Consider the following 115,343-nt stretch of genomic DNA (forward strand, 5'->3'; position numbering starts at 1 on the left):
CCGCCTGATCATCATTCCCTGCCGATTTCATATACTGCAGAAAAGCAGCAAAACCAAAGGCAATATGCGGCGGTACCTGAGCGTTCAGTGTATAATAATTGGCCAAAACCGGTAAGATCCTGATTTTCAGTTTCATGGAATACTGCAAGGTAATGCTTTTCCACAAATGCTCAATATAAGGATTAGCAAAACGATCCAGCACGACTCTAGAAAAGGCCAGGGATTCTTCCAAAGCAATTTTATAAGGAATAGCTGGTGCAATTTCGTTCTGCATCAGTTCAGTAATATAATTCTTCAGCAACTCCTCTTTCATCCCGTTCTTCACGGTGTCAATTCCTGCCAAAACCGCAATTCCGCAGCTCAAAGTATGCGTACCATTTAACAAACGCACCTTCAGTTCTCTGAAACGTTCTATGTCTTTTGCAACGATCACGCCTTCATCCGCCAGGCGGAACTGGAGTTTCGACGCTACTTTTTCATCGCCCTCAATGGCCCATAACCGGTAAGGTTCAACCATAGACAACAAGTGGTCCTGATACCCCAGCTCACTTTCCAGCCCCTCTAAAGTTTTCTGATCCGGCTTTCCAGGCACAATCCTGTCCACCAGAGAATTACAAAAACTTACTTCTCCAGCCAACCAGTCTTTAAAAGATTGCTCCAATTGATTATGATCGGCAAGCTCCATCACGATAGCTTCCAGTTTCTTCCCGTTATCCGGGATCAGTTCTGTCGCAATCACCACAACACCCGCTTCCGCACTTCCATTAAAGGCCTTGTAGCGCTCCAAAAGCACGGCCAGCAACTTTGCCGGAAAAGAAACCGGCGGATGCTCCGCTATACTTTCCCGAACCAGCACAATTCCAACCTCGGTTGTGTTGGAAACAATCACCTGCAGTTCCGGATTACGGGCTACCTCCAAAATGGCTCCCCAATCTTGTTCAGCCGAAATCACACGGCTAATGGCAGAAGAAATCACATTCTCTTCTACAATCTCCCCATGCTCAATTCCCCGGATACAAAGCGTATACAAGTTATCCTGTGTATCAAATTCAGTTGTAGCTCCCGGAGTAGATTTAACCACCACCACACGACCATTAAAATACCCTTTTCTGTTGGCCTTGTCTATAAAATAATCCGGCAGCCCGCGCAGCAGGACACCCGTTCCAAACTGCAGAACTTTTTCCGGAAGATTAAACACCGAAACCTCTGGTACAATCACCTTTGATGTACCCACATTCTTTAAATTCTCCTTTGATAAGATCATTTTTAATACACTACATTCATTTGATCACAAACAATTCTACATAATAATTGGAAACAATCCCCCCTGTCCGGACCAAATTATTTCCGCAAACGTTACCGTAAAAAGCCCTCTTTCATCTTATCTTTTTCTAACCGCTAATTGTTCAGCAATCCAGTTCACCAAATCGGCACCCGCTGTAAAATTATCATAAGCCGCAGGTAATTTCCTGCCGTCTACATACTCATTATACAACCAGGGATCACCAATAATGAACACACTTCCCTTCCCTAATTTCGATACGGCCATCACATCATCCTTGTCCTTGTCCTTCAACACAGACCTTGCAGGCGCCTGTAGTTTCAAACTACTGTATTCCTTGATATACAACTGCCTGGCTTTTTTCAACACAGGATTACCTGCCGCAACACGAATCTCCCCCTGGGGATAATTATTATTGATCACCCGCCCTTTACTGTCCAGGTTAAACTGCACTCCAAAAGCCCTGGCCAGGTGGTTAAAATGTTCTAGTTCCACGTTACCTGTATCATTGGCCATCAAGACCAGTACACCACCCGCTTTCACCCAATCGGTAATCGATTGAATATGTTTCGGCAAAATATACTTCGGATCTTTAGTTTCCTTTTCTGTATCGGGATCCACAATAATATAAGCGGAAGCCTTTTTCAGATTTTCTGCAGTAGGTGCGGCATATAAAGTTGATGTTTTAAACCCAGCGTTATTGAACTGTGTGCCCCACATCGAAAAACCACCATTGGCCAGTTCCTCCCATTTGTAATGCCAGGACATTTCATGTCCGCTTTGGTCTTTTTTTATTTCATTGTTGAAATAAGAATCCAGCAATACCGTTTTACCCAGACCTGGCTTAGGCAGCGAGGCCAGCAGCATTTCATTCAGGGCGGGTAATAACTTCCCTCTATAGGCTTTACGCGCCGTTTTAAGATATGCCGGTTTGATATATCCCAAACGAACTGCTTTTGCCAGCGAATAGGCAAGAAGATCACTGTTTTCCGTTTTCACAACTACTGATTTTCCGGCAGCTTGATTTTGTTCTGTCAGAATAGCCCTACGCTGCAGTTCGGTTGTAAATGACCGGTACAAGGCAGATCCTGAAGGCAGGTTCTCCACCACATCAACCAATGCAACGGCGTAAGCTGCCTCTTCTTTTGAGCTTTGCCTTCCACGTTTCAACAATTCGAAAGCTGTTTCTTCCAGCGTGATTTTATCCTGGACCAATGCTGCATATTTCAATATAAATACAAGTGCCTGATCTGTATAATGAGCTTTTGCTGTACTTTTCTGTTCTTGATAACTACTCCAGATCCTGGTCGCAGCCTTGTAATATTTTTGCTGTCCGCTGACCTTATAAAGCAATAGAAACAACTGGCCATAACGGGCATCCTGAAAATCTGCTATGGTATAGCCTTGTATCTCACCTTCCTTGTTCAATACCGCATCTGCAGTCTGCTGCAAATATTTATAGTATATTCCTTTTGCAGTCCTGCTCCATACACCTTCTATACCTGACAGTTCAATTTGGCCCGGATTTTTGGTATTTTCCAGAATAGCCACAGCCTGTTTCTCCTGTTCTTCAGACGTCTGGGCATACAGTGAATTGGCAAGGAGAACCACCAGCAAATTACATAAGCTTAATATCAGAAGGCAGCGACTCTTTTTACGCATGTTTTTAACAGTTAAATACTTGGTCTGTTAGCAAGTCTACACAGTTTTATGCAGGTATAAAAAAAAATCGGGGCAAATAAATACGCAATCGTTTGAGAGATTTTTTGATTTCTTAACATAGGTCAATGCCATTATCTATACATTTGTGTCCCTTTGTATCGAAATAATTAAAATGAGTCCTGCAAAAGCTTATCTCTAAATAAGAAGAATAAGATGGTGCAAGCCTAATTAAAATAAAAAAACAAATTTAAAATTATGAAAAAAGTATTCTTACTTGTTGCAGTTTTAACTACTGCTCTATTTGCTTTCAAACCTGTTGCGGATTCAACCTGGACTGCAGATACAGCACACTCTAAGATTGGATTTGTGGTTACCCACTTAATGATCACTGATGTGGAAGGTTCATTCAAAAACTTCGAATCTACCATTACTTCTGCTAAACCGGATTTTTCTGATGCAGTTGTGGTATTGAGTGCTGATGTAAACTCTGTAAACACAGACAATGATAAAAGAGATGAGCATTTAAAAGGTGCTGACTTCTTTGATGCTGCCAAATTCCCTAAATTGACTTTCAAAAGTACTTCAGTTAAAAAAGTTGGTGGCAACAAATATAAAGTTGCTGGTAACCTGACTTTACATGGTGTAACTAAAGCGGTAACTTTAGATGCGACTTTGAGAGGTGTAACAACTAACCCAATGTCTAAAAAAGCAACTGCTGGTTTCAAAGTTTCTGGTACCATTAAAAGATCTGATTTTGGATTCGGCGCTAAATTTCCAAATGCCATGTTAAGCGATGAAGTTACGCTGAACGCGAATACTGAATTTGTAAAAAACTAATTTTTAATATCTCTTATATAGAGCGGAAAGGTTGAGGCCTTTCCGCTTTTTTGTTTTACGGGCTTATGGTTTTACAGTTTATTATACATCGTCCTATTAATCTTATAAAAAAAGAAGGATGAGCTCGAAGGCTGCTTAAGCTTAGGCGGGCAGAAAAAGCCCGCAAACCTTAAAAGGCCTTCTCCCTTCATCCTTCTTTTTTTCTGGGTCCATAGCTTGAGTTCCGGTATAAATCTCCGGTTGACCACTCCTCAACCCATAATCAGGCTGGAAAAGCAACAAATTAAAATCGAAAAAAAACGAGTCTACATCTACATACATTCAGGTCCGGTCCAAATTACTAACTGGCTTAATATAAACAGGGATCAAACAGGGATTAAACAGGGACCAAACAGGGACAGAACAGGGATAAACTCCCTCTTTAGCCCTTATTTATTCCTTATATATTATTTGTTTAATTTTTATTTGCCAATAACTTGTATTATATTAGTTATCAACCAAATACAAACTAAACCTGTAGAAAGAATGGGAAGATTAAAAAAAGGGATGAATGGTCCCGTATCCGGAAAAGTTGGAACAGTGATCGGAAGCTCCTGGAGGGGTATAGATTATATGAAAAGTCGTCCCGACCGGAAGGTAAAGTTCAGTAAGGCAGAATTGCTTAATCAGGAGAAATTCAAACGCACACAAGCCTGGCTTAAACCCATCAAAAATTTCGTAAATAAGAGCTTTAAGAACGAAAATAAGAAACTGGAAGGTTATTATGGGGCAAAATCTTACATCTCCAAGAATGCCCTTATAGTGGATAATAATGACATTCATATCGATCCAGGCTTGATGAAAGTCAGTATGGGAACCCTGTCCAATTCGGAGAATATGGCCGTTATTCAGGAGACACCCAAAACACTAAAATTTACCTGGAACCCGGAACATCTTCCAGATACCAGCCCTAAAGACCAGGTAATGTTATTGGCCTATGACGTGGCAGATGCGCAGGCCCGTTTCACAACCACCGGGCGTTTCCGGTCCGACGGCAGTGATGAACTCGAAATCCTGGCCGGTTCTACAGGAAAGACCCTGGAAATCTATGCCGCTTTTAACTCTGCAGACAGACAACGCCAGTCAGACAGCATTTATCTAGGCTCCCTGGTCATTACATGATCAAAATCCGCACCCAGCAGCCCGGTCTGCCCCCTCCTCTGCATTTTGCTACCGAAAATTCTCGTACACTGCGGAAAGACCTCAGAGATCTGCGGGCCCTTCAGCCCGCCTGATATCGTCAGTCTTGAAGCAGCTGTACAGAATTTTCGACTATAAATGCGCTATCCTTTCCTTAGAACAAAGTCCATACAACAAACAAATAACCTGATTAACAATAACTTAAGTAAACTACTATAAAAATAGTTTGCAAACTATAAAAATAGTTGTAACTTCATTCAACCAAACTACAAAAATAGTTCAAATGATAAAAGAACTCACAAAAGCAGAAGAACAAATTATGCTCATCCTTTGGGAAATGGAGGAAGCATTGGTCAAAGATATCATCGAAAAAATGAATGAACCCAAACCCGCCTATAATACAGTGTCGACGGTGATCAGGGTTTTGGAAGGAAAGGGTTTTGTTGATCATAAAGCAATTGGCAATACCTATATCTACTTCCCTCTAATAAAAGAATCTGATTATAAACGATTTGCATTAAACAAGGTCATCAGCAACTATTTTGAAAACTCCTATGAAAGTTTAGTTTCTTTTTTGGTGAAAGACAAAAAAATGAGCACTGACGAATTAAATGAAATCATTGAACTGGCAGAAAAACTTAAAAAAGATAAAAGATGAACTGGCTGTATTATTTACTCGAAGCCAATCTGTACCTAAGTTTATTCTATGGGTTTTACAGATTGTTCCTGCATAAAGAAACCTTTTATGCGTTGAACAGATATTACTTGGTATTCGCCTCTTTAACTGCCTTCATACTTCCATTTTTACAATTAGGCTTTTTAACTAAAGGACTTGTTTTAATTGATACACCAGCATATCAGGTACAACAAGAAACACCTCTGTTAAACACGGAAAATATTTGTTTATTCATGTACAGCTTAGTCTCCTTGATATTTCTATCAAAAGTAATTTTTGGCTTTAGACATATCCTATACTTACTTAAAAAACCCGCCAAAAGAATTGAAAATGGCATCACAATAATCGAATTAGAAAATACCAAGACAGCCTTTTCTTTTTTTAATTTATTGTTCATCGATCCCGCCTTACCTCAAAAAGATACGATTTTAAAACATGAAATGGCGCACATTAATCAAAAACACAGTTTTGATGTGCTGCTGTTCGAACTGATTCAAATTTCCAGCTGGTTTAATCCGATAAGCTATTTTTTGAAGAACGATGTAAAACTAATCCATGAATACCTTGCAGATGAAGAGACCACGAAAAGAGGCATAGAAAAATACGATTACGCCATGTTCCTGATACTCAATTCTTATGACAACCAATCATTAACACTTGCCAACCAAATATTTAATTCATCCATTTTAAAAAGAAGAATCCATATGTTAAATCAAAAAAAATCTGCAAAATGGGCCAGGCTCAGATTGCTGCTCGTACTTCCGGTTGTTTCTGGGATGCTTTGCACCTCAAGCATGGCTTTTACAAAAGATTATGGCCTTGTAGACTTGTACCCTAAAAAGGAAATGGCCATTAAAACTTTACCACAAGATACCACGAAGAAAAAATCACCTAAAAAAATAGCACCGCCACCCCCACCCGCTGAACCAGCTGCCGCAAAGAAAATAAAAAAGCACCATCTTAAACCAAAAACAGTTACCGGATATAAAACATCATCTGCAAATCCTCAAAAAGTACAGAAAATTCAAGGTGTAGAAATTTCAGCTGCAGAAAATGCTCAGAAACCTACTCTGGAACTGAAGCGGGTTCAGGGCTATAGAATATCGTCTAATGATCCTCAAAAGGCAATAAAAATTCAAGGCGCTGAAATTACAGTTGCAGAAAATGCGCAGAAGACAATAGAAATTCGACCTGCAAAAAATACTCAGAAACCAGCTCTTGAACCTAAAGTGGCTGAAGGCCAGAAGAGTTTATAGCGCCAGCCCAGTCACCTCCCACCCTCTGCAATTGCTACCGAAAATTCTCGTACACTGCGGAAAGACCTCAGAGATCTGCGGGCCCTTCAGCCCGCCTGATATCGTCAGTCTTGAAGCAGCTGTACAGAATTTTCGACTATAAATGCTTTACCCTAAACCAATCTGCATAGCCATAATCATTCCTCCTGGAATTTTATTTCTCTAATAATAGAAATAAAGAAGATTCAACTACATACATTTGAAATAATTAATTAATCAAAGATTACTAAATAAATCAATTAAATTAATTTTATTCATATGTTGATGTCAAAAAACACAATAACATCTGCTCCGGAAACCAATATTAGTTCCATAATAGTAATAAATATATTACTTTTACATCTACAATCATGAAGTACAATGAACTCTTCAGATTGCTACAAAAAGATGGCTGGTATGAAATCAGGCAAAAAGGAAGTCACGTAATCATGCAACATTCTTCAAAAACTGGCCTGTTGATTGTTCCAAATCATGGAAGTAAAGAAGTAAAAAAGGGTTTACTGAACGGTATTTTAAAACAAGCAGATATAGTAACCAATAAAAGATGAAGAAACCAAAAATAACAATGACCGTTATCAAAGAAGGTACTGGCTTTAGCGCTCATCTTATTACAAAAGAAGGGTTTATTGGAACTGAGGCAGAAGATATGGATGAGCTAAAGACCAATATATTAGAAGCTTTAAATCTGGCATATGAATCGCAAAACATCTCATTTAGTATAGAGGACATTACCTTAAAACCAGATTTAGCAAGTTTTTTCGAATTCTATAAAGTAATTAATGCTAAAGCATTAAGCGAGCGTATAGGAATGAACCAAAGCTTACTGGCTCAATATATTAATGGCAGCAAAAAGCCATCTGGAAACCAGATTAAACGTATACTTAGCGGCGTACATAGGTTAGGAAAGGAATTAACCGCTATCCAGTTTCTCCTCTAGGCAGAACTCGGTACCTCCACCCAGCCCGGTCTGCCCCCTCCTCTGCATTTTGCTACCGAAAATTCTCGTACACTGCGGAAAGACCTCAGAGATCTGCGGGCCCTTCAGCCCGCCTGATATCGTCAGTCTTGAAGCAGTTGTACAGAATTTTCGACAATAAATACTCTACCTTAAAACCCTTTTTCTGCTCCAAAAACAAAAACATCTAATAAGTTATTCCGTTACTTTGAAAGATCTCCTGGCGATAAGCTTCCAGTCATTTTTCTCTTTCTTAAAAACCAATACCACGCCTAGCCGAACATGTCCCGGTACATTTCCATCATTGGTATCTGCATTTAATACATGCCGTACAATGGCAACCTGACCCTGCACAGTGATAGACTGCTTGCTGAGTTCTATGGTTTTAAAATCTGATTTTTTAGTGGTAATGGCGTCAACGAATTCTGCCCGTGTTTGCATATTGCCTCCAGAGTGCCCATAGGTTACTTCTTTAGCCAGCGTACTTTCCAGATCAGCCTTGTTTCCACTGATCATGGCCAGCCTGAGTTTCTCTACCACTGCAGCAACTGCAGTTTCCTCTTTAGAAGCCATATCCTGAGCTTTAATGGTCATAAACCCCGCAGTTACAAACAACAGGCATAAAAACATTTTCTTCATACAATATCAATTTGGATCCTTCAAATGTATATTTATTTGCTAAAAGCACAAATATATATTTCTCAGGTAATGTGCTCCTCTTCTGCCGGCCGGATGATCATGCGGAGCGACTGGTCTTTCGAGAAATAAGCAATCATCCAGTTCCAGAAGGTCCTGGCGCGGTTCCTATAGGTGATCAGCGACATCAGGTGGATAAAGAGCCAGGCCAGCCAGGCCAGAAAACCTTTTAAATGCATTTTCGGAAAAGTCAGGTCTACCACAGCTTTGTTACTTCCGATGATGGCCATACTTCCTTTATCCACGTAAGCAAAAGCTTTACCTGGTTTGCCTTCCGCCCATAATTTAAAATTGGCCGCCAGCCGCTTACCTTGTTGTATAGCCACTTGCGCAACCTGCGGGTGACCTTCCGGAAAATGTGCATCTCCAGACTGCAGACAAGCATCCCCAATGGCATAGATGTTTGCTGTTCCTTTGACTTTACTGAACTCATCCACCAGCAGTCTTTTCCCCCGTCCATAGCATGCTGCTGGAATACCTTCAAAAACCCTTGCAGTAACCCCGGCTGCCCAGATCAGGTTTTTAGAGCTGATGGAATTTCCATCCGAAAGCACGACCGTATCGTTTACAAAATCGTCTACGTGCATGTTCATGATCAATTCCACTCCCATCTTTTTAAGCGCAATGGCAGTATCTTTCTGTGAACTTTCACTCATCGGAGAAAGTACGCATTTGCCCCCGTCTACCAGGTAAATTCCCCCGGCCTTACCATGCAGTTCCGGGTAATCTTTACGCAATATACCTTGTTTCATTTCTGCAAACATACCCGAGATCTCAACGCCGGTTGGTCCTCCACCTGCAATCACCAGGGTGAGCAACTTGCGAATTTCTTCCGGATCACTGCATATGGATGCCTGTTCCATCCGCATCAACAAAGTATTGCGCATGTTAATGGCATCTGACAAGGTCTTCATCGGGATGGCATTCCGTTTGATATTTTCGTTGCCGAAATAATTCGTTTCCGCCCCGGTTGCAAACACCAGTTCATCATAAGGCAGTTCACCATTATGCAGAACGATCTTGTTCTCTTCTGGCACCACTTTTTCCAATCTGCCCATCCTAAAGTGCAGGTTCTCTTTTCCGGCAAAAAGTTTCCGGAACGGATAACTGATGCTCGAGGGTTCCAGGAAACCGGTCGCCACCTGGTAAATCAGCGGGGGAAAGAAATTGTAGTTATTTTTATCAACCAGCGTTACTTTATAGCTTTTATGCTTACCTAATGCTTTCGCCAGGTTGATTCCGGCAAAACCGCCGCCAATGATCACAATGTGTTTCTGCATATGTTGTGGGTCAGGATTCTTTTAGTAAAAACGCAAACAGGATTATTTAGTTTATTACATTCGTCTTTTATTCGTCATTAAAAATTAAAGCCTATAGATATATAGGTCAATGCACCCTCATTGGAGAAGCCAACAGCCGCCTGTATCAGGAACAATTCGGCTGGAACCACATAAAGCCCGCCTCCGTATCCGTCATGCCATTTTTTAGAATCTTCACCCGGCGACCAGACCCTTCCTATGTCATTAAATGCGATAAGCCCCACAGAACCCGGCACAATATAAGAGGTAAAATTAAACAGCTTTACCCGCAGGTCGAGGTTATGATAGGCCATAGTTCTGCCGGTAAACCGGTTGCTGTGGAAACCTCTCAGGCTGCGCATCCCTCCCAGCTGCATTTGCTGGAAAAAAGCCGGATCACCAAAAGTGGTACCACCTCCAATGCGGTTGGCAATCACCACGCCCGAGCGTCCGGGACGGAAATAATACCTGAATTCTGTTTGAATTTTACCGTAACTATCGTGTGCTCCATTCACTTCCTTTTTAAAAGAAAGTCCCGTTTTCCAATACATTCCTTTAGTCGGAATGGCTATGTTATCACGGGTGTCATAGACCAGATTACCCATTACCCCAGCATAAAAACGGTCCGAGAAGACTTGTTCTTCTGGATGCAGGGCATCAAAATCCTGTAAAAAACGGTTATCATTAGAACTTCTGGTGCTGGTATAGTATTCCGTAGACAGCCCTCCCTCTATGTTCAGGTTCTTTTGAAGGTTTCTGGCCAGCTTTACATCAGCTGTAAGGTATTCATACCTGTTCCGGTAGTAAGGCATTTCTTTATCGCCTTCATTGATGAATTGGGTTTCATTGCCCAGTCCAAAGAAATTGCTCAGGTTATGGGGACCAAGCAGGTTTGCGTCTATTCTAAGGTCATTTTTACCAATGGCTTCTTTAAAATCTCCCGAATAGTTTAAGATAAAGGAAGATCTTCCGGTGGTATAAGTGGCCCAAAATTCATGTTTAAAGGCATAAGGTGCTTTCCTGAACCCTTGCTTTTCATACACCAGGCCTGCGCCGATCTGCAAACCCTGATCAATACTGTAGTTGACCCGGAACAATGGTCCAAAACGATTGAAAACGAAACTGTTTTTATCGTATTGGTTTACGGTAGAATCATTGGAAAGCCGGAGTTTGGCTTGTGAAGAAGAAGGTAGGGTATTCCCCCCATCCAAACGGTCATAAATATATAAATGGCTTCTGTTTTTTACTTCTGGTGCGATTTCAAACTGATCTACACCATCTCCTCCGATCATTCTGACCGTAATATTGGATTTCTGATCTCCATTTACGGCAAACACATCGTTCCCTCCAAAGCCGTAAATCCGTATTTCTTTGGTTTGTTCTTGTTTAAAAGTGCGTTTGTAGAGTTTCCGTCCAATGCTTCCGTCTTTTTTTATATTCCTGACCGTCAGTTCCACTTGCCCGTCTTTCTTATGTTGAATCTCGAATCGCTCTCTTTTATCAGAGGCTGGAATTTCTACATACTCCGCTAAGAAATGATAATAATCCAAGGCTATTTTTTCCAGATTATGCACCCTTCCGTTCAGCGCGCGCTTCAGCTCTTCTCCGTTTTCAGCAACAATAATGGCCGGCATCAATTTGATGGCGCTGTCTACCAATTGCGGAGTAATGGTTTTCTGTACATATTTAACTTCTTCTTTCCAGTCTTTTTCATTGAGTTCATTCAAAAAATAGCGGTCAAAGTATCTGGCATTAAAATTCCAGCCATTGATGTCGCGGATGTTCTCGCTGTAGGGCTGTAAATTTGATTTGAGCCACTGGTGGGAAAGTATCCATGGAAAGACACCAGAAGTGCGGTAGAAAACCTTATCCCGGTCGCGTGGTATGGGTTCGTACAGCGTTCCGTCGTCATTTTTTTTGGGCAGCCAGCGCCAGTTGTCTTCGTGCCGGTCCCAGTCGCCGACGATAAAATCAAGTAGCCTGGCCCTTAAGGTGAGCAACTGATCTGTGGTTTTATCATTATCCTCCTGCAGCTTACGCTGTACTTTTTCTGTCTTATCAGTTTTTTCGGCTTCGGCAGGATCTCTCTCTTCAAAAAGATAGGCTGCGTTTGCAAAATCTTTACGGTATTCCATTAAGCCCGGATCATCTCCTACATAGACAATCTCGGGAAGGGCATGAGGAATATGCAGTGCTTCGGCCAGTGGTGGGACCACCAGTGCCCCAAAGGGGTGTCCGGTAGAAACCTGGTCCTGTACAATATTCTTGGCTATCGTGGGCCGGAGATTTTCAGGCAAGCCTCTCTCTGGGTATTTCTGTATGGTTCTCAAAGCCCAAAGCCTGCCGGATGCATCTTTAAATTGCAGGGAACGTGTTTGATTTCCTCCACCCAGTTTAACAATGGTTAAGCCGCCACGTTCCTTTTCCAGGTTAAGTACACGCATCTTCACCGGGGTAGCCCAAAGCTTGCGGTAGTTTTCACCCAGAAAAAACCTGTGGGTGCCGCTCACCTGGTCATATTCCGGTGCAATGGCAACGGTAATGGAGTCACCGGGGGCTTTTACCTGGGCATAACCCGCAGAAGAAAAACCCACTGCTGAAAGTAATAATCCAAAGTATCCTTTATGTAAAAATCTTATTCCCATTCCGTTTCTTTTTATACGATTACGCCAACCCTGAGGGCTTTCAGTCCCTCTACGCCCTGTAGTTCTTCTATTTCTATATATTCTATATGCTCTTCCAGCAACTTTTGCTGCTGCAACTTTTTAATGTATCCGAGGTATTCCTGGGCTTCCCAGCTGTTAAAATAAATGATGGCGATTTTACCGGGTTGGGTTACTCTTTCGGTGGAGTGTTTAATATGTGCCTTGTCTATTCTCTTTTTAACCATCTGATAGCGGATATTGTAACTCCCCTCTACATCAAATCTTTGTTCATCTGTTCTGAAGCTGATGTCAATCAGTTTTTCATAAACAAAAATCAGGTGCGTGGTTTGCATATAAATATCGAGTTTAGGAATCAGCGCATGGGTAGCTTTGGCAATATTGGCCATATTTTCCAATTGCTTGAACCTAAAGGTAAAGAGCAAATCTTCGGGCATAGGAATAAAAGGCGTTATAGACTGCCCCACATAAATATCGTATTCCACGCCATCGGTCCTGAATTTCTCAAAATAGCAGGGATAAATGGACTGGATCTCTGCATTGAACTCCTCCAGTTTTGTCGTGACCGCCCTATTGATCTTTTGCATGCTTTTTTCGTAGAGCACACGGTTCTTATACATGCTGTCTTTTTCCCGGGTCGCTTCAAAATAGTCATTCACAATTCCAGAAAGCTCCGGATGGGTGCTTCTGAGTTGTTCCAGATATAAGGGGAGCTGCCGCATCAGGTAGTCTTCTATTTTAAGTACTTCCCGGTCCGAGAGCTCATCAAATTCACTGTAATTCCAAATGGCCTCCTGGTTGGGTATACCTTCGGTGAGTTCCAGATGACTGTGTTTTTTTATCCCCAGCAACAGGGTTTCCAATACTTCAAAACTAATGTAAAGATCTTCCCGGATCGCCTTGTTCCTCTTAATACTGGAATCTTTAATATCAACTGCAGCATACAAAGGCTGCACCTTTTCAAAATAGATCGGTTCAATAGGCAGGCTCCGCTCACAACCTCCCGACAGGAGATAATTAAAAGCAGCTTCCTGAAACCTCCATTGTACAGAAGGCTGTAAAGAAGTAAATTTATCGGTAATGATACTGGATACCTCATGGTTAAAATCTACAATCAGATTTTGAAGCAATTGAGAGAGCAATGGCAAGGCACTTTCCAGCTGTGATAGGGTACTGCTCTTAAAGATTTCAGCATCACTGGCATATACTTCCAGACAGCCTACAATTTTGCCGTTGTAATTCAATGGAAATAGTGCATAGGACCTGATCCCATGGTCGTGCAGCAGTTTCAGGATTGGATAACTCATCAGTTCACCTTCGGTAATTTCGGGAAAGATGAGCATCCTTGGATTTTTAAGGTACTCATCTACCAGATTTTGATAAATGATCCGGTTGTCTTCATCTTCATTGGAAAGTTTTGCAATGATGCTATCAAAGCCAGACTCCCTGTTCATGACAACCTTTCCATTGAGTTGTACGTAAGGCAATAAGCCAAATTGAATCTGATCACAGCCTACCAGTGTTTTTAGCGCAATGGAAATACCGTCTCCATGGGCTCCAACCTGGCATTCATTGTGTTCAATGATGATATTTTTGATGGATTCCAGCGCATACTCTCCGGTAACATCTGTCAGGTGCACAATCGACATCCCCTCTATGCTGAATTTACGCGGGGGAAGTAATTCCTGGAGGATATTCAGACTGGTGCTGTCTTCCAGTATCCGGTCTTTCAGGTTCTCTAACTTCAGATCGGGAAGTTCACCGTCAAACTGTATATCCAAAAAACGGGTATCCACGTCCAGCCGGTAGTATTTCAGCAGTTTGGTTTCCGGGTCCTGAATAGATTTAATGGTAAATTGCCCTGAGGTTAAAGTCAGATCATAGAATTTGGCCAGCACCAGGTTATAAAATGTGGTCATGATGCTGATCTTCATATCTTCCGCATCGGGCAATTTCATTCCTTCTTTTATCTTGCCCGTACGCTGGTCCAGAAGTACATTGTAAAAAGTATCTGTACCAAAATAAAAGCAAGGCGAAACTGGTCTGCTTAATGCCCAGAGTTGTCCTTTTTCGTCGGAAAGCAATGGAGACGAAGCCGTATATATCAGTTCAAACAGATCTGTATATTTCCCTGCATCTTCTGCCTCAATGGGCTTTCTCAATTCAGGCCGATCCTTTAGCTTATCCAGCATATAATGATAGAAGGCCACCTTCGCAGTACCTTCCGTTTGTGTTTTTTTGATCACATAATCAATAAAAGGCCCCAGCGAAAATGCTATACGGGCCCCTGTCTCGTTGGAAACCCCATATCTGGACTGATTAAGATCTAGCGTAATTGCCTGCATTGTCTTTATATTTAATTAAAAACGCATTCCAAGATTTATACTTGGGTACCACCCTTCTGTAGAGTAACCCATAATAAATTTTACAATAGCATAATGGGAAGCTGTTGCGTACAATCCCCCTCCAACGCTATTGTGCCATTGATCTGAGCTTTCCCCATTTTCCCAAACCCGGCCAATATCGTAAAAACCAATCAGACCAATCTGGCCCGGAACCAGGTAACTGGCAAAATCTCCAATTTTAGCCCGGAGCTCCAGGTTATTATAGGCCATATGCTGTCCGGCAAATCTGTTTTGTCTGAAACCATATAAATTCCCTTGTCCGCCAAGAAATAAACTCTGATAAAATGCGGTTTTCCCAAAGGTAACCCCTCCACCAAAACGCTCCGCTAATACAATGGTTCCTTTGGTATTGAAGCTTTTATACAGCGCTACTTCAGGGATAATCTGAACAAATGATTTTGAATAACTGTTTAAACCTGTATAACCCTGCACCTTAATATTTACATAACTCCCCCACACCGGCAAAATCTTATTGCTTCGTTTATCATTGGTAAAATTAGCAACTAATCCGGTATAAAGCTTGTCCTTGTCTACAGTTAAGCTATCATAAGAACCAATTTTTGACGGCTGACTTATAAAACGGCCGGTGTTGTCTTCGGCATTATACCTGTAAAACTGGAAAGATGGCCCAACACTTATACTCATGCCGGCTAAAGAACGCCAGCGAAGCGCCGGATCTACTTCGTAGGTACTGAACCGCGCACGATAATAGGTTTTATAATCTCCTGTTTTATCAAATACGGTTTCATTGCCTCTTCCGTAAAAGTTCACTGAATTTTCAGGAGCATTGACCGCAGCCTTGATCAGAAGATCTGCTTCGCCGAGGGCCTTGATCCATTCTCCGCTGTATTTGATCCTAAAGGCTTTGGTAGAAAAGGAGTGGCTGACAAAGAACTCTTGTACATCGTTGTAAGGATGCTTTCTGAATCCTTCCTGATGGGTTCTTCTAAAGCCAGCCCCCAGCAGAAAACCATCATCCGGGTTAATGTCTATAGTGACCAGAGGCATGGTTACATTCATCAGGTTCGTGGTCATATAAGCGGTATTTGCACTGTCTGCAGACAACTTCAATCTGAGCCTGGAGCTGTCGCCCAGAAGCTTGAGTTGAGTGCCCCGGTCATACAGCAGTACTTTTCTTTTGGCTTGTAAAACTTCCACCGTTTTATTTCCTGTGCTGTCTACCATTCTTAGTTTGATAGAGGAGGTTCCATTGTTCAATACGATCTTATCATCGCCACCGCCAACATACAGACGGATTTCTTTGGTTACCTCCGGGTTATAAGTCTTGTTCATCAAAGTGTCCTGAATATTTCCTTTCTTGCTCACTTTGTTAATGATCACCTGCATGCCTTTGTCTGGTGTTCCATTAATATGGACCAGTTCGTTCTTTGCTGTGGTATGGATATCTACGATCTTATTTTTAAAACGGTAATATTTTTCCATTTCTGCAGGAATACTTGCCCTTCTGTCTTTGAGCTGCTGCAAAAGCACCTCATGTCGTAGCTTATAGGCGGATTCCGGCAAACGTTTCAAACCCGCCTCCAATACTTCATCCGTTTCTGCTTTCACAAAATCTTCTACAATTGCAGTCCATTCTGCATGACTGATCTGAGCGGCCGGATACCTGTCCAGGAACATACTCTTCCACAAAGAATAGCGTATATCCTTAATTTTACCGCCAAAACCCTGAAGATTAGGGGCCAGCCAGGAACGGGCTGCCAAATAGGGTAATACGCCCTGGTTGGTATAGAATACCTGATCCCTGTCTCTGGGTACAGGTGCATAAATTTCGTCGTCTCCTTTTTTTTCTCCGTACCAGCGCCACTGGTCGCTGTGCCGGTCCCAGTCGCCGATCAGTAAATCCAACAATCTGGCTTTCAGAAAAGCCCTGGCATCCACATTATAATCATTGTCCTTCACCATGTTCCGGATCATTTTTGGGGTATTGTCTGAGGTGCCTTCAGGCTCCCTTTCTTCCAGCAAACACACCTTATTGGCAAATATGCTGTTGTATTTACCCAGGTTTGGATCAGCAGAGACAACCCCTATAATGGGATTGGCATGAGGTACCCCTGCCGCAGCGGCCAGCGGTGGAACAATCAGTGCTGAAAAAGGATGCTGTGCACTCATGGCATCATCTACCCAGTCTTTGGCAAAGGTTTCCCGCATGTCTTCCGGAAGGATCTTCTCCGGGCTTTTTTCTACGCCCCGAAGCACATATTCCTTTCCATTTTTATCCTTGAGCCGCAGAGATTTGGTTTGGAACCCGCCTCCCATTTTTTCGGGTGTTAAACCACCATGGATGTCTGAAAGACGGATCACTGGCAAACGGGTTTCCTGTGCCCATTCTTTACGATAGTTTTCGCCAAACAAAAAGCGGTGAAAATGACCAACGCTGTCATATCCGGGTTTTAATGCGGTAATGGCACTATCTCCTTGCAATGGTCTGACTTGTGCAACCTGCTGTTCATTTACCCCTGCATAAGCTTGTATATAACTGAAGGCCTGCGTTACGGCTGTATCTGTATCTATAAAATAGGTAAACTTCATTCTTTTACCCGATAGTTCATCAACGATGACATAGCCCTGCCTGGCATTGGCATATAAGGAATGTTTACCTTTCACGGCATAGCTGTGTTTTGCTCCTGCACCGCTAACCACCTGTATGGTTTTATCCTTTATAAATTGCAGGCCATGTTCGTGTCCGGCAACACGGATCACATTGGGAAAACCTTCAAAAACCTGGTTAATTCTTTTAACCATATCCCTGTATAATGGGTTTCCTGTATCTTCAGGTGTAGGGAAAGTGGAACGCAGGAAAGGATACAAAGAGCCCACAACAGGCATTGGAATATACAGGTTCTGGTTCAGCGCCGTAAAAGGGAACAAATGATCTTTCAGTGAATAGTAACCCCCATGAGTACCATAGGTTTTAAAGGGGTGATGAGAAGCCAGCAGGATCACCTTATTTCTGTTTTTATCCAGAAGTTCCTGCAGCCGCATCAGAATTGCATCTTTGCTGGTACAATCACATTCTGCTTCGGGATTGTCTTTTGCATAAGGGAACAACCACCACTCGCTGTCAAAAGCAATGATCGTGACCTCCGGAGAAACAGGAATTTCAACCGGATCAGGGCAACCATTTCGGGGAATCAACTGCAGGAGGCTGTCTTTTTGCTCTTCCAGGAATTCCCATTGTCTTTTGATCTTCGCCAGTCCGTCAGGCCCCATTTTATCCCAGTCATGATTACCGGGAAGGAAGTAAACTGGTGCGCCCTTTTCGCGCATGGGCTGGTATTGGGATTGCAGGATCTTTTTCGTTTGTTCCTCTTCCTTGCTGCCCGGTAAGCCCATTCCTTTCGGATATATATTATCACCCAGGTACATCACGGTGGTTTTGCCTTTCAAAATGCTGCCTGCGGCATGCCGGAGTACTGCACTTTGTTGCTGATCTATTTCCCCGGCATCTCCAATAAGGATCACTCTGGAGTAAATGGTATCTGCCTGTTGTGCCAGTGCTGTCTGAAACAGGGATAATAACAACAGCAAAGGAAACAATTGCTTATTCATGAGAAAGCTTTATTTAGAGGGCCTGTATTTAAATTTAAGAATATTTCCCGGGCTAATCTCATCTCCCTCGTTGGAAATATAAAGGTTAAAATCTTTATCGAAGGCAATGCCTTCAGGTTGATTAAATTTGGAAGGGCTGATCTTATGTACTTCCTTCACCTTCCAGTCCGGAGTTGTGATCACCAGCATCTTTTGTACAGATGACAGAATATACCATTCGTTGGTCCGTGGGTTCTTTGCTAATGCAGAGGTTTTAAGACCAGATTTAATTGGTGTGCCAAATGCTTCAATTTGCCTGGAATCTATTTTAAAATCCCCGGCCAGCGTCAGGTTACCATCGGCTGGATAATAATTAAAGATATAACCGGTAGATTGTCTGCTCTTGTGGTCCTCATCACTGTTTTTGGTGATGGCGTAGAGCTTATTGCTGGCTTCATCTGCGTACAAACTCTCGTATTCTCCCTTAGGCAGGATTTTTTTCCATTGTTTTACCTGATCTGTTTCTTTTTTATAAATTTCTCCCAGGGGGAAAACATAAATACTGCCGTTACTTTTGAGTACAAAAACAGTTTCCTTTAAGATGGCCAGATCTTCATAGTCGCCTTTAGAAGCAAAATGGACATTCGTTTGTTTTTTAACACCCCAGGTTTGTTTAAAGAGTTTGCCGTCTTCATCCTGAATGGAATATATGGTTTTACCATCACCCTTCTGGAAAGCAATCCCGCTAATTTCCAGCAAGCTTTCCGGCATATTAAATTTTTCCGGATTGTTCAGATCATATCCTTTTGGGCTGGTGTATTTTACCTGGGCAGGTTTACAGGCATAAAATACCAGAAGCGCAAATAAAGGCAAGACCCAGATAATGGCTTTATAAAATTTCTTCATGAGGAGATGTTTTAATCAAATTCGTTTCAATAAATGTATAAATGGCCTCTTGCGAACGGATTTCAGGCTTCCCGGTTACAGGAATATTTTGCAGATGGTCATTGAGTTCGACCGCTTGTACATTGTCTGCCAGCTGCAGATCCAGAATATGGAGGAGTTCTTGCCTCAATTTTGGTTCATACACGGGGAAACAGACTTCGATACGGCTGTATATATTCCGGTTCATCCAGTCTGCCGAACCCAAAAAGACTTTTTCGTCGCCCTGGTTGTGAAAAATAAATACCCGGCCATGTTCCAGATAGCGGTCCACAATACGTCTGACCTGAATCTGTTCACTTTGCCCCTTCACTCCCGGAATGAGGCAACAAATAGAGCGCACCAGCAATCTCACCTTTACTCCGGCGCGGGATGCTTCATATAACTTGGCGATCAATACCCTTTCTTCCAGGTTATTGAGCTTAATGGTAATGCCCGAAGAAAGTCCTTTTGAAGCATTTTCTATTTCCTGATCGATCAGCGCTAAAAAGCGACTTTGCAAATTAAACTGCGCGACAAGCAGGTGTTTAAAATCAATGAAATCTCCTTCTGCGGGTCTCTTTTTCTTTTTGCCCAGAAAGCCAAACAACAGCTCCAGTTCTTTGAGCATGGGTTCATCGGAAGTGAGCAGGATATGATCGGTATAGAATCTTGCAGTACTTTCATTTAGGTTTCCCGTGGCCAGCAAGCCAAGGTATTTTTTACCTGCCCCCTCACGGCGCTTCAGGAGCGCAACCTTGGCGTGTACCTTAAAGGAAACGCTGCTGTAAATGATTTTTACTCCAGCTGCCTTCATCTGGGCAGCCCATTTGATATTATTGGCTTCATCAAAACGTGCTTTAAGTTCCAGCATAGCGGTTACTTTTTTACCATTTTGGGAAGCACTGATCAATGCCTGTATAATTCTGGATGGGTTAGCTACCCGGTATAAAGTACAATAGACTTCTTCTACCAACGGGTCATGGGCTGCTTCATTAAAAAACCGAAGGACAGGATCATAACTTTCATAAGGAACATGGATCAGCAGATCCTGTTCTGCAATCTGTTCAAACAGTGTTTTCCCCGGGGGGATATCCACGGCATTTAAGGCTGTTCTTCGTGGATATTCCAGCGATTTATCCTCCAGAGGAAAGCTTCCAAGGTCTTTCAGGTTATGGTAAACGCCACCTTCCACTACAGAGGCCTTTTCTAGTTTTAGCGCGTAGATGATCCTGTACAAACAGCGTAAGGGAATACCCGGCTCACATAAAAAACGAGTGGCCAGCCCCAGATCCCTTTTTGCCAGCTCTTTTTCTATCATAGCAGCCATATCCGCATCCAGTTCTTCTTCCAGACGAAGTTCTGCATCTCTGGTGATCTTCACATTATATACCCCTGTAATCTTGTCTTTGGGGAACAAATGCTCCAGATGTTGTTTGATGATGTCCTCCAGGAAAACCACATACCGCAGGCCATCTGCCTGAAAATGGTAAAAACGCGGCAACAGGTCAGAAGGCACATTGACCAATTCGATCCTTTCCTTTCCCTGCTGATTTTCCAGGATCACAACCTGGTACAGTTTGTTATTCTGGGCGAAGAAAACCTTTTCCTCTATATCTATCCTTACCGGATGAAGTACGGCCAGTATTTCATTAAAGAAAACTTTCCCCGTCTCTTCGTTCAGTTTTGATGGCATTTCCTGGTTGTAGATCCAATGGATCTTCTGTTTCAGGAGCTCAGGCAAGATATCTTCCGATAACACCCTGCCGAATTCGTGCTGCTGGCGGTTAATTTCTACTTTCGCAGTCCGGTAGGCCTCTTCATTCTCCTTATCGGTAGTCAATGTGTCCAAAGCCATCAGCACAGGCATCCGGACCCGGTAAAATTCATCCAGATTGGACGAATAAATTGATAAAAATTTGATTCGCTCCAGCAAAGGGACCTGATCACGGCCAGCCTCCATCAATACTCTTTCATTGAAGCCCAGCCAGCTGAGGTCGCGGTTAAAGAAAGTATCTTTTTCTATCATATTTTACATAGCCACGAATACCATAGCAATCATAAATGCCAAAACAGATGCAACGATCCCGAACATAAATACATTATATGCAATCCGAAGCAAACGGTATTTTCGTCCAAGCACCACGCCTTGTCCATACAAATCCCGGATCAGGCTTCCGTAAAGGAAATCCCGGTCTTCCATCATCTCCTGCATACCTCGTTCATAATCTGTCAGGCTCATTCCGTAAAAATTGCCAAAGAAAAGAAGGTTCACTTTATGTGAGCGTACATCCTGCTCGGTAAATTTCCCGGAAGGGATGGTTGGCCGTGTAGCCAGGATGGAAAACACCATAGTGGTTACACAAATGACCAGCAGGATGAGTGTCGGAACGATCAGGTGTGGGTTATCTTCCAGTTTACGCAGCAAAATACTGAGGATCACCGACAAAATAATGGAGTTGGTAGAGATCATGATGTGGGCCTTATTATCAGCCATATCACTCAAACGCTGATGATTTCCGGCAGTGATCCGGAACATGGTCTCAATGCCTTTGTCTGGTCTGTCTGTCTTTTTCTTTTTATCTTTTTTTCCGGAACTTTCTGTGTCCATTACTATAGCAGTCTGATCCTGCACAGCTGTATTCATTTTTTGTTGATATTTTAATGATTTTTCTTTTAAACCGGCAAGGTTTTCTTCTTTTCCCTTGGCCAGATGTTCGATACAATAGGTTGTATGATAGTGGTGCGCCTCCAGAAATTTAATCGTTTGCCTTCTCCACAGTTCCTTCTCGATATCGTGACCATAAAAAGCCTCGGCTTCCTTATGCATCGCTTTGTCTTTATCTTTAAAACTGTCCGTTCCCAAATGATAAAGATCGGCGTCACATATGATTTGCTGCAGCAAGCCTTCGGGTCTTTGCGGCATACGGGTGGCCATAATGCAACCTGCAACAGCCGTAAGGATTCCTTCATCCAACTGGAATTTACCCATAAATTCCCTGGCCTTCTCTATTCCGACCTCCTCATGATGCTTACAGTCTGTAAAATAACCAATGTCGTGGAACCATCCTGCAGCAACGACAATAAAAAAGTCTGTGTCACTGAGCTGGTAATGCCCTGCAATTTTGACAATATGTTTCACCACCTGCTCCGTATGTGATAAATTATGATAGAACAGCCTATCATCCTTACCATTATGGAATACGTCTTCAACATGGGTTTTGATCTGCTCTATGATTTCCAGGTAATTCATGGTATAAATATAAAAGATATATACAGTACTTTTGTTTTTTGAATCATCATGAAGCGAAAATTCAGCATTCTTCCTCTGGCCCTGATGGCCATTCTATTTTTATTGATGAACTGGTATGTACTTTCCGGTTTTGAAACCTATACCCACCATCCTTTATTAAGTCTGGGTTTCTGGCTCCTTGTTGCTGTAACCACACTTTCATTGATTGCTGCCATACGAAGAATCAACAGTCATGGAATGGGCAATTTTTTCAAAATTGCTACACATGCTTTCCTGATCCTGCTCACCAGCGAGCTCATTTTTACGATCGCATTACTGGCTGGTGATGTTCCCCGTCTGTTTACAGGGCAACCGAGGAACCTGCATTGGGTTGAGTTTTCAACCATGCTCTTTATCCTCACCATCCTGATCTTTATTTATGGAATGGTCCGCGGAAAATATGCCTACCGGGTCATTAAACATACTTTATTTTTCGACGATCTGCCGGAGAATTTTGAAGGCTTTACCATTACACAGATTTCAGATGTTCATGCCGGAAGCTTCAATAATCCGAAAGCCATTAAAAGAGGAATCGAACTGATCAATGCCCAAAAATCTGACCTTTTTGTATTTACCGGAGATCTGGTGAACAACAAGGCCAGTGAAATTGTGCCCTGGATGAATGATTTTTCCAAGATAAAAGCACCTTATGGCCAGTTTTCTGTATTAGGCAACCATGATTATGGAGATTACGTGAAATGGGAAAGTGAAGAAAATAAACGTGCCAATCTGCAGCAACTCAAAACTTACCATGCTGAAATGGGTTACAGACTCCTTCTTGACGAACATGTAGAAATTTACAAAAATGGGCAGAAAATCATTCTTGCCGGGGTAGAGAACTGGGGATTGGGTTTTGGCGAACGTGGAGATTTGCAGAAAGCGCTGAGAAATGTAAGCCCCTCAGATTTCAAGGTCCTTCTCTCCCATGATCCTTCCCACTGGGAAGCACAAGTCAAGCAAAATCCTTCAAAGATCCAGCTCACTCTTGCAGGCCACACGCATGGGATGCAATTTGGAATAGAGGCATTTGGTATCAAATGGAGCCCGGTCAAATACCGTTATGCACATTGGGCCGGAGTTAAAAATGAAAATGGCCGATACCTAAACATTAACCGGGGCTTTGGCTTTTTGGGCTTTTCCGGCAGAATAGGTATCTGGCCTGAGGTCACTGTCATAGAATTGAGAAAAACGGTTTAAGCTTCAGAGCTTTCAGCCTCTTCCAGATCAGTTTCCTTTTTTTCCGGACTTATAGTTTTTCTCCTTTTCCTTCGGAGGGAGGCTCTTTTGGCGACCTCCATATAATGATCTCCTGAAACACGAAAATTGCAGAGTTCACCATTTTTCATATCAAAAAGGATTTCCAGCTTTCTGACACAGCCGTAAGGAATGTCTTTTTTGCTTTTCAGTGGTATTTTACAATAGTTCCTGAATGTATTATAGGAAATATTCAGAATCTTCGGAATTTCACTGACCAGGTTCCTGTTTAACTTTACCGGAAGATTTTCCAGAAATTCATCAATCTTATACTTATACATAATTCATAATATAAAGGTTAATATTTGATTTTATAATGTAAAATTATATTTCTTTTCTATAATTTACATTAATTACAATCAACTTTTTTTTAAGAATTTATACGAAAAACTATTTTTGGTCTGTGAGTGATCCTATAAAGGCGATAACTTCTTTTATTTCTTTATCCGTTAGATGAAGGGCTTTGGATGGAAGTGTCTGATTTGGCAAGTTTAAGCCAATTCCGGTACCCCCACCCTGGTTATAAAAATCCATTACCTGTTCCAGATCTTTAAAAACTCCGTTATGCATATATGGAGCTGTCATCGCTGCGTTTCTCAGTCCTGGGGTTTTAAAAGCCCCGTTATAATACTCAATGGAAAAGAAGTCTGCTCTTCCCTGATCCTTATCCGCCAGAGGATGTTTCAGATCGTCATTTCCAGGTGTACCCAGGATTTCAAACTCGGTTCGTTTATAAAAAGGCGGGATCAGTCCATTGAAAAGTGGGATAAAATGGCAGGTACCACATTGTGCCTTACCCATAAAAAGGTTAAAGCCTTTTACCTGATCTTCTGTCATTGCCCCGGGATTTCCACTGAGGTACCTGTCAAACGCTGAATTAAACGGCGCGAGGGTTTGCATATAGGCTGATAAAGCTGATGCAACCTGACCGATGCGGATCGGGGTGTGGATTCCAAAAACCCGCTCAAATGATTTTACATAGTTAGGGTTGTCCTGCAGGTGCCTTACAACATGCCCAGTATCCGCATTCATTTCCAAAGGATTGCGCAGCACTTCCAGAACTTGTTCGGGAAGACTTTTTGCCCGTCCATCCCAGAACTGGGCGTATTGATATCCCACATAATATAGTGCAGGTGCATTTCGAAGTACATGCGCTACCCCATCAAAAGCCAAACTGGTTTTAAGGCCATCTGTAAAGTATTTTCCTGGTTCATGACAACTGGCACAACTTCTCTTTAAGTTTCCCGACAAAGCCTTTTCAAAAAAAAGGCTTTTACCCAAGGCCGCCATCTCCGGGGAAGTCCTGGATTTTGCGGCAGGAAACTTTTCAAGGTCAATGGCATCTTTATCAAAAAGGTGTTTTGCGGCAGGATTCAGGGCACTTTTACGATACAGCGACAGTTTATGTGCTGACATCAGCTTTTTCAAAGCTTCCTGAAGTGGGATCGCATAATCTTTAAGAAAAGCCATACGGTCAAAAGCATCAAAATCTGCCTGGCCAGAGGTAAACAGCATGGCTTTATCTAAATTCCGGATGAACTTTATAGAAACCTCGTCATTGTTTAAAAAAGGCTGTACAACATCATGAATAGCTGTTAAAGATTGATGAGCTTCTTGTATACCGCTTTTCAGTTCCGGTGCATCATAACCAGAGATGCTCAGGGCCATTACCCTGACCAGTTCCAGGTCTATGCTCTCCAGAATCTCCTGGTCTGTCGCTTCAAACTGGTAGGTCAGTGCGCCCAGATCATCAGCAGAACTGCTGATCAGTTCTGCCTGGGCCAGCAGGGCTTGTTTATGCTGAACTGGCTGCGCTTCATACAGGAGGGTTTCCATCACCTGAAGACCTGAAGGTTCCTGGTATTCCATATAAGGTTCCTCAACCTCTACCTTAGGCGGGCGGTTGTAAATCATTGCCGAACTTTCAAAGAAATAATCCAGGAAGAACGCAATCCTTTTGTAGCGTAACCGGCAATCCTTTAGTGCCAGTTTAGCCTTTTCTGTATGTTCTGTACTTCCGTCCAGCAATACAATTGCGGCTTTCAGCCGATCAGTTGAAGCAGCAAATACACCTGAATTTTCTTTGAAATAAGCTATCGTATGGGTTAATGCAGTCTGGTCTGGTGCCCTTTTTAATCCAAGAACAATAGCCAGACTGGTCATCAGCAATAGTCCCAGTATAACTCTTTTCAGTTTATTTTGATACATGGACCTCGAAAGTATCCTTTACAACATTGAATTCGTCTGTTACGCTATAGATTTGATCCTTATCCGGCGAAACAACAAGACTTCGCTCTGAAGAAGGAGAAGAATTCCAGGTATATTTACCAATGAAGGAGGCAGTTAAGGTTTTTTTCTCTCCTTTTTTCAGCTGGATGACCTGATGCTTATTGACATTTTTCATCATCGTGAACTGGTCCCGGATCTGCCCGTCGGCACATATCCATTTCAAATCCAAGCGATTGTCTTCAATCTCCAGCATGCTGGCCCCGCCATGATCTGCGTCTGAGAAATACATCGCATCATGCGGAAAAGATTTCTGCTTTCCACCAAGTTTACCTGCGGATCCACTCACCACATAAACAGTCCCTTTGCCGTCCTGAGCTTTCACATAAGGTGCCGCATTGTTTCCACCATCGTAACGGCCCGAAGAACTGCTCAGGTTGTGCTTTGCCGCATCGAAACTGGCTTCCGGTCCGTAATGTCCCGCCATTAATCTGGATCTTTCATAGTCATGACTGTGCCCACACAAAACCAGGTCTACCCCATAACGTTCCAGGATACGGATAAAGTTTTCACGGATTTTGATCAGCTCTTCTTCTTTATCTGAATTGTGCGATCCCATCGTATAAGGTGGATGGTGCCAGTACGCAATCACCCAGCCTTTGTTCTTGTTTTCAGCAAGATCTTTTTTAATCCAGTTGACCTGAGGGCCTAGTGTATCGTAAAGCCTGTAGGCCTGATCTTCTTTTCCATAAGAATCCAGGGACAGAAAATGGATATTTCCCAAATCAAAAGAATAAAAAGCCTGGGTATGAGAAGCGACACCACCCGACTCTCCTTCTGTTGGCATTGAGAAATTCTGATAATAAGCCGTTTCATGAGTTACCTGTGCTTTAGCAGAAGTTACATCTGTGTCGTGGTAATCATGGTTGCCTGGCGTTGGAAACAATGGATACTTTTTTAGAAGATCATCTTTGTAAATATTGAAAAATTTGCTCTGAAACTCCGCATCTGTACCATCAGAATAAGCATTGTCACCTAATAAGATCCAGGCATTGAGTTCCTGGTCACCAATATATTTGATCACCTGATTTTTCACATTCCGCTGATTAATCGAATTGTCACCGCAATCGCCTAGCGCAGCAATCCTGTATTTCCCTGATTTTCCGGGTTCCGGCAATGTCATAAAAGAATTGTCTTTTCCAGTCTGAAGGGTATCCTTAAAACCACCTATCGAGTAATAATACCTGGTATAAGGCTTCAGGCCTTTGAGTTTAACCTGATGCTCTGTCAGCAATCTCGCATCATCCACCTGCTGGTCCAGGCGATCCGGAGAAGTTCCAAAACGAACACGGCTGCGGGAGGAAACATCTGTACGCCAGCGCAGCTCAATTCCGGTGCTGCTCGCTGCCTGAAGATAGGGCCCGCGGATCAGTTCAGGTCGTACATTTGTTTTAATTTCTTTTTCCTGCGAATAACAGGCAAAGGGGGCTAATAAAAGAACAGAAAGAAAAGTCTTTAGTGTCATGGATCAAATGGAGCTGTTTTAAATGATAATACCAGTGCAAAGAAAGAGCTTACAACATTAACCTGATGTTAATTCAGGAACACCTTATTGTTAGCCGTTTCCGGCTTTACTCCTTTAACATCCAATCCTAAAAATCAATTCTAAAGAGATTCTTAAGTACTTATTAATAACACATTATGTGTTCATCATCAAATTCACCAGTGTCATTCGGTGCTCTTGTTTTTTGATACCATTGCAAAAAAAAACAAAACTATGCCCCTTACTTTTACTCCATTTTTAAAAAGAACTGCAGGGATTGTTTCCTTCCTGCTTTTGCTCATGAGCACTGCATTTGCCCAAACCTTAAAGGGCAGGGTAAATGATGCTGCAACAGGAGACCCGTTGGTTGGTGCTACCGTAAAAGTAGCTGAAACATCCTCCAAACATTTCGTGCAACTGGATGGAACATTTACCGTTAAAAACATTAAACCGGGTACTTATCACCTGGAAGTAAAGTATCTTTCCTACAAAACGGCAAAACAGGAAATCACCATTACCTCTGCCGGTCCGAATGCGGTTTCAGTTGTACTTGATCCGGATGTATCAGAACTTTCTACCGTAACTATTAATGCAGCTGGCTATTCCTCAGACCGCAAAGCAAGAGATCTGGAAAAGAATTCTGAGGCACTGGTCAACGTGGTCTCCGCGAAAACCATCCAGCTCTCTTCAGACCTTACGGTGGCCAATGTGATGCAAAGGGTATCTGGGGTAACCATTGAGAAGAACAGCGCTGGTGAAGGCAGGTACCCGATTATCAGAGGAATGGAAAAAAGGTATATCAACACATTAGTCAACGGCATTAAAATTCCAAGTCCGGACAACAAAAACCGTTATGTACCTCTGGATCTGTTCCCTTCAGAAATCCTGGATCACCTGGAAGTGAGCAAAAGCCTTACCCCTTCTATGGAAGGTGATGCGATTGGCGGAACCATTAACCTGGTGATGAAGGATGCGCCTTCCCACCTGATCATAGATGGAAATTTTGCGGCTGGCTATAACAACATTTTTGACAGCCAGCCTTATAAACAATTCAGTACTTCGGGTACCAGCAAATACTCTCCCGCAGAACTCAATGGCAACAATTATATGGCCCAGGTGGGAGATTTTCCTCGCGGTGCACTCAACTACACCACCAAAAACACACCTGTTAATATGACCGCCGGCCTGACCATTGGAAACCGTTTTGGAAAAGACAAGAAATTTGGCTTTATCGTGTCCGGTAGTTACCAGAACAATTACAGGGGCACCAGTTCTACCTTTTTTCTGCCAAACGCGCAACCGAGTGTAAATAACATCCCTTCCTTTCAGGAACTGCAGCAGCGCCAGTATTCTACACAAAGCCAGCGCTTAGGTATTAATACCAAACTGGATTACCAGATCAATTCAAAAAACAAGATTTCCTTATACAATTTATATGTAAACCTGAAGGATGTTCAGGAAAGAAATATTGTAGATACGATTGTACTAAACAGTATTGTCAATTATCAGGACCGAAGTACGGTGCAAAAGCAGTCCATCAACAATTCTACCTTACAGGGAACCCACGATTTGAACAACGGCTTAAAACTGGACTGGTCACTGGTGTATTCCATCGCAAATAATCGACTGCCTGATCAGGCTTATTTTTCTCATCAATATGGTTTTCAAATTGATTCTCAGACTGGTCAGATGACAAAACAGTCTGACGATATTCAAAAAATGAACAGGTTATGGATGGCAAACTCGGATAAAGATTATTCCGCTTATGTGAATATGACCCAGCAAGGCATGCTATTGAACAGAAAAATGGAATTAAAGTTGGGCGCCGTTTTCCGGGATAAAAAAAGAGATAATATCTATAACGAATATTCCTTAAGTCCGGTTCCCGGTGCAAAAGGCGCCCAGCCTTACACCAATATCAATGATGCCATTTATACGGTAGACAATAGTGGTCTTTCTCCAGTAAACGGGAACAACTATACTTTTAAAGAGGATCTTACAGAGGCTTATGTTCAATTCAAATGGGAATTACTCCATAAACTGGAGATGCTTGGTGGGCTAAGAGTTGAACAAACCCATCAGCACTACGACACACAGCTTACGGAGTCACAACCCTATCGCTTTGGCACTATAGATTATGTTGACCTGTTGCCAAGCCTTCAATTCAAATATGCCTTGGCAGAAAATCAAAATCTGCGCCTGGCTTATTACAAAGCCCTTACCAGACCAAGTTTTATTGACTTAATCCCTGATGGTGTCCAGGGAGAGGTATTTAAAGAACAAGGAAATCCTTCCGGCCTCAATCATACCACAGCAAATAATGTCGATTTCCGGTACGAGTTTTTTCCGGGAAGTTCTGATGAAATCTTAATCGGTACCTTCTATAAAGACATCAAAGACCCAATTGAATACACCGCAATAAAATCTGGTGTAACCAGTCAAACCTTGATACCTCAAAATTTTGGAACCGCAACCAATTTTGGTGTGGAAGCCGTAATTACCAAATATTTTGGTCCCTTCGGAATATCAGCAAATTATACTTTTACCAGATCAAGAATTACAACAGACAAACTCGTTTCCTATTTATCGGACAAAGGTCAAACGACCAGGTTAGATCCTGAAACCAGGCCTTTACAAGGACAGTCAGATCATGTTGGTAATCTTTCCCTCTTGTATAAAAATCCTAAACTTGGGCTGGACATACAAATTGCCGGGGTGTATACAGGAGAAAGAATTGCTTTGGTGAGTCCATACTATGGATTAGACTACTGGCAGGCTCCAACCACACAACTGGATTTTTCTTTTGAAAAATCACTGGTCAAAAGACTCGCTTTGTATGGAAAAATCAACAACATCACCAATACCCCTATGCAGCTTGAATTGCACAAATCTTATGCTGAATATCTTGCATTTCAAGGCAGTAAACCTTTAAACCTGCAAACAGACCCGAACAAATTCATTGTTCAAAAAGACTATTTCAAAACCTCTTTCCTACTTGGACTCAGATACAAATTATAAATACTTAGATATGAAACTGAACAGATCATTCCTTATAATATACTTGCTCGCTGCATGGAGCCTGGCAGGTTGCCAGAAGTCTGCAGACCGAAAAGACTTGTTTACTCCTGTCACAGCACCTGCTTCGCCAGTAAGTGACGCGGCGCCTTTAAAAGGTACGATTAAAGGCACCATGCTTGCCGGAAAAACCTATACCATAGGAGACGATGTGATTATTGATGTAAAAGACACTTTAATCATTCAGGAAGGTGTCACCATCAATTTTGCCGGCCGCTACGGCATTGGGGTAAAAGGAACTTTGATCTCTTTGGGCACCAAAGCAAAACCGAACTACATTACCTACCCTGGCGTGGTTAAAACGGATCAACCGGGAGCAGATCCCACCAAAGACCCTGCTTTTGCAGGTAAATGGTCGGGTATCATTTGTGCTCCAACGTGCAAACTACTGGTGATCAAATGGACCCATATTGAATTTGCAGGTGGTGCAGTTGGCAATGGTGCGGTCAGTGCCATTTCGACTAAATCTTACCCTATTTACTTCCAGAACCCCGCTGGTGTATTTGTATTGGAAGATTCCTGGATTTATGGCAGTATAGATGATCCCATCCGTACCCTCGGTGGTAAGATCGCTATGTTCAGAAATACTTTTGAAAAATGTGGTTATACCGGTGGTGAAGCCTTAAATGCAAAAGCAGGTACCATTGGAGATTTTGCTTATAATGTATGTATAGGTATTGCGACCAACGGACCAAAGTTCTCTAATGCCGGCGCGGCACCCGGCGTTCTCCCTACCAATGTAAGAGTATACAACAATACCATTATCAATTGTGGTTTCAGACGTTCAGAAGCTGGTCGCGGCGGCTCCATCAATTTTGAAGAAGGTGCAGGCGGAATGGCTTACAACAACCTCATGATCAATTGCAAATATGGATTAAGAGTCGTTAAAGCCCCTATAGCCGATATTGCAAATTTATCTTATGGAAACAATTACAGCTATGCGGATGATGCAGATCTTGTAAATCAGTTTTATCCTCCGGGATACTTAAGCCAGGCTCCGGTAACAGATATCCCGAAACCTTCTACCTTTTTACCGGCAGGCTGGAAAGTTGGCGATGTTTACAATGCGCCCGCACTGGTTAAAGCAAACGATCCTATGCTGGTTAACGGTCCGGTGCCCTTGCCTGCGGGCTATAATCTAAAAGATGTAGTGGTGGTTGGGTCTTATAACCTTCGTTTAAAACCTGGATCGCCATGTATTGGCAAGGGAAACACCACTTTTAGCCCCGAAGCACTGGTACCTCTGAATCCGAAATATGGTGCTACAGAAATTACGCCTCCGGGCAAGGATATGGGTGCTTATCAAAGCAATGGGAACGGCAACCAACACAATTAATAAAGCACTGACAACAAAAAACAAGAATACATCTATAAAAAACAAGTTAATATGAAAAGAACAATATGGGCACTCTCCATCTGTGCCCTTTACTTCAGTACACCTGCAATTGCCCAAAGCGGCTACAAACTTTCCAACAAGATATCACTTAATGGAAATGGAAAATGGGACTACCTGCAAGCAGATAAAAAAAGTAACCGTCTGTTTGTTTCCCATTTTGACCGTGTCCATGTAGTGGACCTGGAAACAGAGAAAGAGATTGGCACCATTAAAAACCTTTCAGGCGTACATGGCATTGCCCTGGCACCCGAGTTTAACGAAGGTTTTATATCCAACGGTGCGAACAATACCGTAACTGTATTTAATTACAAAACACTCGACAGCATCACCACCATCAAGCTCAGTACTGAAAAACCAGATGCCATCCTCTACGATAAATCCAGTAAAAAAATCTGGGCGTTCTGTGGCAAGTCAAATAATGCCGCCGTTATTGACCCTGCTACCAACCAGCAAACCAGTACTGTAGCGATCGGAGAAGCCCCTGAATTCGCTGTTTCTGACAAAAAAGGATTGATTTACAACAACCTGGAGGAAGGAAATGCCATTGCCGTAATTGATGTCGCTGCTCAAAAAACGCTCCGTACTTTTCCACTGGAAAAAGGTTCGGCACCAACCGGTCTGGCCTTAGATAAAGAAGGGGGTCTTTTGTTCTCCGCCTGTGCAGAAACCAATAAACTCAGCGTGGTGGATATCGCAACAGGAAAAACAATAACTGCATTGCCCATCAGCAGCCATGTAGATGCCGTAGCCTTCGATTCAGAGCAAAAGATGATTTTCTGCTCGGGAGGTGACGGCATTACCACCATTATCAAACAGCTTTCCAAAGATAAATATACGGTTCTGGAGCGGCTAAAAACGCCTGCAGGTGCAAAGACAATGGCACTGGACAGCAAAACACATAAGATTTATTTCAGTACCGCAGACTATGTGGCTGGCAGCAAAAACATCAAGCCAGGCTCATTTAAAGTACTGGTTTACAAAATATAATCAAACATCATTCTAAAAGGCACGATCCGTCGTGCCTTTTTTTTAAAATGAAAAGCAGAAGCGATGGGTTCCATCCTCATACCTATAGGCTGGTTCTATTCCTGATACCTCGCAAATCTGTTTAATAATAGAAAGTCCCAGACCATTATTTTCACTGTTATTAATTTCTTTATAGAAGCGGCTGAACAAACGTTCCCTGTTTAAAGACTTTTCTGAACCGGAATTGGCCACCACGAGCTGATCGGCATCCAGCTCAATATGAATAAAACCACCATTGTGATTATGTTTGGTGGCATTTCCCAACACATTGTAGATTAGAATCTCCAGAAGTTCTGGGCTGATGGACAAAATTGCCTCCTGTAAACTGACTTTTAAATCCAGGTTCTTGAGCTGCCAAATCTCTTTGAACTCCAGAACTTTCAGTTCTATATGTTCCTTCATCCGAACGTGGTCCTTCTTTTCAAACTGACTGTTTTCAATTTTAGTAATCAACAACAGGTCCTGGTTCACTCTGGACAGTTTTCTGATGGCACCATAAGCAGAGCGTAAGGACTCTATATGTTCAGCAGGAAGATCCTGTTGTACCAGCAGATCCAGCTTAGACTGTATAATCGCTAAAGGGGTCTGAATTTCATGAGCCGCATTTTCAGTAAATTCTTTCAGAATCCGGTAATTTTCCGAAGCATTGGTTGTTGCCGTTTTCAGGCTGCTGATCATGAAATTAAATTCCGCAATTCGGGTTACCGGAAAATCGGGAACATGTGCATCATTAATCTTAAAATTACTCACCTCAGTAATAGATTGGTAAAAGGGACGCCATAATTTGGAGATGATCAGCCTGTTCATTACAAAAGTGGCAATGATCAGCATCAGTATGGTGATAATAGTCACAGACAGAATCAAACGGGTTAAATGACTGGTACCCTCCAAAGGGTTAATGATGCTCACCTGGTACAAGGCTCCCCGGGTGTTCAGGGTATAGATCAGCTGGCGGCAGAGATGAACCCTGCCAATCCCTTTTATAAATAATTTTACAGAGCGGAACTCGTCTTCCTTCCCGGGCCGGGTCACTCTTTTGAAACTGATTATTTCATCGTTGAGCAGGTTCACCTCCGGCAGGCGGTCGTGCTGCTCTACAAAGAATTGTATTTTTGCCTTTACACGCAGCAAACTACCGTCCACTTCATTTTTCAGGATTTGTTTGATCAGGAAAAAAGAAACCGCACTGGAAAGTATAAAGACCAGGACCATAACCGATACATTGTACCGGTTGTACATTGACAATAGTTTCATGCTTCAACTGGTAAATCTGCTATAGAAAAGCGATAACCAATGCCATATACAGCGTGGATATAATCCGGACATCCCTTGTCCGTCATCTTCTTTCTCAGGTTTCTGATGTGTACGTAGATCAGATCATAATTATCTGGCATATTGGAATGTACCCCCCAAAGGTGGTCAATAATCGCCTCCTTGGTTACCACCCTGTTTTTATTGCTGATGAAATACATCAGCAACTCAAATTCTTTCTTGGTCAGGTCTACAGCTCCTTGCTCCGTTCTCACGTATTTATCCTGGACATTGACCGTAAGTTTATCCAGGACCATCAGGTCATTTCCACCAAATACCCTTCTGCGGTTGATGGCATGTATACGGGCAGCAAGTTCAGGAAGATGGAAAGGTTTAGTGAGGTAGTCATCTGCGCCGAGTTCAAGCCCCAGGAGTTTATCGTCAAGAGAGCCTTTTGCTGAAATGATCAGCACGCCACATGATTTATGGGCCGCTTTAAGCTCCCGAAGGATATCCATTCCGCTCCCTACCGGCAAAGTGATGTCGAGCACAATACAGTCGTAGTCGGAGGCGGCCAGCTTTTCTCTCGCGGCGTAAATATGAGAGGCCTGTTCACAGACAAAAGCGTTGCTTTCAAGATACACTGTTATACTTTTTAACAGCTCTTGTTCATCTTCAATAACTAAAATTCTCATGTGTTCATTTTAACCTGCCGGAACAAGGAATTTTTAACCTGATGTTAAGAAATTAAAACAGGCAATGCCAAAGTAAGTTAAAGAATGTTAATTTACTGATAACTCTCTGTTAAATAAACCCACAACCTGCAAAGAAGCAAACAGCTTTAAGGGGAACTTTAAGATATCTTCAGCTGAAAAAACCTCAAAAACTACTTTAAAATAACAAAACAGACCAAAGTCAAAACAAGTTTTTGTGTACTTTTGTACAATTTAATTAATCACATGACTAGCATAACGAATAAATCTGATCAAGCAACTGATGTAGTGTTAATTGGCGCCGGTATTATGAGCGCAACACTTGGTGTACTTTTAAAGGAACTCCAGCCAGATTTAAGCATAGAAATATTTGAACGTTTAGATGTAGCGGCAGCAGAAAGTTCTGATGCATGGAATAATGCAGGTACAGGTCACTCTGCCTTTTGCGAATTAAATTATACCCCTCAAAAAAAGGACGGTTCTGTAGATACCAGCAAAGCCATTTCTATTGCTGAGTCTTTTGAAATATCCAAACAATTCTGGTCTTTCCTGATTCAAAACCGGTTGATCGACTCGCCGGAATCTTTTATTAAAAGCATTCCTCATATGAGTTTCGTATGGGGAGAAGAAAATGTAGACTACCTTCGTAAAAGATACGAGGAATTGCAAAAGTCACATTTATTTAAAGGAATGACTTATTCTGAAGACCGGGCTCAACTTGATGAATGGATTCCTTTGGTGATGGAAGGACGTGACAAAAACGAAAAAGTTGCGGCTACCCGTATGACTTTGGGAACAGATGTCAATTTCGGTGCCTTAACCCGAATGATGTTCAACAATCTGAAAACTAAAGAAAATGTAAGTCTTTATTTTAACCATGATGTTAAAAAACTAAGAAAGATCAATGGCCTTTGGGAAATAAAAGTACGGGATGAACAAACCGGAAAACGCCGGGTAGTAAAAGCTAAATTTGTATTTATTGGTGCAGGTGGTGGTTCTTTACCATTACTTGAAAAATCTGATATCCCTGAAGGAAAAGGTTTTGGAGGATTCCCTGTAAGCGGACAATGGCTAAAATGCACCAATCCCGAAGTTATTGAACGTCATGATGCTAAAGTTTATGGAAAAGCTGCTGTAGGCTCACCTCCGATGTCTGTACCTCACCTGGATACCCGGATGATTGATGGCAAAAAAGCACTTTTATTTGGCCCGTACGCAGGCTTTTCGACCCGCTTCTTAAAAAATGGTTCTTTACTGGATCTTCCGCTTTCTATTAAAGCGAATAATATATTACCCATGATATCTGCGGGACTGGACAATATTCCGCTCACCAAATATCTGATCAATCAGGTGAGACAGTCTTCAGACGAGCGCCTGGATGCACTTAGAGAGTATCTTCCAAACGCAAGAATGGAGGACTGGAAACTGGAAACAGCTGGTCAGCGTGTTCAGGTGATTAAAAAGGATGCAGAACATGGCGGGATACTGGAATTTGGAACTGAGGTAGTCAGTGCGGCCGATGGTTCAATTGCTGCGCTTCTTGGTGCATCACCAGGTGCTTCTACAGCGGTATCTATTATGATCAACTTATTGGAACGTTGCTTCCCTGAACAACTAAAAACACAGGAATGGCAACAGAAATTAAGGAAAATGGTTCCTTCCTTCGGGCAATCGCTTGCCGAAGACGGTGAATTATGCGAAAAGTTAAGAATACAGACGACACATGCCTTGAACCTTCATCCCGAAGGCTTAAGTTTAGAAACTAATTAATAGCCGGGAGCTCTATAAAAAAAGTAGAGCCCTGGTTTTTACCTTTACTTTCTGCCCATACCTTTCCCTGGTGGGCTTCTACCAGCTGTTTTACAATGGAGAGGCCTAGTCCGGAAGAGTTTTCTCCACCGGTGGGCTTTGCGCTAAGCCTTGCAAAACGCTGGAACAACTCCGCCTTATCTTCGTCTGTTAAACCTGGTCCATTATCTTTCACTGCTAAAACAGCTTTTTTATCCTGGTTATAAACCTTTACTTCAATCTCTGCTCCAAAAGGAGAGTATTTAATGGCATTGCTGATCAGGTTATCAATAATTTCCGTTAACCGTTGCTCATCAGCATACAGCTGCGAATCCTTTTCGATCTTTAACTCAATTTTCTGCTTTTTGTGATCTGCCAGTGCCTGATTTGACTCCACGATCTGGGCTACAATCTCTCCGAAATCGAGTCTAAAAGTATAAAGATTAATCTTACCGGACTCCATACTCGAAGTCGTGAGCAACTCATCGATGGTCCGGGTCATTTTTAATCCGGCCTGTTTAATCTGATCACACATTTTATCGACCATATCCGGATCATGTTTTTTAAGCTTGATCAGATCGGCACGCACAGGAATAGTTGTGAGCGGATTCTTGAGATCATGGGCAGCAATTTGCAGCAACTGATTCTGCTGAGCATTTGCTGTCCTGGCTTTCAACCGCATTTCAATATGATCAATCACGACACCAGCCAGTTCAGTGAGCAGCTCCTGCTGCTCCGCATTGAACGTTCCGGGCTGTTTATCCATCAGACAAAGGCTACCCAAATTGTGTCCTTCTTTATTTTTCAAAGGTGCTCCGGCATAGAACCTCAGACCAAAATCACCGGTTACCAAAGGATCGGATGCCGTCGTTTCATCCAGCAGGGCGTCTTGTATAATGTGCACTTCATCTTTCAATATGGTGGTGGCGCAAAATCCCGGATGTCTCTTTACCTGGTTTACATCGGCTCCATATTTAGATTTGAACCATATGCGCTCCGCATCCACAAGGGAGATCAGTACAATGGGAACATTAAATAATTTTGAGGCAAACCTGGTTAGCCTGTCAAAATTTGCATCCGGAGGCGTATCCAGGATTTCGTATCTTTTTAAAGCTGCGATCCTTTCACTTTCCTGGGAACTTATTTGATCTGATGTAAACATAAGGGCGATTAATCTAAAGTCAAATATAGTGAAACCTTTGATCAAAGTAATAAGCCAGTACTAAAATACGTCTACTTTCCAGCACCTTTTCCAGTGTTCTCCGGCCCCTAATGATACGATTCCTTCCTTTTCCTCCAATTGTTGGTGGTGATGAATACTGTCTGCAATACCGCACCAGGGTTCCAGACATACAAAATCAGCATTTTTGGCAGACCAGATTCCAAAAAAAGGAAAACCTTCAAAAGAAAACTGCAATCCATGCCCATTGTTCTTATTGCCTATAGAAATGCAATCGCTCTTCAGAGATTTAAAAACCAATGCATCATCATAAAAAAGGGAATGCTGCAATGCTAGTTTTCCATCGTTCAGGGGAAGTTCTTTGGTTTCCTCGTCGATCAGGTTTTGTTCAATTTTGTGGTACACCAGGCACTGGTCTTTATTAAACCCCAGAAAGTAATCATCATAAGTCTCCTCTTTCTGTAATGGAACAGCAAAAGCAGGGTGGCCTCCTACCGAGAACAACAGGGTTTCAGTAGCCGGATTAAACACTTCATAACTACAGCTCAATGATGTTTTTTCCAAGCGGTATCTCAGACACAGTTTAAATTGAAAAGGATAATTCAGCAAAGTCTCCTCATCACTTTCCAGTGTAAAAAGCACTTCCTGCTCGCTTATTTGCGCTGTTTTGAATACTTTTTCTCTGGCAAAACCATGGCGGGACATCTCGTAACGTTTATTTTTATAAAAATAGGCGTTATCCTTTAAAGCACCCACTATAGGAAACAGAACCGGGCTGGATTTGCCCCAAAAGGCAGGATCTCCGCTCCATAGATGTTCAAGATTTGTTTTCTTATTAAACAGGCTTTTCAACTCGGCACCCCTGGGTTCAAAAGATGCTTTAACATATTCGTTTTCCAATAAAATCATATCCTTAAAAATAGAAAAATACTTTAACAATATATTTAAAACCTGATCCGTGTCAGGGTTGTTTTTATGTTAAATGTATAATTTTATCTCATGGGCATACAATCGATCAATCCGGTAAATGGTAAAACCGTTAAAACCTATAAAGAAGAAACAGCGCAAAGTATTAACAAGAAAATAGATCGGGCACATGCGACATGGCAAAAGTGGAAAGCGACGTCTTTTGAAGAAAGAGCTTCCTTTCTGAAGGAAACCGCCGGCACGCTCCGGAAGTATAAAGAAGAGCTTGCCCGGCTTATGGCTTCGGAAATGGGAAAACCCCTGCAGCCTGGAAGGGATGAAATTGAGAAATGCGCGAAAGTATGTGAATATTATGCACTAAACGGAGCAAAATTTCTGCAAGATGAACCAGTAACAACTGAGGCCTCCAAAAGCTATGTCAGTTTCCAGCCCCTTGGTGTCGTTTTAGCCATTATGCCCTGGAATTTCCCTTTCTGGCAGGCCTTCCGGTTTCTGGCGCCGGGCCTGATGGCAGGTAACTGCGGCGTACTTAAACATGCTTCCAATGTGACAGGATGTGCTTTGGCTATTGAAAAAATACTTCTCGAAGCAGGGTTTCCTAAATATGTTTTTCAAACCCTTGTGGTAAGCAGTAAAGCTGTAAAAGGAATTATAGAGAACCCCCTGGTTAAAGCGGTCACCTTAACAGGTAGTACGGGCGCAGGGATGCAAGTAGCGAGTCAGGCCGCAGCTGTACTCAAAAAATCTGTACTGGAACTTGGCGGAAGCGACCCTTATATCATCCTTGAAGATGCTGATCTGGATATGGCCGCCCGTATTTGTGCAGAAAGCAGGCTCATCAACAACGGACAAAGCTGTATTGCTGCAAAGAGGTTTATTGTGGTCAAAGCCGTAGAAAAAGAATTCATCAAAAAATTCAAGATACAAATGGCTTCCAAAACCACAGGAGATCCTTTAGATCCGGCAACTCACCTTGGTCCAATGGCCAGAACCGATCTTCGGGACGAACTTCATCAGCAGGTAAAAGACAATATTGCGGCAGGTGCAAAATGTATCTTGGGCGGATCTATTCCCAATTACAAAGGCAATCATGCCTTCTATACCCCTACCATTTTAACAGGTATAAAGAAAGGAATGCCAGCTTATACCGAGGAATTATTTGGTCCGGTCGCTTTGGTCATTTCTGCCAGGAATACAGAAGATGCCATCCGGATGGCCAACGATTCTCCTTTCGGACTGGGATCTGCTGTATTTACAAGGAACAACAGCGTGGGCGAAAAAATTGCACGTGAGCAACTAAATGCAGGGTCGTGTTTTGTAAACTCACTGGTCAAATCAGATCCCCGTTTACCCTTTGGCGGCATTAATCAAAGCGGTTATGGCAGGGAACTTGGTTTATATGGCATCCATGAGTTTGTGAACATCAAAACCGTCTATATTCAATAAAATTACACAGCTGCAGTAAAATCCGGAATCAATTGTTTTCCCATTTCATTATACATAAAATAAGGATCTTTATGAAACAAGTGCCAGTCCTGTAGCAGAAGACGCTTCAGGTCTTGCTCCTCCTGTGTTAAAGCCATTGCCTTTTCCGGCTGGCTGAAATGGTTAATCAGGTTGTAACACAAAGTAAACTGGGCTGTTGCAATAATGGCGGCCTTTCGGTTGTCTTTGGTATGGTTGTCGTCAAACCAAAGGGTAGTATCCATAGTTCTTGCTTTTTCAGCGACCTCCATCATGGCCTCAGAGGGTTTGATATTTGTGATGACTGGCTGTTCTGCTGAAAAGCCCACCTCGGTTTTCAATTTTGGCTTTTCCTTTTTCAGCTTTTGATTGGCTTTGCTTAATTCATAAATGGAGTTCATCACTGCTACCTTTTTAAGCTTGGAATGCTTAAAGATCTTATCATAATATAACCGCCGGATTTGTTTGAGATAGATGTCTGTATTCATCATCATCACCGATTTAAACCTGGCCATAATCATCTGCTGGACGGCACTGATCCTCACCTTCAGAAAATAATCTACATACTTAAAAAATACGATTACCCAGGTGTTCTGTTTTTCTGCAGCCACCCTTCTGGCGTCTGAAAGCCGATAAGTACCGAGTAAATAAAGAAAAGTAACCAGTAATCCCGGAATCGTCAATACCCGCACCCAGTTGTGCCAGCCAAACAAAAAGGCACTCACCAGCATCCCGGCATTTAACACCGCAAATATTTTAAGCAGATTGATCAGCTGCTGGATATTTACTCTTTCATACCAGTGTTTTCTGTTTTCTGTTGGAAAAGTATAGGCATCCATGAAATAACTCGTAACATCACATAGGATCATCATACTAAAATCCCCAAACTTCTCCCTTCGTCTTTCATTGGCCAAAACCATACTTTCAATTCCCTGATTATCTGCAACCCCTCCATCCATCAGACAAAATTGTGTATTCTTATCAAAATCCGGGTTATGCAGCCAATCTTTTCCCTTAGGCAGGGTACTTGGACTATATTTATACACCAGATGTTCCAGCAGTTCGTGCTTACTTAGTCCTTTGTACACAAAATCGTCTGGAAAAACCACGGGTTCAAAACCACCAGGAAAACAGGAAGAACTGGCCAGAATATCTGCTAGTTTCATCTTTTTTGCAGCTGCCATTCCCCTGGCTTTAAACTTGATATAGGCGTTTCCAATCCTTCCTTTAGGATAGTTTCCCGGATGCTGGGACTGGAAGCGAAAAGAAACACCATTGGCAAACTCTGTAGCATTGATACAGATCTCATCCAGATGCGGATCTGCACTACGGTCTGAGAAAATTTCAAAGTTCAATCCTTCAAACAATTCATCATAAGCCAAAGCAAAAGCATTCACCAGGTTCCTGCTTTTCTCGTGCCTGTGTTTCCATTTGCGGTCGTCTTTCAACAGCTTAAAGGCCCGTTTGATCAGATCTTCGCCATCCAGGTCAGTCCAGAGTCTTACATAGGCTTCTTCAAATGTCTTGCCCTTAAAAATATAACTGCTGTACACCAGATTGGCAATACTGCCTCCTGAGGACGAAGAAATATACTTGACCTGCTGCAATAAACTGTGGTCACCAACCTTAAGCCTGTTCAGGTAGCTCAAGCTTCCGACAGAAAATAATGCCGCTCTGAATCCACCTCCGGATAATGCCAGTGCAATGTTTTCCATAGTCTAAGGTCTATAATTCATCTTCCTTTTTTTTGGTATAACTGAATCCCAGCGCGACAGATTCTCCAAGAATGATCTGATCGCCTTCTTCCAGCAAGTATCCCACTTCAGCGGAATTCAACTTCAGCTGATCCTCACTCTTTAGAGTTTTGATCTTTGTTTTATTACCAGGGGGAATACCGCCTTCATCTGCGAACAGCATGAACCCATTTTTACTTTCATCCCATTCCAGATGGGCATGCTGCCGGCTTACAAATCTGTTGCCTGTATGGTCTGCATCTCCCGGAAAAGCGATATCATTGATCCGTACGGATCCATTAGACATTGGTACATGTTTTTCCCTTCCAAGATTGATCCGTCCATCCCCTGCCTCCAACAGATACTGTTGTTTTTCTGCCTGTCCGTTCAAGACCTGGATCCGCGCCGTTCTGCTCCTTTTTTCCGGAAGCTCCGCAACAGGTTTCACTTCAGCAGCAGTCTTCATTTTTAAAGAAAAACCCAGGGGCAGGCTACGGCATAGCGCTGCACCAGGCGGAAAGCTCTCCTTTAAACCAGTTTCCAGTATCCATTGCAGCGGAAGGTCAACAACAAAGTTATTAGAGATCCGTTGAATTTCCTGCTTCAGCAACGCAGGCTCCGGAAGATATAATGCCGCTTCGTACAGGTGCCGTTCTTCGGCAGGAGGCACTGCATAAAGTTGTATCGATTCCACATTCCGGCCTTCTCCACCTTCCAGTTTCTGTAATTCTTCTTTAACAAAGTGGAGGATCTCCTCCCGAAGAACCTTCACATCCATTGGTTGCTGATCTTTATTCTTTTTAAACAGGTTAAACATGCTTCTAAATTTAGTGAATACTCTTTATATATCCTTTTTCCAGCAGGAATGGAACAACATGTTCTCCTGCAAGCCGGACCGCCATAGATGATCCTTTGGTTGACTCTATACGCACACATACAACAGTATTTCCAGTTCCTTTGGCATTTGGTGCAAAGAAAACATACCAGCCATCATTGATTTTTCTCCGCTTCCAGATCCGTTCGGGTGTACCTGTTTTTCCGGCGACGGCAATACCCAGTATGCCTGCTTTACCTGCACTTTGTTCCTCCATAAACCGGGCCAGCAAACTTGAATAGACTGTTTTATCTGCTAAGGGCACAGTGGGCTTTACCACGACTGCAGAATCACTGATTTTCAAAGCATAACGGTTCGGTCTAAGATTGCCCTGGTTGGCAATTCCCGCTGCCATCCGCGCTACCGATGCGGGTGTTGCAATCAGTTCTCCCTGTCCCCAGGCCATACCTGAAATACCAGTTGCCCGGTTCCGGTAAATATTATTAGGATTATAAGCACTTTTAAATTCCGTTTTTCGCCACAGTTCAAACCATTTGGCCTCCTGTGCCTCATTATCTGTTTTCCGGTTGTAATAATAACCACCAACCCCGTGAAGGAACATGCCGGTTTTCAGGTACAAAGTTCCCATTTGTTCCTGTAAATGCTCCTGGTTGGCCAGTTTGATAAAATATACGTTATTTGATTTGACCACAGCATTCTCCATATTGATCAGTCCCGTTTCATCTGGTTCTGCTCCCTTTGTCCTGATCCTTTCATTGGCTTTAACCATAAAGGTTTTATCTGCTGCCCCTGGTCCAAGTTTGTTAAATGCAGCCATCGCCGTTAAGATCTTTGCCGTAGAACCTGGTTGAGTAGCAATGGTAAAACCCGGGTCTGCATTCGTGATCCAGCCAGCCAGTTTATTCTGATCTGTCTGATTTAAACTGAGCTGTTCCCAGTTATGTACTGCAGGCAGAGGAAAAGCTGCAGAAGCCAGAACATCACCCGTTGCAGCTTCCATCACCACCACTGATACCCGGCTGTCTTTAAAATCAGGATCTTTGGCTATGGACTGTTGAATACTCGTTTGCAGCGCAGCATCTACTGCTAGTTTCACATCCCTGTTCTTGTGCTTCAGGGCCGCTATTTCCACGCTGTCCAGACCCGAAAGCAATAAAGGAACCAATGCGCTATAGTCTCTTTTTTGCACGGTCATTTCTTTGATTCCTCTTGGCAGAAAGCGGTCTTCCCTATATTTCGATGCGGTAACATCATAGTTCGTTACCGGCATCTTAAAGCCGCGAAGTTCTGCTGCATGCTCGTACTCGCCAAAATATCCATTAATTCCCCCGGTAAAAACACCTGTATTGGCATCTCCTGTCCAGAAAAACAATTGTTCTTCAAAAGGATAATAACGGGCAGGCCGTTTGTGCATGGCAGAATCCAGGTTGTAATTTCCTACTCCCGCAGCATTTAGCAATTCTTTTTGCTTCAGCACCAGTTGCGGATCACTTGTAGCCAGTAAACGACCTTCGCGGTCAAATAAAGAACCAGCTTCCAGCTTTCGCATCAAAATCGCAATCCTTGGATTATAGCTAAACATCCTGATGCCGCTCTTATCGGCCACCAGGGCGGGCTTAGCAATCCATTTATGGTTATTCAGTGCATAACCGCCTATATTCACGACCAGCAAGACCATTCCTATACTGGCGGCCACAAGTGCAGGAACCAGATTGGCATCCTGTTGTTTGGTCAGATAAACCATCTGTACCTTCGTTCCCGAAATGGAAGAAGCACCAAGCAAAAACCCGGCTGCCACCAGGTTAATCACCAGCGACGAGCCTCCATAACTTTCAAATGGCAGCGAAACCCCCGATAAGGGCAATGCTCCGGTAGATCCTCCTGCAATCAGCAAAAATTGTATAAATGTACTAATGCCTATTCCGGCACAGATGTAGAACAAAAAAGGATTACCCGTTTGCCGCCCAATCAGGATGGCCCGGTGCAGGTACACCAGGAATAAAATAAAGATACAGACCATGCCTGCCCAGCCAAACTCTTCTCCTACAGCCGGCAAAATCATGTCAGTATGCGCTTCGGGAATGGTCTTGGCATAACCTTCACCCGTGCCCTGGCCTGAAAAACCTCCACTGGCCATGGCCCAGAGTCCGTTGGCCACCTGATCGCCGCCATATACCTCATTGTTCCAGGCATCCTGCCAAATCGCTTTGCGATCTGCCAGACGTTCTACGGGTCCGGGTACGAGCTGGTGCAGAAAAGGCATTTTATCAATGGTCATAAAGGCTGTGATCACCACCAGGGCCATTAAGGCGGATTCACTGGACCAATGCCTTTTAAAGAACTGTACCAGCCCCCATACTCCAAAGGCAATTGCTGCAACCATCCAAACATTACTAAAAATAAAGGAGGCCAGGATGTATAACCCTACAAAAGCAGCCATGATCATAAAGTCGCCTCTTGAAAAAGAGAAGAGGATGATAAACGTAAAACAGATCACGATCGCCGGGCCCAAATCGCCCAAAGCCAGGAAGAGCAATAAGGTCAATACAATTGCTGCGAGCGCAAAGGAAAAGAAAGACCAGCGCTTTCTCCAGCTGGAATACTCAGAAATGAACCTTTCATTAAGCGCAAAAAAACCAGCAAGGAACAAGATAACCAGGTATTTTACCAATTCACTGGGTTGCACCCCAAGCAAGTTCACCTTAACACCGCTGCCCTCGGGCCCGGACCCCAGTACAATGGTACAGAGCAGCAGCAGCATTCCCAATGCAATCCAGGGCCAGCCATTTGCAGCTTCGCGCTGTGTCCGGAACACAAACATCCTGTATAACCTGGAATCCGGATGAAAAAGGCGCAGGTTCATCATCGCCAGCACCACCATGATCAACATACCTGCGGCAAGAAAATACAAAGTATCTATGGCCAGAAAACGATCTCTCAAAGGATCCTGTAAACTCATCAGGGTCAGCAAAGACAATCCGGTTAAAATCATCAGCAGCGGAAGCAGAAAGGGATCTGCTTTCGGAGCTCGTATGCTGAGCAGGATATGAACCAACAAAAAGGCCAGAAAAAAAACACCAGCCACTGTCCAGTAAGCGGAAGTGAATTGTGCTGGTGAGCGGACAATAAAAGCCCCGTCAGCCTTCAGGGTGCTAAAATCTCTCGAAGAGAGCAAACGGATGGTGTGTGGTTTCTGATAAAAGTTAAATGACTTATTGCCTTGAAGGCCCGCAACCCCTTGTACCCTTCCAAATTCATATCCGGGCTGCAATGGCAAAACTTCATAAGCCCTGTCTGCAGGAAGGTGACTGAATTCAAATTTACCTTCTGCATCTGTCCGCACAAAAGCCGTTAGCGGCTGGATGTCGAGGCTGTCTTTTGGCAGGATCATTTCCAGCTTCACCAATACTCCGGCAATGCCTCCATTCTTTCCGGAAACCCGTCCATCAATTGCGTATGCTCCGCCTTTGATATCAACAATTTCAGGCAAAGCCTTAGGTCTGACTTTTTCAGCCTCATAAGAGAGCCCTTCGTCTTTATCATAGCCCAGAAGAGATCTGGATAAAAGCACTCTTTTTCTAAAAGATTCTCCTCCTTCTGCCTCTGCCTCTTCCGCAAGGACATAGTATTTTTGTTTATTCAGTTCTCCGATGTTCTGAAAATGTCCGCCTTCATTAAAACGGCTTTGCAGCACTTTTGAAATGAATGCAATATCCCGGCCGTCCAGGTCATAATTCCCATGGGTCAAAACCGCACTGATCCCAGCTACCGGATCCGCTCCGTTCAGGTTCACAACAGTTCCCTGCTTTAATTTCAGGGCTGTACCCTGGAAACGATGCTGCAATACACCAAATAAACGGAAAAACAACAGGGCCAGAACTACAGCGATCAGCGCCAGAAACAGACGTTCCTTGCCTCTGCCAGCCTTTTTCTGTGAATGGCTATCTAACTGATCTCTTTCCATGCGGTTTTAAGGGCTTAGCTACGGAATCGGTATAATACACACTATCTCGTAAAGGTTTTTTCAACGTATCCAGCCCAGGTTGCACAGGCTGCCAGGGATTTTCATATACCGGAGCCAATGGGCGGACCTGATGCTGTATCAGTTCAAGCTGCCTATACAGCCATCCTGAAAGGCTCAGTAATCCTGCGGAAAGCAACAGCAATAGGACTACCCAACCTCTGTTCCTGACTACCTTAACCGGGTTCTTTGTGAAAGGTACCGGAGACGGTGACGGAACGGAGACTAGAGCTTCCTGCTTTGCAACCGGTTTTTCGGGCTGATGCTGTGCTGGTATTTTATCGTTTTTAACCAGAACCACCGTAATATTGTCATGCCCTCCGGCGGCATTTGCTGCATCAATCAGCGCTTGCGCCATGGCAGGCAAGTGATCCTGATCCAGCAAAGCTGTAATCTTCTCTTTATCAATACGGTCTGTTAAGCCATCACTGCAAAGCAGCAACAGATCCCCTGGAAGAAAAGGAGATTGTCCGGTTTCGATAAAATCGTTTCGGAGGCGGTCCGTTTCTTCCAGGCCAAGCGCCTGGTTAATTTCATTTCTTTTAGGGTGCTGCATAGCGGCAGCCTCTGTCAGTCTGCCCGAATCTTCCAGGAAGCCCACAAAACTCTGGTCCTGAGTAATTTTCACCAGGGCTTTATCCCGTAACAAATACAGACGGGTATCTCCTACATGAGCATAGTAAAATTGATTTTGCTCCGGATCTGCCACTACAAGTGTCAGTACACAAGCCATTTTATCCAATGCCGGATCCTGACTTTTGTGTGTGAAAATCTCCTGATTGGCATTTCTGATTGCTGTAATCAGTGCCGGAAGAATATTCTCCCTATCCAAACCTGCCAAACTTTTTCGGATACAGGTCTGGGCAATTGCAGCAGCAACCTCCCCCCCTTCGTATCCTCCAACCCCATCAATTACAACAGCAAGCAGTAAACTGCTTCCTCCGATAGGTTCGGCCAGGAAAGCATCTTCATTATTGTCCCTGGCCTTACCGATATCCGTTTGACCAAATAATCTATTCTCCATTCCCCTGATCTTTAATGTTTATAAAATGCCCCGCCAAAAGTGCGATACAAATGACCAGCAATGCCCAGGTTAATATCTGCGACAACATATCAACCTTTAAAGATGTTAATCCCTATAATCCCGTTCAGCAACACCTTAGAGTTGATCGGCAACTCTGTCCATACCGGCGCATTGATATTGCTCCGCAGTACTTGTTGCTCGTTAATGATCGTTTTTTCTCCAAAAGATGCCAGGTATAATTTACCGTCAGCCGAATTGAAACGGATTCTAAGATGCGGCGCATCCACCCATTCTGATGGAATTTTAAAGATATTACCTTCGGTACGCTCTTCTTCTGCGCCAGAGACAATGATATCCTCATCTTTCATCAGGTATTCGAACTTCTTACCCGAATATTTCTGGTCTGGCATAATGGTATCCAATCTGGCATAGGTCTTTTTAACCGCTTTAACCGGGCTATGTTCTGCGGATTCTTCCTCCCGTGCATAAGGCAGTTCATAATAGCCCTCACTATAATAGATAAATCCTTTCAGGATATCTTCGTTCACATCAAATGTCTGCACCACCCCTGTTTGTCTTGGAATAAACGTTACGCGAAGGTTATCGTCCTTCTGCTGGCTGCCGGGAAGCAGCTTACCAATAAAGCCGATATCTCCTCTTTCATAGTCCGGGTGCGAAACCAAACGAAACACCCATTTAGAACTGGAAGGCTGGACTTTCTTTCCCTCTTTTTCATAGGTCTTAAGGATCTGATAAAATTGTTTCACCGCTTCATCTACAATAATTCCAAATAAACCTTGTTTCTGGCTCAGGAACTCTTTATAATCTTCGGCATTGAAACAGATCATATACTCATGATAAAATACAACACGCCCTGCAAAAGACAATTCTGCAATAGAAGCCTTAAACTGCTGTAAAATATATTGGTACACGCTGTCCGGGGTAAGACCCGGTGCAGCAGTAGCTTTTGTCTTTTTTGTTTTGCTGCCTGGGAGAAAAAGGTCCTGCAGGCCGATCTTCTTCCAGAAAGTTGTTTTTGGTTCCATAAATAAACTGTTAAAAATGAACGGCAGTATCCAGGTCTAATTTCGTACTGTCGTGGGGAGGTTTGGTCGTGGGTTTAACCTCCACCGGTTTAATTTTAGTTGCGGTGTCCAGGGTCATTGTATCTGGCGCGACCTCATTTACAGGTTGTGTATACGGCTTCTCTTGTTTACTGGTCGTATCTCTCAATACGTTACCGCCTTTCCCGGTATTTTCCTGTGCGTCTTTACTGGAATTCCCATACAACAAAAGCCCCATGGCACCTGCAAGCACGACCATCAGTACAATCATCGAATAAAACACTGGTCTGGCCACTCTGATCACATCGGCCTCCTCCACAGCAGGGGCAGACGACATCCTTTCTGTTTCCTGATAACGCAGCAACAAATCCTGCAAACGTTCATTTTCTTCCCGGAGCAATACCGCATTCGGCACCTGTCCACCCTCGGCAGGCGAAGCTATACTATGATGAATAATGAAATCCTGCAGTTCTACTCCGTTTCCAAAACGCTGTAAAGGATCTTTCTGCAAGCATTTTGCAATCACCTGCAACAACCATTGTGGCACCTGAAGTTCATGTTGTCTCTTTTCAGGTGACCAGTTTTCCGGAATATACTGACGACGCAATTCTGTTAAATCCGGAACATTCTGTTCCATATGTGCCAACATCACTTCATTTCTGGACTTCTGGCCCTGATCGGTTAAAGGAAAAGGCACCTGTCCGGCCAGCAACTCATATAATATTATTCCATAGCTATAGATATCCGTTTGAAACAGCAATTGCCCTTCATTCTGTTCGGGAGCCATAAACTCAATGGCACCAGCATGCCGGATACTGGTTCTTCGCTGATCATCTGACATCGCAGACAAACCAAAATCCAGCAGCACATAATTGCCCGAATGCACATTGAATTTTACATTATTACTCTTGATATCACCATGCTTCACCGAAAATTTATGGCAATGCGCCAGTGCATTAGCCAGCTGATCGGCTACCTTGATCACTTCTTTGATCGAAAAAACAGGATCATGCGGAGGTTTTAGTAAATCTTCAAGATCCGGCCCGTCAATAAATTCCATCTCAATAAAAGGAAAAGAGCCGCTTTCAGTGATTCCGGAATTCAGAATCTTTACCACATTCGGATTGGGCTCCTCATTTACCTTCTTCAACTTTTCTACCTCGTTCTGGAAATTCCGAAAGTTCTTATCTTCTTCACTTTCAGTGTGTACAGGCGTTGGAAGCAGTTTTACTGCCGTTATAATTGTCCCTACACGTTTTCCCTTATAAACCGAGCCCTGTCCACCTGTGCGCAATGCACCCATATTCTCCAGGCCTTCGGTAATTGTAAATACTTTACTCATGCAATAAAATTACAACAATTTTAGTTCCATAATGCAAATCCATTTCTGCTGCTGCATACCTTTTGTCAAAACGACTGTAACGACGGTCGTTTTTCATTTGTAAAAAACAATTCTGGAGAGGGGTAAAACCGTGTTATCTTGTCTCAATTGCAAAATGTCAGCATTCAAAAACCCCCTATATACCACTTTCCTTGGCAATTTCTCCCGGCTCGTCCGGGGGAAGAGGGAGTGGACCAGAGGTCTTTCTACGGGTATAGATGTCCAGAAATATAATGAACATCCCGGCCATAATGGCCATGTCGGCCACATTAAAAACCCCGGTTTGAAACAAGCCAAAGTCAATATGCAAAAAATCAGTAACAGAGCCATGGAGCAACCTGTCGTATAAATTTCCTATCCCACCTCCAATAACCAGGCACAAACCGATTGCATAAACTTTTGCAATATGTACCTTGCTGAACAGGAAATACAGGCCAAAGGCCAGGACCAGTAAAGGCATTAAAGAAAGAAAAACGAACCTGATCTCCGAAGAAAAGGAATCACCAAGGCTTAAAAATGCCCCGGAATTCTCCACTTTTGTGAGGGTCAGATGATTGTAGACAAACTTAATATTCTCATTATAGCTGAGTTCGTTCCGAACAATCGTTTTGGTGATCTGATCACAGCCAACCGTACAACTTAAAACAGCCAGCAGGATTAAATTTCTGATCCATATCTTTTTCTTCATGATCTCTTAAGCGTCTTTTTTAGCCGTACTTGCCGGATTATAATTCTGTTTAGGCAAAGGTACGAAATCTGTTTCACCGGGCACCCGGTCAAAACTCTGGTCCAGCCATTTCTGCTTGGCCTCTTCAATCTTTTCCCTGCTGCTGGCCACAAAATTCCAGTAAATGAAACGTTCTTCTTTAAATGGCTCACCACCAAAAATATAAATCGTGGTGTTTTCTGTCATTGTAAACTCGCAGAGTTTAGCTTCCTTGGCCACTAATAATTGTTTAGGCGTAAATTCATGGCCATCACTGATCACACTGCCTTCCAGAATATACAAGCCGGATTCACCAAAAAGCTCCTGCCCAATATTCAGTACTTTTCGGTCTGTACTTTTGATCTCGATAAAAAACTGAGGACTATAAGTGGCTACCGGTGAACGTTGTCCGAAAACCTCTCCTGCAATAAGCCGGAAAGAAACACCATCTTTTTCCCAGTGCGGGATATCTTTTGCTTCCACATGCTGGAAAGAAGGCTCCATTTCTTCAAACGCTAAAGGCAGGGCTACCCAAATCTGTAAACCATGTAAGTGTTTATCGGTAGTACGCAAGTATTCAGGTGTCCTTTCCGAATGTACAATCCCTTTCCCGGCCGTCATCCAGTTGACTGCACCCGGATGAATTTCAATATCCGTTCCCAGGCTGTCCCGGTGCCGTATACTTCCTTCAAAAAGATAGGTTAAGGTAGACAAGCCAATGTGCGGATGCGGCGGAACATCCATATTTTCATGATCACTCAGTGCCGCAGGCCCCATATGATCAATAAAGATATAAGGTCCAACCATTCTTTTCTCGCGGAAAGGGAGTAATCTTCCTACCAGAAAGTTTCCAATATCTGCGGGTCTTTCTTCTATAATAATGCTGATGTTCGACATGTTTTACTAATTCTGATGAATAACGAAAGATAGGGTTAAAAATTACTTTTCACAAACTCATCGGCAAGAGGTATTGTTTAGTTTTATATATTAAATTTACGACGGGATTCATCCCACAAAACCAATTGTAAACATGAATATTTCTTTAACACATCAACATGCTGTTATCTGCGGAAGTACACAAGGTATAGGACTGGCGAGTGCCAGCGCCTTGGCCTCACTTGGTGCCACCTGTATTCTCATTGCAAGAAATGAAGATGCATTAAAAGCCGCAGTAGAAAAACTCTCTGCCAAACATGGACAGCAACATAGCTATAGAGTTGCCGATTTTTCCAGGCAGGAGGATGTACAAAAAGCAATAGAAGATATTATTTCAAACCATTCGGTAACAGTATTGGTGAACAATACCGGTGGACCTAAGGCAGGTCCAATTGCTGAAGCTACAACAGAGGCATTCAGCAATGCCTTCCAGCAGCACTTGATCTGCAACCAGATTCTGACTCAGGCCGTATTGCCCGGAATGAAATCAGCCGGATACGGACGGATCATCAATATCGTATCTACCTCTGTCAGGACACCCCTGCTCAATCTGGGGGTCTCCAATACCATCCGTGCTGCTGTAGCCTCCTGGGCAAAATCATTATCTAATGAAGTGGGCCAGTACAATATTACGGTAAACAATGTTTTACCTGGCCTCACCAATACTGCACGTCTGCAAAGCCTGGTACAGCAAACCGCCGCCAGTCAACATATCAGTACAGAAACGGTAGAAGAAAATATGCGCAGCAGCGTCCCGATGAAGAGATTTGGTGAAGCGGAAGAGATTGCCAATGTAGTGGCTTTCCTGGCCTCTCCAGCAGCATCTTATGTCAATGGCACCAGCATTCCGGTAGACGGAGGCAGGACACCAACCGTATAAAAAAATATTTTAAGTAAATCCTATAGGATTACTAGATTATTTATATATTTGCAGCAGAAGATCGTTCTTTACGCTTCCTAACTTATCCAGAAAGACTGAGGGACTGGCCCTGTGATGTCTTAGCAACCTCTACCTTCAACGGTAAAAGGTGCTAATTCCAATTCGCAAAAGCGAACAAGATAAGATGCTGCAATTCACCGCAAATTTTCTTATCTGCAAAAGCCAACCTTCAATTTCTGTATAGCCGGGAGCTCAGGGAACATAACACCTAAACAACAGAAAATGAAACAACAAGTACGCCTGAAAAAAATGACGCTACGTCCTCACTCCTGTCCTTCTGCTACCCTGCAGCCCATGTGCGCTGCTTTCCACCATTCATGTTGCATGTACTAAAAAGAACACCGGCAGCTTATTAATTACCTTTTAATTTAACCCATATGCTAAAAATATACAAAATTTTTATAGGGATTCTTATGTCCTTTTTTTTCCTCCAGACGGCACAGGCGCAGTCTGTGCAATTGACCGGTACGGTAACCGACAGCAACGACGGACAGGCCATTCCAGGGGTATCTGTTACCATCATAGGCAAAAGTACCGGTACCGTATCCGATGCAGGCGGAAAGTTCAGCATCCATGCAGACCTTAAAGATGTGCTTCGGATCGCTTACATCGGCTATACCACAAAAGATGTGACGGTCACTTCCGGAACTACCCAGCTCCACATTGCATTGACTGCCTCTACCAACGAACTCAATGAAGTTGTGGTGACGGCATTGGGCATTACCAAAGCTAAAAAATCACTCGGTTATGCTGTGCAGGAGCTCAAATCAAAGGACATCTCTACTGCCAAGGAAACCAATCTGGTTAATGCCCTTGCCGGAAAGATCGCCGGTGTTCAAACCACCAGCAGTCAGGGTGACATGGGTTCTTCCAGGATTGTGATCCGGGGGGAAACCTCTATTGCAAATGACAACCAGCCTTTATTTGTCATTGACGGTGTACCAGTCAACAATACCCAGCAATCAGGAACCAATAGCTCCAGAGATTTTGCCAATCCGATTTCCGATATCAATTCCGAAGACATTGAATCGATCAGTGTACTAAAAGGCCCGAATGCGGCTGCTTTGTATGGCTCAAGAGCGGCAGCTGGTGTCATCCTGATTAAAACCAAGACAGGACGCGGACAGCAAGGTCTGGGCATCAACGTGAATTCCAACACCACTTTTTCCAACCTGCTCACCATCCCTAACTACCAAAACTCATTTGGACAAGGTACGAACGGGAAGTTTAGCTTTGTTGACGGCAAAGGCGGCGGTTTGAACGACGGCGTAGATGAAAGCTGGGGCCCGCCACTTGACGGAAGGCTTCTTCCTCAGTTCAATTCCAACGGTGTTCCTGTACCTTTTGTGGCCCATCCCAACAATGTGAGAGATTTCTTCAGGACTGGCTACGCTTTAAACAATGGTATTTCTCTTGCAGGTTCAGGTGAAAAACAAGATGTTCGTTTTTCTTATAACAACCTGACACAGAACGGCGTCATCCCAAATTCTTCTCAAAGCAAAAACTCCTTCCTGCTGAATACTACTTATCGGATTACCCCAAAACTGACCTTAAATGCTTCGGCAAATTATATTAAAAGCTATGCAGCCAATCTGCCTGCAACTGGTGGCAAGCGCGCTACAGGTCCAATGCTTCAATTTACCTGGTTTGGGCGTCAGGTTGATGTAAGTCAGCTTAAAAATTACAAAGATGCGAATGGCAACGATTTCAACTGGAACAACAGTTATTACAGCAATCCTTATTTCATTGCTTATGAAAATACGGTTTCTCAAAAACGTGACCGCATTGTAGGATACGCAGAGTTAAATTACAAGATCACCAGTGCCTTATCTGCCAACTTCAGAACGGGAAATGACTATTATAACGACCGCAGGAAGATCAAGGTGGCCTATGGAACCAACGGTACTCCTTTCGGTTCTTATGAAGAAGAGGCCTTTGCTGTGAATGAAAACAATACTGAAGGCCGTCTGGAATTCAATAAAAAGCTAAACAACGATTTTTCTCTTAATCTACTTGCCGGTGCTAACGTTAGAACGGCGACCTCGGAGCAAAACGATCAAATGGCTACTAAACTGGCTGTAAACGGGCTCTATACCTTAAGCAATTCCAGGGATCCACTGGTGTCTTCCAATGTCTTTATAAAAGGAAGAACCTATAGTGTATTTGGTTCCGGTCAGCTGGGCTTCCGTGACTATGCTTTTATCAATGTAACCGCCCGGAACGACTGGGATTCCAGTTTACCTAAGCAGAACCTGTCTTATTTCTACCCTTCTGTGAATGGAAGTCTGGTCCTTACAGAAGCTTTTGACATCAAAAGTAATGTCTTAAGTTTTGCAAAGATCAGAAGCGGCTGGTCTAAGGTAGGTAAAGCCACAGATCCTTATCAGTTGGTCAATACCTACAGCTTCACCGCTCCTTTTAACGGAAACCCGCAACAAGCAGCCAATGCCATTCAGCTGAACCCGAACTTGCTTCCTGAGATCACTAAATCGACAGAAGCGGGTATAGAATTAGGTTTATTTGACAACCGTGTACGACTGGATGTAAGTGCCTATAACACCAACAGTGTAAACCAGATCCTAAAAGTAAAAGTAAGTTCCTCTACAGGTTATGCTCAGAAACTGATCAATGGCGGAAGCATCAACAACAAAGGACTCGAAGTCCAATTGGGGCTAACACCAGTAAAGCAGAAAGATTTCAGCTGGGACATCAATTTGAACTATGGACTGAACCGGAGCAAAGTACTCATCCTGGATAGTGAAGGGCTCATCAGCAGTTATACCATTGGTACCAACAGGACCGTAGATGTACTGGCCGCTGTAGGCCAACCATATGGTACCCTGTTCGGAACCACCTATCAGCGCAACGCTGCCGGTCAAATCCTGGTTAGCGCATCAGGTACACCTGTAATTGATCCCAACAAACATTACCTGGGTAAATTTACACCAAACTGGTTAGGTGGCATCACCAACAGTTTCACCTATAAAAACTTCAACCTGAATTTCCTGGTTGATGCCAGAATAGGCGGAAAAATCTACTCAAACACCAACCGTACCGGCACCTACACCGGTGTGTTGGCCAGCACACTTCCGGGTAGAAATACGGAAAACGGTGGTTTAACTTATTATTTCCCTGGTAATGCCACTTCTGCAGTAGCCATAGGCCTTCCAGTTGGAGGTAAAGCCCCGGCAGGAGAAGTGGTGTATACAGACGGAATGATCTTTGACGGCGTACTGGCCGATGGCACCAAAAACAGCCGGATCATTCCTGCCCAGCAATACTACAAAGGTACCACCAACGTAGATGAGCAATTTGTATATGACGCTTCTTATATCAAGCTCCGTGAGGTAAAACTGAGTTACAGTATTCCATCTTCCTGGAGCAAAAAAATTGGCCTTCAGAATGCAACCGTTTCCCTGGTCGGCAGAAATCTATGGATCATTCACAAAAATGTACCCAACATCGATCCTGAAACGGCTTTCAATACCGGAAACGCTCAAGGGCTGGAAGATTTAACCCTACCTACCACAAGGAGCTTTGGTTTTAACCTTAACCTTAAATTCTAACGATCATGAAATTCAAATCCATAACTATCGCTTTTTCTGCAGTCCTTGCACTTTCCCTTGGTTCCTGCAAGGACCAGTTGTCTAATATTAATAAAAACCCTAACGAAGCGGAAAACCCACAGCCAGATTACCTGCTGACCGGTGCCATTAAAAACACGGCAGATACCTATTGGGGAACCACCAACAATATGAATTCCAGCTTGTTGTTCATCCAGCATTGGGCCAAGATCCAATATACAGATCCCGATCGCTATATCTTTACCAACAACGACCTGCAGGAACTCTGGAACAATGGCTATACCAAAGGGATTACCAATTTAAACAAAGTAATCAGCATTGCCGATGCACAAGGTAATACCAATTACCGCGGGGTAGCCAAAGTATTAAGATCCTGGATCTTCTCCCTTTTAACCGATGCCTATGGAGATATCCCTTACAGTCAGGCCATACAGATCAGCACTTATGTCAACCCTGCATATGACACGCAAAGAAATGTCTACTTAGGGATCCTGAATGATCTGAAATCTGCGCAGCTGGATTTAAATGTAAATGGCAAAGCCATTGGCGGCGATATCCTTTACAGTGGATCCATCAGCAGCTGGAAAAAATTCGCCAATTCACTCCGCCTTCGTATCGCTTTGCGTATTGCCGACCGGGAGCCTGAAATCTCCAAAACTGTCCTCGCAGAGATCGCTGCAGAGGGTACAGGTTATATCAGTACGCAAGCTGAAACAGCACGCCTGGTGTACTCTTCTTCTCCTAATCAAAACCCCATCAGCAATTTATTTGATACCCGCGATGATTACCGGATCAGCAAAACCATTGTAGACAGACTGAGAAGTTTAAATGATCCACGTCTTGCTGTTTTCGCCAGCCCAACAAAAGATGCAACAGCGCAAACCTATGTTGGTGTTGCAAATGGTTTACTTACTGGTGATGCGGCCAACCTGGGCCTCACCAAAACCTCTAAACCCGGCGCTTATTTCCTTGCTCCTACTGCGCCAGCAGTCATCATCAGCTACGCAGAGGTATTGTTTGACCGGGCAGAAGCCGCAGCCAGGGGTTTTACCACAGAAGATGCTGCAGCTTTGTACAAACAAGCCGTTACAGAATCTTTAAGACAATATGCTATTGCTGAAGGAGACATCTCCACTTACACCCAGTCGGCAGCCGTTCAATATGATGCTTCTGATTTCAGAAAGTCTATCGGGAACCAAAAGTGGATTGCTTTATTTGGTCAGGGACTGGAAGCCTTTGCTGAATGGAGACGCTTGGATTATCCGGCTCTAAGCCCCGCGGTTGCTGGTACCCTGAACGGACAGCTTCCAGTCAGGTTCATTTATCCAGGTACAGAACAATCACTGAACGGTGCAAATTATAAAGCCGCTGTAGCCCACCAGGGTGCAGACATATTGACTACCAAACTGTGGTTTGACGTAAAATAACTGATAGAAAGAAAAATAAGAAACAAAGAGCCTTCGATAATCTAATCTTTAATCATCGGAGGCTCTTTATTTTTTACTTTTTGTAAATTTATAATGGCTTTGCTTAAAGCCACATTGCTGATAAAACCGATGGGCTCCATCCCTGGAATTATTGGAAGCCACTTCAATCAGTTCATAGTCTTTGTCTTTTAATTGCGCTTCCAGATATTCCATCATCTTCTTTCCAATCCCCTTCCCACGACTTTGTTCTTCTACAACAAATTCCACAATTTCATAGATTTCACCATCGTGGTGCAGCAAATTCTGGTTATGACAACTCAGGAAACCAAGTGGTACACCTTCATTTTCTGCAAGGACCAACAGTATAGAGGGCGACATTACCTGTTCTCTGAATCGGGTCTTAAAGGTTTCATAATCCATTTTCTTTTGTTCCAGCTTGCAAATAAAACCATAAACGGCTTCTGAATCTTCAGGATCGGCTTGTCTGAAATTCAAGCTTTTATATTCTTTGGAGCTCATTCTATAATTGATTAACGTTTTCTAAATATATAAAAATGGTGTGAGTTTCTGGTTATATTCTATCTATATCCTACCCGGACCACCACCCTCCTCTGCAATTTGCTACGAAAAATTCTCGTACGCTGCGGAAAGACCTCAGAGATCTGCGGGCTTTTTCAGCCCGCCTGATATCGTTAGTCTTGAAGCAGCTGTACAGAATTTTTCGAACAATTCACCTCCTCTCAAACCAATTTGACTTTAAATTGTAGTATTAAAAATCAACAGTCGGAGTTTATATGGAAAAAATGATTCAAGCCCTTTTCAATAGTGAAGTTGAGGCATTTACTGGTTTACAAGCTTTACAGCAACTGGATTTAACAAAAGATATTTCACTTGGCGAAACCTATGTACTCAGCAAGGATGCCTCCGGCAAGACTGCTATCCGATCTGCAAAAGATAAAACAGAAGGCACAGGTATGATCAGTGGGGGCTTATTGGGCGGATTGATTGGATTACTCGCTGGTCCGCTTGGTTTTATTGTCGGTGTGGCAGGTGGCATGCTTGCCGGATCCGCCGGAGAAACCTTAAAAGCAGAAAATGTTTCCGACTACCTGGATACCGTATCCTCACAAATTCCCAAAGGTAAATCTGTGCTGATCGCACATGTTTGGGAAGACTGGGAAACTCCCGTTAATTCAGTTCTCCTGCCCATAACTTCAGATCTGAAACGCTTCAATGTCAATGATGAAGTCTATCTTCCGGCGCAAACAGAACTTCATAAAATCAACAAAGCTATCCAGGAAGCAGAAGCAAAGATCATCGATACAGAAGGTACCGAAGAAGCCGATTGGAAAAACACCCTTGCTGATCTTAAAAAACAACGAGAGGCCCTGCAGAAAAAACTAAACCAAAACGCAGAACAGCAGGAAAAACAATATCATCACTGGATTCATACCGCGGAAGAGACGGAACAAGAGCATAATGAAGAAAAAAAGGCGAAATTACAGAAACGTCTAACAGAACAAAAAACAAGACTCGAAGAAATTAAGAAAAACCGCTAAAGCGATCATAACCCTGTAAACCAATAAAAAAGGAGGTATCGCAAATTGCGATGCCTCCTTTTTTATTCGCAGCTGTTTAAGCTCTAGAAAATTTTAAATCCGACAGAAAGATTAAATAAACCAGTTTTTTCATCCAGGCCTTTATTGATTTTGGTAAATCCATGCGTGTAACGGGCATCGATGGTTATATTGCCAATATCTACACCTGCATTGATCACTCCACCCATATTGACTCTTTTGTAACTAAAGTTCTGCGGTGCATCCGGCTTATTCAGGTTATAACTGAAATCAGGACCTGCTGAAAGTCTGAAATTCAGGTTTGCCGTATTGATCAGCTTATAACCGATCATCAGCGGAACATTCACTTGTCTGAATTTTGGTTCATATTCTTTAGAACCCAGGGTATACTTACTACCGAAGGTAGAAAAATTAACCTCTGGCTGTACGTACAGGTCTTTCCCGGCGCGGGCAAATACACCAATATTAAAACCTGCTTTCCCGGCTTTATCGCTCATGTCTTTTAAACCTGAAGGCAGGGTACCATAGTTCACACCTGCTTTAATACCGAAGTTAAAGTCGGAATTTTGGGCTTTTGCAGAGAAAAAGCTCAAACCTAATAAAGCAACAATTAAAGATAATTTAGTGGTTTTCATTTTTTGTGATTTTTTAATAAATGATCGTTCTTTTGGGGTAAGACAACATGCTGATGCTTTACCCCTATTCATTTTTTAAAAAAATAAAAATGATCACTTCACACCAACGGAATGAAAAGCCCTGAGGTATTTTTGAATAAAAGCAGCTTTATCTTTACTTCGGTACTGTACGATATACCTCGGATGCTCCAAAGGAATAATCTCTTTAAAGAACTGATACTCCAGGTTCAACTTCTGCAGAAATTCGTAGTTTTTCTTACCGAGACAAAAACAAATGTCTAGCGCTGTCCCTAAAGAAATCTGCTGTTTAAGGTTCTCTATAATAGCGGGTCTCAGCAACTTACTGAGTTCAGCGCTGTCGTAGTAATTGTAATTTTTCCCTTTATAAGTAAGGGCAAGTGGAAACATCGAATTGATGTAAAACTGGCTATAGAAAGCAGCCGGACCTCCAAATGCATCAATCATCTCATAGACAAATACCGAAGAAGGCTCATGCGTCATTATCCCATTATATTCCAGGCCACACTGCTCTATATAACGCTTTGGATCCGTAAAAGGCACCCCTGTAACCGCACCTCCAAACCTTCCGGGATTAATCCCGATGATGAGGTATCTGGATGCAGTATCCGCATAAAATTTTTCATAAAACCGGGCAGCGAGTTCATAGGTAGCTGATCCGTCCTTATACGGATTGAGAACCTCTATCCCCTCAGGAAGCCCTGAAAAACCATCAAGTTGCCTGTAAAAAACAAGGACCTTTTCTGCAAATGTCGCTTTCATGAGGATAGGATTATAGTTTGGATATTTAACTCATAGAAGGAAAAGAGATACCTTTAATTTTCCGGAACAATTCTACAGCATAGATATCGGTCATGCCGGAAACAAAATCAAGTACACATTGGATCTTGGTATAAGCATCGGTTTGCTGGGTAAGAAATTGTTTTGGGATCAGTTCTACCAGTTTTTTATGGTATTTTGATTCATTCTGGAGGTAAGCAGGAATGAATTCTTCCAATAGTCCGCCCATGACCTGATATCCGGCCACTTCAATTTGCACCACAGAGTGGTAGTTATAGATCTTCTTAATGGAGATCCGCTCGATTTCTTTCATCACCGATAAATACGGTTCTTCGATGGCATCCATCAAACTTTGGTTGAAATGGCCACCAAGAATACTTTCCTGTTCCTGGTAAAATACATTGGAACATTGCCAGATCAGGGTACTAATGGATTTTGCGCGCATTAAAGTGATCTTTGCATCGTCGTCTTCCATTTCGGCCAAACGGCCAGGCAGCTGGGCATCGTTACACAAAGGCAGCAATAGGGTTTCCACTTCCCTATAAGACAGTATCTTTAACCGGTGGGCATCTTCCAGGTCAATGATATTGTAGCAAATGTCGTCTGCTGCCTCCACCAGGTAAACCAGCGGATGTCTTTTATAGATCAAAGGTTCTTCCTGTACCTTGATCAGATCCATTTCAACAGCGATCTTTTCAAAGCCGCTTTGTTCAGATTGAAAAAAGCCATATTTCTTGGTGAAGATATTCTTCTTATTGTGACCAGCAATCGATGCACAAGGATATTTTGCAATGGAAGCCAGAGTGGCATAAGTTAAGGCAAAGCCCCCGGTGCCTTTACCAGCAAAAGGATGGGTCAGAATTCTTAAGGCATTGGCATTTCCTTCAAAATTGATCAAATCTTCCCACTGGCTTTCAGTGACCTGCGACTGGTAAATCTTTCCATCACCAGTTGTAAAATAATGAGAAATGGCAGATTCTCCTGAATGCCCGAAAGCCGGATTCCCCAGGTCGTGGGCAAGACAGGCGGATGCAATAATATTTCCGGCCTCAATGAGCAGCGGGCAGGTATCATCAATATCCGGGTGTATATCTTTCATCTTGTTGTAAAAGATACTCCCCAGAGAACGGCCTACACTGGCAACTTCCAGACTATGGGTTAAACGGTTGTGTACAAAAACACTTCCCGGCAGAGGAAAAACCTGGGTTTTGTTCTGTAGTCTTCTAAAAGGAGAAGAGAAGATGATCCTGTCGTAATCACGCTGAAATTCTGACCGGGCTTCTTTTTGGTTGCCTTTAAACCTGTCTTCATTTCCCCAACGCTTGGCGGATAATAGCTTCTCCCATTTCATCATAGTTGCATTCCTTAAATTGAGGGCAAAGTTCTATTTAATTGCCAGAATTTCAAATTTTATAACAGGCATTTGCAAAAGCTGAAAAACAATCGGGTCCAGGAACTGTTGTAATGATCAAAATGAATAACACTATGGGAACTTTTAACGAAAGTGATTTAAAAATTATCTGCCTTCGTAGATCACCCCGGATCCAGGCGTTTCGCTAAGTTCAAGTTTAACCAGTTCAGGAAGCCGACTATAGATCTCATTCCATATCCAGACCACCACATTTTCAGTAGTTGGATTTTCCAGACCTTCGATTTCGTTTAAAATCTGGTGATCAAGACGCGCTATAACCGGATTGATGGTGTTTTTCAAATCCTCAAAGTCCATAAACCAACAGGTTACCGGATCGATTTCGCCAGACACAAAGACCTTAAGCGAATAAGTATGACCATGCATATTACCGCACTTATGCCCCTTTGGCACTTCAGGCAGGTAATGAGCAGAATCAAATGTAAAACTCTTATAGATAATCATTTTGTTAATCGTGTGCCGCAAATTGTAGAATCTTGGTTTATAAAAAAATGATCTGCGTCACTAATAGGTTTAATAGTAAAAAAACCTTATGTTAATAGCAGTTTTTTAACATCGGCCACACGATATATCCATCTAAATATGATCAGTAAAGAACAGATCTTCGGGTATCAACCCAATGAAAAGTATAATAAAACCATCGCTTATTTCTCAATGGAATTTGCCATAGACCAGTCTTTAAAAATATACAGTGGCGGGCTTGGTTTTCTGGCAGGCTCCCACATGCGGAGTGCTTTCGAATTAAAACACCCCACTATTGGCATCGGAATGCTTTGGAAATATGGATATTATGACCAGTTTCGGGATACCGATGCAGATATGAAGCCTTTTTATGTTGAAAAGAATCCTTCCTTTTTGCAGGATACAGGCATTACTTTTACTATTCCTGTTCATGATGCACCGGTCCATGTTAAGGCTTATCTGTTGAAGCCGGAGACTTTTGGTTCTGCTCCGGTATTCTTACTAAGTACAGACATAGAAGAGAATGATGAGGTTTCCAGATCGATTACACATCGTCTTTATGATTCTAACGAATCAACCCGAATTGCGCAATCTATGGTACTGGGTATCGGTGGTGCCATGCTGCTGGATGTACTTCAATTCCCTATAGATGTTTATCATATGAATGAAGGGCACTCTCTGCCTCTGAATTTCTACCTCTATGCTAAATACCAAAGCCTGGAAGAAGTTAAAAAAAGAGTGGTATTTACGACCCACACCCCTGAACTTGCTGGCAATGAGTCGCACCGTTTTGATCTGCTGAAAGAGATGTCTTTCTTTTACCATTTACAGGATCATGAGGTCAAACACATCCTGGGTATAGAAGGAGATGACTTGAATTATACACTGGCTTCTCTCCGCTTTGCCAGAAAAGCAAACGGGGTTTCCAAATTACATGGTGAAGTAGCCAGGGAAATGTGGGGGCATTATCCAAATATCTGTGAAATCATCTCTATTACCAACGCACAGAATAAAACCTATTGGAAGGAAGAATCGCTTGAACAAGCATTAGAAACAGGTGAGCAGGAACAGATCCAGTTGGTTAAGAAAGGAATGAAGATCAGCCTCTTTAAAACAGTAGCGGACCAATGCGGAAAGCTATTTGATCCGAATGTGCTAACCCTGGTCTGGGCAAGGCGCTTTGCCGCTTATAAACGAGCCGACCTTTTAATGAGAGACTGGGACAGATTTGTAAAACTCATCAACAATGCAGATTATCCTGTACAAGTGATCTGGGCTGGAAAACCCTACCCCGAAGATCAGGGCGCCATTGATTTGTTCAACCAGATTATCCGCAGTGCTAAACCCTTAAAGAATTGTGCGGTATTGACTGGCTACGAGCTGGGTCTGTCTGCCTTATTAAAAAAAGGTTCTGATGTGTGGCTCAACAATCCAAAAATGTATCGGGAAGCTTCAGGTACCAGCGGAATGGCCGCTGCTATGAATGGCAGCATCAACCTTTCTATGCCCGACGGATGGGTGCCGGAATTTGCGAAAGATATGGAAAATGCTTTCGTCATCCAGCCGGCAGCAGATGAACTGAGCGATACAGACAAAGACAAGCAGGAAGCTGCTGCTTTGATGGATAAACTGGAACAGGTGGTGGTGCCCATGTATTATAAAGACCAGGCGAGATGGACAAGTATTTTAAAAACTGCGGCAAAGGAAATTGTACCGCAGTTTGACGCTGGCAGAATGGTTGAACAATACCAGCAGGAACTCTATTAAAGGAGTGGTTTCAGCAGGAGTTCTTCCTCTGCAGCCGTTGGGAGAACAATTCTTTTACCATAGACTTGTTCTCCTTTTACTCCATTTCTGATGACCTGAAAATGCTGGCCTGGCCAGGGATTTTCCAGGATACAGTCTCTTCCTTTTTCACTATGAATCTGAACCTCCTCTATTTTTCCTTTGTCCAGGCTGCTGCTGATCACAAATGCACCATAGGCCCTGAGTTTATGAAAACTTGCTGTTTTGCTTTTATTCCAGTTCGGAAAGATCCGGATCACCCCTTCATAACTTTGCAGGAGCATTTCATTTAACGTAAGTGGCACTGCTGCCAGGGTTTCAATACCGCCACCTTCAGCGGTGATCCACAGGTTAGGAAGAGATTGTCTGGCAATCCGCTCTTTTAAATAACCCATAATTTCATCTGCAGGATAGCCTACTCTTACCGCAGCCGGAAAACAGGTCTCTATCCCATTACCTAGTGTATTTCCCCAATCTCCAGGTTCCTTTGCCTTGTCTTTCCAATGCGCTACATCCTGCAGCAGGATCTGATTAAATGCAGAATCGGTAACCGGACCGCAAACACCACCTGGTAGGATTAAACCATGAATGGATACTCTTGACAAACCCATTACGCCCTGATGCCAGCTGGACGGGCTTTTCTCTACACTTTTCAAACTCATCCGACCTTCTTTTTCTCCCAGAGGAAAAGGGCTCATATGGTCTCTGATCTGTACCCATTTTGCTTGTCGCGGCTGATCCTTGTGGAGAAAGGTACTTATGTCTATTATTCCCTTGAAGAGCATTTTGACCAGGCCGAGGGAGAGCGTTGAATTGAAATCACCCAACTGGTCTTTCCAAACACCTTTGTTCTTCAGATTAGGCATCACTTCGCCATAGTGATCCATATAGATCACATATTTACCATTTTCATATTTCAGATAGTCTTCCCAGAAATTGGCACATTCCAGCAGATAGGGGTAAACTTTACGGGCATAATCTTCGTCATAGGTACTATAGAACCGCATCAGCATATTGCCTGCACTAAAAACCGCATTGATCTTCTGACCGAGGAATTTATAGCCTCCATCGATGGTATTATCTGTCGTTCCGTATCTTTTGAACATCTCCTGAGGGCTTAATGGCCAGCGGGTAGTGACTAATCCTTTGGGTCCTATTCCTACCGGGTAGTAAATCCCCCTGATGCCCAGCAGTTCTTTTGCATGGCGTTTTCCTTTCTCGATATAATCGAGCACCGGCTGATCAAAGTTATCCGTCAGGTCTATATAATTGGAGGAATAAGCCGCCCAGTAAGGTGCCTGGTAATTGTAATTGAGGTGATAATCTCCGCCCCAGGAAGTGGAGTCTCTGGTTACAAAAGGCCCCCAGATACCTGGTGCAAACTTCCCTTTGCGGGATGAAGAGGCAAAAAGATACTGAGAGGCATAATAGTATTTTTCAAGTGTCGTATCTCCTATTGAAATCCAAGAGCGGTTCCAGAAATCTTTCCACCATTGCAGATGCTCCTTTTTCAATTGTTGTACAGTGCCTTCATCCGTTGCTGCCGCTTCCTTTATAGATCTTTCCTTCCAATTTTTACAGTCCTGATTCGTGTATATGGTGATGCTTACCGATGTTTTTTGACCCGCCTTCAATCTCAAGGTACCATTTTGTTCTAATGTTCCCCCGGTCACATTTAAGGCCATAGCCACATGGGCCGGCCAGTCCAGTAAAGGGCTGTTTTCGAAAGAACGTGTTACCCAGATCACATCGCCGGTTTTTCCATAATGAGAAATGGAAGTATTTCCCTCTGTAGCCTTCAATTTTAGTGCAATTGTGGTGGCCTGATTGGGGTTGAGTTCAACGACTATTGTATTTGCAGTTGCGCTTACCCAGGTATCCAAAGAAAGGTCAAGTTTGGATGTACTAAATCGCCCTTTGATGAGTGCACTGTCCAGAAGTTCTTCGGCATAGTAGTTCCCGCCTTCCAGATCTTTAATGTTCATTTCCAGAAATCCTGGTGAGGCTATACCACCCCCTGGATAAACCGGATAGGCCCGCCAGAAATCATTTTTACCGATGTAAAACCGTAGCTTGTCTGGCGTTCCGCCAAGGCTGAGTCCAATATCTCCGTTTCCTGCCAGGGGGCCATCCGGGGTTTTAGAGCTCGGTGTATGCTTGGGTGGTGTAGTAAAGACCGCTTTGTAGAAGCTTGCCTTTATTTGCCCATAGCCGGATAATCCTGCCAAAAGCAAGAACAGGAAGAACAGAGATGTTTGTTTTTTTAAGAGCATTATCTTTCAAATTTAGCGATGTATCCCCCTCCTTCTCCCAGATCAAGTTGTATATGGCTGTTTCTGTTATAGCTACGATGTACCAGCTCAACAGCATCAGATTGCCCTGTTTTATCTTTAATTTCCAACACTTTATAACTGCCGTTGCCCAGAAAATCAAGCAGGATTTCTATCTTTTTTGGTTTGGCACCATTCATCACGGCAAGAAACCAGGTATTTCCTTTCCTTCTGGCAAATATTGCTGCTTCGCCTATAGCCGAGCCTGGTAACACAATGGTCTGGTCCCATATGGAGGGGATACTTTTGATCATTTCCACAGCGGGATTTTGCAACAGATGCTCAGGGCTGGCTGCATAGGTGAGCAATGGAGCACTTAAAATAACGGCACTCGCTACCTGGTGTGCTCGGGTTGTGTTTTTTCGGCGTTCACCAAAATGCACTGGTGTATATTCTGCCGGACCGGCAATAAATCTGGTAAAAGGAAGAGTTACTTCGTGTGTTGCCCGGTCGGCCAGCTTACTGGCTTCCATACCTTTCACAGCCTCTCGTGTCAATTCATTTGGCCAGGTCCGCTGCTGCCCGGTCGGTTTATTCGCCCCATGAAAATCAACCATAATTTGCTGAGCTGCCGTTTCCCGGAGAATAGACTGGTATAAATCAATGACGTCTTTCGCTTCATGATCAAAGAAATCGATCTTCAGCCCCCTGATCCCCAGGTCATGGCAATGCTGAAATAAAGCATGCCTTTTACCCGCATCCCATAAGTTCTTAGAATGTTCCCAGAGCCAGATGTCGACGCCTTTGACTGCGGAATAACGCACCAGTTCGCGAAGTTCGGCATCAGTCCATGTATGCCAGAATCCTTCCAGAATATTATGTTTAAAGCCTAAATCAGCAGCCATTCTGGAATATTCTTTCATCTCCTCCAAGGTGCTTTGCCCTCCTCCGTCCAGGTATTTCCAAACGGCTGGCCCAGGTTTTATCCAGGAAGTGTTGATACCCTGGGGAAATATTTTTGGATCTGGCGGCGGGCAGAGGTTGTGAACCATATCGTTATTGACCAGGTTATTTAAATTCTCAGCAACCATGATCACCCGCCATGGGGTTGTGATGGTTCCTTTTATACGTGCAGGTTGGGAAAGCCTCAATGTATCTGCTGGGCTATAACGCAGTTTATATGGATAGGAAACGGGCTGTTCAGAAGGTAACCTCAATACCAGGCCTCTTTCTCCATTGGACTGAAGTGCCATTCCTCCATAATTTTTCAAATCTGCTTCCGTAATGGAAAGATAACAAGAAGCCTTTTGGAGCTGGAAAGTAGCCGGTGGCGCTGCCCAGCCACCTCTTTTCACGGTATCCATATTCCGTTTTTCATATACGCCTTCATAGTGTGCATTGATATCGTGGTACCAGGCGGTTGTTCCTTCTGGAAGAGTGAATAGGGTAGACTCTCTGGCGACTCTTTCTATATCACTTTTTCCAGGAACAATCAACCGGAAGGCCACCCCGTCATTAAACACCCGGATGTCTGCAGTATATTTTTCGCTACCTGCCGAGAGTGCAATTTTTGCAGCGTTAAAATGGTTTTGTACATTAGAATGGACACCGTACCATGGATAATTTTCATCGAGTTGGTAAGGCTGTATTTTCCCAATCTGTACTTCTCTGGTTACCTCGGTCTGATCTACCGACATCCGGATGGGAGAAGGGCCAATCACCAATTGATCTTTATAGAGTACACTGTAGCTCAGCTGCCTGTTTTGAACAAAAAGTCTGAACCGGATCAGCCGATCTGGACTCTGCACAGTAGGCTGATCTGCTGAACAAACTTTCGCTGTCACCAGCAGCAACAGCGAAAGTATAATTTTAATCCGGGTCATAACATTGGATTTAGAAGCCTGCATTTTGCGTCCAGACACCTTTCATGATGTCCATCTGACCCAATGGTATCGGGAACAGAAAGGATTTGAATTTCCGCTTTGTTCCTTTGGAATCATAGGCAACTGAAGGGATAACCTGGTCTGCGATTTTCCAGCGGATCAAATCATTGTAACGAAGTCCTTCAAAGGCCAGTTCTACCCTTCGTTCATTTCTGATGATTTCGCGGGTCAGTGCGGCTTTTGGTGGCATATTCACTCCTGGCCTTGCCCTTACATCGTTCAACGCTTTCAATGCTCTTATATCTCCGCCTTGTCCACTTTCAAACATCGCCTCAGCGTACATGAGCAGTACATCGGCATAGCGGATCTTGACCATATGCTGATCGCTTAAAGTTGCCCCTGAGGCATTATTGATCGCTGTATTGACCCATTTTTTAAAAGCCATATTGGTATAGGGAATCTGACCTTCAGCAGTACTGCCACTTTGTTTAAACCCTCCAGGGTTATAAGCCCAGGGATCTCCTGCTTCAAAAATGGTCATTTTTAACCTTGGATCTCCAGGTTCATAAGCATTTCGCAGTTCTAAGGTTGGAAACACCGACATTCTTCCACCAATCACCTGGTCTAAGGAATGATAATCATCAGGAGCTTTAAATTGTACAGAGAACATGATTTCTTTATTATTGATCTGATCTCCGAAAAAAAGTCCGGAATAGTTGCTGGACAAGCGAAATGGATTTGAAGCGTCGCCAATTAAACTCCAGGCCGTCTCCGCAGCCTCAGCATAGCGCTGATTATTAAGCAAGACCCTGGTTTTTAAAGCGATTGCAGACCCCTTTACTGCGCGGCCATCGCTATAAGCTGTTGCAGGAAGGTAAGAGATGGCTAAGTCCAGATCTTTCAGGATCTGGGCAACTACATCTGCTTTGGGTGATCTGGGTGTCTTCATAAAGTCTCCGTCAAGGGTTGCAGGTTTCAAAATTAACGGAAGGTCTCCATAGAGTTGGGTCAGATCGTTGTAAAAGAAGGCACGTAAGAAAAGAGCTTCTCCTTTCATCTTGTTCCTGGTATTCTCGGCCATTACACTTACCCGATCTACATTGGCGAGAAAATAGTTACAATAGGCAACTCCCTGGAAACCGAATGTGAAACTTTTACTAATGATACCAGTGGTCGCTGAATTGTGTTCTCCTCTCATGACCAGATCAAAGGACTCATAGTTAGAGGTATTGGAAGCGTTGTCAGAAAGCGCTTCCCAATAGAGAGAGTTGCCGCTTTGACCTGGGCCATTGGAAAAAATGGGCTCTTTAAGCTTAAAGTAACAAGCAATCAATGCTTTATTGGCTTCGCCTTCTGTTTTCCAGAAGTTTGCCGAGTCTGGATTGGCGAGCGGATCTTTGTCCAGCGTTTTCTTGCAGGAGCTGACCAGGACACCCAGTATCAGCAGACAGATCAATTTTATATAGGTCTTCATCGGATTCTTTTTTTTATGGTTTAAGAAAGTCATCATCTTGTTAAAGCGTTACTTTCACTCCTACTGAATAAATTTTTGCTTGCGGATAGATGGCCGCACGTCCACTTGCTGCGGCACGTTCCGGATCACTTCCTTTAAAGAAACTGGTAAAAGTGAGCAGGTTATCTCCTGAAAGGTACAGCCTCAATGCTTGTATTTTGACTTTATTCAGAACCTTTGCAGGAAAATTATAGCCCAGCTGCAGATTTTTCAGCCTTAGATAAGAGGCATTTTGCAACCACCAGTCAGACACCTGAGTATCTGGGGCATAATTTTCATTAAAGATATGAGGGATCGTATTAGAAGTTCCTTCTCCGTCCCAGGCATCTCTCCAAAAAGTTGGAGGTGGCCCTGCCTGTCTGAATGGCGCTATTCCCCATTCTTTCACATAGATCTTGCGTCCCTGAACGCCCTGAAAGAAAAAGCTCAGGTCAAAGTTCTTATAGTCTGCATTAAAAGTAAGTCCGTAATTGAATTTTGGAAAGGCTCCGTCTACCACTACCCTGTCATCCGTTGTGATCTTTCCATCAGGCACGCCATTTGGTCCGCTAACATCTTTGTATTTCATATCACCCGGCTTTGGTTTAACCAATGGTGTTGGCCCATTATCAATCTCTGACTGGTTCTGATAAATACCGTTAAACACGTACATATAATAAGAATTATAGGGCAGACCTTCCTGACGGATATAACCGTTACTGCTGTCAATCTCTCTGGCACCAAATTTCATGACTTTATTTTTATAGGTCTCGAAATTTCCCTGTACTTTGTAATGAAAGTTGTGGTCTCTGTTTTCATAGCCCAGAGAAAATTCCAAACCTGTGTTTTTCATTTCACCCATATTCACTGTTGGTCCGGCAATCCCGATAAAATCAGGGACCTGCAATGCTCTGAGAATGTTTTTGGTGTATTTGGAATACCAGTCTACGGAACCGGATATTTTGGAGTTGAACAAGCTAAAGTCGACACCAAAATCGGTTACTGTGGTTGTTTCCCAGGTAATGTTCCTGTTGATCAGGTCGGTCTGCGTAACGCCTTGCTGAAGAGAACCCCCAATATTATATAAAACCGGGTTTAACACTTCCTGATAAGGATAAGGCATTTGCTCTCCGCTCAGGGTACGGTTGACATTCTGGTTACCTACCTGGCCCCAGGACAATCTGGCCTTCAAGCTGTTTACCCATTTCACAGACTTCATAAAGTCTTCCTGTGAAATTCTCCATCCGGCCGAGGCCGAAGGAAAGAATCCCCATTTATTGCCATCCGGGAAACGCGAAGAACCATCATAGCGAAAATTTCCTTCCAGCAGGTACTTCTCCTTATAATTGTAATTTACCCTTCCAAATACTGATTGTAAAGCCCACTCATAAGCAAAGCCATCAGAAAGCTGCCCACCGGGAGAATAAGCACCTAGTTCCGTAATGTCATCTGAGGGTGCATTTCTTTTAAAGCCCTGTAAACGGTCATATCTGAAGGTTTCCTGACTTACACCTAGCAAAGCACTAAAATTATGATTTTCCGCAAAGGTCTTGGTGTAGTTTAAGGTTCCAAAAATGGTATACTGAACATCTTTTTCACTCCGTACGGTCAGGTTGTTTTCTCCCACCGTACCGTTCCATTGTGTATTATAGGCATATTGTCCTTTATCATCCGGAAGAAACATGTAGCCTGGTATACCGACAACATGCACCTTGGTTTGCTTGTCGTTATATTTGACCGCACCTTTGATTTCTCCTTTTAATCCGGGAAGAATATCTACATCTAGAAATGCAGAAGCCAGTGTGTAATAGTTATTGATATAACGCCCTCCGTGCTCGGCAGTGGCTACAGGATTTTTATTTCCACCTTCAAATATATAGGCCTTCGCAGAATACCGGCCACTTCCATCAGGTAAAGTTGGCGCATAAGTTGGGTGGGCAGCCAGTGCACTTAATATCTGATCTTCAGTAGAATTGCCATCGAAATTATTGTTTAAAGCTGTTTCGTTTCTGTTGCCTTTAGAAAAGGCGATATTAGTTCCAAAGGTTACCTTCTTGTTCAGACTTGTTTTAAAATTAAACTGGGCATCGTATCTTTTATAACCCGTGGCAATAAGGATACCATCCTGGTCCAGATAGCCTGCACCAAAATTGTACGTAGTTCCTTCCTTTCCACCATTTACACTTAGAAAATGCTGCTGCATAGGTGCTGTACGAAAGATCGCATCCATCCAGTCGTAGCTTGGGTATTGTGCCGGATTGCTTATGGCACCCTGACGATAAGCATCAATCTGTGCCTGACTATAAGTTTGGTTTGCATTGGTGCCAGTGTACGCGATGGCCTTATTGAGCAGTTCCATAAATTCTACAGAATTGGTAATCCTGTCATAAACTGAAGTTGCCCGCTGACTGCCAAAATTATAACTGTAATCAATATTCAATCGTCCTGCCTTACCAGATTTAGTGGTTACGAGAATTACCCCATTGGCTGCCCTTGATCCATAAATGGCTGCTGAAGCTGCATCTTTAAGCACAGAAACACTCTCAATTTGATTCGGGTTAACATTGTTTAAATTTCCTTCTACCCCGTCGATCAGGACCAGTGGATCATTACCTGCACCACTGAAAGTACCCTGACCGCGAATCTGTATGCCTGCATTTTCTGCACCTGGCTGTCCGGAGTTCTGGATGACCTGCACCCCCGGCATTCTGCCTTGCAGCAAAGAGGTCGTATTGGGTGCTTGTCTGGTGGTGAGTTCTGAACCTGTAACAGAGGCCACTGCACCGGTAAGGTTTACTTTCTTTTGAGTACCATATCCCACTACAACGACTTCGGTAAGCGCCTTATTTTCTTCTTTCAGCACGACATTAACGATAGTTTTTCCATTTACAGGAACCTCTTGTGGTAGATATCCAATAAAGCTGAACAGCAGAACGCCGGTTCCGTCTGGCAGCGATAATGCATAATTCCCGTTCGTATCTGTCATGGCACCAATACTGCTGCCCTTCAGTTTTACGCTTACTCCTGGCAATGGGCCACCTTTTTCATCTGTAACCCTACCTTTCAGTTCTACTTTCTGCACAGGATTCAGTTTCACCTGGATCTGAGGACTTTCTTTTATAATAACTGCTTTGTCTTTTATGGTAAAAGTGAAAGGCTGATTTTCGAAACAGCGCTTTAAAACTTCTTCCAGTGATTCATTATGGACAGAAAGATCAACGTTTTTTGCTTTTCTGATGTCCTCCAGATCGTAAAAAAAATCATATCCGCTTTGTTTCCGGATTTCTTTGAACACCTGCTCAAGGCTGGCATTTTTTTTCGAAATGGTGATGCGCTGAGCTTTGCCAGCCTGTGCAAATTGCAAAAAGGCTGTGATCAATAAAATTATGGTGAATTTAACTCGCATAATGAGTTTATTTTTATCTGTCTCGTTGATTCTGCGAAAAGCAGAATTCATTATCAACAGAAATTTGTGTGCAAAGCCTGGTGGCTTACATACCGATTGTTTGTAAAAGTTCATACATTTGGTTAGTTGGGTTTAAACGAAAAATTAACTGTTGGAGGGTAAGCCCAATGATCTTAGCCGGGAGTGGTTCGAAGCACTTCCGGTTTTTTCTTGGCTTTTCTTCGTCTAGGGTGCTTTTATATGGATGCTCGTTTTCATGCTTATTTATTATTGGTTACTATAATTTTTTTATCACTGATCTCAAAACGGACCTTGCCTGTAGAGGCCATAATATTCAGTACGGAAGAGATATTTTTTGACCTGGATACATAACCTCCAAAACGGAGATTATCGAAGTTCCCCTGATAGACAACTTCTACATCATACCATCTCGACAATTGCCTCATGATGCTTTTCAGGTCATCGCCTTCAAAAACAAAATCTCCATTTTTCCAGGCCATTACAGACTCCAGATCAGCTGGCCCTACTTTGATCTGATTTGACCTGAGCTGGCTTTGTTGTCCTGGCTTCAGAATCTCCTGTGCGCTTACCTTTGAATCGCCAGGGTTGGCTTTTACTTTTACAGAGCCCTCCAATAAGGTTGTTTTAACAGCTGCCTCGTCGGCATAACTGCTGATGTTAAAATGTGTACCCAGAACTTCTACTTCCTGCTGTGCAGTTTTAACTAAAAAAGGTTTGGTTTTATCTTTTGCAACTTCGAAATAACCTTCCCCTTTTAACTCAACTTTTCTAAAATGCCCCTTGAAATTTAATGGATATTTCAAAGCAGAACCTGAATTTAACCAAACCCGGGTACCATCAGCTAAGTTAATCTGATATTTACCGCCTCTTGGAGTCTCGATGATGTTATACTGGCTACCAGAAGCAGAGCCAGCAGAGTTTGCCGCCGTATAAATAAGTTGGCCGTCTGCTTTTTTCTGAATCACGAGGCCGGCCTCTTTAACCAAATCTCCATTAGCTGCATCTGTCAGCGATATTTTTTTTCCATTGGCCAGAGTCAGGAACGCTTTATTACCACCTGGTGCAATATCACTGACCTTAGCGACCTGCCGGGTCGGTCCAGCCTTTTGATGTGAACGATAAAGAAAAAGATAAACGGAGAGCAAGATCAGGACTACTGCAGCACTGGTTATTTTTAACCATAAAAAGGTTCCCTTATTTTTGTTTTTATGTATGGAGAGTGCGCTCCAAACCTCCTTTTTAGTCTGCTCAGCCAAATTCTTGTTTGGATGGTTAATCAAGCTATGATGCGCGTTGATGTTGTTCAGTTCCTGATACCAGCTTTCAACCAGAGCCTTCTCTTCTTCCGAACATTTCCCATCCATATATTTTTTCAACAATAACTTAGGATCCTGTTGCATAGATTTAATATTTGGTTTACCCTCTAAAAGAGGATTTGGCTATAAGACAGTGAAGTGGGGGTACTGGGGGTACAAGAGATTAAAAAAAAATTATTGACCTAAGAATTGCTCACCATTTGAGCAAACTCAGAAAAAACAAGATGAATCCAAGTCTGGGTTTAAGAATCTTCAAGGCTCTTTTCACTTGAGTTTTTACGGTGAGCTCAGAAATCTGTAATCTGGATGCAATTTCCTTATGGGAGAGATATTCCCCCCGGCTTAGTTTAAATATTTGCTGCATTTTCAAAGGCAATGCGTCAATTTCAGCCTCTATGATGCGCTTGAGTTCACGTTCCCTTACATAATAATCCGTGTGTTCATTTTCCTGCCCTGTGAACACACCAAGGGATTCCAGGTACTTACATTCTACTTTTTTATGAGAAATACAGTTTAAAATCCTGTTTCTTATGGAAGCATATAAGTAAGAGGACAAACTTCCCTTTAGAATCAAATCCTGTCGTTTAGTCCATAACACTTCAAAAAGTTCCTGGACTACATCTTTGGCCTCGTCTTCATTTTGCAACATTTTTATTGCATGCGCAAAGAGTAAGCCATAATAACGATCAAATATTAATGTATATGCCGCCTCATTACCTTCTTTCAGGAGTACAACTAATTCTTCATCATTAAGGCTTTGATGTCCTGGCATAGGTCTCAAAATTTCAGATGGTTGCTGATCATTCAGGATTAAAACTAATGATATTTTAGTTTAAAAATGAAATAATTTAGCGCAAACGATTTAGGAAACTATAACATCTTTTACTGTTTTGCAGTAAATTCAATTATTTAGTGAGAACTTGTCAGCTATTATTAACTTTGGCTCAAGGTTTGATAACAACAATTGGTTTATATCGTACTAACAAAATATACTATTTCTCTTAATGGAGAGCACTGAAAATTCCCCCGCGTTGAATGAAGAGGTTAAAACACCCGGCAAATTTGCCAGGATGTTTCTGACCGTATATGAAGTAAACAGGTTTATCATGCGTTTTTTCAAGGAAGGTTTCCTGCCTCCTTATGAAGGGAAAGAACTGCTGAGACAATGCTATGAGATCGGATACCGCTCCGCATTACTGATCTCTACCACTGGTTTCATCACAGGTGTGGTGTTTACCAAGCAATCCAGGCCTTCTCTATCCGAATTTGGTGCAACTTCCTGGCTCCCTTCGCTGGTTGGTATAGCTTTACTCAGGACATTGGCACCCCTTCTGACCGGTCTGATCGCCGCAGGTAAAGTGGGTTCGAGTATTGGTGCAGAACTGGGTTCTATGCGGGTTACAGAACAGATTGATGCTATGGAAGTTTCAGCGACCAATCCTTTTAAATTCCTGGTCTCCACACGGGTATTAGCGGCAACAATCACTATCCCCATCCTCACTTTTTATACAGCCCTTGTAGGCATGCTGGGCGCTCTGCTCAATGTTTCTATGAGTGAGGGGACTAGTGCCAAAGCTTTTTTTCAGGCTTCTTTAGAGCAGATTACATTTCTGGATATTACCGCTTCAACCATAAAAGCCATACTTTTTGGTTTTACGATTGGCATGGTTGGCTGTTACCAGGGTTATAATTCTTCAAAAGGAACCGAAGGTGTGGGTAAGGCTGCAAATTCTGCCGTGGTTATTGCAATGTTCCTGATTTTTATAGAAGAAGTGGTGTCGGTACAGTTTTTCAGTTTATTTAGAACCTGATCATTTTATGGAGCAGAAACCCTCTACAAACTTCGAGCAGGAAAAAGTCATTGAGATCCGGGGATTGAATAAATCTTTTGGTAATTTCCACGTCCTTAAAGGTGTAGACCTCGATTTATATAGAAGAGAAAATTTAGTGGTACTTGGTAAATCTGGTACTGGTAAATCCGTTTTGATTAAGATCATCATCGGATTACTCACCCCAGATGCCGGACGGGTAAGTGTATTAAACAATATAGTAGATGAGATTTCCTATAAAGAACTTTTAGCATTACGTTTAAAAGTGGGATTTTCTTTTCAAAACAGTGCACTTTACGACAGTATGACAGTACGGCAAAACCTGGAGTTTCCATTGGTAAGGAACAGAAAAAATCTGGGCAAGGCAGAGATTGACAAATCTGTCGAAAGTGTTTTAGATGCGGTAGGCTTACTGCAGACCATTAACCAAATGCCTTCAGAACTCTCAGGCGGACAACGAAAAAGAATTGGTATTGCAAGAACATTGATCCTGCAACCAGAGATCATGCTCTATGATGAACCGACTGCAGGACTTGACCCTATTACTTGCATCGAGATCAATAAACTCATCAATGAGGTACAAGAGCGGTACCACACCAGTTCTATTGTGATCACTCATGACCTGACCTGCGCAAAAACTGTAGGCAACAGGGTGGCTATGCTGCTGGATGGAAAATTTGAACGTCAGGGAACTTTTGAAGAAGTGTTTAATACAAACGATGAAAGGGTAAAACCTTTTTATGAATATAATTTTATACAATAAAACATATGCAATTAACGGACAATCGGCGACAAATAACAGTTGGGCTTTTCCTGATCATCGGATTACTGATCTTTATTGTCGGAGTTTTTACACTGGGCAGTCAAAAAAAGGCTTTTATCAAGAGCATTACCCTAAATGTGGTTTTTGATGATATCCAGGGACTTAAAACAGGAAACAATGTGTGGTTCTCAGGAGTAAAAATTGGTACCATTAAAAAGATCCAGTTTTATGGTACTTCTCAGGTACAGGTGTTTGTGAATATTGAAGAAGAAGCACATAAATATATCCATAAAGACGCAGCTGCAAGCATTAGTTCAGATGGATTAATTGGAAATAAGATCATTGTGATTACCGGCGGCAGTCCTAAATTCCCATTTGTTGAAGACGGTGATAAGTTAAGGGTAAATACAACACTTTCTACAGATGATATTATGAAAACCTTCCAGGTTAATAATAAGAACCTGGTAGAGATCACTTCTAATTTTAAAGAATTATCCAAAGGACTGGTGGAAGGAAAAGGTACTGCAGGTGCTTTATTAACTGATCAGCAGATTGCGACTAATTTTAAAGCCATTGTAGAAAACCTGAAAACCACTACCGAATCTGCGCACCGGATGTCGGCACAACTGGATCAGTTTTCTAAAAAAATGAACACAAAAGGTGGTCTGGCAGATAAATTACTAACCGATACAGCGGTATTTGCTAAAATACAGGCTTCTGTAAATGAGTTACAAAAAACAGCAAAATCTGCAGCCGTTATGACTGAAAATCTCAATACCGCATCAGGTAAACTGAACCAGAAAGACAATGCTGTGGGATTATTACTAAATGACCCTAAGACAGCAGATCAGGTAAAATCAATTATGCTGAACCTGGAAACCAGTAGTAAAAAACTGGATGAAGATCTGGAAGCTTTACAGAGTAATTTCTTGTTTAGAGGTTTCTTTAAGAAGAAAGCTAAAGAGGCCGCTAAGCAGGCCAATTAAAAATTCGTCTGAATATGGCATCATCCGATTTGATCAGTAAAGACATTGACCAGTTTTACGCTAAAACTTCTGAAGAGAACCGGTTAAGTCTTGGTTTAGGCCCACTGGAATACGAAAGAAATACAGAGCTGATCGGACGTTATTTGAATACATCCGGAAAGGATACTGTTATAGACGTTGGCGGTGGCCCTGGAATTTACGCAGAATGGCTTGCCCAGTTGGGCCATATGGTGTATTTGATAGATCCGGTAGCCAAGCATATTAAACAAGCTAAGCTAAGGGCGTCCAAATTAAAAAAACCTTTTCAGTGTTTGCTTGGAGAATCCAGAAACCTGGATATCCCTTCTGGTATTGCTGATGTAGTGATCTTACATGGTCCTTTATACCATTTACAATCTAAACAGGATCGGATTATTTCTGTAAAAGAAGCTTTAAGGGTCTTAAAACCTGGTGGTACAGTACTTGGTTTTGCCATTAATTATACCGCGTCTACCATTGCCGGCTTACTTAATGGGATGATCCATGAGGCCAGTTTTTATGAAATGTGTAAAATGGAATTAAAGACGGGCATTCACAATCCGCCGCAGAACTGGCCAGGTTTATTGCCTGAGGCTTATTTCCATAAACCGGAAGAACTGAAGAATGAATTTGAAACGGGTGGCTTCTCAGCACTTGATATTATGGCGGTGGAAGGAATGATCTGGCTGGACAGTAAATACTTTGAAACGCGGTCCACACCTGCTAAAAAGGAGGCCATAATGGGTTTATTGAAGATGACTGAACGTGACCCTTCTATCCTATCCATGAGTCCGCATATGATGATTGCAGGGGAAAAAGATTAAACATAAAAAAGCAGGCTATCCAATTGGATAGCCTGCTTTTTTATGTTTAATCTGGTTACTTTTTCTTGCCTGAAGTTTTTACTGCAGCTTTAGGCATATCTTTTCTGATGTCCAGTTCGTTAATGATGTTTTTAGCACCACCCAACACATCAATACACCACAACACGTAACGTACATCTACACAAATGGTGCGTTTGAACTTCTTGTCGAAAGCGATATCACCACTCATGGCTTCCCAGTTTCCGTCAAAAGCAAGACCGATCAGCTCTCCGTTACCGTTGATCACAGGAGATCCGGAGTTACCACCGGTTATGTCATTATTCGTAATGAAACCAACCGTTAGTGTTCCGTCGTTTCCATACTGTCCAAAATTCTTCTTATTGTAGTTTTCAATTAAAGAAGCTGGCAGATCAAACTCACTGTCTCCAGGAATATACTTCTGCATAATACCTTCTATAGTTGTAGTGGTATTATAGGTCATTCCATCTTTAGGTGAATAATTCTGCACGTTACCATAAGACAAGCGCATCGTAGAATTGGCATCAGGATACATCAATTTATCCTTATTCTTTTCCAGGATGGCTTTTAAATATAAATGGTCCAGTTCTGCTTTTTTACTTTCAAAATCAGACACGATAGAACCAAAATTATTCTTCATATATTCTGCCGGGATCAGGTTCACTGCATAAGCATAGGCCGGATCATTTTTCACCGCATCAACAGAAGGATTAGAAGCGATAAATGCAGCTAGTTTCTCTGGTTTGATGAAGTTACTGTTCTCCCACAAGTAATTTGCAAACTTCTCAAAAGTAGTTTCCGGATTTCCTGTCCAGTATTTCTCAGCGATCGCTGCGTAGAATTTAGGTTGCGATTTTACAGGTACATCTGCATAGAAAGAAGCCAGGATTTTAGCCAGGATCTTTTTATCTGCGGTTTCATTATAGGTAGAGTTATACTTCTCCACTACTTTACCCAATCGACCCTGTATCTGCTGAACATAGGCTGCATCATCTTTCTTCTGCTGCATTGCAATCAAGGCATTTCCTAAACTAATGGTGTTGGGTACAAAAGCAGAAGCCAGGAAGCCTTCGTTGATATAGGTTCTTTGTACAGCAATCGGTTCCAGCATTTTATAGACCTGGTCGTACTGTTCCATTAAACCGGCAAATTCGGTTTTCTGTGCCGCCCACTCTGTAAAGGATTTTTCTTCTCTTCTTTTGGAATCAGAAACCTTTAATCTTTTCAGTTGTTCCGTTTGTCCGATATAATATTTCCAGTAGTTAGCAATATTGGCATATTCAGAAGACAATTTTAAACGGGTATCCACGCTTTTGTTCATCTCCTCTTTCCAGGCCTTAAGGCGGATATCGCGAAGCTTAACAATGGTCGGATTTACCTTTTCTGTTGCCAGATCTACGCCATAAGAAGTCAGGTACCTGTCGGTACGGCCCGGGTAACCGTACACAATAGAGAAATCTCCATTCTGAACACCCTTGATAGAAACTGGTAAGAATTTTTTTGGCGTATAAGGTGTATTGGCTACATCATATTTAGCCGGAACATTTCCTTTACCGGCATATACACGGAACACCGAAAAATCTCCTGTTTGGCGTGGCCATTCCCAATTGTCTGTATCACCTCCAAATTTACCAATGCTTTGTGGCGGAGCACCTACCAAACGAACATCATCAAAGCGTTCGTAAACAAAAAGAATGAACTGGTTGGATTTGTAAAAATCTTTAACGTTGGCTTCAATCGTAGGGCCTGTTACCGCTGCTTTTGCAATGGCCGTAAAGGCATCATTCATTTTTGCAGCTTTTTCAGCACCATTCAATCCTTTTGTTGCTTCATTAACTTTAGCGGTTACATCTTCCATTCTTCTCAGGAAACGAACAAAAAGACCATTGATCGGTTTTTCTTCTCCATAATTTTTGGCATAGAAACCGTTATCCAGGATGTTGTTTTCTGGAGTAGAGTTTGAAGCAACAGCGTCATAACCGCAATGATGATTGGTAAAGATTAAACCCTTATCTGACACGATCTCTCCGGTACAAAATCCACCAAAATGTACGATGGCATCTTTGAGGGAGGACCCGTTGGCATTGTACAAGTCTTGTGCGGTGAGTTTAAAACCCTGCTTTTTCATTTGCTCATAGTTCTTCCCTATAAGCATCGGGATCCACATCCCTTCATCTGCTTTCACTGAACCGGCAAAAGAGAATAACATTGCCAGCAGCAACAGATAGGCTGTTCTTTTCATAATAAGTCTATTCGTTAGTTAAGCAGCGAAGTTAACAAAAAAAGAGAGGCAATCATACCCACCTTATAAGCAGCGTTTCTTCCTGGTTGATTTGGATCTGATCTGCAGAAACCACTGTTCCCTTTTTATTGGCATACCATAGAATGGGTTTAAGGTTTTTTGGGGCCTGGATACTGATGTCCTGATTTTCCTGAGATTTATTGACAAGTATACTCAGGTAATCCTTTCCGTTTTGTAAGGTTTTCATCAGTAAGCCCGGTTCTTGCTTGCTAAAGCAAAAAACCTGTTGATCCAGAATATGCCCGAGCTCTCTGTTCAGCAACGACACCAGGGAATTATAATTATCGGTAATTCTTGAACCCAATCCGATCAGGGAAGGTATCCAGAGTACTTTTCCTTGTCCAAAAGTAGTCCTCAAAGCCAGGACTTCTTCTTCATTCACGGCAATAGCTTGTCCGGTAAGCGGATGAATTATGCCGTACCACAAATGCGCCATATGCGCATGTCCTTCAACCTCTATTTCAAAAAGCCGGTCCTTTAAGATAAATTCTTTAATTAACCCGCCAAACAGCTTTTGAAATGGAAAGTCTTTACCCATCAGGGTAAAAGCATTTTCATCGTAGTAGGCCGTTAGTCCTTCAGCAATAAGATAACCTCCTTTGTCTACAAAGTGCTCCAATGCAGTCCAGTACCTGGACGGAATACTGATCTGCTGAGCCAGGATAATCGCCTCACCGGTATAGTCCTCGCGTGTAAAGTCAAATTCGCCAATTTCTTTAAAACCGGGAGATACTCCCATTTCGGTAATGGTTTCGAACCAGGCCAGGGCAGATTTCATCACACCCCCTATATCACGTCCGGGCTCAGTGGTATCACTTTTCATCTGTAACGCCCGTTCTATCCACAGCGATTCCCTGGTATAAAGGATATGGATTCCTGATTCAGCTACCTTGGCTTCAGAAAAAAAATCAGCATGCTCATTGATCACCTTGATCACCTCCGAAGCAGACCTCATCCGGCTGGAGGGTTCATTTAAATAATTCAACATCCCCCACTCTCCCGCTTCAAATCCGGAACGCCTGGGATTAAGGCACCAGAATATAGAACCTTTACTCCCTGAACCTATAGTAATCCACAACCATTGAGCGATTTCTTCGGGTGTAGGGCAAAGTGGATTGAAAGCACTGTAGATGTTATTCCCCCCCTGAAGTTCGGTCATCAACCAGGGAAGTGGTCCTGCACCTGAACGCAGCATTTCTGAGTTGGCAGACATGGCTACAGCATACTTGTGACGGCTAAAATAACCAAAATGCCAGCTCGCATGTGCTGAACCTCCAAGACTGCTCAAAAAACTTCTCCATTGCGGAAAGTCATATTCCGCAGCATGCTGAAAGATCGCGTGATTGTTGACATGAATTCGGGCACCCGGATCGTACAAATGTATCTCCTGCGTGAGCCAGCTCAGAAACCAGGTGTTATAATAAAGCAGGAATTTTTCCTTTCTAAAATCAAGCGTCGTAAAGCCCTGGCTATTGTACAATTCTTTAACCTCTCTTGCTTTCCAGTCTTCAAAACTTTTCAAACTATATTCATCTTGCGGGAGTACACCAGAACCAGGTTCGTTAATTGGCACCCATCCATGTAAAGAAGTAAATTGCTTAAAATGTGGCACCAGATGCTGGATGTAATTGGAGATCTGGTCTAGGTTCGCCTTACTCTTAGGGAATTTAAATCCGCCAACGTCTGTAAAATCTGTTGCAGGAAAAAGATTGGCGTAGATCTTTATACCATATTTCTCCCCTGCCCTGAAAGCAGTATCAAACAAACTAAAATCCCAGCTGCCATCTGCTTGATGCATATAGCTTTCGAACATTCTGATCCGGGTGATTTTCATCCCATTTTTCTGAAGTTGCTGAAACCATACATCGATCTCCTCCGGGCTTTGTCCGGGTTCAATAAATACTTCTGCCCCGATCATTGGAATATGGGAATTTTCTGTTTTATCCATTTCAATACCTCTAAACTATAACTCTTAAACATACAGTACCCTGGTAATTGTTTGAATTTTGCAAGCATTAGTTTGATTAGCGTACAGAACAAGGACCTCGCCCTGTGTAATTTTGATCTATCAAAAGATATTAAACTATGAAAACAAGAAAAGTTTGGCTGGTCACCGGCGCCTCAAAAGGCTTGGGACTAACCTTAGTAAAACAATTATTGGAATCAGGCTATATGGTTGCAGCAACCTCCAGAAAGCTTAATGATTTGCTAGAGGCTATAGGACCTAAAAGCGAGCAATTCCTTCCTTTGGCAATGGACCTGAAAACAGAGGCCAGCGTTGCCGCAGCGGTAGAAAACACCTTTACCCACTTTGGCCAGCTGGATGTGGTGGTCAACAATGCAGGCTATGGTCTGGTGGGAACGGTAGAAGAATTAAGCGACTGGGAAGCACGTGAAAATTTTGAGGTCAATGTATTTGGTACTTTGAACGTAATCAGAAGAGCCATGCCTTATTTACGGGAACAAAGATCAGGGCATATTTTCAACTTGTCTTCCATTGGAGGTTTTAACGGACATTTCCCGGGATTTGGAATCTACTGCGGAACTAAGTTTGCTATAGAAGGTTTATCAGAATCTCTTGCTGCCGAGGTTAAACCCTTTGGTATAGATGTGACTATTGTTGCCCCTGGTTATTTCAGAACGGATTTCCTTTCTTCCGAATCGCTGCAAGTACCGAAAAATCCAATTACAGCTTACAAACAAGTAAGAGATCTACAGGACGCCCATCAAAATGACATCAACGGCAATCAGGCAGGTGATCCTGTAAAGGCAGCCCAGGCTATGATACGTGTGGCAACGGATGAAAATCCACCACTTCACTTGTTTCTTGGTGAAGACGCCTATAATCTTGCTTATACGAAGATTGATGCCGTAATAGAAGAACTGGAACAATGGAAAGCGCTTACTGTATCTACAGCGATTGAAACCAGTGTTCCTGTATAATTTATTTTTGTAAATTTAACATAGAAAAAAACCTTATGCCAAAACCAGAAAGTTTAGAAGATTTTTACAGGAATAAGTTTAACCTGGTTCCGGCTAACCTGCAAAAGGATACCGGACATTTCAATGTGTTCCGGGTAGAAGATTGTTTTCATAAAAAAGTCAGTCCGCCAGTGTATGCACGAAGAGATTTTTATAAGTTCAGCCTGCATCGCGGAGAAACCATTTATCATTATGCAGACAAAAGTATTCGTGTGTCTGGAACAGCATTGATGTTTTTTAACCCGCGTGTACCCTATACCGTTGAAATTCTTTCGGAACAGAAAAGTGGTTATTTCTGTATTTTCAAAGAAGCCTTTTTCACAGAGAACATTAGGGGCAGTATCCGAGACCTGCCTATGTTTGCTCCTGGTGGTAAGCCTTCTTATATTTTAAATGAACAGCAAGATCAGCATGTGAGCCAGATCTTTGAAAAAATGCTGGAAGAGATTGATTCTGATTACCGCTTCAAGAATGATTTGATACGGAACTATGTTACTGAAATGGTGCATTATGCATTGAAGATTGAGCCTTCGGAGACTTTGCATCAGCATAATGATGCCAACACCAGGATCACCGCTGTATTTAATGAGCTTTTGGACCGTCAGTTTCCTATAGAATCTCCCGGACAACGCCTGGCCATGCGTTCTGCTAAAGATTTTGCAGACCAGCTTTCGGTACATGTCAATCACTTAAACCGGGCCATCAAGGAAACCACTGGCAAAACCACTACAGGTCATATTACGGAAAGGATTGTGAGTGAAGCAAAAGCCTTATTGAAACACACCAATTGGAATATTTCAGAGATCAGTTATTGTCTTGGCTTTGAAGAACCTTCCCATTTTAATAATTTTTTTAGAAAGCAGGCAGATTTGACCCCGACTGCTTTCCGTTTGTATTGATACTTTAATAGTTTGTCATCAAGAGAAGTTAGCTTATTCTCCTATCTTTGCCCTTTATGTTAGAAGAAGTCATCCTTGTCGATCAAAATGATCAGCAAACCGGTACCATGGAAAAGATGGAAGCGCACCAACTGGGTTTGCTGCACCGGGCCTTTTCTGTCTTTATTTTTAACAGTAAAGGAGAATTACTCTTACAGCAACGTGCCCTGGGTAAATACCATTCGGGTGGCAAATGGACAAATACCTGCTGCAGTCATCCAAGACCAGGCGAAGAAACAATTCATGCGGCTCACAGAAGGTTGATGGAAGAAATGGGTATGCGTTGTGCGCTAAATTATGGGTTTAGCTTTTTGTACAAAGCCGATTTCAGCAATGCACTCACCGAGCATGAGTATGACCATGTGTTTTTTGGCACGAGTGATGATTTACCTGTGCCAAATCCTTCGGAAGTAGCTTCTTTCCGTTATTTAAACCTGGAAGATCTTGCCAGAGAAATTGAAATCAACCCGGAGGATTATACCCCCTGGTTGAAAATCTGCTTTAGCAAAGTACTTGATTTTAAGAGTTGACAGGCAGCACGCTGTTTGCACTGCTCTTTCCTTCCTCGATACTTTTTATATTGCTTAGTGTTGTTTCAGCAATTTCAGTTAACGCTTCAATGGTTAAGAAGGCCTGATGCGCTGTAATGAGTACATTAGGAAAGCTCATCAGCCTCAGGATTTGATCATCAGCGATCACACTTTCGGAAAGGTCTCTGAAAAACAACTTTTCTTCCTGCTCATAAACATCAATACCCAGGTAGCCTAGTTTCCCTGATTTTAAGGCATCAATCGCATCAGCAGTACAAACCACTGCCCCGCGACTTGTATTGATCAGCATCACGCCGTCTTTCATTTTGGCAAAGCTTTCTTTATTTAATAAATGCCTGGTTTGTGGTGTTAAAGGGCAATGTATAGAAATGATGTCACTTTCCTGGAAAAGTGTGTCTGTATCTGTTAACCGGATATGTGAAGGGACGTTCTTTTCATAGGGATCAAAGGCAATTACCTTGCAGCCAAAGCCTTCCATAATTTTCCCAAATGCCAGCCCAATCTTGCCCAATCCAATAATTCCAATTGTTTTTCCATACAGGTTAAAACCCGTTAGCCGTTCGAGGGAAAAGTTTCCCTCCCTGATCCGGTTATAGGCCTTATGGGTTTTCCGGTTGAGGGTTAAAATCATAGCTACAGCATGTTCTGCAACAGATTCAGGCGAATAAGCGGGCACACGAAGTACCTTCATGTTTAATCTGGAAGCTTCGTCCAGATCAACCTGATTAAATCCCGCACATCTAAGTACAATATTGTGGATTCCAAGTTTGGCCAGATTTCTTAACGTCTCCGCATCTGCCTTATCGTTCACAAAAATACAGACTGCATCACAACCTTCAGCTAAAATATAGGTTGTAGCATTTAAAGAAGCCTCCAGGTAGAGCAGTTCGTAGCCATAATGTACATTGACTTCGTCAAAGAATTTTTTATCATAAGACTGGGTACTGAAGAAGGCTATTTTCATAAACGTATATTTTAAGTTTAACTCACTCTTTTATGCCCCAGCAACATATCCATAGCATGGCTTAGGGTACCTGCGCGGGTTACTTCCCCTGAATTGACAAAAAAGATCTCATCTGCATTTTCTATAGTGTTCAACCGGTGAGCAATGATGACCTGAGTTGTTTCTTTAGGAAGTTTTTTCAAAATATTACTAAGTAATTTCTCTGTGATCGTATCAATATTTGCAGTAGCTTCATCCAGGATCAATAATTCAGGCTTTCTCAAAACAGCTCTCATAAAGGCAATCAGCTGCTTTTGTCCGAGGCTAATACTATCTGAACCCGAAGTGATTTTTGTCTCCAGTCCTTCATCAAAAATAGCCAGCAACTCTTCCAGATTAGAAGCATGGATCACTTCCTCCAGTTGCACATTAGAATAGTCTTTATAGTGGCTGTTCCCATATAGAATATTTTCTCTTACTGTTCCTGAAAACAAGAAAGGCTCCTGTAAAATAAATCCGATTTTCTGTGTCCGTTCCTCAGGTGTAAAAGAACGGATGTCTCTTCCATTTAACAATACCATGCCTTTAGTTGCATCATACAAACGTGCAATCAAAGAAGCTGTAGTGGTTTTTCCGCCACCAGTAGGTCCGATTAAAGCATAGGTTTTACCACGATCCAGCTTAAAACTGATGTTATGCAGGATTTCCTGATTTTGGTCATAAGAGAAATGAACATTTCTGAATTCCAGCAGGGCAGCTCCCGATTCTTGTGTTTCCGCTTTTACCTGCTGCAAATCACTTTCCAGTGAGAGTATTTGAGAAATTCTATCCCAACCTGCCATGGCAACCTGGAAATTTGCCCACAGCGCAGCCAACTGTCTCAAAGGATTATAGAAATTTGTTGCATAAGACAAATAACTCACCAATAAACCGATGGTAAACTCTCCTATGGAAATCAGATGGATGCCATACAACAACACAATAAGTTGCGCGAAACTCGATAACATTCCATAAACAGGCATAAAGATATTATTGGCAAGACCTGCTCCGATGGCTGTTTTATAATTTTGCCGGTTGGCTTCATCAAACTTCTTTCTAAAATAGTCCCGGCGGTTGAAGGCGATAATGACTTTAAAGTTATTCAGACTCTCCTGAATTTCGGCACTCATTCCTCCTGTACTTTTGAGATTGACTGCATTTTTACGCTTCACCCAGGGAGAAAGCACCGCAGTAAAGATCAAAATAAATACAGCAGGCAACAATGCCGCAGCGCCAAGTTTAAAATTGATCACCAACAGGAAGATTCCTGCACCGATCATCGTTACAATACTGCCAATAAACTGCATCAGGGACTGAGAAAAAAACTGGTTCAGTTTATCAGTATCATTATTTACCCTGGAGATTAGATCGCCTGCTTTATTCTGATTAAAAAAACCTACCGGTAGTTCCTGAAGTTTATTAAAAATCGCATTTCTCAGCGTGTACAACATACGTTGCCCTACCCCGCCCATTAACTTCGTTTGCGTGTAACCGGTGATCAGGGTAATCAAATACATCACCAATAGGATACTGGAAAAGACCAATACACCATGATATTGTTTTGTTCTGACATAGGTATCGATCGTATGGCCAATTAGAAAAGGACCTAGCAAGAGTAAGCCTGAGTTGATCAAAATGGTTACCAGTGCTTTAAGAAGATTCTTTTTCTCATGACTGATGAGTTGAAGAAGTTTTTTAACCGCCTTTAAGGTTGACTTCTTTTCTTCCTGGCCTGTGGTCTGATTAAGATTGTAATTCATAATTGCTGGTACTCTGTTGTGAAGTGTAGATCTGAACATATTCCGGACTGCTTTTCATCAGCTCCGCATGTGTTCCCTCTGCTATTATTTCGCCCTGCATCAATACGATAACTTTATCATAATGTTCTACAGCAGCAATTTTCTGGGTAACGGAAAGTAAGGTTAAACCCGGATAATTTTGTTGCACATTAGCCAGAATCCTTTGTTCTGTATTGGTATCTACTCTGGCCGTAAAATCATCCAGCAGCAATACTTTAGGATTTACAGCCAATGCCCTGGCCAGCATAATCCGTTGTTTCTGTCCGCCAGAAAGACTGGATCCCCGCTCTGAAATTATCGTATTCAGTTTATCTGGCAAGCCGTTAATAAACTCTTTCAGCTCAGCGGTTTCGATAGCCTTTTCGAGAGATTCGTCTGTGACAGTATCACTAAAAGCAATATTCTCCCGGATGCTTAGATTAAACATAATACTGTCCTGAAAAACAAACCCAACCTGCTGGTGAAAAGCTTCCTGCTGATAATCGGCAATAGGGTGCCCGTCAAACAGGACTTCTCCGGATTCAGGAGGGATTAACCCGGTAAGAATGTACAACAGCTGAGTTTTTCCGGCTGCTGTCGGACCGATAACCGCAGTTTTAGAGCCTGCCTTGAGACTAAAGGAAATCCCTTTTAAAGCTGGCTTTTGACCATAAGAAATAGAAACATTTTTCATTTCAACAGCTCCGGCCAATACATCTGTGATCGTACCGCTTTCAGGAACTTCTTCGGTATTCAGAACTGTTTCTATCCGCTGATAGGAAGCTGTAGCCTGGGCAATCACGTTACTCATAAACCCGATCACAAGAATTGGAAAGATCAATAAAGCAAGGTAGCTGTTGAATGCTGCAAATTCTCCAAGCGACATGGTTCCCTGAATGACAAAATGCCCTCCCAATGCCAGGATAGCAAGGCCGCCCATATTGGCTACAAAGATGATAACCGGGATCAAGCCAGCAAACAAACGCAGGATACCCAATCCAAGGTCTCTGGCCTGGGTATTGGCATCCAAAAATTTATTGTACTCCAGCTGCTGGGAATTAATGACACGAATGAGCGAAGAACCTAAAATACTCTCATTAATGACTTTATTTAGCCAGTCAATCACTTCACGGCTTTTCTTGAACAGCACTTTAACTTTACGAAGGACCATAAAAAATGCCCCCCCTATGATGGGAATAATCGCTATAATAACCAATGCCAGCTTCCAATTAAGCAGGAGTAACAAGATACTGGCACCTACAATCAGGAAAATGGACGAAGCGATAGACACGATAGCCTGAGACACAAACATTTTAATAGAATCTGTATCGGCTGTTAAATTGGTCAGCAGTTTGGAAGGATTGGCTTTTTCAATATAAGCATGACTTTGTCTGGAAATCTGATCAGAAAGCCGGGTCCTAAGATCTTTAGCTACCCGCTCGGAAGCATAGGTCTGAACAATGCTTTGCAAATAGGTGAAAACAAAAACCAGGATAATGGCCACTGAAAATTCTATCAGAACCGGTTGAAGCTGGAATGTACCATTCGTGTACGCATCAATTCCACTTGCTATAATTTTTGGAAGTAATAAGTTGATGCCATTACTTAATAATGCTAAGAATATCAGCAGAAAGATTAATTTCTTATAAGGTATGAGCAGACTGAATATGCTGGCTTTCTTTTCCTTCTTTTTTTCTTCCATAGGGCTGGCGTAACTTCTTATAGTTTTGCGGGTAAATTTACTTTGATTTCTCTTACATTTTCTATATTTCTTTTTGCTGATATAGAAGCGTTACATGATCTCTTAGAGATTCACAGATAAACTGCGCCATAAATAGAATACCAGATAACTTTCCCATCCCTCATATGGCTTAAAAAAGGCATCTGTATGCTGTGCCTCTTCCTTCCGGCTAATGATTTCATGACGAAGCAAGGCATTAATCAAGCCCGCATCACCATAAGGAATGCAGGACGGTTCCATAAAAGATTTCATCAGCGCATAATTTGCTGTCCATAAGCCTATACCCCGGATAGAGGTGAGTGCCGCCTGTTTATCTTTAAGCGAAGCCATGTTCCTTAATTTCACTTCAGAAATCTCTCCTTTTTCAAAGGCGGTAGCAATCCCAATCAGGTATTCGGCCTTTTTCTGAGAGAACTGCATAGCTCTTAAATCTTCCATTGAAGCCTTTGACAATGCACTGCTGGATGGAAACGAATAGTAAAACTTATTTTCGAAGCCTATTGGCTCTGCATATCGTTCCACCAGTTTTCTTTTCAATTTATAAGCAAAAGTCAGGTTAATCTGCTGCCCTATGATTCCCCAGCAAAGGGCTTCAAACAAATCAGGAATACTGACCAGCCGTAAACCATAATAGGCTTCGGGCATATAATCGAGTTGGCTGTCTTTAAGCAGCAATTCGTAAAAACCGGATAGATTCCTGTCCAGGTCAAACCAGTTTTTCACATAACTGATTATTGCAGAACGGTCTTCTTCTAGTGCTCTGCCTTCCAAAAGATGAACCTGTAGTATGGAATTTATTGCGCTGACCCGAATTAAAAAAGGCCTCCCCTTAACTTTTATAACCTTGGTAACCGAATCAGGGGAAAGCTGATGCATGCAGTCATCATAATTTCTGTCCAGGAACCATAGACATTCTTTGAAACTAAACTGCTCAGGAAAAGGGTATTCAAAAATGATGGAAGAACTCATCCTGCAAAATTAGAAAATCATCAGCTCATATGGACCCGTTTCTTGCGATGTTAAAAATTCCTTTTTAAAAGCAAAGAGCCCTGACCGGTAAATAGCGGGCAGGGCTCTTTATTTTTATGACCAGAAGAACTATAGTTGATTTAATTCATCAATAACGTTCTGTGCCAGTTTTTGGATCTTGGAAGTCTCCGCATCAGCCAATTGACGTGCCTTCTTTGCAGCGATCAGTCCTTCCTCTTTTTTCTTCATAGATAAACAAACTTTTGAAAAAGTGCTCACCGTACTGTATTCTTCAGGCTCCAGCTCCATAGCTCTTTTGGCCATCAGATACGCTTGCGGAAGTAATGCAGAGTTGCTGTCTCCCTTCATATCAGCCCTGCGCGCAAGAAAGCTCAGCTTATCCGCATCATCTTTTAACAAACCATTTAAAGCGGCAGAAGTCAATTTATTGTAAGCAGCTACATTCTTTTGTTCCTGGTAATAATCCGCCTCGAGCATAATCCCTTGTTTTTGACGGTTTACATCTGGAGAAGCTTTGAAATGTTGCAATTCTGAGAAAAAGCCTTTTTCATCCCCGCTCCTCATCTTTCCATACAGTGAATTACTGATGAGTCGGTCGGTGAGTGCATCCCGTTCTTTTGCCGTTGAATACGACATGATTTTATCTTTATGCTGCATAAACCAGCCCCCAAGCTTGTCGTCTTTTGCCCTTGCCAGATTGTTGATGATCTTCCATCCCAAAGCAGTTCCCAAATCGGATTCTTGTACCTTATCTGTAACCTCTGTACCGATTTTTTCAGATGCGCCGCGGTCAGATTTCTTCAATACCAGATAATAATCCATCAGAAAGGGCAGATCACGGGTACCATTGTCGTATTTTGCTTTTAAAGCCGCCGAATTTTTCTTAGGGTCGCCGGCCAGTTTTGCTTCTGCAAGAAATTCTTCTGCGGTCATTCTTGAAGCAGTACGATGTATAATCTCCCCTTTATCGTTCACGAACAGATAGGTTGGATAAGACTGGACGTTGTATTTTTTCTTCATCTCAATCCCCTCTCCTTTTTCCATATCGAGCTTCAGATTAATAAAATTTGTATTGTAATAATTGTAGACAGCTGGTTGTATGAATACATTTTTCTCCATCCATTTACAGGGCCCGCACCAGGAGGTATAGCAATCTATAAAGATGAGTTTGTGTTCTTTTACAGATTTCTCCCTTGCATCGGCCCAGGAGGAATTGGAATTAAAATTGATTTCTTCCTGTGCTTGTAGGCTTATCGCGACAAACAGGAAAAGACAGGTAATTATTGATTTCATCAGAATATTTTTTTTAATTATTTTTTTTAATCTATTCATAACCTGGATTTTGTTTAACTACGTTATTTCCTGCTTTAATGCTGGCAATTGGAATAGGAACAATGTATCTGGTTTTGCTGGTCACGTTTGGCTTATAGTTTACGATATTGATATCTCCTTCAACCGCAAATCGAACTAAATCATACCATTCTTCTCCACTTTCACAACCTAATTCCAATTGTTTTTCTTTCAAGACAGCCTGTAACAATTCAGCTTTTGTCTGGACGGAAGGTAGAATTAAAGTTGCACCAGCACGGGCACGGATCACATTGATCATGTCCCTGCCTTTAGCTAAATCAGCAGGGTTTCCAGTTCTGATTAAAGCTTCGGCTAAAATCAAATAAGCCTCCGACAACCTTAAGTAATACTCCGTGTTTGCAGTTAAAGCCTGGCCGTTAATCGTCGTATTGTTAAATTTACCATTCCTGATCAGGTTACCCGGCGGCGCTGTAAAATAAATCGTAACTCCTTGTCTGGGATCTCCTGCCAGCAACTGATAATAAGAGTTTTTAGGTAATACATAGGACCGGAAAGCAAAGGCCTTATTGTTACGTTCATTTTTATCATCAAATGGTGGTGCCAATAAAGCTTCTTTTGAATTGAACCATTTTGTAAAAACATCGGCAAATTTATCTTCCAGCTTCGCATTTCCTCTTTGATCAATAGTTGCAGCAGCATATTGGGCAGCCTGAACATAATCTCTCTTATACAAATACACTTTGGCAAGCAACATATTCGCTGCTTGCTTGGAGGCAAATTTTGCGGTAGAATACTGTGCAGCGTTTGCGATGGCAAATTTTAGATCTTTCTCAATTTGAGCGTAAGATTCACTAACCGTAGATCGGGGTTTTGGAGTAATATCTTTAGCTGGTGCATCCCAGGTAACAATTCCGTAGGGAGAAGTAATATCGTAAAACTGTCCGTATAATCTCAATATCGAAAAATGACTTAAAGCCCTCAAAAAACTGGCTTCAGCAAGAATCTCATTCTTCCTTGGATCAGTGGTAGACAAAAGACTAGTTTTTTCAATAACGTGGCTGCTCATATTAATGATATAGTACCAGCTGGTATAAATCCCAGAAAGTGTTGAGTTATCAGGCTTGACATCATTGTCCGCAAATTGCTGATAACTAGGTCCACCAGAAGTACTGACGTCAAAACTTACACCCATACACCCGGTTACACCGGGTTCATCAACAATCAAGCTAAATGAATGCAGCTGCGCGTAGGTACCGGTTAAAACTTTGTTAGCAGATGGGATGTCGCTGATCACGTTTTCTTCACTCAATTTGAAAGGTGGCTCAATATTGGTTACATCGACCAGGCTACATGCTTGTAGCGATAAGGCAAAAAGAAATGCCGTTGCGTATGATAAATATCTCTTTTTCATGTTAGAAAATAATGTTAAAACCAAAATTAAATGTTCTTGTTGAGGGATAAACTCCACCATCATATCCTCCCGCTATAAGGCCGGCACCAGTTGATGTACTGTTTTCCGGATCAGGTCCATCATACTTGGTCAAAACAAACAAATTGGATACTCCAGCATACAATTTGATTTGATTGACTTGTTGTTTCATCCATTTCGCTGGATTGATGTAATAAGCCACCTGGACGTTTTTCAGTTTTAGGAATGATCCATCCTGAATAAAATAATCAGATGCACGTCCGTTTTGATTTGGATCGCCATACACATTTCTAGGTAGATCCGTATTTTTATTATCCTCAGACCATCCATTCAAAGTTGATCGATAATAATTTTTATTGGAAGAATAAATTCCTCCACTGGCTTTTGCTCCATTTTGTAATTTTTGACCGCAAGCAAAATAGAATAAAAAGGAACCTTCCAATCCACCGTAACGAAGGACATGGTTCCATCCCCCAAAGAATTTTGGTTCGGCATTACCTAGCTTCACTCTATCAGCGTCAGAAATTGTTCCATCTCCATTTACATCCACAAATTTGAAATCACCGGGCGCTGTCTTGATCGCTTGATACCGGCCACTGGGAGAAGCTTGATTCAATGCTGTAATCTCGGCCTGTGTTTGGAAAATTCCGGCCACCCGATAACCAAAAACACTACCTAAAGCATCACCTTCCTTAAGGTCGTTCAGTGCGGTAGCTGAACCTCCATTTAGTTTTTCTAAACGGCCAATATTCATATTAAAATTAATATCTGTTGTATATTTAAATTTACCTTGGCTAATCACATCGCCTCCAATTACAAATTCAAATCCTTTATTGGAGATGTCTCCAACATTTATGGTCTGCCGACTAGAACCCGTTTCAAATGGAATCGGAACACTCAACTCTAAATCCTTTGTATATTTACGATACACATCCACGGATCCTCGAATTTTATTGCCTAAAAATGCAAAATCTAATCCCAGGTCTGTTTGATTCGTCGTCTCCCATCGAATACTAGGGTTAGGCACTCCTTCCACTGTCACGCCATTTTGACCATTATAGAATTGACTGGATGTACCAGAAGAAAAGAATGTACTATAAAGCCAATCGCCCAGATTCGCAGTACCTGATTTACCTGTAGAGGCTCTAAATTTCAAATCTGATATCCATTTGTATTTTTTCAGGAATGACTCCTCTGAAATCCTCCAGGAGAAAGCAGTTGATGGGAAAAAACCCCATTGGTTGTTTGGCCCAAATTTGGTAGACTTATCAGTACGTGCAGTAAAAGTAAAATAGTATTTACCATTATAGTTGTAATTGGCCCTTGCGAAATAAGATTGCAAGCCACTCAGGGTTCCGCCTGATGTATAACTCTGTATGGATCCCGCAGAGCCCAGGTTATTCAATATAAGGTCATCAGGAAAATTGACAGACTCTAATTTCAAGGATGTACCTCTATCTGACGTAAAAGAGGCGCCGACCATCGCATTCAAATAATGCTTTCCAAAAAATTTATCCACTGTAGCCGTATTGTCAAAAACCATAGAACTGAATTTAACATTGTTATCCTTACGACTTCCTTTTCTTCCATTTCTAATTTCAAACGGATCGAAACTAGGTGTATAACTGATTGTAATATTATCTGTCTGATTGTAGGAAAGCGTAGATCTTAAACGTAAAAACTCAAACGGTCTTGCCTCAGCAAATAGGGAAGCCAGTAGATTATCTCCATTAAGTTTATCTGTATAAAGTGTTTTCGCTACAGGATTGCCCTGTACACTATCAATGGTTGTTGCATATCTGCCATTTTTGTCAAATACAGGAATATCGGGTCTGTAACTAGCGATATTATAATAATAAGTACTGGATGCTCCATTAGAGATGTTTTTGGTGTAGTTGATATTTGCACCTGCTTTGACCAGTTTTACTACTTCTGACTCTATATTGCCACGAATATTATAGCGATCAATGCTACTTGCTTTGATCACACCTGCCTGGTTATTCATACTTGCTGAAAATGAATAGTTGGTTTGACCATTACCTATGCCACCGCGCAAACCCAGGTTCAACATATTAGAATAACTATTCCGGGTAACTAGTTTACGCCAATCGGTACTCACACCTTTGTATTGTATAAAATCAGTTGGAAAAGTGACTCCGGCATTCTTATAAGCTTGAGTAGCCACTTGAAGCAGCTCATCTGAAGTCAACATATCAAAATCTTTGATAAACCGATCCATCATTCCTTGATAACTGAGTGTCAATGTAGGTTTACCTTTTCCTTTTTTGGTCGTCACTAAAATAACACCATTAGCACCCCTAGAACCGTATATAGCGGTCCCCGAAGCATCTTTAAGAATGTCTATACGCTCGATATCTTCCGGATTAATCGCCGCTAATGGGGAGATTTGAAATGACTTTGTACTTCTATAGGCATCCGATCCATTTCCTTGGCCAAGTTGAATTGGGACACCATCAATCACATATAAGGGCTCGTTTACACCAAATACAGAAGATGCGCCGCGGATTCTGATAGAGGCATCAGCACCGGGAGCTCCCGATGATTTAACAACCATCACACCTGGTGCGCGGCCAGCCAATGCAACATCAAGGCTGAACGCCGGCTGTTTTTGCATCTCTTCCACATTTACCAAAGAAACGGCTCCGGTCAAATCACGTTTTTTAACCGCACCATAACCCACCGCAACATTAACTTCCTCCAACTGTCCATCTGCCATTTTTAAAACGACAGCACCCAGATCCTTCCTGGCTTTGAGCTCCTTGGGTAGGTAACCTACATATGAAATAACAAGCACAGCATCCTCTTCCACATCATTCAAGGTAAATTCGCCCTTGTTATTGGTAAATACCATTTTTTTGGCTCCTTTAACCTGTACGGTAGCTCCTGGCAGTGGTCCTCCCCCCTCATCCAATATCACCCCTTTGACATCTATGGCTTTGAAATACTGGATAGCCTGATCTACAAGAGACAACGTTTTGTTTTTAACAACAATGCTTTTGTTGTCTATGGTATAGGTAAGCATCTGCCCTGCAAAAACAGCATCCAGAGCATCTGTTAAAGAGCTGTTCTTCAAATTAATGGTTACAACTTTTGCTCTCTGCAAAACACTCGTGTTAAACAGAACGGTATACCCGCTTTGACTTTCTATGACACTTAGAACTTCTTCCAGAGAAGCATTTTTCTTAGTGACAGATATTTTTTGTGCGTATCCTGTTGCGCTAACCTGTAAACAGGTAAAGGCGATAAGGAAAACAATTAGTTTCATAACTAAAATTGTTTTGGTAATTAGCCCCCGCTTTTTACACAGTGGGGCTAAAAGCATAGAATAATTCATACTTTTACGTTGGTTTGGGTGTGTTGATAATCTATTGGTATAGTTTTCTTTCCTGCCCTAAATGGCAGGTGTACCCGAACTATCGGCTGGGAGTGGTGAGAGACTCCTGGCCTTTTTTATGTCGGATACTTCTTTTCAGGATTTAATCAGGTATCATTTTGATCATGTTTGTTGGTTTTTGGTTATCAATTGGTTTTTTCGAGAGCTTAAGGCGAAACGATAATCTTTCTGCCTTCAATTTTAAAATGAATGGTTTCAGTACGCTCCAGAACCTTTAGTAATTCAGCAACATTCTCATATTTAGATACCCTGCCTATAAAGGTTTCACGTTGAACATCACCTTTGTACAGGATCTCTACATCATACCATCGGGCTACTTTTTTCATAATGCTTTCTATGCTTTCATGATTAAACATAAAATATCCCTCTTTCCAGGCCAGAGCTTCTTTTTCAACAGATGCTTGGACAGAAATCTTATTATCCTGCACAAGGGACCGCTGAGCAGGTTTTAAAACCACCTCTTGTTTCTGCCCCGAGCCGCTAAGCACTGTCACACGAACAGCCCCTTCAAACAGGTCAGTCCTGGTATTCGATTCATCAGCGTAACTACTGATATTAAAATGGGTACCCAGTACCTCAACCTGCTGTTTACCGGTTTTAACTATAAATGGTCTTGTTTTATCTTTAGAAACTTCGAAATAAGCTTCTCCAGACAATTCCACCTTCCGTTGTCCTCCAGCAAATACAGCAGGAAATTTTAAACTGGATGCTGCATTTAACCAAACCTTGCTCCCATCAGGAAGTACCACCTGGTATTGTCCGCCCCTTGGGGTAGAAATTGCATTTATTGCATTAGTAACTTTAACATTATAAAGATTTGGAACTGCGGTATACACTACCTGCCCATTGCTCTTTTTTGCAATACTAAAACCGGCTTGTTTGGCAATCTCTCCTTCCCGAACATCATCAAGGACAATATGGGAGCCATCCGCCAGGGTTAAAATAGCCTTATTTTTCCCAGGTTGGATGTTATTCTTGCTGTACTGATATTGAGTATCTGAGCTATTGCGGAGCTGGAACAAAAAGTATAGCCCCACCGAGACAACAAACAAAACAGCAGCAGCATATTTTAACCAGGATATAGATTGGTTTTTCCTTTTTACAGGCAGATCCTGGGAGAAAATATGAGCAAGCAGACGATCCTGTACAGTAATATCCAGTTCCTTACCTGTAATTTCATCTTCCATACTTGATCCCAGAAGTTGTTTTACTTCTCTGGCATATACAGGATCATGAACATAGCTAAAGAACTCCAATGTTTCTTCTTCAGTCATCGAATCCTCAGTATATAACCGAAATAAATGTTTTAGTCTCGTTAAGCTCATTAAATATCTGAAACAGGGCTTTATCTGATTGATTTTTTTCCGGTTCAATTGTATTGACAACTGGCAAAGAAATTCGGGGTAGTTGGAATATGATTTTTTAAAAAAAATTATTTGTACAAATACAAGAGCAGAAATATCAGGGCATCTGAATTTTTAAAATGTGCCCTAATGCTATGTAAAGCTTGTTTCATATGGGAATGTACCGTACCAGCTGAAATGTTTAGCTTTTTAGCCGCCTCCTCGTATTTAAGCCCTTCCACATGGCATAAAAGATAAACCTTCTTCTGTTGTGGGCTCAGCAGGTCAACTGCTCTTTTAAGTATTTCAGCAGAGGCATTATAATCAATAGATTCCTGAGTATTCTCGGTAGATTCAATAAATTCTGCTTTGAGATTTTTATTTACTACTGCCTCCATAGTGAGGCGTTTCAACAGATTATAGGTATGATTCCTGGTGATCCGGTTCAGAAAAGCGCCAAAATTTTCAATTTCCGACAACTCAGTTCTTTTCAGCCATATTTTCATAAATATATCCTGAACAACTTCTTCTGCAAGAGTTTCAGACCGGGTAAGCTTAAGTGCAAATCTATACACAATTCCATGATGTTTTCTGAAAAGAACGGTAAAAGCCTGCTGATCGCCCTCTGCTACTTTTTCAATCAGTGTATTTTCATCAGGAATGATTTTTAAGCCCAATTTTTTATCTGTAATGTGAAAATTGAAAATTCATGTCCAATATCCATATTTATTTCTGCTCTTCCAAGACATAATACCTTTTGCGATTTGTACCTTGCCTTTCATACCTTAATTACCCATTAACATCCGGTAAAGTCATTTATGAAATCCTATAAGTACGAAATATTTACATCTGTAATTGAAGGACTAATCACCAACGGTATATATCAGCGTGGAGACAAACTCCCTTCTGTAAGAGAAATCGGACAAAAGTACGGAATTAGCATAAGTACAGTACAACAAGGCTACGAATACCTGGTGATTAAAGGAATGGTAAAAAGTATATCCAAATCGGGATATTATGTCAATGAGCAGCAGGACGCCTCCACTGTTCCCCCCTCACTTCCACCAGTAAGGGATGCTGTTTTTAAACATAATCTTCATTTGACAACTTCTTTGCGTAATACAGGAAAACGCCTGACAGAATTTAACGTTGCAGCTCCAGGTGATCTTTTTATTCCTCAAAAATTATTGCTTAGAACCATGCAACAAGTGATTAGAGAACAAGGCGCGGGGCTTTTAAGATACTATCCTCCGAATGGCTCGGCAAAGCTCAGAAGCAGTATTGCAAAAAGAGCAGGAAGATACCATACGACATTCAATCCAGATGAACTTCTGATTACAGATGGGGCACTGCAAGCACTATTTATTGCGTTATCCTCTGTATGCCAGCCCGGTGACATTATCGCGGTAGAAAACCCATGTATCTTCTCTGCCCTTGAAGTGATCAGGGTACTAAAACTTAAAGTAATAGAAATACCTCTAATCCCGGGAAAAGAACCTGACTTTAACAGTTTGTGGAATACCTTTGCTAAGGTAAACGTTCGTGCTATCCTGGTTACACCAAACTTTCAGAACCCCACTGGTTTGCTTTTTTCGGATGAACAGAAAAAGAAACTACTTTCTATTGCACTTCATTTCGACATCCCATTGATCGAAAATGACATCTATGGGGACCTGAATTTCAGTAAACTAAGACCTTCAACGATTAAATCCTTTGATGAAAGCGGACTGGTCATGACATATTCTTCCTACTCTAAAACACTGGCCCCTGGAATACGCCTGGGTTGGCTTTCCGCCGGAAAATTCTTTGAAAAGGCAGAACAGATTAAATTCGCACTGGGTAGTTCTGTATCTCCGGTTTTTCAGGAAACCATCAGTAAACTGCTGGACTCAGAGAGCTACGACCGGCACCTTCGGTCTTTCAAATTACAGCTTGCAAAAAATGCCCGGCATACTGTAGACCTTTTATCAAAGTATTTTCCTGAAGGCACTCAAGTTCTAATGCCTGAAGGCGGCATCAATCTTTGGATAGAAATGCCGGCCCATACAGATATGAATAGATTTTACAAGGAAAGTGAAATGACAGGGATCAGGTTTACACCTGGCTCTACCTTCTCTTTTTCAACTACCTACAACCAGTTTTTCAGGCTGGTCTTTGCAGATAAGCTATCGGACAGAAAGGAAGACTCCCTCAAGCAGGCCGGAAAGATAGCGCAATACTCTGTACTGCCTTTTCCTTAATAAAGTGTACTGTTTTAGGGCGAACAACCCCATTACCTTTACGTCCTTAGAACAAGATCATGAGTGCAAAAATCATTACAAAATTTACAGTAGCGACAGCGGATGGCATCGAAAACTTAATGGGGCTAGGGAGGAAATTGGCTAAAGAAAAATTTCAGAACCTGGTAAGAGAAGAGGTTTTAGAAAAGTATGTTTCAGAAAACTTTGCAGAAAAGGTCCTTATTGAAGAAGTAAACAGCTTGTCTAATCAGTGGCTAATTGTATACGCAGATGAAAAGCCTGCAGGCTATGCCAGGATCACCTCAAAAGGACTTCGTCCAGCATCAGTTGCAAGTAAAAAAGCCATCCGAATTGCCGACTTTGGAATCCTTCAGTCTCACGCAGAGGCTGGTGTATTAGATTCTTTGTACGAAAAGTGTCTACAAGTATGCAAAGCTTATGATGCAGTATGGTTAAATGAATTTACGGATAATATCTTACTTGATTTTTTTATCAGAAATGGGTTTGAAAAACAAGACAACAAGCTACAACTCGACGATCTCCCAATTTCTTCCGTCTATCTGGTCAAAATGAATCGTTAACGAGAAAGGCCATCAATTGATGGCCTTTCCGAATCATTATTTACCTAAATTTATCTATTAGCATCCACCATATAGATAATCTCTTTATTTATGGTAGGCATCAAGCCCACTCTTTAAAAACTTCGCATAACTGGCAGCATCATAATCTGCTCCCTGGGGCTTCACCAGCTGAGTTTCTGTTTTTGAATCCAGAAGCACATAATAAGGTTGTGAATTGGATTGAAATTTGGATGTTTGCAAATCGCTCCATTTCTTTCCAATCGTATTCAATACCCTGCCTTGAGGTGTGGTCACCACATCTGAAGCAGCTACTTCAGTTTTATCATCCACATACAGCTGAATCAGTACATACTCTTCACTGATCATCTTATACACCTCAGGATTAGGCCATACATTCGCCTCCATTTTTCTGCAGTTAACGCAAGCGTGTCCTGTAAAATCGATGAGTATGGGCTTATTTACTTTTTTAGCGTAAGCCAGTCCCTCGTTGTAATCGAAGAAAGCATCCAGATTTAAAGGTGCATGAAAAATATCTGCATATTTATGGGGTCCTGACGATGGTGTTGCAGATGTATGGTTTACTTGTCCACCACCTGGAACTAGCGTAGGGGTATACAAATCAAAATCCTGTGTTTGTTGAGGAGGCAGAAAAGCCGATACCGATTTAAGCGGTGCTCCCCATAAACCTGGAACCATATAAATGGTAAAGCCCAATACCACAATGGCCATCATTAATCTTGGAACTGAAATATACTTAACCTCGCTATCATGAGAGAATTTCAATTTACCAAGAAGGTAAAATCCCATCATACCAAAGATCACAATCCAGAGTACAAGAAAAATCTCCCTGTCAAACCATTCCCAGTGATAAGCAAGATCAACATTACTTAAGAATTTAAGGGCAAATGCCAGTTCCAGAAAACCCAGGACAACTTTTACACTGTTTAACCAGCCACCAGACTTTGGCAATGCACTTAGCGCAGATGGAAACAAGGCAAATAAGGCAAAAGGAATAGCCAAAGCCAAAGAAAATCCAAACATTCCAATCGCCGGACCTAAAAGAGCCCCGCTTGTTGCAGCCTGTACCAGCAATGTACCAATAATAGGTCCTGTACAAGAAAATGAAACCAGGGCAAGCGTACCTGCCATAAAGAACAATCCTGCTATACCACCTTTATCTGAGTTGGCATCCATTTTATTAACCCATGATGATGGAAGTGTAATTTCAAAAGCGCCAAGAAAAGAGGCACCGAAAGCTACCAGCAACAGGAAGAAAAAGAAATTAAATATGCCATTTGTGGAGAGGCTGTTTAAGGCATCGGCACCAAATATCACCGTAACAAGCAGCCCTAATACCACATAAATGATAATGATAAAAAAACCATATAAGGCGGCGCGTCCAAAGGCTTTCCCTTTCTCACTACCTTTAGTAAAGAAGCTCACGGTTAAAGGCAGCATTGGAAAAATACAGGGCATCAGCAAAGCGGCAAGTCCACCAACAAACCCTGCAATAAAGATGCCCCATAATGATTGTTGTTCTTCTCCTTTAGCGGCTTTTTTCTCTGTTTTAACAGCAGCCACTGTATCTTTTGAAACAGGAGCCTGAACAGTAGCGGCCACAGCTTTAACCGGAGTATCCGTTTGTGTATCTTTAATTTCTGTGAATTCAATTCCATCTGCTGAAGTGGTATCTGCAGCTTGTGCAGATGCAGTATGCTGGAAACAAACGATCAACAGGAAACCAAAGACAAGCATTTTCATACTTGCCTTAATTTTTTTCGCATTCATTATCAGTCTATTTTACAGGTACACTGAAATTGATCTGCTCTGGTGGCAGACACTGTTTATCATCGCAGGTCATAAATTCAACGGTTCCTTTAACCACTGCGTTCTTCCCTTTTAATTTGATTTTCTGCTGAAAAACAGCACTTTTTTCAAAGAAATTTACGTTCATGCTAAACGTTTCTTCATATCTGCTGATTGATTTTGGTTCAATTGTTTTTCCAACCAGCGTATAAGCTGAAGATGCTGGAAATGTAAAAGTCGTTTTAACCGGACCACCTTCTTTTACCGTTTGGGAGTACAAATGCCATCCATCATCAATAGTCGCTTTGATGAAAACTGTAGCTTCAGTTGCGCTTGTTTTTTTTGCAGCGTAACTCCAGGTTACTGGTTTTAAAATTTGGCTATGAGCTGCCAATGCTGATAAGATCACTGCAGTAAATAAAATGAGCTTTTTCATATTTTGTGTGTTTAAGTTTAAGTTGATTATATATGGTTCAATGGTCTATTTTAACCGGCATATAGGGTTATAGTTTATAAATTCTGTATCCGGTGTCAGATATCCTTCTTTAACAGGTTCTTCCCTCATCAGGTCAGTACTTAGGTATTTTTTATTACTGTCTGAAAAAATCGTCACCACACAGCTGTCGTAACCTAGTTGCTGCTGCAATTTGATTGCCCCAATGACATTTGCACCTGAAGAAATTCCCACGGCCAGTCCAAGTTCCCGGCCCAGTTTCTGAGCCATTAAGATAGAATCTCCGTCGTTTGCCTGGATCACTTCATCCAGTTCAGCAAGTTTTACAATTTCCGGAATAAATTCATCAGAGATACCCTGGATCCTATGGCTTCCTACTTTATATCCTGTAGTCAAAGTCGGCGATTCTGCCGGTTCCAGCGGATGAATTTTGATGGACGGATTTTGCTTTTTCAAATGCCTTCCTACACCCATAATCGTTCCGCCTGTCCCCACTCCTGCTACAAAGGCGTCAGGCACCAGATCATTCATCTTAAGTTGTTCCCATATTTCCACGCCGGTTGTTTGCTCATGAGCTTGCGGATTGTCTGTATTTTCAAACTGACGAGGCAAAAAAGTATGGTTGTTTTCCAGAGCCATAGACTCCGCTAACCTGATACTTCCTAAAAAGCCACCCTCTTCTTTACTGATTAAAATCACTTCCGCACCAAGACTTTTGATAATATCAATCCGCTCTTTGCTTAACCAATTTGGCATAATGATCTTAACAGGATGTCCCATCGCCTTTCCAATCGCAGCAAATGCGATTCCGGTATTACCACTGGTTGCCTCTATGATAACATCTCCAGGTTTAATTTTACATTCTTTATAAGCATTATATAAAGTGAACAGTGCAATCCGGTCTTTTATACTTCCTGTAAGGTTATAGTGTTCGCACTTTACATAGATCTTACCCGTATTTCCCTGATATTTGTAATTCAATTCCAGCATAGGGGTATTTCCAACCAAATGCCATAAATGCTCAAATTTCTTTTCTAAATCTTCTGTTAAGCAAGCTGCTTCTTTTGTATCCAATGACATAATTACTGCGCTTATCCTTTTGTCTGATAATTCAGTAAAACTCCGTATTGCAAATTATATTAACAATACTTAGCTTTATATCCGGAAATTTTATGGAAAAAAGCTTTTAAACTTTCATTATTTCCATTTTACATATCACATTTATATCTTTAAGTTATTTTTTTTCATTTTTACATTTCATAAACAAACAAAATGCAGACTGAACTTGATGCCACGGACCTTGAAATTCTAAGGATTTTACAGAAAGATGCCACGCTAACGAATAAAGAGGTCGCTTTTAAGATCAAAAAATCCATTGCAACTGTCCATGAAAGAATCCGGAAACTTAAAGAACAAGGCTATATACAAAGAGTGGTTGCCATCCTCGACCGTAAGAAAATAAACAAAAGCTTACTTGCATTTTCACATGTGTTTTTGAAAGACCATACAGCAGACACCCTATATGAATTTGAACACGAAGTCTCCAAATTCGGAGAGGTTATGGAATGTTTTCAAATGACAGGTGCTTTCGATTTTATTTTGCGCATTTCTACAAGCGACATGGATGCCTATCATATGTTTCTACGAAATAAACTGGCTACACTGCCAAATATCAGTACGGTACAAAGCTTCTTTGTTTTGTCTGAACCAAAAAGTGAAACTGCCTATCCTTTGTAAAGGCCAAGATATTATCTATCTTTTCTAATTTTCAAAATATATTTACCCTTTAATCCCTTTCCTTTAGATATAAAACGTAGCCTGTAAATCTCATTGCCCCAGGCCTTCTTGAAACGGTCATCATCCATCAGCTTGGTCTCAATTTGTACGCTGAACTGCTCTGGGTTATAAATGATACTATAACCAGGAAATTCAGGAAATAGAATCCGCTCTCTTTCCAACTTCATTTTAAGCGGACTGATAAAATTTAAAATATTTTCTTTTACCAATCTTTTAAGTTCAAAATCCTCGCTAAGAATAATCTCATTATCTGAACGGTTAAATTGTAAGCTTCTGATCCAGGACTTAACCTGAGCAGTTTCCGGGTAGGCACCGGCAATGTTTACAGAAAAAACTGTTTCTTCAGAAGCTGGATGATCAACCTTAAAATCTGTTGCAGCGAACTTTTTACCATCCATTTGATCTATGCCATTAATGCCCGGGCAGTTGTGCCATTGGGATTGCACGTTCCAAAGTTCATAACGCTTGCTGCTAAAAGTTTTTGCTGTATAGGTACCCACGCCCGCGTCAATCAACAATGGTTTTCCATCCGCATATACAATAAAATTACCAATATCGTTATGATTGTGACTCTCTGCATTGTTACCGCCTTTTGCGGCAAGGAACAATCCATCAGTACTTCCTTTTTTACTGCGTGCAGTAAAAACTTGCAGATCTGGCAGCACTTCTTCCAGCGGATAGGGTGCTTTCGGGCTAATTTGTTTTATCTCATCGTACACCTGTAAGATCTGTACAAATTCGTTCACATCATCAAGCGGAATTTCCGCCTTTTTGTAATTCAATATAAAGGATGCATATGCTTTTAAAGTTTCATCATGAAATAGCTTTCCGTAACGATAAACACTTTCTGGGTTTTGCAGATATTTAGAAAAAGCATCTGCGAAATTGACCATATTGTTGTTTGCAATCTGCATCTTGTAAGTATAAGTTCCCATTTTGTGCAGAAGTTCTTTGTCTGACCAATTCAGTTTACCTTCGGAGGCACTGTTCATCAGGCTAAGCAGCCGTATAAGTTTACCTCCAGCCATATCCCAGTAAGATGGCCCCTCATCGCAGCCGCCGTCCTCAGGATAATGATTGATAAACTGGTCTGTACTTAACAACAGTTTTTTGCTGAATTGTTCCAGGGAGTCACCAGGTTTAAGCATCAATAAAGCCGCCTGCATACAATTTGTATTGTTAAAAGTATTCCAGTTATTTACTGTATTTCCTTTTAATCCCATCCACCAGAAAGTATCATATTTAAGATAGGGTTGAAAAATCCTCCGGTTAAGCTCATATTCAATTCTACTGTTGATCACTTTTGAATATTTACCCATTTGCGGACTAAGCAAGTTATAAATAACCGCAACTGTTGCTGCTGTTCTGGAGGCATTCAGATCAATGTATGGATTTTGGATATTGGGTAAGTCTGCACCTTCTTTCTGCACCACAATATGTGCTGGTGCTACCCAGGTACTTTCTTCCAGGATGAGCCATAAACCATTTACAATCTGCGGTATGAAACGACCTTGGTTTTTAACCAGCTCACCCAAAACCAGGTTGGACAAAATTTTACGCCTTTCGGACTGTAAATTCTCATAGTTTATCCGGGTTCCTGTAAACTTATAATCAAGATATAAACTTGCAGGTAAAGATGGCCAGGTATATTGGTTTGCAATTTCTGCCTGTTTAAGAATTTTTGCTTTAATACTATCTGCCAGCTCCCCAATTTTAGACAAAGCTTGCTTCCGCTGTTGGTTCTGCCACAGGCCGAGGTTTTTAAAAACGCCTTGACCATTCATATTGTATTCTGTACTTAGCCAGTTCTTTGCAGGCAGTTGGGCCTTACCTGTCAAGGTATAGGATATTATGAGGATAGTAACAATTATTCTTTTCATATCAATCTTTATAGTTCAAAGGCTTCTTCCTCTTTACTGGTGTTTCAGGATGCTGACCTGGTTGAAACGGATCGTAGTAATATAATCCCGCCTGGTTGTATAAATTAATATGGCTTTTCAACCTGGATTTAAAAGCCTCTAGATTTTTATTCTTCTGTTTTGTCCATGCCGACTCTGCGAGTGCAGCAAGGCGTGGAAACAATAGGAAATCCAGGCGCATCTGATCAGGTACAGTTTCCGTCCAGAGATTTCCCTGAATACCTTCTATAAGATTTAATTCCTGTGCTTTTCCTACAAATCCCGCTGCATTGAAATTGTAGACATCCTCCATTGGACTATATAATTTATTCCACTTCCGTCCATATCTGTGTGTACTGTCCTGAACAAAATCAAAATACAGTGGCAAACGCGGGCATAAAACAGTTTTATACCCTTTTTCCATTAATGTCCTCAACTGCCTGGGCTGGTCATGCCGCCACCAAAACATAATCGTTTTCTCTGTCGGCAAACCTGCATTTGCCATCTCATCCCAGACCAGAAGCTTTGAGTTGAGATGAAAAACAGAATCGGCCATCCGTTTCATAAAGTAATCCTCTACTTCTTTTACATCTTTAAGATTTTTAGCTCTCATTAAGCTTATAATATCGGTATTACTTTTCCATTTCTCATTGCCAAAACTAACCTCATCGCCGCCTAGATGAATCATTTTCGAAGGAAATAAAACACTGGTTTCTTTTAAAATATCAGTCAGGTAGCCATATGTTTTTTCTAAGCCTGGATTAAAAGTGAACTCGGGGTGTTCTGGTGTACCACCACCGCTGTATTCAGGATATGCCCTATTTGCAGCAGTTGCATGTCCTGGCATATCAATTTCGGGAATAATTTCAATAAACCTTTCTGCGGCATAAGCGATGATTTCTTTGATGTCTTCCTGTGAATAATATTTGGCAGGAGCATTTTCGTTAAGGTAATTACCGATTCCTCCTATAAGTGACAGATTGGGGTATTTCTTTATTTCCAAGCGCCAGGCCGGTTCATCTGTTAAATGCCAGTGTAGCCGATTCAATTTATAAAAAGCCATCCAATCCAGAATTTCCTTAACCTTTTCTTTCCCGAAAAAATGACGTGACTCATCCAGCATAAGACCCCTCCAGGCATAAGCAGGTGCATCCGCTATTTTGCAGCCTGAAATCTCAGCAATTCCATGTTTTATTTTTGCTGTCCTCAAAATTTGCAGAAAGGAGACCACCCCATAAAACAGACCTTTTTCACTGCTGGCCTGTATAACAATCTGATTGGTTTCAATAATAAGATGATAAGATTCTTCCAGATCAGATTTTTTATATTTTAAGTTTAAAAAAATACCTGGTCCCATTGTTTTTTCTCCATTACGAAGTGCTATTCCAGTAGTTTTCAGGACTTCAGTCTTGAGGTACCAGGCTATTTTATCAGCACTTGCATTGTTCAGGATAACCGGCGTTTCATTACTGAAACGAAATACACCTCTCCCAGGTTGAAATTGATCAGGCATTGGGATCAAACCAGGGACAGTTGAATCTTTAGCATAGTTTTGTGCCTGAAGGCAGGTCGCATAAAGCAGAAAAAGACAAAAGAAGGAGACTCTTAACATGATTCCAATTTATACAACATCTGCTACAAATAAAGAAAGTTACCCTGAATTATTACCGCAAACGTTTTAGATTAAAAGGAAAGGGGAGCCTTCACGACTCCCCTTTTTGTTACTATTGCATGAGGTATTTGTTACTCATCCCTCTGGTGGTCAAAGCACTGCTAATACCCAGTATTCTGTGTTAAATTTTTCGAGATATCCATCTGCTTTTGAGGAATAGGCATTAAATACAATTTATCTGTCCATACCCTTTTTTGGGCCAGATTATTCTTAATGTCATTTGTATTTTTCATCACCTGGGGCGCAATCTTCCATCTTCTGATGTCCATATAGCGCTGACCTTCCAGGGCCAGCTCTATCCTGCGCTCCCTGCGGATCAACTCTCGCATGGTATCTTTAGCTGCATATTTCACCTGGTCTACATGTGGCATCCCAGCTCTGTCCCTTAAATCATCAATTGCTTTATATACCGCTGGATTTGGCCCTGACAGTTCATTCTGCGCTTCTGCATAGGTTAACAAGACCTCGGCATAACGAATCAGGATAATGTTGGAGTAATTATCCAGTTGAGCTTTGTAAATTTCGGGATCGGTTAACTTCCTAAAGTTATAACCTGTTGAAGAATTGTTATTTCCTCCACCATTCCAGGAGAATGTATAATCAGATTCTATAGTATTCCACGGACTGCCAACAAATAAAATACTGGCATAAAACCTTGGATCCCGATTTTTATATTCATTATAGAAAGCCGGATCATTGGCTTTAAATAAACTTGCTCTAACAGCCGGGTCTGTCGCAGCGACTGGTTCCCCTGTTTTATAGTTTGGATAAGCATCCACCAATTCCTGTGTTGGTGTAACGGATGACCATCCTCCCAATGCACTGGAGAGCAAATAGGTATTCAGGTAATTAACATCCTTTTGAGCAATATATTGCCTATCCAATATTACTTCACTATTTTGTTTATTTTTGGCCCAGAAAATTTCTTCATAGCTCCTGATTCCAAGCCGGAATTTCTTCTCCTCTGCAGCATCACTAAAAGTAGCCCATTTGCTATAATCATCTGCCAGATCATCGCCTGTTTCAGTAGTCACTTTAAACAATCCATAGCCTAAGCCCATAACTTGCTGTGCCGCATCTGATGCCTGCTGCCAGTCTCCATTATACAGGTGTGCCCTTGCCTTAAGCGCCAATGCAGCACCTTTGGTTACCCGGCCTTTATCATTATATTTTCCTCCGGTATAGCTTACCGGTAAAATCTTAGACACAGCATCCAATTCGTCTGTGATAAATTTATATACCTGGGCTTTAGGATCTCTTTTCACATCCGATTCAGCTATCGTAAGTGTTTTGGTAATGATGGGCACATCACCAAATTTATTCATTAAATCAAGATAAGAATAGGCCCTTAAAAATCTGGCCTCCGCTTTATATCTTTCCTTTCTGGTAGCATCCATTGTTGCTTTATCCGCATTTTCTAATAGCAGATTAGCACTCCTTATCGCTGTAAAGTCCCATCCTGCGTCGCTCGAAGAATTAATATCTCCCGAAGAAATTACCGTTGCTGTACTTTCCCATGGGTATTGTCCATAGGCATTATCAGTTTTGGCATCATCATAAATCGTAGCACCTTCTCCGCCAAGAGTATTACTATAAATGGTATTAAGAGCTCCAAACACATCATTTTCTGTTTTCCAGAATGTGGCATCAGATAACTGGTCCTGAGGAGGCCTGTTTAAGAAGTCTTTCTTACAAGATACTATAGTGAGCAGCATCATAAAAGCACCCATCCATTTTATATTGATATTCGTTTTCATCTTTCTGTTTTTAAATGGCTTAAAATTTAATACTAGCTCCTAAAGACCATGTTTTTACCCCTGGATATCCACCACGGCCAGAGCCGCTTTCAGGATCGTAATCGGCAAGTCTTTTATCTGCCATATAAGTGAACGGATTATTCGCTGTAATAAAAAAGCGAATCGATTGTGCTTTTAAGTTGTGCGTAAGCAGTGTTGGCAAAGTATAACCCAATGTTAATCCTCTAACTCTGAAATAGGATCCGCTAAACAGCCAAAAAGAAGAAACCTCTGAATTCTGCGGTCCATCCTGACTGCGCAACAAACGTGGGAATTCTGCATTTGGATCTGGATTATCTTTGGTCCATCTGTTCTTAAACGGTTCCTTTATCCCAGCACTGTTAAAAAACGGAGAGCCGGCCTCACTATCGAAGTAAGTTTTAACATTTGCCACTCCATAGGTTAAAAGCTCAAAACTAAAGCCTTTATAAGACGCACTTAAAGAGACTCCATAATTTAGAAAGGGCACATCATTGCCGATTACAGTACGATCAGCAGCATTTATCTTACCATCTCCATTCAGGTCTTTATATTTGATATCGCCCGGGCCAGTGGCTGCGCTTTGAAAAGCGTGACCGGAAACATCTGCTGCATCTTTAAACAGGCCTTCCGCTTGGTAGCCATAAAAAGAGCCTACTGATGCACCCAACTGATCAATATAATAGGTATCGTGTGTACGGGAATTATCTCCACCAAGGCCGGTAATTTTATTGCTGATTTTAGACAAATTAACGCCAATGGTATATTTGAAATCACTGCCAATCACATCGTTGTAGTTCAGGTTCAATTCCAATCCCTTATTTCTTACAGAACCTAAATTTTCAAAAGGCGGTGTAAGTGCATAGGTTGACCTTCCTGTAGGTTTAATTAAAATATCTTTAGAATTCTTGATATAATAATCAGCCGTCACATTAAGCTTCCCTTTAAGTGTAGAAAAGTCCAGACCAATGTTCGTCATATATACCTTTTCCCATGTTGCCAACTGATTCACCCCAAAGCTCTGGGAAACGCCATCGTAAGGAACGCCGTCGAAACTATAGCTATAACCCAGGTTAAGCAGCGAGAAATAATTACCCAAAGGAACAGCATCCTGGTTGCCAAGACTTCCCCATGAACCCCTTATTTTCAGGTCATTGATCCAGGAAATATTTTTCATAAACCCCTCCTGAGAGATTCTCCAACCAGCCGAGAAGGAAGGAAAGACAGCTTTGCGATAAGCCGGGTCAAAACGTGAAGAATAGTCCATCCTAAGATTCGCTTCCAACAAATATCTGTTTTTGAAACTATAGTTGAAACGACCAAAGAAAGAACGCATAGCCCATTCCAGATCTGAAGTACTATTTCCCAAAATATCATTATTGTCATCGTCTTTCAACACACTTACATCTTCTGCAGCAGAAGATCCCGAGACAATCGTCGTCATATCATTATTCGGAAAATTCTTCCTTCCCAAATAGGCATACCTTGTGATATTACTTTCCTGCGATGCCCCAACCATGATCTTTGCAAAATGATCTTCCAGAGTATACTGGTAATCAGCATAGCCTTGCACCAGGAAATTTTGAACCTTACCCCATTTCTCTTTCAATTCATTTATCGTAACTGCACTAGATGTTAAAGGCGCTTTGGTGATAAAATTGATAAGGGGATCCATGGTATTGGTAAATGCCCATGAGTTGGTGTTCGTTGTTTTTAAAGAAACAAGTCCATTAACAGATAAACCTTTTACCGGAGTTAACACCGCTGTAGCAGCAGTTTGAAGATAATTATTCCGGTTGTAACTTTTACCAGCCTCCGCCATTTTTCTCAATACATTATCAGCTGCAAGGGTAGAAGAAAGCGCCCCGCCTGCTATTGTACCCCAGGACCCATCAGATTGACGGGCGGCCAATACGGGTGTTAAACGGTTTAAAGAAGTCCAGTTTAACTCTCCCCCTCTGGTATCAAAGTTCTGACGATAGTAAGAGATAATGGTTCCAATTTTAAGCACAGAGTTTATTCTTGTATCCGCATTCAAATTTACAGTATACCTGTTCTGATCTTTATTGGGCACCAGAGATTCCTGGTTTAAATAAGAAGCACTGAAGTAATAATTCGTTGCTTTTCCTGCACTGCTGATACTGATGGTGGAATTGCTTTGTTTAGGATTTTTTTTCAAAGCAAGTTTATACCAATCTGTATTTGCATAATTATCCGGATCGCTGCCATCCGCAAATTTTTGTATCTGTGCAGCAGAATAAAGCGGTGCTTTACCGGCGTTAGTTAAAGCCTCATTATAGAGGGTAGCATAATCCGTCGCGTTTGTGTATTTTGGTAATCTGGTTGGAGATTGAATGCCATAATTGGTATTCAATTCTATAGATGGCGCTCCATCTCCCCCCTGACCACGTTTCGTTGTAACCACAAGTACACCATTAGCGGCCCTTGATCCATAAATTGATGCAGAGGCCGCATCTTTTAATACCGATATGGATTCTACATCATTTGGATTGAGCGATGCAAACTGTGTACTTGTTGCAGGTACTCCGTCGATAATGTACATTGGGGCAGATGAACCGAGATTGCTACGGCCTCTCAATGTAATCGTTCCTACTGAACTGACATCCCCCGGCCGCTGGATTACGGTTAATCCCGGAGATACTCCCTGCAACGCATTCTGCATAGATGTTACCGGCCTGTCGTTAATTTGACTGGCTGTAATTGTGGCTACTGCACCTGTCAAACTCGTTTTCTTTTGTGTTCCGTAACCAACCACCACCACTTCTTCCAATTTTGCGTTGTCCAGTTCCAGGGCAATCGTTCCAAGATCCTTTGTCGCGGTAACCTCTTTGGTAATATAGCCAATAAAAGAAATCGTAAGGACTGCATTCTCTTCTACATTACTTAAATGAAAATTCCCTGCGGCGTCTGTACTTGCAGCCTGCCCCTTCCCTTTTACTTTAATAACCGCTCCCGGTAAAGGCTTACCTGATTCATCAAAGACTTTTCCTTTTACGTCAATATTACTCAACAGGTTTCTTAATTTATCCAGGAAGGTAATTTCCGATTGTTTAATCACAATATTCTTCTGGTCTATTTCATAAGTTAGTCCACTATTCTTTAAACAAGTCTCTAAGACCTCTGTTAACGGGACATTTTGAAAATTCACATTGATCTTAAAATTCCCGTTTACATTCTGATCGGAATACAAAATCTTATAGCCAGTTTGCTTTTTGATTTGCCTGAAAATTAGATCAAGCGTAGCATTACGTTGAGAATACGTAATCCTTTGTGCAAAACCAGATGCACTCACCTGCAGTAAGCAAGTGGTCATGATAATTATGATTAAGTTAACTCTCATGAGTATGTTATTTTTATCGGTCCCGATCATTCTTCGGAATACCGAATTCATAATTTGTAGAAATTTGGCCGACAGGCTTGGACATACCTCACCTGTGTTAAAAGCATTTGTTTTCATTGCTTTGTTTGTTGTTTCATCCATAGCCAGACACTCATCAGATTTGATTGCTATTTATGCAGCAATATCCCGATGGTTTGCTATTTTTGAATTGTTTGGGTTAATACGATAAACTGATCTCTAATTTGTTTTGGGGTTAGCTCAGATACTACCCATGGAAGTGC

81 protein-coding genes and 1 riboswitch (1 of these 82 running past the window's edge) are annotated in these 115,343 nt (G+C 42.1%); of the genes, 27 read left to right on the forward strand and 54 right to left on the reverse strand.

The genetic code is table 11. The annotated features are described in order from the left end of the window. Positions 1-1,264, reverse strand: the 5' portion of a protein-coding gene (locus R2S08_RS10840; protein ID WP_316835198.1) for a tagaturonate reductase. 188 nt of this gene lie to the left of the window's left edge; 1,264 of the gene's 1,452 nt are visible here — the first part of the coding sequence; it begins with the start codon at positions 1,262-1,264; the stop codon falls past the left edge of the window. A 117-nt stretch (positions 1,265-1,381) separates the two neighbouring features. After that, entirely contained in the window at positions 1,382-2,944 is a 1,563-nt protein-coding gene (locus tag R2S08_RS10845; protein WP_316835199.1) for a DUF4350 domain-containing protein, read from the reverse strand. A gap of 255 nt (positions 2,945-3,199) precedes the next feature. Between R2S08_RS10845 and R2S08_RS10850 the strand changes: the two genes are divergently transcribed. From R2S08_RS10850 to R2S08_RS10875, 6 genes are all read left to right on the forward strand, one after another. Beyond that, complete coding sequence (locus tag R2S08_RS10850) at positions 3,200-3,781, forward strand: YceI family protein (protein ID WP_133780593.1); 582 nt, start codon at positions 3,200-3,202, stop codon at positions 3,779-3,781. Positions 3,782-4,306: 525 nt separating this feature from the next. Further along, positions 4,307-4,942 (forward strand): DUF6266 family protein, encoded by a 636-nt coding sequence (locus tag R2S08_RS10855; RefSeq protein WP_316835200.1) that lies wholly within the window; start codon positions 4,307-4,309, stop codon positions 4,940-4,942. Positions 4,943-5,243: 301 nt separating this feature from the next. Next, entirely contained in the window at positions 5,244-5,618 is a 375-nt protein-coding gene (locus R2S08_RS10860) for a BlaI/MecI/CopY family transcriptional regulator (RefSeq protein ID WP_316835201.1), read from the forward strand. Next, positions 5,615-6,892: a M56 family metallopeptidase gene (locus tag R2S08_RS10865; protein ID WP_316835202.1), complete on the forward strand. Its 1,278-nt coding sequence runs from the start codon at positions 5,615-5,617 to the stop codon at positions 6,890-6,892. Before R2S08_RS10860 ends, R2S08_RS10865 begins: the two co-directional genes overlap by 4 nt. 389 nt (positions 6,893-7,281) lie before the next feature. Next, positions 7,282-7,479, forward strand: coding sequence for a type II toxin-antitoxin system HicA family toxin (locus tag R2S08_RS10870; protein WP_316835203.1), 198 nt, complete (start codon positions 7,282-7,284; stop codon positions 7,477-7,479). After that, positions 7,476-7,868 (forward strand): helix-turn-helix transcriptional regulator, encoded by a 393-nt coding sequence (locus tag R2S08_RS10875; protein WP_316835204.1) that lies wholly within the window; start codon positions 7,476-7,478, stop codon positions 7,866-7,868. Before R2S08_RS10870 ends, R2S08_RS10875 begins: the two co-directional genes overlap by 4 nt. 213 nt (positions 7,869-8,081) lie before the next feature. Here the strand turns inward: R2S08_RS10875 and R2S08_RS10880 are convergent, their stop codons facing one another. From R2S08_RS10880 to R2S08_RS10915, 8 genes are all read right to left on the reverse strand, one after another. Beyond that, entirely contained in the window at positions 8,082-8,525 is a 444-nt protein-coding gene (locus tag R2S08_RS10880; RefSeq protein WP_316835205.1) for a nuclear transport factor 2 family protein, read from the reverse strand. A gap of 62 nt (positions 8,526-8,587) precedes the next feature. Continuing rightward, complete coding sequence (locus R2S08_RS10885) at positions 8,588-9,862, reverse strand: NAD(P)/FAD-dependent oxidoreductase (protein WP_316835206.1); 1,275 nt, start codon at positions 9,860-9,862, stop codon at positions 8,588-8,590. A gap of 77 nt (positions 9,863-9,939) precedes the next feature. Beyond that, positions 9,940-12,525 carry a BamA/TamA family outer membrane protein gene (locus R2S08_RS10890; protein WP_316835207.1) on the reverse strand — a complete coding sequence of 862 codons (2,586 nt, stop codon included), beginning with the start codon at positions 12,523-12,525 and terminating at the stop codon, positions 9,940-9,942. A gap of 11 nt (positions 12,526-12,536) precedes the next feature. Continuing rightward, positions 12,537-14,888 carry a GAF domain-containing protein gene (locus R2S08_RS10895; RefSeq protein WP_316835208.1) on the reverse strand — a complete coding sequence of 784 codons (2,352 nt, stop codon included), beginning with the start codon at positions 14,886-14,888 and terminating at the stop codon, positions 12,537-12,539. A 15-nt stretch (positions 14,889-14,903) separates the two neighbouring features. Then, positions 14,904-18,518, reverse strand: a complete 3,615-nt coding sequence (locus R2S08_RS10900) for a BamA/TamA family outer membrane protein (RefSeq protein ID WP_316835209.1) — start codon at positions 18,516-18,518, stop codon at positions 14,904-14,906. A 9-nt stretch (positions 18,519-18,527) separates the two neighbouring features. Beyond that, positions 18,528-19,403, reverse strand: coding sequence for an SdiA-regulated family protein (locus R2S08_RS10905; protein ID WP_316835210.1), 876 nt, complete (start codon positions 19,401-19,403; stop codon positions 18,528-18,530). Next, positions 19,387-21,447: a polyphosphate kinase 1 gene (gene ppk1, locus R2S08_RS10910; protein ID WP_316835211.1), complete on the reverse strand. Its 2,061-nt coding sequence runs from the start codon at positions 21,445-21,447 to the stop codon at positions 19,387-19,389. Before ppk1 ends, R2S08_RS10905 begins: the two co-directional genes overlap by 17 nt. 3 nt (positions 21,448-21,450) lie before the next feature. Then, positions 21,451-22,671, reverse strand: a complete 1,221-nt coding sequence (locus tag R2S08_RS10915) for a Pycsar system effector family protein (protein ID WP_316835212.1) — start codon at positions 22,669-22,671, stop codon at positions 21,451-21,453. A gap of 48 nt (positions 22,672-22,719) precedes the next feature. On the opposite strand from R2S08_RS10915, the gene R2S08_RS10920 reads away from it, so the two are divergent. Further along, complete coding sequence (locus R2S08_RS10920; protein WP_316835213.1) at positions 22,720-23,907, forward strand: metallophosphoesterase; 1,188 nt, start codon at positions 22,720-22,722, stop codon at positions 23,905-23,907. Here R2S08_RS10920 and R2S08_RS10925 read toward each other — a convergent pair. The 3 genes from R2S08_RS10925 to R2S08_RS10935 form a co-directional block, all read right to left on the reverse strand. Then, positions 23,904-24,245: a hypothetical protein gene (locus R2S08_RS10925; RefSeq protein ID WP_316835214.1), complete on the reverse strand. Its 342-nt coding sequence runs from the start codon at positions 24,243-24,245 to the stop codon at positions 23,904-23,906. The two genes, R2S08_RS10920 and R2S08_RS10925, sit on opposite strands and share 4 nt — an antisense overlap. 109 nt (positions 24,246-24,354) lie before the next feature. Further along, on the reverse strand, positions 24,355-26,172 hold the full coding sequence (locus R2S08_RS10930; protein WP_316835215.1) for a cytochrome-c peroxidase: 1,818 nt from the start codon (positions 26,170-26,172) through the stop codon (positions 24,355-24,357). Next, positions 26,159-27,715, reverse strand: a complete 1,557-nt coding sequence (locus R2S08_RS10935) for a metallophosphoesterase family protein (protein WP_316835216.1) — start codon at positions 27,713-27,715, stop codon at positions 26,159-26,161. Before R2S08_RS10935 ends, R2S08_RS10930 begins: the two co-directional genes overlap by 14 nt. Before the next feature lie 252 nt (positions 27,716-27,967). Here R2S08_RS10935 and R2S08_RS10940 point away from each other — a divergent pair, with 252 nt between their 5' ends. The 3 genes from R2S08_RS10940 to R2S08_RS10950 are packed head-to-tail and all read left to right on the forward strand — an operon-like array spanning position 27,968 to position 33,191. Next, complete coding sequence (locus R2S08_RS10940) at positions 27,968-30,751, forward strand: TonB-dependent receptor (RefSeq protein WP_316835217.1); 2,784 nt, start codon at positions 27,968-27,970, stop codon at positions 30,749-30,751. 10 nt (positions 30,752-30,761) lie between these two features. Then, positions 30,762-32,144 (forward strand): hypothetical protein, encoded by a 1,383-nt coding sequence (locus tag R2S08_RS10945; RefSeq protein WP_316835218.1) that lies wholly within the window; start codon positions 30,762-30,764, stop codon positions 32,142-32,144. A 51-nt stretch (positions 32,145-32,195) separates the two neighbouring features. After that, positions 32,196-33,191, forward strand: coding sequence for a hypothetical protein (locus R2S08_RS10950; RefSeq protein ID WP_316835219.1), 996 nt, complete (start codon positions 32,196-32,198; stop codon positions 33,189-33,191). Positions 33,192-33,233: 42 nt separating this feature from the next. On the opposite strand, the gene R2S08_RS10955 is transcribed toward R2S08_RS10950, so the two are convergent. Both R2S08_RS10955 and R2S08_RS10960 read right to left on the reverse strand, forming a co-directional pair. After that, positions 33,234-34,484 (reverse strand): HAMP domain-containing sensor histidine kinase, encoded by a 1,251-nt coding sequence (locus R2S08_RS10955; protein ID WP_316835220.1) that lies wholly within the window; start codon positions 34,482-34,484, stop codon positions 33,234-33,236. Beyond that, positions 34,481-35,176: a response regulator transcription factor gene (locus R2S08_RS10960; protein WP_316835221.1), complete on the reverse strand. Its 696-nt coding sequence runs from the start codon at positions 35,174-35,176 to the stop codon at positions 34,481-34,483. The genes R2S08_RS10955 and R2S08_RS10960 overlap by 4 nt, the downstream gene beginning before the upstream one ends. Positions 35,177-35,377: 201 nt before the next feature. On the opposite strand from R2S08_RS10960, the gene R2S08_RS10965 reads away from it, so the two are divergent. After that, positions 35,378-36,964, forward strand: a complete 1,587-nt coding sequence (locus R2S08_RS10965) for a malate:quinone oxidoreductase (RefSeq protein ID WP_316835325.1) — start codon at positions 35,378-35,380, stop codon at positions 36,962-36,964. Here the strand turns inward: R2S08_RS10965 and R2S08_RS10970 are convergent. Then, positions 36,957-38,144 carry a GAF domain-containing sensor histidine kinase gene (locus R2S08_RS10970; protein ID WP_316835222.1) on the reverse strand — a complete coding sequence of 396 codons (1,188 nt, stop codon included), beginning with the start codon at positions 38,142-38,144 and terminating at the stop codon, positions 36,957-36,959. The genes R2S08_RS10965 and R2S08_RS10970 overlap by 8 nt on opposite strands. Before the next feature lie 60 nt (positions 38,145-38,204). Further along, complete coding sequence (locus R2S08_RS10975) at positions 38,205-39,071, reverse strand: aldose 1-epimerase family protein (RefSeq protein ID WP_316835223.1); 867 nt, start codon at positions 39,069-39,071, stop codon at positions 38,205-38,207. 90 nt (positions 39,072-39,161) lie between these two features. Here R2S08_RS10975 and R2S08_RS10980 point away from each other — a divergent pair, with 90 nt between their 5' ends. After that, a complete protein-coding gene (locus R2S08_RS10980) occupies positions 39,162-40,535 on the forward strand; it encodes an NAD-dependent succinate-semialdehyde dehydrogenase (RefSeq protein ID WP_316835224.1) in 1,374 nt (457 codons plus the stop codon). Between the two features lie 2 nt (positions 40,536-40,537). Here the strand turns inward: R2S08_RS10980 and R2S08_RS10985 are convergent, their stop codons facing one another. The 8 genes from R2S08_RS10985 to R2S08_RS11020 all read right to left on the reverse strand — a co-directional run bounded on the left by R2S08_RS10985 (position 40,538) and on the right by R2S08_RS11020 (position 52,214). Continuing rightward, positions 40,538-42,268, reverse strand: coding sequence for a patatin-like phospholipase family protein (locus tag R2S08_RS10985; RefSeq protein ID WP_316835225.1), 1,731 nt, complete (start codon positions 42,266-42,268; stop codon positions 40,538-40,540). Between the two features lie 10 nt (positions 42,269-42,278). Continuing rightward, the gene (locus R2S08_RS10990) at positions 42,279-43,103 is read right to left on the reverse strand and encodes an FHA domain-containing protein (protein WP_316835226.1); all 825 of its coding nucleotides are present in this window, start codon (positions 43,101-43,103) and stop codon (positions 42,279-42,281) included. Between the two features lie 10 nt (positions 43,104-43,113). Then, the gene (locus R2S08_RS10995) at positions 43,114-47,085 is read right to left on the reverse strand and encodes an FtsW/RodA/SpoVE family cell cycle protein (protein ID WP_316835227.1); all 3,972 of its coding nucleotides are present in this window, start codon (positions 47,083-47,085) and stop codon (positions 43,114-43,116) included. Next, the gene (locus R2S08_RS11000; RefSeq protein WP_316835228.1) at positions 47,063-48,166 is read right to left on the reverse strand and encodes a PP2C family protein-serine/threonine phosphatase; all 1,104 of its coding nucleotides are present in this window, start codon (positions 48,164-48,166) and stop codon (positions 47,063-47,065) included. Before R2S08_RS11000 ends, R2S08_RS10995 begins: the two co-directional genes overlap by 23 nt. Positions 48,167-48,255: 89 nt before the next feature. Further along, a complete protein-coding gene (locus tag R2S08_RS11005) occupies positions 48,256-49,212 on the reverse strand; it encodes a hypothetical protein (RefSeq protein WP_316835229.1) in 957 nt (318 codons plus the stop codon). Positions 49,213-49,222: 10 nt separating this feature from the next. Then, the gene (locus R2S08_RS11010; RefSeq protein WP_316835230.1) at positions 49,223-50,572 is read right to left on the reverse strand and encodes a serine/threonine-protein kinase; all 1,350 of its coding nucleotides are present in this window, start codon (positions 50,570-50,572) and stop codon (positions 49,223-49,225) included. A 175-nt stretch (positions 50,573-50,747) separates the two neighbouring features. Next, positions 50,748-51,299: a signal peptidase II gene (gene lspA / locus R2S08_RS11015; protein WP_316835231.1), complete on the reverse strand. Its 552-nt coding sequence runs from the start codon at positions 51,297-51,299 to the stop codon at positions 50,748-50,750. A gap of 6 nt (positions 51,300-51,305) precedes the next feature. After that, positions 51,306-52,214: a pirin family protein gene (locus tag R2S08_RS11020; RefSeq protein WP_316835232.1), complete on the reverse strand. Its 909-nt coding sequence runs from the start codon at positions 52,212-52,214 to the stop codon at positions 51,306-51,308. Positions 52,215-52,347: 133 nt separating this feature from the next. Here R2S08_RS11020 and R2S08_RS11025 point away from each other — a divergent pair, with 133 nt between their 5' ends. From R2S08_RS11025 to R2S08_RS11035, 3 genes are all read left to right on the forward strand, one after another. Further along, positions 52,348-53,133: an SDR family oxidoreductase gene (locus R2S08_RS11025; RefSeq protein WP_316835233.1), complete on the forward strand. Its 786-nt coding sequence runs from the start codon at positions 52,348-52,350 to the stop codon at positions 53,131-53,133. A 79-nt stretch (positions 53,134-53,212) separates the two neighbouring features. Then, positions 53,213-53,319, forward strand: a riboswitch (SAM riboswitch). Between the two features lie 287 nt (positions 53,320-53,606). Beyond that, a complete protein-coding gene (locus R2S08_RS11030) occupies positions 53,607-56,759 on the forward strand; it encodes a SusC/RagA family TonB-linked outer membrane protein (RefSeq protein WP_316835234.1) in 3,153 nt (1,050 codons plus the stop codon). A 5-nt stretch (positions 56,760-56,764) separates the two neighbouring features. After that, entirely contained in the window at positions 56,765-58,204 is a 1,440-nt protein-coding gene (locus R2S08_RS11035) for a SusD/RagB family nutrient-binding outer membrane lipoprotein (protein WP_316835235.1), read from the forward strand. 66 nt (positions 58,205-58,270) lie between these two features. Here the strand turns inward: R2S08_RS11035 and R2S08_RS11040 are convergent, their stop codons facing one another. Next, entirely contained in the window at positions 58,271-58,723 is a 453-nt protein-coding gene (locus R2S08_RS11040; RefSeq protein ID WP_133780651.1) for a GNAT family N-acetyltransferase, read from the reverse strand. 284 nt (positions 58,724-59,007) lie between these two features. Here R2S08_RS11040 and R2S08_RS11045 point away from each other — a divergent pair, with 284 nt between their 5' ends. After that, positions 59,008-59,763 carry a DUF1269 domain-containing protein gene (locus R2S08_RS11045; protein ID WP_316835236.1) on the forward strand — a complete coding sequence of 252 codons (756 nt, stop codon included), beginning with the start codon at positions 59,008-59,010 and terminating at the stop codon, positions 59,761-59,763. A gap of 83 nt (positions 59,764-59,846) precedes the next feature. Here the strand turns inward: R2S08_RS11045 and R2S08_RS11050 are convergent, their stop codons facing one another. The 4 genes from R2S08_RS11050 to queD all read right to left on the reverse strand — a co-directional run bounded on the left by R2S08_RS11050 (position 59,847) and on the right by queD (position 63,087). Beyond that, on the reverse strand, positions 59,847-60,416 hold the full coding sequence (locus R2S08_RS11050; protein WP_316835237.1) for a porin family protein: 570 nt from the start codon (positions 60,414-60,416) through the stop codon (positions 59,847-59,849). A 93-nt stretch (positions 60,417-60,509) separates the two neighbouring features. Beyond that, positions 60,510-61,196, reverse strand: coding sequence for a uracil-DNA glycosylase family protein (locus tag R2S08_RS11055; RefSeq protein WP_316835238.1), 687 nt, complete (start codon positions 61,194-61,196; stop codon positions 60,510-60,512). 25 nt (positions 61,197-61,221) lie between these two features. Continuing rightward, positions 61,222-62,565 carry a deoxyguanosinetriphosphate triphosphohydrolase gene (locus tag R2S08_RS11060; protein ID WP_316835326.1) on the reverse strand — a complete coding sequence of 448 codons (1,344 nt, stop codon included), beginning with the start codon at positions 62,563-62,565 and terminating at the stop codon, positions 61,222-61,224. 165 nt (positions 62,566-62,730) lie between these two features. Continuing rightward, complete coding sequence (queD, locus tag R2S08_RS11065; protein ID WP_316835239.1) at positions 62,731-63,087, reverse strand: 6-carboxytetrahydropterin synthase QueD; 357 nt, start codon at positions 63,085-63,087, stop codon at positions 62,731-62,733. Between the two features lie 138 nt (positions 63,088-63,225). Between queD and glgP the strand changes: the two genes are divergently transcribed. Further along, positions 63,226-64,872: an alpha-glucan family phosphorylase gene (gene glgP / locus R2S08_RS11070; protein WP_316835240.1), complete on the forward strand. Its 1,647-nt coding sequence runs from the start codon at positions 63,226-63,228 to the stop codon at positions 64,870-64,872. Here glgP and R2S08_RS11075 read toward each other — a convergent pair. The 6 genes from R2S08_RS11075 to R2S08_RS11100 form a co-directional block, all read right to left on the reverse strand. Continuing rightward, complete coding sequence (locus tag R2S08_RS11075) at positions 64,869-67,163, reverse strand: glycosyl hydrolase family 95 catalytic domain-containing protein (RefSeq protein ID WP_316835241.1); 2,295 nt, start codon at positions 67,161-67,163, stop codon at positions 64,869-64,871. The genes glgP and R2S08_RS11075 overlap by 4 nt on opposite strands. Then, on the reverse strand, positions 67,163-69,043 hold the full coding sequence (locus R2S08_RS11080; RefSeq protein ID WP_316835242.1) for a glycoside hydrolase family 97 protein: 1,881 nt from the start codon (positions 69,041-69,043) through the stop codon (positions 67,163-67,165). Before R2S08_RS11080 ends, R2S08_RS11075 begins: the two co-directional genes overlap by 1 nt. A 10-nt stretch (positions 69,044-69,053) precedes the next feature. Then, entirely contained in the window at positions 69,054-70,517 is a 1,464-nt protein-coding gene (locus tag R2S08_RS11085; RefSeq protein WP_316835243.1) for a RagB/SusD family nutrient uptake outer membrane protein, read from the reverse strand. Positions 70,518-70,557: 40 nt separating this feature from the next. Beyond that, on the reverse strand, positions 70,558-73,941 hold the full coding sequence (locus R2S08_RS11090; RefSeq protein WP_316835244.1) for a TonB-dependent receptor: 3,384 nt from the start codon (positions 73,939-73,941) through the stop codon (positions 70,558-70,560). 260 nt (positions 73,942-74,201) lie between these two features. After that, positions 74,202-75,362 (reverse strand): FecR family protein, encoded by a 1,161-nt coding sequence (locus tag R2S08_RS11095; RefSeq protein WP_316835245.1) that lies wholly within the window; start codon positions 75,360-75,362, stop codon positions 74,202-74,204. Between the two features lie 109 nt (positions 75,363-75,471). Next, positions 75,472-76,050, reverse strand: a complete 579-nt coding sequence (locus R2S08_RS11100) for an RNA polymerase sigma-70 factor (protein ID WP_316835246.1) — start codon at positions 76,048-76,050, stop codon at positions 75,472-75,474. Positions 76,051-76,282: 232 nt separating this feature from the next. On the opposite strand from R2S08_RS11100, the gene R2S08_RS11105 reads away from it, so the two are divergent. Genes R2S08_RS11105 through R2S08_RS11120 form a run of 4 tightly spaced genes read left to right on the forward strand, consistent with a single transcriptional unit; the run spans position 76,283 to position 79,698 of the window. Then, a complete protein-coding gene (locus R2S08_RS11105; RefSeq protein WP_410479523.1) occupies positions 76,283-77,089 on the forward strand; it encodes an MlaE family ABC transporter permease in 807 nt (268 codons plus the stop codon). A 7-nt stretch (positions 77,090-77,096) separates the two neighbouring features. After that, complete coding sequence (locus R2S08_RS11110; RefSeq protein WP_133780678.1) at positions 77,097-77,870, forward strand: ABC transporter ATP-binding protein; 774 nt, start codon at positions 77,097-77,099, stop codon at positions 77,868-77,870. A gap of 5 nt (positions 77,871-77,875) precedes the next feature. Beyond that, complete coding sequence (locus R2S08_RS11115) at positions 77,876-78,856, forward strand: MlaD family protein (RefSeq protein WP_316835247.1); 981 nt, start codon at positions 77,876-77,878, stop codon at positions 78,854-78,856. Positions 78,857-78,870: 14 nt separating this feature from the next. Then, complete coding sequence (locus R2S08_RS11120; protein ID WP_316835248.1) at positions 78,871-79,698, forward strand: class I SAM-dependent methyltransferase; 828 nt, start codon at positions 78,871-78,873, stop codon at positions 79,696-79,698. Positions 79,699-79,753: 55 nt separating this feature from the next. Here R2S08_RS11120 and R2S08_RS11125 read toward each other — a convergent pair whose 3' ends face one another. Beyond that, positions 79,754-81,961, reverse strand: a complete 2,208-nt coding sequence (locus R2S08_RS11125; protein ID WP_410479526.1) for a S46 family peptidase — start codon at positions 81,959-81,961, stop codon at positions 79,754-79,756. Positions 81,962-82,010: 49 nt separating this feature from the next. Next, complete coding sequence (locus R2S08_RS11130) at positions 82,011-83,966, reverse strand: beta-galactosidase (protein ID WP_316835250.1); 1,956 nt, start codon at positions 83,964-83,966, stop codon at positions 82,011-82,013. Between the two features lie 137 nt (positions 83,967-84,103). Here R2S08_RS11130 and R2S08_RS11135 point away from each other — a divergent pair, with 137 nt between their 5' ends. Genes R2S08_RS11135 through idi form a run of 3 tightly spaced genes read left to right on the forward strand, consistent with a single transcriptional unit; the run spans position 84,104 to position 86,468 of the window. After that, positions 84,104-84,961: an oxidoreductase gene (locus R2S08_RS11135; protein ID WP_316835251.1), complete on the forward strand. Its 858-nt coding sequence runs from the start codon at positions 84,104-84,106 to the stop codon at positions 84,959-84,961. A gap of 35 nt (positions 84,962-84,996) precedes the next feature. Then, the gene (locus R2S08_RS11140) at positions 84,997-85,899 is read left to right on the forward strand and encodes a helix-turn-helix domain-containing protein (RefSeq protein ID WP_316835252.1); all 903 of its coding nucleotides are present in this window, start codon (positions 84,997-84,999) and stop codon (positions 85,897-85,899) included. Between the two features lie 56 nt (positions 85,900-85,955). After that, a complete protein-coding gene (gene idi / locus R2S08_RS11145) occupies positions 85,956-86,468 on the forward strand; it encodes an isopentenyl-diphosphate Delta-isomerase (protein WP_316835253.1) in 513 nt (170 codons plus the stop codon). On the opposite strand, the gene R2S08_RS11150 is transcribed toward idi, so the two are convergent. From R2S08_RS11150 to R2S08_RS11190, 9 genes are all read right to left on the reverse strand, one after another. Continuing rightward, entirely contained in the window at positions 86,458-87,453 is a 996-nt protein-coding gene (locus R2S08_RS11150) for a 2-hydroxyacid dehydrogenase (protein ID WP_316835254.1), read from the reverse strand. The genes idi and R2S08_RS11150 overlap by 11 nt on opposite strands. 17 nt (positions 87,454-87,470) lie before the next feature. After that, positions 87,471-89,231, reverse strand: coding sequence for an ABC transporter ATP-binding protein (locus tag R2S08_RS11155; protein WP_316835255.1), 1,761 nt, complete (start codon positions 89,229-89,231; stop codon positions 87,471-87,473). Further along, on the reverse strand, positions 89,215-90,951 hold the full coding sequence (locus R2S08_RS11160; RefSeq protein ID WP_316835256.1) for an ABC transporter ATP-binding protein: 1,737 nt from the start codon (positions 90,949-90,951) through the stop codon (positions 89,215-89,217). The genes R2S08_RS11155 and R2S08_RS11160 overlap by 17 nt, the downstream gene beginning before the upstream one ends. A gap of 102 nt (positions 90,952-91,053) precedes the next feature. Then, complete coding sequence (locus R2S08_RS11165) at positions 91,054-91,959, reverse strand: DNA-3-methyladenine glycosylase family protein (RefSeq protein WP_316835257.1); 906 nt, start codon at positions 91,957-91,959, stop codon at positions 91,054-91,056. A gap of 129 nt (positions 91,960-92,088) precedes the next feature. Further along, entirely contained in the window at positions 92,089-93,273 is a 1,185-nt protein-coding gene (locus R2S08_RS11170; protein ID WP_316835258.1) for a thioredoxin family protein, read from the reverse strand. A gap of 31 nt (positions 93,274-93,304) precedes the next feature. After that, positions 93,305-94,702, reverse strand: a complete 1,398-nt coding sequence (locus R2S08_RS11175; RefSeq protein WP_316835259.1) for a RagB/SusD family nutrient uptake outer membrane protein — start codon at positions 94,700-94,702, stop codon at positions 93,305-93,307. A 1-nt stretch (position 94,703) separates the two neighbouring features. Continuing rightward, positions 94,704-98,006 (reverse strand): TonB-dependent receptor, encoded by a 3,303-nt coding sequence (locus tag R2S08_RS11180; protein WP_316835260.1) that lies wholly within the window; start codon positions 98,004-98,006, stop codon positions 94,704-94,706. Positions 98,007-98,281: 275 nt separating this feature from the next. Further along, positions 98,282-99,409, reverse strand: coding sequence for a FecR family protein (locus R2S08_RS11185; RefSeq protein ID WP_316835261.1), 1,128 nt, complete (start codon positions 99,407-99,409; stop codon positions 98,282-98,284). A gap of 158 nt (positions 99,410-99,567) precedes the next feature. Beyond that, entirely contained in the window at positions 99,568-100,155 is a 588-nt protein-coding gene (locus tag R2S08_RS11190) for an RNA polymerase sigma factor (RefSeq protein ID WP_166644056.1), read from the reverse strand. 141 nt (positions 100,156-100,296) lie between these two features. Between R2S08_RS11190 and R2S08_RS11195 the strand changes: the two genes are divergently transcribed. Then, positions 100,297-101,718, forward strand: a complete 1,422-nt coding sequence (locus tag R2S08_RS11195; protein WP_316835262.1) for a PLP-dependent aminotransferase family protein — start codon at positions 100,297-100,299, stop codon at positions 101,716-101,718. A 59-nt stretch (positions 101,719-101,777) separates the two neighbouring features. Continuing rightward, the gene (locus R2S08_RS11200) at positions 101,778-102,299 is read left to right on the forward strand and encodes an N-acetyltransferase (protein ID WP_316835263.1); all 522 of its coding nucleotides are present in this window, start codon (positions 101,778-101,780) and stop codon (positions 102,297-102,299) included. A gap of 84 nt (positions 102,300-102,383) precedes the next feature. On the opposite strand, the gene R2S08_RS11205 is transcribed toward R2S08_RS11200, so the two are convergent. From R2S08_RS11205 to R2S08_RS11215, 3 genes are read right to left on the reverse strand one after another with little or no spacing between them, the layout of a single operon-like run. After that, on the reverse strand, positions 102,384-104,087 hold the full coding sequence (locus R2S08_RS11205; RefSeq protein WP_410479524.1) for a protein-disulfide reductase DsbD family protein: 1,704 nt from the start codon (positions 104,085-104,087) through the stop codon (positions 102,384-102,386). A 7-nt stretch (positions 104,088-104,094) separates the two neighbouring features. After that, positions 104,095-104,541 carry a protein-disulfide reductase DsbD domain-containing protein gene (locus tag R2S08_RS11210; protein WP_316835264.1) on the reverse strand — a complete coding sequence of 149 codons (447 nt, stop codon included), beginning with the start codon at positions 104,539-104,541 and terminating at the stop codon, positions 104,095-104,097. Between the two features lie 45 nt (positions 104,542-104,586). After that, positions 104,587-105,639, reverse strand: coding sequence for a PLP-dependent cysteine synthase family protein (locus tag R2S08_RS11215; protein WP_316835265.1), 1,053 nt, complete (start codon positions 105,637-105,639; stop codon positions 104,587-104,589). Between the two features lie 192 nt (positions 105,640-105,831). Here R2S08_RS11215 and R2S08_RS11220 point away from each other — a divergent pair, with 192 nt between their 5' ends. Then, a complete protein-coding gene (locus R2S08_RS11220) occupies positions 105,832-106,296 on the forward strand; it encodes an Lrp/AsnC family transcriptional regulator (protein ID WP_133780714.1) in 465 nt (154 codons plus the stop codon). An 11-nt stretch (positions 106,297-106,307) separates the two neighbouring features. On the opposite strand, the gene R2S08_RS11225 is transcribed toward R2S08_RS11220, so the two are convergent. The 4 genes from R2S08_RS11225 to R2S08_RS11240 form a co-directional block, all read right to left on the reverse strand. Continuing rightward, positions 106,308-108,236 (reverse strand): heparinase II/III family protein, encoded by a 1,929-nt coding sequence (locus R2S08_RS11225; protein ID WP_316835266.1) that lies wholly within the window; start codon positions 108,234-108,236, stop codon positions 106,308-106,310. A 1-nt stretch (position 108,237) separates the two neighbouring features. Continuing rightward, entirely contained in the window at positions 108,238-109,866 is a 1,629-nt protein-coding gene (locus R2S08_RS11230; RefSeq protein ID WP_316835267.1) for a beta-N-acetylhexosaminidase, read from the reverse strand. A gap of 161 nt (positions 109,867-110,027) precedes the next feature. Next, the gene (locus R2S08_RS11235; RefSeq protein WP_316835268.1) at positions 110,028-111,683 is read right to left on the reverse strand and encodes a RagB/SusD family nutrient uptake outer membrane protein; all 1,656 of its coding nucleotides are present in this window, start codon (positions 111,681-111,683) and stop codon (positions 110,028-110,030) included. 19 nt (positions 111,684-111,702) lie between these two features. Then, positions 111,703-115,062 (reverse strand): TonB-dependent receptor, encoded by a 3,360-nt coding sequence (locus R2S08_RS11240; RefSeq protein ID WP_316835269.1) that lies wholly within the window; start codon positions 115,060-115,062, stop codon positions 111,703-111,705. Positions 115,063-115,343: the final 281 nt, after the last annotated feature.

This window comes from Pedobacter nutrimenti, assembly GCF_032678445.1.
Lineage (GTDB): Bacteria > Bacteroidota > Bacteroidia > Sphingobacteriales > Sphingobacteriaceae > Pedobacter > Pedobacter nutrimenti_A.

Bases quoted from the DNA above. Each gene is read 5' to 3' on its own strand.
- R2S08_RS10845 (WP_316835199.1), bottom strand. From the start codon at position 2,944: ATGCGTAAAAAGAGTCGCTGCCTTCTGATATTAAGCTTATGTAATTTG.
- R2S08_RS10850 (WP_133780593.1), top strand. From the start codon at position 3,200: ATGAAAAAAGTATTCTTACTTGTTGCAGTTTTAACTACTGCTCTATTT.
- R2S08_RS10855 (WP_316835200.1), top strand. From the start codon at position 4,307: ATGGGAAGATTAAAAAAAGGGATGAATGGTCCCGTATCCGGAAAAGTT.
- R2S08_RS10860 (WP_316835201.1), top strand. From the start codon at position 5,244: ATGATAAAAGAACTCACAAAAGCAGAAGAACAAATTATGCTCATCCTT.
- R2S08_RS10865 (WP_316835202.1), top strand. From the start codon at position 5,615: ATGAACTGGCTGTATTATTTACTCGAAGCCAATCTGTACCTAAGTTTA.
- R2S08_RS10870 (WP_316835203.1), top strand. From the start codon at position 7,282: ATGAAGTACAATGAACTCTTCAGATTGCTACAAAAAGATGGCTGGTAT.
- R2S08_RS10875 (WP_316835204.1), top strand. From the start codon at position 7,476: ATGAAGAAACCAAAAATAACAATGACCGTTATCAAAGAAGGTACTGGC.
- R2S08_RS10880 (WP_316835205.1), bottom strand. From the start codon at position 8,525: ATGAAGAAAATGTTTTTATGCCTGTTGTTTGTAACTGCGGGGTTTATG.
- R2S08_RS10885 (WP_316835206.1), bottom strand. From the start codon at position 9,862: ATGCAGAAACACATTGTGATCATTGGCGGCGGTTTTGCCGGAATCAAC.
- R2S08_RS10890 (WP_316835207.1), bottom strand. From the start codon at position 12,525: ATGGGAATAAGATTTTTACATAAAGGATACTTTGGATTATTACTTTCA.
- R2S08_RS10895 (WP_316835208.1), bottom strand. From the start codon at position 14,888: ATGCAGGCAATTACGCTAGATCTTAATCAGTCCAGATATGGGGTTTCC.
- R2S08_RS10900 (WP_316835209.1), bottom strand. From the start codon at position 18,518: ATGAATAAGCAATTGTTTCCTTTGCTGTTGTTATTATCCCTGTTTCAG.
- R2S08_RS10905 (WP_316835210.1), bottom strand. From the start codon at position 19,403: ATGAAGAAATTTTATAAAGCCATTATCTGGGTCTTGCCTTTATTTGCG.
- ppk1 (WP_316835211.1), bottom strand. From the start codon at position 21,447: ATGATAGAAAAAGATACTTTCTTTAACCGCGACCTCAGCTGGCTGGGC.
- R2S08_RS10915 (WP_316835212.1), bottom strand. From the start codon at position 22,671: ATGAATTACCTGGAAATCATAGAGCAGATCAAAACCCATGTTGAAGAC.
- R2S08_RS10920 (WP_316835213.1), top strand. From the start codon at position 22,720: ATGAAGCGAAAATTCAGCATTCTTCCTCTGGCCCTGATGGCCATTCTA.
- R2S08_RS10925 (WP_316835214.1), bottom strand. From the start codon at position 24,245: ATGTATAAGTATAAGATTGATGAATTTCTGGAAAATCTTCCGGTAAAG.
- R2S08_RS10930 (WP_316835215.1), bottom strand. From the start codon at position 26,172: ATGTATCAAAATAAACTGAAAAGAGTTATACTGGGACTATTGCTGATG.
- R2S08_RS10935 (WP_316835216.1), bottom strand. From the start codon at position 27,715: ATGACACTAAAGACTTTTCTTTCTGTTCTTTTATTAGCCCCCTTTGCC.
- R2S08_RS10940 (WP_316835217.1), top strand. From the start codon at position 27,968: ATGCCCCTTACTTTTACTCCATTTTTAAAAAGAACTGCAGGGATTGTT.
- R2S08_RS10945 (WP_316835218.1), top strand. From the start codon at position 30,762: ATGAAACTGAACAGATCATTCCTTATAATATACTTGCTCGCTGCATGG.
- R2S08_RS10950 (WP_316835219.1), top strand. From the start codon at position 32,196: ATGAAAAGAACAATATGGGCACTCTCCATCTGTGCCCTTTACTTCAGT.
- R2S08_RS10955 (WP_316835220.1), bottom strand. From the start codon at position 34,484: ATGAAACTATTGTCAATGTACAACCGGTACAATGTATCGGTTATGGTC.
- R2S08_RS10960 (WP_316835221.1), bottom strand. From the start codon at position 35,176: ATGAGAATTTTAGTTATTGAAGATGAACAAGAGCTGTTAAAAAGTATA.
- R2S08_RS10970 (WP_316835222.1), bottom strand. From the start codon at position 38,144: ATGTTTACATCAGATCAAATAAGTTCCCAGGAAAGTGAAAGGATCGCA.
- R2S08_RS10975 (WP_316835223.1), bottom strand. From the start codon at position 39,071: ATGATTTTATTGGAAAACGAATATGTTAAAGCATCTTTTGAACCCAGG.
- R2S08_RS10980 (WP_316835224.1), top strand. From the start codon at position 39,162: ATGGGCATACAATCGATCAATCCGGTAAATGGTAAAACCGTTAAAACC.
- R2S08_RS10985 (WP_316835225.1), bottom strand. From the start codon at position 42,268: ATGGAAAACATTGCACTGGCATTATCCGGAGGTGGATTCAGAGCGGCA.
- R2S08_RS10990 (WP_316835226.1), bottom strand. From the start codon at position 43,103: ATGTTTAACCTGTTTAAAAAGAATAAAGATCAGCAACCAATGGATGTG.
- R2S08_RS10995 (WP_316835227.1), bottom strand. From the start codon at position 47,085: ATGGAAAGAGATCAGTTAGATAGCCATTCACAGAAAAAGGCTGGCAGA.
- R2S08_RS11000 (WP_316835228.1), bottom strand. From the start codon at position 48,166: ATGGAGAATAGATTATTTGGTCAAACGGATATCGGTAAGGCCAGGGAC.
- R2S08_RS11005 (WP_316835229.1), bottom strand. From the start codon at position 49,212: ATGGAACCAAAAACAACTTTCTGGAAGAAGATCGGCCTGCAGGACCTT.
- R2S08_RS11010 (WP_316835230.1), bottom strand. From the start codon at position 50,572: ATGAGTAAAGTATTTACAATTACCGAAGGCCTGGAGAATATGGGTGCA.
- lspA (WP_316835231.1), bottom strand. From the start codon at position 51,299: ATGAAGAAAAAGATATGGATCAGAAATTTAATCCTGCTGGCTGTTTTA.
- R2S08_RS11020 (WP_316835232.1), bottom strand. From the start codon at position 52,214: ATGTCGAACATCAGCATTATTATAGAAGAAAGACCCGCAGATATTGGA.
- R2S08_RS11025 (WP_316835233.1), top strand. From the start codon at position 52,348: ATGAATATTTCTTTAACACATCAACATGCTGTTATCTGCGGAAGTACA.
- R2S08_RS11030 (WP_316835234.1), top strand. From the start codon at position 53,607: ATGTCCTTTTTTTTCCTCCAGACGGCACAGGCGCAGTCTGTGCAATTG.
- R2S08_RS11035 (WP_316835235.1), top strand. From the start codon at position 56,765: ATGAAATTCAAATCCATAACTATCGCTTTTTCTGCAGTCCTTGCACTT.
- R2S08_RS11040 (WP_133780651.1), bottom strand. From the start codon at position 58,723: ATGAGCTCCAAAGAATATAAAAGCTTGAATTTCAGACAAGCCGATCCT.
- R2S08_RS11045 (WP_316835236.1), top strand. From the start codon at position 59,008: ATGATTCAAGCCCTTTTCAATAGTGAAGTTGAGGCATTTACTGGTTTA.
- R2S08_RS11050 (WP_316835237.1), bottom strand. From the start codon at position 60,416: ATGAAAACCACTAAATTATCTTTAATTGTTGCTTTATTAGGTTTGAGC.
- R2S08_RS11055 (WP_316835238.1), bottom strand. From the start codon at position 61,196: ATGAAAGCGACATTTGCAGAAAAGGTCCTTGTTTTTTACAGGCAACTT.
- R2S08_RS11060 (WP_316835326.1), bottom strand. From the start codon at position 62,565: ATGAAATGGGAGAAGCTATTATCCGCCAAGCGTTGGGGAAATGAAGAC.
- queD (WP_316835239.1), bottom strand. From the start codon at position 63,087: ATGATTATCTATAAGAGTTTTACATTTGATTCTGCTCATTACCTGCCT.
- glgP (WP_316835240.1), top strand. From the start codon at position 63,226: ATGATCAGTAAAGAACAGATCTTCGGGTATCAACCCAATGAAAAGTAT.
- R2S08_RS11075 (WP_316835241.1), bottom strand. From the start codon at position 67,163: ATGCTCTTAAAAAAACAAACATCTCTGTTCTTCCTGTTCTTGCTTTTG.
- R2S08_RS11080 (WP_316835242.1), bottom strand. From the start codon at position 69,043: ATGACCCGGATTAAAATTATACTTTCGCTGTTGCTGCTGGTGACAGCG.
- R2S08_RS11085 (WP_316835243.1), bottom strand. From the start codon at position 70,517: ATGAAGACCTATATAAAATTGATCTGTCTGCTGATACTGGGTGTCCTG.
- R2S08_RS11090 (WP_316835244.1), bottom strand. From the start codon at position 73,941: ATGCGAGTTAAATTCACCATAATTTTATTGATCACAGCCTTTTTGCAA.
- R2S08_RS11095 (WP_316835245.1), bottom strand. From the start codon at position 75,362: ATGCAACAGGATCCTAAGTTATTGTTGAAAAAATATATGGATGGGAAA.
- R2S08_RS11100 (WP_316835246.1), bottom strand. From the start codon at position 76,050: ATGCCAGGACATCAAAGCCTTAATGATGAAGAATTAGTTGTACTCCTG.
- R2S08_RS11105 (WP_410479523.1), top strand. From the start codon at position 76,283: ATGGAGAGCACTGAAAATTCCCCCGCGTTGAATGAAGAGGTTAAAACA.
- R2S08_RS11110 (WP_133780678.1), top strand. From the start codon at position 77,097: ATGGAGCAGAAACCCTCTACAAACTTCGAGCAGGAAAAAGTCATTGAG.
- R2S08_RS11115 (WP_316835247.1), top strand. From the start codon at position 77,876: ATGCAATTAACGGACAATCGGCGACAAATAACAGTTGGGCTTTTCCTG.
- R2S08_RS11120 (WP_316835248.1), top strand. From the start codon at position 78,871: ATGGCATCATCCGATTTGATCAGTAAAGACATTGACCAGTTTTACGCT.
- R2S08_RS11130 (WP_316835250.1), bottom strand. From the start codon at position 83,966: ATGGATAAAACAGAAAATTCCCATATTCCAATGATCGGGGCAGAAGTA.
- R2S08_RS11135 (WP_316835251.1), top strand. From the start codon at position 84,104: ATGAAAACAAGAAAAGTTTGGCTGGTCACCGGCGCCTCAAAAGGCTTG.
- R2S08_RS11140 (WP_316835252.1), top strand. From the start codon at position 84,997: ATGCCAAAACCAGAAAGTTTAGAAGATTTTTACAGGAATAAGTTTAAC.
- idi (WP_316835253.1), top strand. From the start codon at position 85,956: ATGTTAGAAGAAGTCATCCTTGTCGATCAAAATGATCAGCAAACCGGT.
- R2S08_RS11150 (WP_316835254.1), bottom strand. From the start codon at position 87,453: ATGAAAATAGCCTTCTTCAGTACCCAGTCTTATGATAAAAAATTCTTT.
- R2S08_RS11155 (WP_316835255.1), bottom strand. From the start codon at position 89,231: ATGAATTACAATCTTAATCAGACCACAGGCCAGGAAGAAAAGAAGTCA.
- R2S08_RS11160 (WP_316835256.1), bottom strand. From the start codon at position 90,951: ATGGAAGAAAAAAAGAAGGAAAAGAAAGCCAGCATATTCAGTCTGCTC.
- R2S08_RS11165 (WP_316835257.1), bottom strand. From the start codon at position 91,959: ATGAGTTCTTCCATCATTTTTGAATACCCTTTTCCTGAGCAGTTTAGT.
- R2S08_RS11170 (WP_316835258.1), bottom strand. From the start codon at position 93,273: ATGAAATCAATAATTACCTGTCTTTTCCTGTTTGTCGCGATAAGCCTA.
- R2S08_RS11175 (WP_316835259.1), bottom strand. From the start codon at position 94,702: ATGAAAAAGAGATATTTATCATACGCAACGGCATTTCTTTTTGCCTTA.
- R2S08_RS11180 (WP_316835260.1), bottom strand. From the start codon at position 98,006: ATGAAACTAATTGTTTTCCTTATCGCCTTTACCTGTTTACAGGTTAGC.
- R2S08_RS11185 (WP_316835261.1), bottom strand. From the start codon at position 99,409: ATGACTGAAGAAGAAACATTGGAGTTCTTTAGCTATGTTCATGATCCT.
- R2S08_RS11195 (WP_316835262.1), top strand. From the start codon at position 100,297: ATGAAATCCTATAAGTACGAAATATTTACATCTGTAATTGAAGGACTA.
- R2S08_RS11200 (WP_316835263.1), top strand. From the start codon at position 101,778: ATGAGTGCAAAAATCATTACAAAATTTACAGTAGCGACAGCGGATGGC.
- R2S08_RS11205 (WP_410479524.1), bottom strand. From the start codon at position 104,087: ATGAATGCGAAAAAAATTAAGGCAAGTATGAAAATGCTTGTCTTTGGT.
- R2S08_RS11210 (WP_316835264.1), bottom strand. From the start codon at position 104,541: ATGAAAAAGCTCATTTTATTTACTGCAGTGATCTTATCAGCATTGGCA.
- R2S08_RS11215 (WP_316835265.1), bottom strand. From the start codon at position 105,639: ATGTCATTGGATACAAAAGAAGCAGCTTGCTTAACAGAAGATTTAGAA.
- R2S08_RS11220 (WP_133780714.1), top strand. From the start codon at position 105,832: ATGCAGACTGAACTTGATGCCACGGACCTTGAAATTCTAAGGATTTTA.
- R2S08_RS11225 (WP_316835266.1), bottom strand. From the start codon at position 108,236: ATGAAAAGAATAATTGTTACTATCCTCATAATATCCTATACCTTGACA.
- R2S08_RS11230 (WP_316835267.1), bottom strand. From the start codon at position 109,866: ATGTTAAGAGTCTCCTTCTTTTGTCTTTTTCTGCTTTATGCGACCTGC.
- R2S08_RS11235 (WP_316835268.1), bottom strand. From the start codon at position 111,683: ATGAAAACGAATATCAATATAAAATGGATGGGTGCTTTTATGATGCTG.
- R2S08_RS11240 (WP_316835269.1), bottom strand. From the start codon at position 115,062: ATGAGAGTTAACTTAATCATAATTATCATGACCACTTGCTTACTGCAG.